This is a genomic window from Cupriavidus sp. WS (assembly GCF_000395345.1).
Taxonomy (GTDB): domain Bacteria; phylum Pseudomonadota; class Gammaproteobacteria; order Burkholderiales; family Burkholderiaceae; genus Cupriavidus; species Cupriavidus basilensis_B.
In genome coordinates this window covers 1-81,413 of sequence record NZ_AQPL01000102.1, presented here as the reverse complement: position 1 = coordinate 81,413, position 81,413 = coordinate 1, and the positions used below count along the sequence as shown (strand labels likewise).

The following is an 81,413-nucleotide window of genomic DNA, read 5'->3' as shown; positions in this document are numbered from 1 at the left end:
CTGTTATCTACTAGTAGATAGATGGCTTGGGCAAAAAAAACGGGGAGTCCCCGGGTACTGCGCTGGATCCTCTTTCCTGCTTCAGCGTTCTGGCTGGGGCGGAGCAGCGGCTTCCATGACCCGAATATTATCTACTGGTAGATAGATAGTCAAGGAATTTTCCGAAAAATCGTTGAGGAGGTCTGGATGTCGGTATTGCTGCACTCGATGGGGGTGCCGGCTGTGCTGGCGCCGGGATCGCAGAAAACAACCGAGAAACGGTTGCGTTCGGGCTGCCGATGAAGCCGGCTTGCCGCCTGTGGTCTCCTCTCTCCCACAAGTGGGAGAGGGGAGCAAACCCCCGGGCAACGCGGGAATGGGCTGCGCGGCGGGACGTGCCCGGCAATCGGGTGCGAGACACGCCCTGCACGCGCTCAGCGCACCCTGCCCTCCTTCCAGGCCTGCAGCAGCTTGTCGTAGGCGATGGTCTCGCCCTTCGGCTTTTCGTTGGCCAGCTTCTTCCACGGCGCGTGGTCGTCCGACAGCCACTTGGCCGGATCGCTCTTGGCGTTCAGCTTGGGCGCGCAGTTGCTCATGCCGGCGCGCTGCAGCCGCGCCATGACCTGGTCCATTTCCTCGGCGAGGTTGTCCATCGCGGACTGCGGTGTCTTCTCGCCGGTCACGGCGGTGGCCACGTTCTTCCACCAGAGCTGGGCCAGCTTCGGGTAATCCGGCACGTTGGTGCCGGTCGGCGTCCAGGCCACGCGGGCCGGGCTGCGGTAGAACTCGATCAGGCCGCCGTACTGCGCCGCGTTCTTGGTCAGGTATTCGTGGTGGATGTCGCTGTCGCGGATGAAGGTCAGGCCGGTGAGCGACTTCTTCAGCGAGACCGTCTTCGAGGTCACGAACTGCGCGTACAGCCACGCCGCCGCGAGCCGGTTGGGATCGGTGTTCTTGAAGAAGGTCCACGAGCCCACGTCCTGGTAGCCATTCTGCATGCCCTGCTTCCAGTACGGGCCGTAGGGCGACGGCGCCATGCGCCACTTGGGCGTGCCGTCGGCGTTGACCACCGGCAGGCCCTTCTTGGTCATGTCGGCGGTGAAGGCCGTGTACCAGAAGATCTGCTGCGCCACCTGCCCCTGCGCCGGCACCGGCCCGGCCTCGGAGAAGGTCATGCCCATCGCCTGCGGCGGCGCGTACTTCTTCATCCAGTCGATGTACTTGGTGAGCGCGTAGACCGCGGCCGGGCTGTTGGTGGCGCCGCCGCGCGACACCGAGGCGCCTTCGGGCGTGCACTTGTCCGCGCCCACGCGGATGCCCCATTCGTCCACCGGCATGCCGTTGGGCAGGCCCTTGTCGGCGGCGCCGGCCATCGACAGCCACGCATCGGTGAAGCGCCAGCCCAGCGACGGGTCCTTCTTGCCGTAGTCCATGTGGCCGTAGACCTTCTTGCCGTCGAGCTCCTTGACGTCGTTGGAGAAGAAGCTGGCGATGTCCTCGTAGGCCGACCAGTTGGTGGGCACGCCGAGGTCGTAGCCGTACTTGGCCTTGAACTTGTCCTGCAGGTCCTTGCGCGCGAACCAGTCGGCGCGGAACCAGTACAGGTTGGCGAACTGCTGGTCGGGCAGCTGGTAGAGCTTGCCGTCGGGCGCGGTGGTGAACTTGGTGCCGATGAAATCCTTCACGTCCAGGCCGGGATTGGTCCATTCCTTGCCGGCGCCGGCCATGTAGTCGGTCAGCGGCAAGATGGCGCCGTAGCGGTAGTGCGTGCCGATCAGGTCGGAGTCGGAGATCCAGCCGTCGTAGATGGACTTGCCGGACTGCATCGAGGTCTGCAGCTTCTCCACCACGTCGCCTTCCTGGATGATGTCGTGGTTGACCTTGATGCCGGTGATTTCCTCGAAGGCCTTGGCCAGCGTCTTGGACTCGTACTCGTGGGTGGTGATGGTCTCCGAGACCACGTTGACCTGCGTGATGCCCTTGGCCTTGAGCTTGGCCGCGGCGTCGATGAACCACTTCATTTCGGCGAGCTGCTTGTCCTTGGACAGCGACGACGGCTGGAACTCGCCGTCGACCCACTTCTTCGCCTCGGCCTCGCCTGCCCATGCGGCGTGGCCACAGGCCAGCGCAGCCGCGCAGGCCAGGGCCGTCATGCCCAGTTTCACGTGCACCTTCATGAACGTCTCCTCGAGAATCCCCCTCCCTGCTCTTTGTCTGGGCTGCGGCCCGGGAAGGTACAGGCCGCCATGCCCATCGACGAGATTGCCGTCGCCTTATGCTTTCTCAGCCCTTGCGCATCACCAGGGCCAGCACCAGCATCGACGCCACGAAGCTGATCCAGATCGAGGGTTCCTCGGCCAGCGAGAACCACGCCATCATCTTCTCGCCCAGCCCCACCCACGCCAGGTTGATCCACGCGGCGCACATCAGGCCGATGAACAGGCGGTCGCCGCGCGTGGTGGCGATCGGCAGGAAACCCTTGCGCTCGAGCGTGGGCGCGCGCGTCTCCCACACGGTCATGCCGATCAGCATCAGCACCACGCAGACGAAGAACACGGCCACCGGGGTGGTCCACACCATCCAGCTCAGCATTGCCTCTCCTTGGAGGTCGTTTCAAAATGAAGCGAAGCGGTCCTGGCCAGGCGCGCGGCCGTGGGCAGTACAACCGGTACGACAAGGCCGCGCAACGACGCCAGGATCTTTTTGAAACGACGTCTTAAACGCGCCCCATCGCGAAGCCCTTCGCGATGTAGTGCCGCACGAACCAGATCACGATGCCGCCCGGCACGATGGTCAGCACGCCCGCCGCGGCCAGCACGCCCCAGTCCATGCCCGAGGCCGACACCGTGCGCGTCATGGTGGCGACGATGGGCTTGGCGTTGACCGAGGTCAGCGTGCGCGCCAGCAGCAGCTCCACCCAGCTGAACATGAAGCAGAAGAACGCCGCCACGCCGACACCCGCCTTGATCAGCGGCAGGAAGATGGTCAGGAAGAAGCGCGGGAACGAATAGCCGTCCACGTACGCGGTCTCGTCGATCTCGCGCGGCACGCCGGACATGAAGCCTTCCAGGATCCACACCGCCAGCGGCACGTTGAACACCAGGTGCGCGAGCGCCACGCCCAGGTGCGTGTCCATCAGGCCGATGGTGGTGTAGAGCTGGAAGAACGGCAGCAGGAACACCGCCGGCGGCGTCATGCGGTTGGTCAGCAGCCAGAAGAACACGTGCTTGTCGCCGATGAAGCGGTAGCGCGAGAACGCATACGCCGCGGGCAGCGCCACCGTGATCGAGATCACGGTGTTCATGGCCACGTAGATCATCGAGTTGACATAGCCGGAGTACCACGACGCATCGGTGAAGATGGTCTTGTAGTGGTCCAGCGTGAAGTCGTTCGGCCACAGCGACAGCGTGGAGACGATCTCCTCGTTGGACTTGAACGACATGTTCAGCATCCAGTAGATCGGCAGCACGGCGAACACCAGGTAGGCCACGAGGAAGATGGCGCGGCCATAGGCCGCGCGCCGCTGGGCGTCACGCATGGGGCATGTCCTCGCTGCCGGCGCTACCGGCGGTACCCGCGCGCTGCATCCAGTTGTAGAGGACGAAGCACATGAGCAGGATGATGAGGAAATAGACGATCGAGAACGCCGCCGCCGGGCCCAGGTCGAACTGGCCCACGGCCTTCTGCGTCAGGTACTGCGACAGGAAGGTGGTGGCGTTGCCGGGCCCGCCGCCGGTCAGCACGAACGGCTCGGTGTAGATCATGAAGCTGTCCATGAAGCGCAGCAGCACCGCGATCATCAGCACGCCGCGCAGCTTGGGCAGCTGGATGTAGCGGAACACCGCCAGGCGCGAGGCGCCGTCGATCTGCGCGGCCTGGTAGTAGGCGTCGGGAATCGCGCGCAGGCCGGCGTAGCACAGCAGCGCCACCAGCGGCGTCCAGTGCCACACGTCCATCACCAGCACCGTGACCCAGGCGTCGACCGCGCTGCCGGTGTAGTTGTAGTCGAAGCCCAGTCCGGCGAGCGCGGCGCCGAGCAGGCCGATGTCGGTGCGCCCGAAGATCTGCCAGATGGTGCCCACCACGTTCCACGGGATCAGCAGCGACAGCGCGATCACCACCAGCACCGCCGAGGCCTTCCACCCCTTCGCCGGCATCGACAGCGCCAGCAGGATGCCCAGCGGGATCTCCACCGCCAGCACCGCGAGCGAAAAGCCGAGCTGGCGCAGCAGCGCGTCGTGCAGCTCGCCGTCGCGCAGCACGGTGCGGAACCACTCGGTGCCGACGAACACGCGCCGCTCGGGCGAGATGATGTCCTGCACCGAATAGTTGACGATGGTCATCAGCGGCAGGATGGCGGAGAACGCCACGCACAGCACCACCGGGATCACCAGCAGCCAGGCCTTCTGGTTGACGGGCTTCAGCGTGCTCATGCCACCAGCTCCTCGTTGACGTAATAACAGGTATGGCGGTTGAACACCGACAGCCACACGGTCTGGCCCGGCGCCAGCCCGGCGGCCTCGTTGCCGAGCCGCGCGCGCACCAGCGCGGGCGCGCCGCCGGCGTCCTGCACGGTGGCCGTGACCAGCCAGTAGGTGCCGATGTCCTGCGCGCGCTCCACGCGCGCCGGCAGCGCCTGCGGGTCGTTGCCGGCGGCCAGCCGCAGGTATTCCGGGCGCACCCCCACCTTGAAGCCGCCGGCGGCCCCCAGCGCGACGGCCGCCGGCGCGGCCAGCTCGGGCATGTAGCGCCGCCCGGCGATCTCGATGGCGCCGTCGCGCCACTGCGCGTCCAGGAAATTCATGCCGGGCGAGCCGATGAAGTTGCCGACGAAGGTATGCGCGGGCCGCTCGAACAGCGCGTCGGCCGAGCCCACCTGCACCGCCTTGCCGCGCGACATCACCAGCACCTGCTCGGCGAAGGTGAGCGCCTCGGTCTGGTCGTGCGTGACGTAGATCAGCGTGAGGCGGAACTCGTGGTGGATCTCCTTGAGCTTGCGCCGCAGCTGCCATTTGAGGTGCGGGTCGATCACCGTGAGCGGCTCGTCGAACAGGATCGCCGAGACGTCCTGCCGCACCAGCCCGCGGCCCAGCGAGATCTTCTGCTTGGCGTCAGCGGCCAGCCCGCTGGCGCGCCGGTCCAGCGACGCGGACAGGTCCAGCATCTCGGCCACGCGGCCCACGCGCTGCCTGACCTGGGCCGGCGCCACGCCGCGGTTGCGCAGCGGGAAGGCGAGGTTCTCGCCCACCGTCATGGTGTCGTAGATCACCGGGAACTGGAACACCTGGGCGATGTTGCGCGCCTGCGGCGTGGCCGCGGTCACGTCGCGCCCGTCGAACACGATGGTGCCGTGCGACGGCCGCAGCAGGCCGGAGATGCAGTTGAGCAGCGTGGTCTTGCCGCAGCCGGACGGCCCCAGCAGCGCGTACGCGCCACCGTCCTCGAAGGTGAACTTCAGCGGCAGCAGCGCGTAGTCTTCGTCGGACTGCGGGTCCGGGCGGTAGGAATGGGACAGGTCGAGGTCGATGCGCGCCATGTCAGGCTCCCCGCCCCGCGGCCAGCGGCGCCGCCGCGCGCTGCGGCCGCGCCGGCGCATGGATGCGCTTGCCGGCCGCGTCGAACAGATACAGTTGCGCCGGGTCGAGCTGCAGCGTGAGCGGCGCGCCCAGCTGCAGGTCGACCACGCCCGGGAACTGCGCCACCAGGTTGCCGACCGGCGAGTCCATGTGCACGAAGGTGTCCGAGCCCGACAGCTCGGCCAGCGCCACCGTGCCCGCCACCGGCACCATGCCGGGCGCGGCGTCCAGCCGCAGCGCGCCGGCGCGCACGCCCACCGTCACCGGGCCGGCGTGGGCCGCGGCCGCCGGCAGCGGCACGGCGATGCCGCCCGGCAGGGTCACGATCCCGCCGCGCAGGTCGCCGGCCATCAGGTTCATCGGCGGATCGCTGAACGCGCGCGCCACGCGCAGTGAGTCGGGATAGTGGAAGACGTCCGGCGTGGGGCCGTATTGCAGCAGCTCGCCCGCGTCCAGCACGGCGGTGTGGCCGCCCAGCAGCAGCGCCTCGCCGGGCTCGGTGGTGGCGTAGATCACGGTGGCGTCGCCATGCGCGAACAGTTGCGTGAGCTCCTCGCGCAATTCCTCGCGCAGCTTGTAGTCCAGGTTCACCAGCGGCTCGTCGAGCAGCATCAGCGGCGCGCCCTTGGCCAGCGCGCGCGCCAGCGCCACGCGCTGCTGCTGCCCGCCCGACAGCTCGGCCGGCAGGCGATCGAGCAGGTGGTCGATGTGCAGCCGCGCCGCCAGCGCCCGCACCTGGGCGCCGATGTCCTTCGCGCGGCGCAGCCTGAGCGGCGAGGCGATATTGTCGAAGACGCTCAGCGAGGGATAGTTGATGAACTGCTGGTAGACCATCGACACGTTGCGCTCGCGCACCGGCACGCCGGTCACGTCCGCGCCGTCCACCTCCACGCGCCCGGCGCTGGGCCGGTCCAGCCCCGCCATGACCCGCATCAGCGAGGTCTTGCCGGCCTGCGTGGCGCCCAGCAGGATGGTCACGGCGCCCGGCACGGGCGCCAGCGACATGGGATACAGATACGCCTGCGAACCTGCGTGCTGGGCGATGCCTTCCAATCTGAGCTGCATCGGGTCTCCGGATTCGTATGCTCACCGCATCACATGAACAGCGATGATGCGGACGCACAAACTTTTGCTTTCCGCTCGTTTTAGTGCAAAAACGAACATAAAACAATCATGCACCGCATCATTTGTTTTCGTTTGTGTTTGAACTAGAATGCCGGCATGACCTTGAATCCACGCCAGACCGCCCTGCTCGAAGAGGTACGCAGCCAGGGCTTCGCCTCCATCGACGAACTCGCCCGCAAGTTCGGCGTGACCCTGCAGACGGTCCGCCGCGACGTCAACCTGCTGGCCGGCAACGGCATGCTGGCGCGCTTTCACGGCGGCGTGCGGGTGGAGGGGTCGACCGTGGAGAACATCGCCTACCGGCAGCGGCAGGTGCTCAACGCCGAGGGCAAGGCGCGCATCGCGCGCGCGGTGGCCGGCGCGGTGCCGGAGGGCTGCTCGCTGATCCTGAACATCGGCACCACGGTGGAGGAGATCGCGCGCGAGCTGATCCACCACCGCGGCCTGCGCGTGATCACCAACAACCTGAACGTGGCCAGCATCCTGGCCGACAACCCCGACTGCGAGGTCATCGTGGCCGGCGGCGTGCTGCGCTCGCGCGACCGCGGCATCGTGGGCGAGGCCACGGTGGAGTTCATCCGCCAGTTCAAGGTGGACATCGGCCTGATCGGCATCTCGGGCATCGAGGCCGACGGCACGCTGCGCGACTACGATTTCCGCGAAGTGAAGGTGGCGCGGACCATCATCGAGCATTCGCGCGAGATCTGGCTGGCGGCCGACGCCAGCAAGTTCAACCGCCAGGCGATGGTGGAGCTGGCGCACCTGTCGGAGATCGACCGGCTGTTTACCGACGAGCCGCTCAAGCCGCCGTTCGGGCAGATGCTGGAAGACAGCGGAGTGAGCTGTGTGGTCGCCCGGGACTGAACGCGGCGCCCTGCGGCGCGCGCGCCATGCGCGCGGGCCGGGCGCGGGACGCGCCGGCCATGCGCGAGCGGGCTTACTTGAAAACGATGGTCTTGTGGCCGTTGATGAGGATGCGGTGCTCGGCGTGCCATTTGACCGCGCGCGCCAGCGCCACGCATTCCACGTCGCGGCCCACCGCGGTGAGCTGCTCGGGGGCCATGCTGTGGTCCACGCGCTCGATCTCCTGCTCGATGATCGGGCCTTCGTCGAGGTCCGCCGTGACGTAGTGCGCGGTGGCGCCGATCAGCTTCACGCCGCGGTCGTGCGCCTGGTAGTACGGCTTGGCGCCCTTGAAGCTGGGCAGGAACGAATGGTGGATGTTGATGGCGCGCCCGGCCAGCTTGCGGCACAGGTCGTCGCTGAGCACCTGCATGTAGCGCGCCAGCACCACCAGGTCGATGTTCTGCTCGCGCACCACCTCGAACACCTTGGCTTCCTGCGCGGCCTTCTGCTCGGCGGAGCTGTTCATCAGCGGCAGGTGGAAGAACGGGATGTCGTAGGACGCGGCGAGCTGGTAGAAGTCGCGGTGGTTCGACACGATGGCGGCGATCTCCACCGGCAGGCCGCTGGCCTTGGCGCGGAACAGCAGGTCGTTGAGGCAATGGCCGATCTTCGACACCATGATCATCACGCGCGGCTTGACGCTGGCGTCGAACAATTCCCACTGCATGCCGAACTGGTCGCCAATCGGGGCGAACGCGGCCTTGAGCGCGGCCAGGTCGGGACCGCCCGCGCTCGGCGTGAAATGCACGCGCATGAAGAAGCGGCCGGTGAATTCATCGCCGAACTGGTCGGAGTCGACGATGTTGCAACCGTGCTGGAACAGCAGGCCCGAGACGGCATGGACGATGCCCGGCTGGTCCGGGCAGGAAATGGTGAGAATGAATCCGGTATTGCTCATCGTGTGTGGTTCTGTCGAGTGCGCGCCGATCATGCGCTGCGGGTGCCGGCCTCGCCCGCGGCGGGGCTCCAGCCGCGCCGCGCGAGCGTATCCAGCGTCACCAGCGTCGCGTCGACGGTCATGGCGCCATCCGCCATGATAGCAAGCAATGCCTCGGGCTCGATACGGCGGTGCTCGGCCACCTCGCCGTCGCGGTTGTGCGGCGTGAAGTCCGCCGGCAGCGGCAGGTCGTACACGTACACCGCCTCCCACTGCACGCCTTCGGGGATTTCGCGCAGCACCTCGATCACGCCGTGCGCCTCGGCGCGCCGCGCCAGCGCGGGCGGGATGCCGGACTCCTCGTCGCACTCGCGCACCAGCGTGGCGAGCGGATCGCTGCCGGCGGGCATGCCGCCGGCCACCAGGTTGTCCCACATGCCGGGGTCGACCGCCTTGGCGGCGCTGCGCCGCGAGATCCACAGCGCGCGCTCGCCGGCGATCACGCCGTTCATGTGCGAGGCGAAGGTCAGCAGGCCGAGGAAACGCGCCGCGGCGCGCTCGATCACCGCGAACGCGGGCGCCTCCAGCGCCGGCGTGACCGCGAACAGCTCATCGCGCCAGCCGCGCACGTGGCCGGCCTCCGCCAGCCAGCGCGCCAGCGTGGCCAGCGCCTCGCTGCGCGCGGCGGGCTCCGCGCGGCCCGGGAGCAGCGCCACCGTGCCGGCCACCTCATTGGCCAGCACCGCGGGCACCGCATCCTGCGCGCGCAGGATGCGCGCATGCGCGCGCGGCAGCCAGCCGACCTGCCGGCCGTCCACGGTCAGCTTGAAGTGGGCCCCGGCGTCGAAGCGGCTGCGCGCCGCCAGCGACGCGGCGATGCGGGAGAGAAACGAAGTATCGGACATGAATATTGCGGGCCGCCACGATGGCGCGCCCGTCGCATGGCATCCAGGAAATCCAGGAAAAAAGGCATGACGCAAACCCAGCCCACGGGCCAGCCCCGCGGCCAGTCGCCCGGCCAGCCCCGCTACGTGCTCGCGCTGGACCAGGGCACCAGCAGCTCGCGCGCCATCCTGTTCGATCACGCCGGCAACGTGGTGCGGGTCGCCCAGCGCGAATTCCGGCAATATTACCCGCACCCCGGCCACGTCGAGCACGATCCCTACGAGATCTGGCAGTCGCAGCTGGCGGTGGCGCACGAAGTGCTCGGCGACGCCGGCGTGGCCGCCAGCCAGGTGCAGGCCATCGGCATCACCAACCAGCGCGAGACCACCGTGCTGTGGGACCGCAAGACCGGCGAGCCGGTCGGGCGCGCGCTGGTCTGGCAGGACCGCCGCACCGCGCCGCTGTGCGAGGCGCTGCAGGCCGAGGGCCACGGCGAGCTGTTCCGCGCGCGCACCGGGCTCATCATCGACGCCTATTTCTCCGGCACCAAGCTGCGCTGGATGCTGGACAACATCGAAGGCGCGCGCGAACGCGCCGCGCGCGGCGAGCTCGCCTTCGGCACCGTGGACAGCTGGCTGATCTGGCAGCTCACCGACGGCAGGCGCCACGTCACCGACGTCTCCAACGCCTCGCGCACGCTGCTGTTCAACATCCACACGTTCGTCTGGGACGATGCCCTGCTCGGCGTGCTCGACATCCCGCGCAGCCTGCTGCCCGAGGTGGCGCCGTCCAGCGGCGAGGTGGCGCGCACGGCGGCGCGCTGGTTCGGCGCGGAGATCCCGATCGCCGGCATCGCCGGCGACCAGCAGGCCGCCACCTACGGCCAGGCCTGCCTGTCGCCGGGCATGGCCAAGAACACCTACGGCACCGGCTGCTTCCTGCTGATGAACACCGGCGCGCAGCCGGTCGCCTCGCACAACCGGCTGCTCACCACCATCGGCTGGCAGCTCGGCGGCGCCGCGCCCGCCGCCGCGCGCACGCAATACTGCCTCGAAGGCGGCGTGTTCATGGGCGGCGCCACCATCCAGTGGCTGCGCGACGGCCTGCGGATCATCAACAGCGCGCCCGAGGCGGAGCCGCTCGCGCGCCAGTGCGAGGATACCGATGGCGTGGTGCTGGTGCCGGCCTTCGCCGGCCTCGGCGCGCCGCACTGGGACCCGTTCGCGCGCGGCACGCTGGTGGGCATCACGCGCGGCACCGGCCGCCCGCACATCGCGCGCGCGGCGCTGGAGTCGATCGCGCTGCAGAGCGTGGACGTGCTGGACGCCATGCAGAAGGACGCCGGCATCGCGCTGGCCGAGCTGCGCGTGGACGGCGGCGCCTCGCGCAGCGACCTGCTGATGCAGATGCAGGCCGACCTGCTCGGCACGGTGGTGGTGCGCCCGCGCGTGACCGAGACCACGGCGCTGGGCGCCGCCTACCTGGCCGGGCTGGCCACCGGCTACTGGAGCGGCGAGGAAGAAATCGCCAGCCAGTGGCAGGTGGAGCACCGCTTCGAACCCAACCTGTCCGCCGACGCGCGCGCCTACCGCCTGTGGCGCTGGCACCGCGCGGTGGAGCGCGCGCGCGACTGGGCGCGCGAGGACGGCGCGCCGCCGCACGCCGCCGGCTGACCGGCCCGCCCGGACAGCCCAGAGCCACATCGCCACATCGCCACACCGGGCCGAACCGCCCCAGGCAACCGCCCCAGGCAACCGCATCAGACAAGGAATCATGCAGACACTGTCCTCCCCCGCCCTGCCGCCCGACCGCGCCGCGCTGCTCGCCACGCTCGAGCGCGAACCCAGGTGGGACGTGATCGTCATCGGCGGCGGCGCCACCGGCCTGGGCACCGCGGTGGATGCCGCCTCGCGCGGCTACCGCACGCTGCTGGTAGAAGCCGCCGACTTCGCCAAGGGCACCTCGAGCAAGGCCACCAAGCTGGTCCACGGCGGCGTGCGCTACCTGGCGCAGGGCAACATCAGCCTGGTGCGCGAGGCGCTGCACGAGCGCGGGCTGCTGGCGCGCAACGCGCCGCACCTGGTGTGGCCGCTGGGCTTCGTGGTGCCGGCCTACCAGTTGTTCGACCAGCCCTTCTACGGCATCGGCCTCAAGGTCTACGACCTGCTGGCCGGCGGCCTCAACCTGTCCGGCAGCCGCTGGCTCAACCACCGCGAGACGCTGGCCGCCGCGCCCACGCTAGCCGAGCACGTGGGCGGGCGCCCGCTGCGCGGCGGCAACCTGTACTTCGACGGCCAGTTCGACGATGCCCGCCTGGCCATCGCGCTGATGCGCACGCTGTTCGACGTGGGCGGCACCGCCGTCAACTACATGCGCGTGACCGGCCTGTCGCAGAAGAACGGCGTGATCGCCGGCGTCACCGTGCAGGACGTGCTCGGCGGCGCCAGCTTCGCGCTCGAGGCCGGCTGCGTGATCAATGCCACCGGCGTGTGGGTGGACGCCATCCGCCAGATGGAGGACGGCCAGGCGCGCGGCATGGTGGCGCCGAGCCAGGGCGTGCACCTGACGCTGCCGCGCAGCTTCCTGCCGGGCGAGCGCGCCATCCTGATCCCCAAGACCGACGACGGCCGCGTGCTGTTCGTGGTGCCGTGGAACGGCCACACCATCGTCGGCACCACCGACACGCCGCGCAAGGACCTGCCGCTGGAGCCGCGCGCGGGCGCCGACGACGTCGACTTCATCCTGGAAACCGCGGCGCGCTACCTGTCGCGCACGCCCACGCGCGCCGACGTGACCAGCGTGTGGGCCGGCCTGCGCCCGCTGGTCAAGGCCACCGGCGAGGCCTCCACCGCCTCGCTCTCGCGCGAGCACACCATCCTGGTGTCCCGGGGCGGCCTGATCACCGTCACCGGCGGCAAGTGGACCACCTACCGGCGCATGGCGCAGGACGTGATCGGCACCGCCATCGAGCGCAAGATGCTGCCGGCCGCGCCGTGCGTGACCGCCGACCTGCCGCTGCACGGCGCGCGGGGCCTGCCCGCCGACCTGCCCGCGGCCGGCACCGGCTCGCCCGACCGCTACTACGGCAACGAGCTCGCCATGCTGCGCGCGCTGCCCGGCACGGACGAGATCCTCGTGCCCGGCTCCGGCCTGAGCGCCGCCCACGTGCGCTTCGCCGCGCGCTTCGAGCTGGCGCGGCGCGTGGAAGACGTGCTGGCGCGGCGCAACCGCGCGCTGTTCCTCGAAGCCGGCGCCGCCAGCGCCGCCGCGCCGCGCGTGGCGCAGATCCTGGCCGAGGAGCACGGCCACGACGCCGCCTGGCAGGCCGCCGAGGTGGAGAGCTTCCGTTCGCTGGCCAGCGGTTATATGCTGTCGTGATGCCCGCACGCCAGCCAGGAGCCGCCATGCCGCCGCGCTTTCCAAAGCATTGCCTCGCCGCCGCCCTGGCCTGCACGCTCGGCCTGGCGGCGCTTCCGGCGCAGGCCCGGCCCGGCATCGACGGCGTGCGCTTCGATGCCCCGCGCACGGTGCGCTACCGCTGCGACGAGGGCAGGCAGCTCACTGCCCGCTATTTCAACGGCGCGGACAACCAGATCGCCATCCTGCGCCTCGACGGCAAGCCGCCGCTGCTGTTCGTCAGCGTGCTGACCGGCTCCGGCGCGCGCTACGCGCACGGCATCCACCAATGGATCACCAAGGGCGACGAAGGCCGGCTCCAGGACCTCACCCGGGGCGACGACGCGCCGCCCGCCTACGCCAACTGCAAGGCGGTGAAATAAGCCTCCCGCCGCACGACATTGGTCGCCGGGGCTCCCGCTGAGCGATAATGCGGCTTATCGAATCAGGGAGAACACCATGGACGAGATTGACGATCTGTCCGATCTGCCGATGCCCCGCTTCATCTGGGGTTTCGCCATCTTCACGCCCAAGGGCGGCGAGGTGATGCATGACGAGTTTGAATATCTGACCCATACCCGCAGCCCGCGCTTCACCTGCCGGGTGGTGGAACTGGAAGACATGCCGGCCGACAGCGAGGAAAACGGCATCGACGGGCGCATCGTGCATTACGACGAGCCCGGCCGCCTGTTCTACATCACCGACGCCGGCCTGGCGCTGGTGAACTTCGAGCTGTTCGACAGCCTGCCGGACAAGAACAAGCTCAAGAAGGTCTGCGACGAAGCCATCACGAACTGGCTGCTGCGCCGCGATTTCCTCGAATCCGAGGAAGACGAAGAGGACTGAAGGACCGGGCCTCGCCGCCGGCGAGCGCCTGCCTCGACCGGCAATGACGGCTTTCCGGCCGCCGTTGCCGGCGCCACGCCCGCCGCCATCCCCCGCCATTCCCCTCCGGCCGCCTTCCGCCGCCTTCCGCCGCCCCGGATTTCCCCGCCTCCCGGCAAGTCAGCCCCCTCCTACATGGCAAGGGGAAACCGCCGGACACCGCCCGCGGGACCCGCCCCCTACAGTGGAGTCGTGGAAACAGCGAAAAAGGAAGGAAATCATGCCCTACGTTCTCGCCTGGCTGCTCGGTGTCCCGGCCTTCGTGCTGCTGCTGATCTGGCTGTTCGTGCACTGATCGCGCGCCGGCGCGCGCGGCCTGCCGCGACATGAAGCAGCCAGACCCTGAAAACGAAAGCGCAGCCCGCGGGCTGCGCTTTTTGCCAGTGGGCTTGCCGTTTTGGCGATCAAGCCTCGGTGGTGATCGTCCCTTTCCCGAATCCCCGAGCCTCCGCAACGGACCAACGGACACCCCCGGCAGGCGCGGGAGCAACGTCGCCGCATCGACCGTTTAGCCTTCGGCCTGCGCGTTCAGCGCACCCGGCGCGACGGACGCAGAGCGCAGCGGCCATCGCCCAGCAAGATGAAGGCGACCAGGGCGGTCGCCCAGAACGCGGGATACTCCCAGCCGCCGCCCTTGTTGTTGAACTCCCAGCCGAGCTTGCCATGCACCACGGCAATGGTGCCCAGCAGTTCGAACACCAGTGGTACGGCCACCCAGCGCGCATAGACGCCGAAGATCAGCGCCAGGCCGCCCAGCAGCTCCAGCGCGATCGCCAGATAGGCCATCAGCGGCGGCAATCCCAGCGAGCCGAAATAGCCGACGAAACCAGGCACCGTGAAGACGAATAGCTTCACGCTGACGTGGGCCAGGAAAGACGCGCCAAGCAGGAGGCGGAGCAATAGCGTCCCGTATGGGGCTGTTTTGTTGTCCAACATGATGAATGGCACCTTGATGAAGAAGATGCCGTCATAGTGAACCGTCCCAATATGTTCGAAAATAGCTATACTTGGACATCGACCACACAAAAATGAACAGCCACCCGGCAAGTCCTGCCCAGCGCGGCGACTCCCCATGAAAGACCTCGACTGGAATGATCTGCGCCACCTGCTGGCCATGGCGCGCGGCGGATCGGCGGCGGGCGCGGCGCGCGCGCTGGGGGTATCGCACGCCACCGTGCTGCGACGCCTGCACGTGCTCGAACAGGAGGTCGGCACGGCGCTCTTCGACCGCCTGCAAACCGGCTACGTCCCCACGGACGCGGGCCAGCGTTTCATCGACATCGGCGAGGCATTCGAACGCGCCCTCACCGGGGCCCGGCGCGAGGTGGAAGGACAGGCCGCGGGATTGGCCGGCCCGGTACGCTTCACCACAACGGATTCCCTCGCCGACGGCATCCTGCCGGACATCCTGCGTGCCTTCCACGAACGGTTCCCGGCAATCACGGTGGAAATGCGCATCACGAATGCCCGGCTGGATCTGGACCGGCGCGAGGCCGACGTGGCCTTGCGCCCCACGCACGAGCCGCCGCCCGCCTGGGTCGGCAAGCCTTTGGCGCGCATGGACTGGGGCTTGTATGCCGCGCCGGCCTCTATCCGGGCACGCGGCCATGAACCCGCCGGCCAGGCGTGGCTGCTGCCCGACGGCCATCTCGCGCAAGGGCCGATCGGCACATGGCTGCGCGAGCGTATCGGCAATGCCGCCGTCGCCGCCACTGCCGATTCATTCGTGGCGCTGCGCCGGCTTGCCGAAAACGGAACCGGAGCGACCGCACTGCCCTGCTTCATGGCGCACGGCACGGGCCTGGAATTGCTGGAATTTCCGCCCCGGCGGCTTTCGCCCAGCCTGTGGCTGCTGACGCACCCGCATCTGCGGCACTCCGGCCGGATCCGAGCATTCATGGATCACGTGGCGCAGCAGATCCGGGGCTGGCGCGAGCGCCTGGAGCCAAATAATGGGTAGGAGCATGCCAACGGGCACCCGCGCGCGCTGCGCTTTCGTCGATGGGATGCCGACGGGCTCGCCCGCGCCAGCGTCTCCGCCGGCGCGTTATCCGGGCAAAGCGGATTTCAGCCCTGCGCGGCGGCGGAGACTGTCTCCCATTTCGTCCAGCCATCCAGCCGCGCCGCATAGCATTGGCGTACCAGCGGCGTCAGACCGCCCATGATGAAATGCAGCGGCGGATCCTCCGCGTCGGCGACCTTGAACAGTGCTTCAACCGTCGCCGACGGATCGCCGAACATGGCCGGGGTAAGGGTTGCCGCGAGCTGCACCCGCATGGCGTCATATTCAGGCATGGGCCTGGCCTGCTTCATCGAAGACTGGCTCATGAACTCGGTGTTGAACGGGCCGGGCTCGATCATCGTGACCTTGATGCCGAATTCCGCGACTTCCTGGGCCAGCGTTTGGCCCAGGCCCTCGACGGCGAATTTCGTCGCCTGGTAGATGCCGCCCAGCGGGAATGTGATCAGCCCGCCGACACTGGTGACGAGCAGGATGTGTCCGTGCTTTTGAGCACGAAGCAACGGCAAGGCCGCCTGAATGACGGCCAGCGTCCCCAGGACATTGGTTTCGAAGTTCGCCCTCGCTTCATCGAGAGCGGTCTCTTCAACCGCGCCCATCAACCCATTGCCCGCATTGCTGATCACGAGGTCGATCTTTCCGAAGTGTTGATGCGCCTTGTTGACGGCGGCGACGACTTCCTGCTGACGCGTGACATCCATCGTCAAGGTCAACAAGGCGTCGCCAAACCTTTCCTTGAGGTCCGCGAGCGCGTTGGCGTCGCGCGCGGTTGCTGCCACCCGGTCTCCGCGCCGCAGCGCGCCCTCCGTCCAGATACGGCCAAAACCGCGGGAAGCTCCTGAGATGAACCAGACTTTCGACGCTGACATGGGTAACTCCTTGGTTGGGTCAGGGTTGACCGCGCCATCGAACATGATGACATTTTCGGTCCAAATGTCAGTTTACTATATTGACATTACTTGTCAATATGTCAGAATCCAGCCATTGATCCTGAGTCCTCCTCCATGAAAAGAACCGCCCCGACAGACCCCACGCGTACCCGGCAGGTCATTCAGGCCGCGATCGACGTGTTCCTTCGCTATGGCTACGCGCGCACGACGATGGCCGACATAGCCAAGTCGGCCGGACTCTCGCGCCCCAATCTCTACCTGTCCTTTCCCGACAAGGAGAGCGTCTTCCGGGCCGTCATCGAAACGATGGTCACAGCCAAGTTCGAGGACATCAAGACCGGGCTGGGGAAACGCTCGGGTCTTGAGGCAAAGCTGCGCTTTGCGTGCGAGAGCTGGGGCGCGGAGGGCTTCGAGATGGTCCTGGCCAATCCCGACGCCAAGGACATGTTCGACATCGGCTTCCCCCCGGTGCTTGAGAGCTATTTCGCCTTCGAGGAACTCCTGGCCGACATGCTGGGGACGTCCGTCGAACTCTCCGGATTGAAGGTAAAGGCGCCCGAACTGGCCCGCGTCATCGTCTTCGGCATGAAAGGATTCAAGGATGTCGCCAAGGACGGCAAGGAAATGCGCAGGATGATTGCCGCACTCATCGAAACGGTCACGGCCGCGTTGAAGTCAAGCGATGCCCAGGGAGGAAAGAGATGATCGACCTTGTCGATGGTTACTACGGCTCCGAGCGCGTTGGCGCGGCGATCTGCTTCGGTTTGTCACTGGCTGCGGTGGGATCCGGCGCATACCTGGCGAGAACATCGGTCGGCATGCTCTACGGCATGGGATGGTCGCTTCTGATCGCGGGAGGACTCGTTCTGCTGGCAAGCGGAGCGTACTTTGCGGGCCTGGGCAGCAATCACGCCAGGTTCTCCGCCCTGCTGGGCACCGATCCTTCACAGTTTCTTGTGCAGGAAAGCGCCCACCTGACGGGCACCATCGAGAGTCTGCGCAGGGTGATCTACGGTGAAATGCTCATCGCACTCGCTGGCATCATCCTCGCATTGGCCGGGCATGTCCGTGAGACGCCCATCCTGACCGGCGTCGGCCTTGGCATGGCGCTCGTCCTTGTCCTGCTTACGGGATACGACTCGTTGAACCGCAGCCGCGCGAGCGGCTATCACCAGGAGATCCAGGCGGTTTCGCGGTAACGCCCGGAAGCCGGGCAATCCGGTTGCGGCGGCAATGTCCCTCGCGGCCCGCGTCGGCTCGCGCGGCGTCGCCGGCAAGTCGCGCGCAAGGACGACGCTGCCCGCGCTGCCCGGCCAGGGATTGCTGCCGTCAGGCCGATGGCCCCGCACCCCGGGGTTGTGCCGCATCGACCAATGAAAAACGCCCGCTGAAATGCAGCGGGCGTTTTTCATTGCGGGCGGGCCGGTGGCCAGCGCGTTCGATCCATCACACGTGCCGGCCGCGTGGCCGCGCGGCGCAGCAGTTCAGGCCTCGGCCGAAGCGCCCGGCGCGGGCAGGCCGCGCTCCAGCGCTTCCTTCAGCAGTCCGCTCATGCCGTCCGGATGCGCCACCGCCAGCGCCTGCAGGCGCTTGACCAGTTCGCCGTCGAGCTTGCAGGCGAACGGCACCAGGCCGAGTTCCTGGTCGAGGCGGCGCTGCTCGCGGCGGTCGACCTTCGGCTGGGTGCCTTCGCGCGCGGCCCGGACGGCGGCACTGTGCTTCAGGCTGTTGGCAAGCTTCAGCCCTTTGTTCTTTTCGAGGTCGGTCTTTTTCACGGCAGGTTCGCTAGAGTCGGTCTGGGGCGGTATTGTACGCACCTCGGCGCCGGCGGGACCGGACGGCAGCCGCGGGAAACGCCGCGGGCAGCGCTATGCCTCGCCGCGCACCTCGATCAGCTCCGCCGCCACGCGCTCGATCTCGGCATACACGGGCAGCGCGGCATCGGGTCCGGTGCAGCCCACCCCGCTCGCGCCCGCGGCATCGGCGCCGGGCGGCAGGAACACGAAGGCCATGCCGGGCCGCCAGCGCGGATCGCTCTTCAGGCTCTCGTTGAGGATTGCCAGGTACTGGCTGCGTGTGAACACGTGCTTTGCCATCTTCGCCTCCGATGCGTTGTCCGGATCGTAGCATGGCCGGCAGGCCACTCAGGCGGGCTCGATGGACCAGCCCGGCCCCTTGCCGTTCTTGTCGCTCTCGTGGCGCCAGCGGCAGCCGCAGTCCGCGCAGGTGTAGGTGGCGAAGGTGATCGCGGGCTCTCCGCGCGGCTTGATGCGCTGCGTGTCCGTCAGCAGCAGCCGCGGGTGTCCGGTGCCGCCGGTCGAACCGGGCCGGATCTGCGCGCACGCATCGCAAAGCGTCATCGTTGCTCCCGCGCCCGGTGCGCGTGGCCAGGGCGGCCGGCGCGACCGGTGCGGGCACGATTGCCCGTACCGCGGACGGCCGCTATCGGTCTTCCGCCATCGCCTTGAGCTGGGCGTCGCCAGCCACGCGCGCGGCGTCCGAAGTGGTGAAAGTATCGTCGGAGACGATATTGCGCTTGACCAGACGCGCATCGAAGTCGACCAGCGTGATCACCCATACATAGCGGCCGGCCTGCGGCGCGGTCTGGACGATGGCCTGCAGATGCGGCGTGGAATCCTTGGACATGATGCTCCTCCGGAGAACGCATCCGGCAACTGTAGCACGAGCGCCCGCCGGTGGCCGCGCGCGCGGCGCGCTCAATGCTCGAAATCGAGACCGCCCAGCAGCACGGTCTCCTCGGCCTGGGAGCGCGTGCCGAGATCGATCTGCCGCGGCGCCTGCCACGCATGCAGCTTGCCGGGCAGCGCGGCCAGGTACAGCGCGAACTTCTCCTCGCCGCCGGTGGCGAACAGCGCCTCCACCTCGAGGCTGTCCCACGACAGGTAGATATTGAGCGGATGGGCGAAGCGCCGCACCCCTTCGAACGGCTCGCCGTAGACGTGCAGCCGCGCGGGGCTCTGGCCGCCGTCGAGCTCGGCGTGGATGCGGTGCCTGAACAGGCCGGCGATCGTCTCGGCGATACGGGGGGCGAACTCGGCATCGAAGCGTGCCGCGGCATTCTCATGACTCACGTGTTTGTCTCTTCCCGGTTTTCAGCGGGATCGTAGCACGTGGGCGCGCCCGCCCAAACTCCGGTTGACCCGCGCCACCGCCGTCCTATACTGAAGGTCTGCCGACTGAGACACGCCGTAGCAAAGCGAAGGTAGGTCGGAGAATGGCCACGCTCGCCAGCAAGGCAGCAAGGCCGAGCGGGCCGATTAGGCCTGCACGTCCGAACCGGATCCTGGTGCGTTTGCCGACCCGGTTCGGATCCCTTTTTCCCGCCTGGCGCATCGGCCCGCATGGCGCATCGACCCGCATGGCGCATCGACATATCGGCCGGGCCAAGAAAAAAGCACCTTCGCGAAGGTGCTTTTTTCATGGTCGCCGGCCGCGCGGCGCGGTCACGACAGGTCCCGCGACGTGATCATGCGCTCGCCGGGCAGCGCAGCGGCGACCGCAGCCACGAGCGCCCTGGCGATATTGGCCGCGGGATTGATGCGCAGGCCCCGCGGCAGCACCGGGCGAAGCAGCGCCGCGAGCGGGAATATCATGCGCTCGGCGAGGCGAAACTCGTCGCGCTCGCCGCCGATCATGCCCGGGCGCACGATCGTGAGCGATTCGAAGCCGATCGCCCGGATGTCTCTCTCGACCTCGCCCTTGGTCCGGCAATAGAACAGCGGTATGGACAGCGACGCGCCCGGGGAGGAAACCAGCGCGAAGGCGCCGGCCCCCTGCTGGCGGGCCAGTTTCGCGAAGGCCACCGGCAGCACGTAGTCGACATGCCGGAATGCCGCCTTCGAGCCGGCCTTGCCGATCGTCGTGCCCATCGCGCAGATCACCGCGTCCACCGGCCGCCGCGCCATTTCCGGCAACAGCGCCTGCAGATCGGACGAGACCGGATTGTCCAGCTTGGGATGGGCTGGCAAGGCACGGCGCGTCGGCGCGATGACCGTTTCGATGCTGCCGTGCTCCAGCGCCTGCCGCAGCGCGTTCCGGCCGACCAGCCCGGTCGCCCCCAGGATCAGTACCTTCATCGCGCGCCGCGCCCGGCAGCCGCGGCCCGCCCGCCTGTTGCCGTCACGCCCGGACCGCGCTCCGGCGAAACGGCAAGACCGCCGCGGACGAGCGGCGCCATGCCTGCATTCCTGGCTGTGGCCACGGCATGTGCCTCATGAGTGGTTGGATGAAGGCGGACATGATGCCCTGCGCCGGGAAAAAGATCATTCATCGCATCCTTTCAACTCCATTCCATCTGCATCAACTATCGGCGCCTCCGCACGAAGCAGGCCGTATGGCATCGATGCAGCGCGCCGGCGTCATGCCGCCCCGCGCAGCCCGATCTCGCGCACGCGGCCCTGCGGCGACACCAGCCGCGCGAGTTCGCGGATGCCGGGCTCGATCCGCTCGAGCGGAATCGACGAGAAGCCGAGCCGCAGGCTGTTGCATGGCGGCGCGTCGGCGAGATAGAACGGCTCGCCCGATTCGATCAGGATGCCGTGCGCCATCGCGGTGCGCCTGAGCTGGCCGGTGTCGACGTGCCCGGGCAGCATGCCCCACAGCGCGGAGCCGCCGGGCGGCGCGGCGAAGCGCATGTCGCCCAGGTGCTGCCGGACCGCGTCGCACAGCGTGGCCGCGCGCGTGGCCAGGGCCTCGCGCATGCGGTGCATCAGCCGGTCGTAGTGGCCGTGCTCGATGAACAGCGCCGCCGCGAGCTGGTTGTTGGCCGGCGGATGCCGGATCATCAGCCGCCGCAGCCGGCGCAGCTGCACGATCACGGCGGCGGGCGCGACCACGTAGCCGATGCGCAGCCCAGGCGAGAGCGTCTTGGACAGGCTGCCGACGTAGATCACGCGCTCGTCGCGGTCGATGGCCTTGATCGCCGGCAGCGGCTGTCCCGCATACTGGGTCTCGGCATCGTAGTCGTCCTCGATCAGCACGCCGTCGCAGCGGCGCGTCCAGTCGAGCAGCGCGAGCCGGCGCTCGGTGGTCAGCGTCACGCCGGTGGGACACTGGTGGCTCGGCGTGCAGTACAGGTAGCGGCAGTCGCGCAGCGCCGCCTCGTCGGGCACCACGCCGTCGGCGTCCACCGGCAGCCCGGCAAGGACCGCGCCGCGCCGCAGGAAGATGTTGCGCGCGTCCATGTAGCCGGGGTCCTCCACGGCCACGCGCGTGCCCGGCCGGATCAGCAGCTCGGCCAGCAGGAACAGGGCCTGCTGCGCGCCCACGGTCATCAGGATCTCGTCGCGCTTGGCGGCGATGCCGCGCCGCGGCAGCACGCGGCGGATCAACTGGTCGACCAGGGAGTTGTCGTCGTTGTCGATGGCGTCGGGCGCCCAGCCGCGGATCGCGCCGACGTCGAGCGCGTGGCGGCTGCACTCGCGCCAGTCGGCGATCGGGAACAGCGTGGGATCGAACTGGCCGTACAGGAACGGGTAGCGGTAGCGCTGCCAGTCGTGCGGCTTCTCCAGCCACTTGGCGTCGGCGGCCACGCCGTGCATGCGCGCCTGCCACTGCACTGCGCTGGTGCCGCCCGGCGCCGCGGCGGGCGCGCCGTCCCCGTCGCGGGGCAGCGCCTCCATCGCCGGCGAGGCGTAGCGATGGGTCACGTAGTAGCCGCTGCGCGGCCGGTTCTCGAGGTAGCCGTCCTCGGCCAGCCGCTCATAGACCAGCACCACGGTATTGCGGGAAATGCCCAGCATGTCGGCCAGCTCGCGGCTGGACGGCAGCCGCGTGCCCGGCGTCACGCGGCCGTCGAGCACCGCGTTGACGAGGTGCGTGCGCAGCTGGCTCTGCAAGGTCGGCCCCTCGCGCTCGGGCGCGGGGAACAACTGGTGCCACATCAACTGGTGAACGACAGCACTGCGCATCACAACCCCGACTGGTACGATCGAAAACCACCACTGGCATTAACCATGCCAGCCGGACGCGCGGCAACATGGCGCCACATCGTTACCGAGTGAGCCCATGCCGCCGATTTCCCCGCATCACCCCGCCTTCGCGGGCACGCCATCCCGTCCGGCACGCGCGGAGGTGCCGCGATGATCGTGCTGATCACCGGCGCCTCCGCCGGATTCGGCGAGGCCATCGCCGAGCGCCTGTGCCGCGACGGACACACCGTGGTGGCCACCGCGCGCCGCGCCGACAAGCTCGCGGCGCTGGCCGCGCGCTGCGGCCCGAGGCTGCATCCGCTCGCGCTCGACGTGCGCTACAAGGCGGAGGTCTTCGCCGCCGTGGCCTACGTCACCGAGACCGTCGGCCCCATCGACGCCCTGGTCAACAACGCCGGCCTGGCGCTGGGCGCGGGCCCGGCGCACGAGGCCAGCCTCGAGGACTGGGAGACCATGATCGACACCAACATCAAGGGGCTGCTGTACCTCACGCACGCGGTGCTGCCCGGCATGGTGGCACGCGATCTCGGCACCATCGTCAACCTCGGCTCCATCGCCGGCACCTACCCCTACCCCGGCGGCAACGTGTACGGCGGCACCAAGGCGTTCGTGCACCAGTACAGCCTGAACCTGCGCGCCGACCTGGTCGGGCGCAACGTGCGCGTGACCTCGATCGAGCCCGGCCTGAGCGGCGGCACCGAGTTCTCGCTCACGCGCTTCCACGGCGACGCGCAGCGCGCCGCCGGCGTCTACGCCGGCACCCAGGCCCTGACGGCCGAGGACATCGCCGGCGCGGTCAGCTGGGTGCTGGCGCAGCCCGCGCACGTCAACGTCAACACGATGGAGCTGATGCCGACCTGCCAGGCGTTCGCCAACTTCGCCATCGCGCGCGCGCCCGACGCGCAACGCTGACATGGACGCCTCCGCCTTTGCCGTGCTGGCGGCGGTCACCGCCGTCGCCGGCATCGCCAAGGGGCTGACGGGCTTCGGCGCGGCGCTGATCATGACGCCGCTGTTCGCGCTGGTGGTCGCGCCCGCGCAGGCCGCGATGCTGACGGTGCTGCTGCACGGCCTGACCGCCTGGCAGGGCATCCGCGCGTGCCGGCGCCGCGTGGCCTGGCGCAAGGTGGCGGTGCTTGCCGCCATCGCGCTGTGCGCGCATCAACTGGCGCTGCTCGGCCTCGGCCGCGTGGAGCCGCACCTGCTGCGCCGTGGCATCGGCACGCTGGTGCTGGTCATGGGTGTGATGGCGCTGCTCGGGCTGCGCATCCGCCACGGCGGCGGCGCCGTCGCCACCGGGCTGGCGGGCGTTGCCAGCGGCGTGTTCACCGCGCTGGGCGGGCTGGGCGGCCCGCCCGTGGTCTATTACTTCAGCGGCCAGGGCACCATCGACGCCTCGGTGCGCGCGAACCTGCTCGCCTACTTCATGCTGCTGTTCGCCGGCGCCTCGCTCGGCCTGCTCGCGCAGGGGCGGCTGGACCTGCCCACGGTGCGCGCCGGCGCGCTGCTGGTGCCGTTCTTCTGCGCCGGCGCGGTCGCCGGCGAAGCACTGTTTGCGCGCCTGCCGTCCGCGGTGTTCGCCCGCGTGGTGCAGCTTGCACTGATAACGATCGGCGCGTTTTCGGTGCTTGGCTGAGCGCGCATCCGGTGCACGCGGCGCGCGCCGGTGCTGGAGCCATCGATCCTCCGCGTTGGCTCTACGTCGGAGGCAATCGCCTCTCTTATCGTGAACCCTGCCACCTATCCAACGGAGAAAAAGCGACATGACCGGATTTGCCCCCTTCCTACCCAGGTTGCGCCACGCGCTGATGGCTTGCGCGCTATCCGCCGTGGCCGTGTGCCAGGCCGTCGCCGCGGACACGCCCAAGCCCGGCGGCACGCTGGTGATCGGCACCACGCAGTCGCCGCGCCACCTGAACGGCGCCGTGCAGTCCGGCATCGCCACCGCCGTGCCCTCGACGCAGCTGTTCGCCAGCCCGCTGCGCTTCGACGACAAATGGAATCCGCAACCGTACCTGGCCGAGTCCTGGAAGCTCGCCGAGGACGGCAAGTCGCTCACGCTCAACCTGCGCCACAACGCCGTGTTCCACGACGGCAAGCCCATCACCTCGGAGGACGTGGCGTTCTCCATCATGACGATCAAGGCCAAGCATCCGTTCCAGAGCATGCTGGCGCCCGTGGAGAAGGTCGACACGCCCGACGCCTACACCGCCGTCATCCGCATGAGCCAGCCGCACCCGGCGATCCTGCTGGCGATGTCGCCGGCGCTGTGCCCGATCCTGCCGAAGCACATCTACGGCGACGGCCGCGAGATCACCACGCACCCGGCCAACTCCGCCGGCGTGGTGGGCTCGGGCCCGTTCCGCTTCGCCGAGTTCGTGCCGGGCCAGCGCATCGTGCTCACGCGCTTCGACAAGTTCTTCCTGCCCGGCAAGCCGTACCTGGACAAGATCGTCATCACGGTCAACCCGGACGCGCAGAGCCTGGCGCTCGGCATGGAGCGCGGCGACATCCAGCTGCTGCCCTACGAGTCCGTCTCGACCGACCTCAAGCGCCTGCAGAACAACCCCAACCTGACGCTCACGCGCAAGGGCTACGAAGGCGTGGGCGCGCTGAACTGGCTGGCCTTCAACCTCGATCGCAAGCCGCTGTCCGACGTGCGCGTGCGCCACGCCATCGCCAGCGCGATCGACCGCAACTTCATCGTCAAGGCGCTGCACAGCGGCTTCTCCCAGGTCGCCGACGGCCCCATCGTGAGCAGCAGCCCGTTCGCCACCACCGACCTGCACCGCTATCCGTACGACGTCAAGCAGGCCGAGCAATGGCTCGACGAAGCCGGCTACAAGCGCAACGCCGGCGGCGAGCGCATGACGCTGACCATCGACTACCTGCCCGGCACCGACGAGCAGCAGAAGAACGTGGCCGAGTACATCCGCACGCAGATGAAGAAGATCGGCGTCACGGTGCAGGTGCGCGCCTCGGCAGATTTCGCTTCCTGGGCCAAGCGCATCTCGGCGCATGATTTCGACATGACGATGGACAACGTCTTCAACTGGGGCGACCCGGTGATCGGCGTGGCCCGCACCTACATGTCGACCAACATCAAGCCGGTGGTCTGGACCAACACGCAGTCGTACCGCAACCCGAAGGTGGACGAGCTGCTCAACACCGCGGCCGGCACGCTCGACGCCACCAAGCGGCGCGCCTACTACGCGACGTTCCAGAAGATCGTCACCGACGACCTGCCGATCTTCTACATCAACACCACGCCGTACCACACCGTGGCCAGCAAGAAGCTGGGCAACCTGCCCACCACCATCTGGGGCCCGGCGTCGCCGCTCGACGAGGTCTACTTCAAGTAGGGACGACCGATGGACAATCTGCTCGCGCTGCTGAGAAAGGCTTGCCACGCGGCGCTGCTGACGCTGGCGGTGGTGGTGCTCAACTTCCTGCTGATCCGGCTGGCGCCCGGCGACCCGGTGGAAACCATCGCCGGGTCGATGGGCGGCATCACCGACGAGCTGCGCGCGCAACTACGCAGCCAGTACGGGCTGGACCAGCCGCTGCCGGTGCAACTGGCGACCTACGTCAAGCACGTGCTCCACGGCGATCTCGGCTATTCGTATTTCTTCAACCTGCCGGTCAGCGGGCTGATCGCCGAGCGCGTGCCGGCCACGCTGCTGCTGGTGCTCGCGTCGGTGGCGGTGGCCTTCGTGCTGGGCACCGCGCTCGGCGTGCTGGCGTCGCGCAAGCCGCATGGCCCGCTCTCGCAGGCCATCACCGTGCTGTCGATGACGGGCCACGCCGCGCCGGTGTTCTGGAGCGGCATGATGCTGGTGATCCTGTTCGCCTCGGTCTGGCCGATCCTGCCGGTCTCCGACATGCACTCGATGACGTCCGACGGCCAGGGCCTCGCGGCGGTGCTCGACGTGGCCTGGCACATGGTGCTGCCGACCTTCACGCTGAGCCTGGTCTACCTGGCGCAGTACAGCCGCCTGTCGCGCGCCAGCATGCTCGAGGTGCTGGGCTCGGACTACATCCGCACCGCGCGCGCCAAGGGCCTGTCCGAGCACCACGTGCTGTACCGCCACGCGCTGCGCAACGCGCTGCTGCCGGTCGTGACCGTGCTCGGCCTGCAGTTCGGCAACGTGGTGGCCGGCGCCATCCTGGTCGAGACCGTCTTCAACTGGCCCGGCCTGGGCCGGCTGGCGTTCGACTCGATCCTGCGGCGCGACTATCCCACCGTGCTCGGCGTGCTGCTGTTCTCCGCCATCGTCGTGGTGCTGATGAACCAGCTCACCGATGCCCTCTACCGCCTCATCGATCCGAGGATCCGCGCATGAGCAGCCCCGTTTCCACGGCGCCGGCGGCAGCCCCGGTTGCCGCGCCCGCCGCCGTCCCCCATCCCGCGCGCGACGCCTGGCGCATGTTCCTGCGCAGCCGCGCCGCGCTGGCCGGCACGCTGCTGCTTGCGTGCATCGTCGCGGTCGCGCTGTTCGGCCCGATGGTCTACGACGCCGACCCGTTCGCCATCGTGGCCGCGCCGCAGACCGCGCCCGGCGACCCCGACGCCTGGCTCGGCACCGACCAGCTCGGGCGCGACGTGCTGGCCGGGCTGGTCTACGGCGGCCGCGCCAGCCTGGCCGTGGGCGTGGTGGCCGCGGTGCTGTCCGCGCTGATCGGTCTGACGGCCGGCGCGCTGGCCGGCTACTACGGCGGCGGCGTCGACGAGGCGCTGACGCGCGTGATGGAGTTCTTCCAGGTCCTGCCGGCGCTGCTGTTCGCGATGGTGCTGGTGACGCTGTTCTCGCCTTCGCTCACGACCATCTCGCTGGCCATCGGCATCACCAGCTGGACCGCCACCGCGCGGCTCACGCGCGCCGAGTTCATGCGCCTGCGCGACCTCGACTTCGTGCGCGCCGAGCGCGCCATCGGCGCCGGCAATGCCCGCATCATCTGGCGCGTGATCCTGCCCAACGCGCTGCCGCCGCTGGTGGTGTCGGGCACGATGGCGATCGGCTCGGCGATCCTGTTCGAGGCCGGCCTGTCCTTCCTCGGCCTGGGCGACCCCAACCGCATGAGCTGGGGCCTGATGATCGGCTCGGCGCGCCCCTACCTGCTGACCTGCTGGTGGGCCGTGGTGTTCCCGGGCCTGGCCATCTTCGCCAGTGTGCTGTCGATCAGCCTGATCGGCGACGGCCTGAACGATGCCCTCAACCCCAAGCTGAGAGAACGCTGATGTCGACCTCTTCCCCTCCCCTGCTGGACGTGGCGGGCCTGCGGCTGGAGTTCCGCACCTCGCGCGGCGCGGCCAGCGTGCTCAACGGCGTGAGCTTCCAGGTCCACGCCGGCGAGACGCTGTGCATCGTCGGCGAATCGGGCTGCGGCAAGAGCATGACCTCGCTCGCCATCATGCGCCTGTTCCCCGCGCCGCCGGGCCGCATCACCGCCGGCAGCGTGCGCCTCGACGGCGAGGACCTGCTGCAGTTGTCCGAGCCCGCCATGCGCCGCATCCGCGGCAACCGCATCGCCATGATCTTCCAGGAGCCGATGACCTCGCTCAACCCGGTCATGACGGTCGGGCGCCAGCTCGGCGAATCGCTGCGGCTGCACCTGGCGATGTCCAGGGCCGAGGCCCGCGCGCGCAGCATCGAGCTGCTGCGCGCGGTGGGCATCCCCGCGCCCGAGGCGCGCATCGACGAATACCCGCACCAGATGTCCGGCGGCATGAAGCAGCGCGTGATGATCGCCGTGGCGCTGGCGTGCCGGCCCGCCGTGCTGATCGCCGACGAGCCGACCACCGCGCTGGACGTCACCGTGCAGGCGCAGATCTTCGACCTGCTGCGCGAGCTGCAGGCGCGCGAGGGCACCGCCCTGGTGCTGATCACGCACGACATGGGCGCGGTGTCCGAGATGGCCGACCGCGTGATCGTCATGTACGGCGGCCGCGTGGTCGAGGAAGGCCGCACGCGCGACGTGCTCGAGCGCCCCGCGCATCCCTATACGCGGGGCCTGATCGCCTGCCTGCCCGAGCTCGAGGGCGAGGCGCGGCGCACGCGCCCGCCGCTGCCGGAGATTCCCGGCATGGTGCCGTCGATCTGGGAGCTGGGCACCGGCTGCGCGTTCCGCGCGCGCTGCCCGCACGCGGCCGAGCCGTGCGCGCGCGCGGCGCCGGACCTGCTGCCGGTGGCCGATCATCATCGCGCCGCGTGCTGGGCGCTGGAAGCCGGCACCGTGCCGGCGCCGGTCCAGGGAGTCGCCGCATGAAACTGCTCGAAGTGGATGACCTCAAGGTGCATTTCAGACGGCGCGGCGGCTGGTTCGGCGCGCCGCAGGTGGTGCGCGCCGTCGACGGCGTCTCGTTCTCGATCGAGCGCGGGCGCACGCTGGCGCTGGTCGGCGAATCCGGCTCCGGCAAGTCGACCACGGCGCTTGCCGTGATGCGGCTGGCGCCGGCCACCGGCGGCACCGTGCGGCTGGGCGGACGCGACCTCACGCTGATGTCGGGCGACACGCTGCGCCAGGCGCGCAGGCGCGTGCAGATGGTGTTCCAGGACCCGTACTCGTCGCTCAATCCGCGCCAGCGCGCCGGCGACATCGTGCGCGCGCCGCTGGACCTGATGCAGCTCGGCGCGCCCGCCGCGCGCGCGGCGCGCGTGGCCGAGCTGTTCGACGCCGTGGGCCTGCGGCCCGAGCAGATGCAGTTGTTCCCGCACCAGTTTTCCGGCGGCCAGCGCCAGCGCATCAACATCGCGCGCGCGCTGGCCAGCGAGCCCGACCTGATCGTCTGCGACGAGCCGGTGTCCGCGCTGGACATCGCCATCCGCGCGCAGATGCTGAACCTGCTGCGGCGCCTGCAGCGCGACACCGGTGTCGCGTTCCTGTTCATCTCGCACGACATGTCGGTGGTGGAGTACATCTGCGACGACATCGCCGTGATGTACCTCGGCCAGATCGTCGAGCGCGCGCCGCGCGAAGCGTTCTTCGACCGCCCGCTGCATCCGTACAGCGTGGCGCTCAACTCGGCGGTACCCACCGTGCGCGGCGGCCGCGCGCGCGCGGCCAGGCGCATCCGCCTGGAGGGCGATCCGCCCAGCCCGCTCCATCCGCCGCCGGGCTGCCGCTTCGCCGGCCGCTGCCCCGTCGCGCAACCGGTCTGCCACAGCGAATGCCCGCCGCTGCGGCCCGTGGCGGACGGGCATTTCGTGCGCTGCCATCTCGTCACCGTGACGGACGGCACGCCGGTGCCGCCGCTGGCCATGCCCGCATGACCGCATGACCGCACGATCCGCCGGCGCCGCCGGCCTCCTTTCGTTCCCCCCGCGATTCCACCACCGCCAACCATGACCACCACCGTTTTCGCCGCCAGGAAGATCCTCACCATGAACCCGGCCCAGCCCGAGGCCACCCACGTCGCGGTGCGCGACGGCCGCATCCTCGCGGTCGGCAGCGCCGCCGACGCGCAGGCCTGGGGCCCGTGCGCGCGCGACGACCGCTTCGCCGGCAAGGTGCTGATGCCGGGCCTGGTGGAAGGCCACTCGCACGCGATGGAAGGCGGCCTCTGGCAGTTTCCCTACGTCGGCTTCTACCCGCGCCGCGGCCCGGACGGCACGCTGTGGCAGGGCCTGACCGGCTTCGATGCCGTGGTCGCGCGGCTCGCCGCCGCCGCGCGGGAGCTGGACGCCCGGGGCGTGCCGGACGACGCGCCGCTGCTGGCGTGGGGCTTCGACCCGATCTTCTTCGGCGAGGCGCGCATGAGCGTGCGCCATCTCGACCGCGTCTCGGCCACGCGCCCGATCGTCATCATGCATGCGAGCATGCACCTGATGAACGTCAACAGCGCGACGCTGGCGCGCGCCGGCATCGACCGCGACACCGACATCGAGGGCATCGCGCGGTTTCCCGGCGGCGAGCCCACCGGCGAGCTGCAGGAGTTCGCCGCGATGTTCCCGGTGACGCGCCTGATCGGCAACCTGTTCCGCCGCGTCGGCATGTCCGAGACCGGGCTGCGCATGTTCGCCCAGGTCGCCGTGCAGGCCGGCGTGACCACCGCCACCGATTTGGTCAACGACCTTTCCGACGACAGCGTGGGCAGCATGGCGCGCGTGTGCGCGCAGGAGGATTTCCCGCTGCGCCTGGTCCCCGCGTTCCGGCCGCCCGACGCGATGCGCGGCGACGAAGGCCCGGCACGCCTGCGCGCGGCCATGCGCGCCAACCACGAGCGGCTGCACGCCGGCATGGTCAAGCTGGTGGTGGACGGCTCGATCCAGGGCTTCACCGCGCGCGTGCGCTGGCCCGGCTATTTCAACGGCGCGCCCAACGGCATCTGGGTGCTGCCGCCGGACGCGGTCCACGAGGCCGTACAGACCTTCCACGCGGCGGGCTTCCAGCTCCATATCCACACCAACGGCGACGAGGCCACCGAGCTGGCGCTGGACGCCGTGGAGCAGGCGCTGACGCGCCATCCGCGCGCCGACCACCGCCACACGCTCCAGCATTGCCAGATGGCCGACGAGGCGCAGTTCGCGCGCATGGCGCGGCTGGGCATGTGCGTCAACCTGTTCGCCAACCACATCTACTACTGGGGCGACGCGCACCTGGCGCTCACGATGGGCCCGGACCGCGCGCGCCGCATGGACGCCTGCGGCACCGCGCTGCGGCTCGGCGTGCCGTTCGCGATCCACTCGGACGCGCCGATCACGCCGCTGGCGCCGCTGTTCACCGCGTGGTGCGCGGTCAACCGCACCACCGCCGCCGGCGTGGTGCTGGGCGAAGCGGAGCGCATCACGGTGGCGCAGGCGCTGTCGGCCGTCACGCTCGGCGCCGCCTTCACGCTGCGGCTGGACCACGAGATCGGCTCCATCGCGGTGCGCAAGCGCGCGGACTTCTGCGTGCTGGACGACGATCCGCTCGCCGTGGCGCCGGCCGCGCTGAAGGACATCGGCGTGTGGGGCACGGTGGTCGGCGGCCGCGTGTTCGAGGCGCCGCGGCAATGAGCGCGGCGCCGCTCCCGCTCGCGCGGGCACGCATTCCGCTGACCGTCATCGGCGGCTTTCTCGGCGCCGGCAAGACCACGCTGCTCAACCGCATCCTGGGCCAGGCCGAGGGCCTGCGCATCGCGGTCCTGGTCAACGACTTCGGCGCCGTCAACATCGACGCCGCGCTGGTGCGACGGCGCGGCGCCGACACCATCAGCCTGGCCAACGGCTGCGTGTGCTGCCAGATCGGCGACGACCTGACCGACGCGCTGATCCGCGTGATGACACAGCCGCAGCCGCCCGAATGGATCGTGATCGAGGCCAGCGGCGTGTCGGACCCGTGGCGCATCGCGCAGGTCGGACTGGCCGACCCGATGCTCTCGCTCGACGGCGTGGTGGTGCTGGCCGACGCCGGCGCCGTCCGCGCGCAGGCGGCCGACGCGCGCCTCGGCGAGACCATCGCGCGCCAGCTCCGGGCCGCGGACCTGATCGTGCTCAGCAAGGCCGAAACCCTGCCGGAGCACGAACGCGAGGACCTGCGGCAATGGCTGCGGCAGTTGGCCGGCCACGTGCCGATTCTCGACGCATGCCACGGCGACCTGCCGCTGGCCGCGCTGACCGGCGTGGCCTGGCGCGGCGGCCATGCCGGCGGCCTGCTGCACCGCCACCACGCGGGCTGCGGCTGCGGCGAGCCCGTCAGCCACGGCGAGCTGTTCGACACCTGGCTGCTCGACAGCGCCGGCGCGGTATTGCGCGCGGCCGACCTGCACGCGCGGCTCAACGCCATGCCGCCCGGCGTATTGCGCGTCAAGGGCGTGGTGCGCACGGACCGCTACGGCGTCACGGAGCTGCAGTTCGCGGGGCGCCGCGGCACGCTGCGCAGACTGCCGGCGGACACCGCGGCCGATGTGGCCGATGTAGCCGATGTAGCCGATGTGGCCGATGTGGCCAATCCGGCCAATGCGGCCAATGCGGCCGATACGCCGGCGCACGGCATGGTGGTCGCCATCGGCCTGCGCGGCGACCTGCCGAAGGCCGCGCTCGCGCGCCTGTTCGCGCAGTGCGGCGCCGGCACGGCTGGCCTGAGCAAAGACCCCGCGCTGGCTCTAACCGGCGGCGCGGCCGAGGTTTAGCGTAGCGGCATGTTCACTCACCGAGCCGCAACCATGTCCCATCCCGCCGTTACCGTCGCCACGCTGCAAGCGTTCAGCGATGCATGGAACCGCCACGACATCGACGCACTGATGTCCTTCATGACCGACGACTGCATCTTCGACACCGTCGCCGGCGACGCCGCCTGCGGCACGCGCCACGTCGGCCGGGCAGCGGTGCGCGAGGCGTTCGCGTCGGCGTGGCGCGCCTTCCCCGACGCGCAATGGCGCAACGGCCGCCACCTGGTGAGCGGCGAGCGCGGCGTGTCCGAATGGACCTTCACCGGCACCGACGGCGAAGGCCGGCGCATGGAGGCCGACGGCGTGGACCTGTTCACGTTCCGCGACGGCAAGATCCACGTCAAGTGCGCCTACCGCAAGCAGCGCGCGCTGCTGCCGGCCCTGCCGCAACCCCTTTGAGCAAGCACGCACCATGTCCGCGAACCCGATCTACCTCCCCGAATCCGCGCCCGCCACCGTGCACGGCCCCTACGATCCGCAATACGACCCGCTGGTGTCGCGCGGCCCTGGCCGCGGCCGCGCCTACGCCCCGACCTACTGGGTGGACAGCGCGGGCGAGGCGCCGCCCGACGACGGTCCCGTCGCCGCCGACACCGATGCCGACGTGGTCGTGATCGGCTCCGGCTTCACCGGCCTGGCGACGGCGCTGTTCCTGGCCCAGGAGCACGGCATCAAGGCCACCGTGCTGGAGGCCAACCAAGTGGCGTGGGGCTGCACCAGCCGCAATGGCGGGCAGGGCCAGAACGCCAGCGGGCGGCTCTACCGCTCGCAGTGGATCGAGCGCTGGGGCGTCGACACGGCCAAGGCGCTCGACGCGGAGATCCGCGGCGGCTTCGAGACCTTCAGGGAACTGGTGGCGCAGATCGACTGCGATGCGCAGGACGGCGGCCACCTGTACACGGCGCACCGCCCGCGCAAGATGGCCTTCCTCGCCAACGAGGCGCGCGTGATGCGCGAGGTGTTCGGCTACGACACCAAGATGCTGACCCAGGCCGAGCTGCGCGAGCGCTTCTGCGACGACCGCGATGCCTGCGGCGCCATGCTCGAGCCCGACGGCATCGGCGTGCATCCGCTCAAGCTGGCCTACGGCTACCTGCGCCGCGCCCGCGCGCTCGGCGCGAAGGTCCATCCGTCCAGCCCCGTGACCGGCTGGGAAACCCGCAACGGCGTCCATCACCTGCGCACGCCGGGCGGCACGGTGCGCGCGCGCGCCGTGGCGATCGCCACCGGCGCCTACACCGCGCCGGGACTCTCGCCGCTGCTGCGCGGGCGCTATTTCCCGGTGCTGTCGAACTCCATCGTCACGCGGCCGCTGACCGACGCGGAGATCGACGCGACCAACTTCCGCTCGACCACGTTCCTGACCGACACGCGCACGCTGCGCTTCTACTACCGGCTGCTGCCCGACCGCCGCGTGCAGATCGGCAGCCGCAGCGCGATCGCGGGCGCCGACGCGGAACATCCGCGGCACTACCAGTTGCTGGTCGACGGCCTGGCGCGCAAGTTCCCGGCGCTGCGCGGCATCCGCATCGACTACTCGTGGTGGGGCTGGGTCGACGTCAGCCACGACATGATGCCGCGCATCGTGCAGCCGGACCCGCTGCAATCGGTCTTCTACGCGCTCGGCTACGGCGGCAACGGCGTCGCATTCTCCGCGCATGCGGGGCGGCGCATGGCCGAGCGCGTGGCCGGCAAGGGCGGTGCGGAATGCAGGCTGCCGATCTACGACTCGCCGCTGCCGGGCCACTGGGCCACGCCGTTCCGCCGCCTTGGCCAGGCCATGCTGTATCGCTGGTATCACCTGCGCGACGAGCGCGCCTGAGTCGTGCCCCCGGCACAATGGCAAAGGGCCGCGTTGCGCGGCCCTTTGTCTTTGCCTGCGCGCGCGGCCGCGCGACCGTCAGGCCAGCGCCAGCCGCCCGCCGCGCGCCGGCAGGCGGAAGGAGGCCACCGACGTCTTGAGCGTGGCCGCCTGATCTTCCAGCGCCTGCGCGGCGGAGGCCGCTTCCTCGACCAGCGCGGCGTTCTGCTGCGTGACCTGGTCCATCTGGTTCACCGCCTGGCCGACCTGGTCGATGCCCGCGCTCTGCTCATGCGAGGCGGCGGCGATCTCGCCCATCGTGTCCGTGACCCGGCGCACCGCCTGCACCACCTCGCCCATCGTCGCGCCGGCATGCTCGGCATGGCGCGCGCCCGCTTCGACGCGCTGCACCGTGTCGGCGATCAGCTGCACGATCTCCTTGGCGGCGGTCGCGGTGCGCTGGGCCAGGCTGCGGACCTCGCCGGCGACGACCGCGAAGCCGCGGCCCTGCTCGCCCGCGCGCGCGGCCTCGACCGCCGCGTTCAGCGCCAGGATGTTGGTCTGGAAGGCGATGCCTTCGATGGTGCTGGTGATCTCGCCGATCTTCTTCGAGGCGACGTCGATCTCGCCCATCGTGTCGACCACGCGCTTGACGGCCTCGCCGCCGCGCGCGGCGGTGTCCGACGCCTGCACGGCGAGCGAATTGGCCTGCACCGCGTTGTCCGCGTTCTGCTTGACGATGGAGGTCAGCTCTTCCATGCTGGCGGCGGTCTGCTCCAGCGCGCTGGCCTGCTCCTCGGTGCGCTGCGACAGGTCGACGTTGCCGGCCGCGATCTGGTGCGTGGCGGTGGCGATCGCCTCGCTGCCGCTGCGCACGGCGTGGATGGTGTTGATCAGGCCCTGCTGCATCTCCTGCAGCCCGCGCGTGAGCGCGCCCATTTCGTTCTCGCTCGTCACCTCGATGGCATCGGTCAGGTTGCCGCGCGAGATTTCGGCGAAGTTGCCGAGCATGCGGTTGAGCGGCACCGAGATGGCGCGATGCAGCCCGATGGCGCAGCCCAGCGCGGCAAGGATGCCCACGCCGATGGCCACCGAGACCAGCCAGAGGAATTCCTGCGAGCGCACCGACGCCGCCTCGTGCAGCGCCGCCGCCTGCTGGCTCTGGCTGTGCTCGAGCTCTTCCATCGCCGCCAGCAGCGCGGCGCTGCGCGGCGGCAGCGTATCCATGACGATCTTGTCGGCGGCCGCGGTGTCGTGGGCGCGCAATGCCGCCACCAGGGGCTCGATGCCCTCCTTGAAGTACGCCGTGCGCATGCCGTCGATCTTGACCGCCAGTTGCTGCTCCTCGGGCGTCTTGGGCAGCGCCTGGTAGGCCTTCCAGGCATCGTCGGAGCGGGTCTTGTAGCCCAGCGACTTGTCTACCGTGGCGGCCACGTCGGGGGCGTCGGGATGGAACATGACGCGGTCCAGCCCGACCCGGATCACGGTCAGGTGCTGCTGCGCCTTGGCGACGAAGCCCATCGAGGCAAGCTGGTTCGAGTAGATCTCCTGGAGGTCGGCGCTGGCGGTGCGCATGCCAAGCACGCCGATGACGCCGATGACGGTAAGCAGGATGGCCAGCACGGACAAGGCCAGGTTCAGGCGGAAGCGGATGGAGAGTTTGTTCAGCATGGGAGGAAGGTTGACCAGCAGTGACACGACGATGACACTGGTTACGGCAGGATGCCGGGGGACTTTAGCTTCCGCCGCGTTATCGCCATTGCAGTGCACCGCCACGTGCCTCCGCCTGCCCGCCGCGCCACCGGAAACGAAAAAACGGACACGGCGCGCGATGCCGCCGCGCGCCGTGTCCGCGTTTTGGCGCCGGCGCGGCGCCGGCCTCACGCCACCAGTGCCGCGGCGCGCTCCGGCAGGCGCGCATCCACGTCCATGCCGGCGACAGGCTCGCCGGCGCCGGTGAGCACGCCGAACAGGTCCTTCGGATCGTCCTGCGCCGGCACCAGCGCCAGCGGCACGCCGAGGCCGAGCGCCTCGGCGCTGTCGCGCAGGTAGCGCAGCGCGGAGAAATCCTCCAGCGCGAAGCCCACCGAGTCGAACACCGTGATCTGCGCTTCGCCGGCGCGGCCCGGCACGCGGCCGGCCAGCACGTTCCACAGCTCGGTCACGGGGAAGTCCGCCGGCATCTGCTGGGTGTCGCCCTCGATGCGGCTTTGCGGCTCGTATTCGACGAACACGCTGGCGCGCAGCAGCACCTCGGGATGCAGCTCGGTCTTGCCCGGGCAGTCGCCGCCCACGGCGTTGAGGTGCATGCCCGGCGCCAGCATGTCGGGCGTGATGATGGTGGCGTAGGCCTTGTCGGCGGTGACGGTGGTGACGATGTCGGCACCGCGCACCGCGTCAGCGGTGCTGGCGCAGACCTGCACGTCCAGCCCGCGCACCGGCCGCAGGTTGCGCACCAGCTTGCTGGTGGCGGCGGGGTCGGTGTCGTAGACGCGCAGCTCGCGGATGCCCAGCAGGTGGTGGAAGGCCAGCGCCTGGAATTCGCTCTGCGCGCCGTTGCCGATCAGCGCCATGACGGCGGCATCCTTGCGCGCCAGGCGCCGCGCGGCGACCACCGAGGTGGCGGCCGTGCGCAGCGCGGTGGTCAGCGTCAGCTCGCTCAGCAGCAGCGGCTCGCCGGTGGCGACCGCGGCCAGCGTGCCGAACGCCATCACCGTGGGCAGGCCGTCGGCGGTGTTGGCCGGATGGCCGTTGACGTACTTGAAGCTGTACAGATCCGCGTCGGCGATCGGCATCAGCTCGATCACGCCGCGCGGCGAATGGCTGGCCACGCGGGCGCTCTTGTCGAAGTCGTTCCAGCGCAGGAAATCTTCCTCGATGTAGCGGGCCATCTGCTCGAGCACCTGCGGCAGGCCGCGGATTGCCACGATGCGGGAAACGTCGGTGGGGGAAAGAAAACGCGTCATGTCTGTGCTCCGTTGGATGAATGGGACAGCAGACATTGTTGCCGCGCCGCCTGTCAGCCAGAAGCCCATTTTCCGCGAGAAAAACGCGGCTTTCTGCCGCTTTGCCAGCCCGCGCTGACACTCCACGCAATCTCCGTCCGGCCGGTCCGCGCAGCCGGTCCGCTCAGCAGGTCTTGTAGGTCTGCAGGTGGATGCTGGTCTCGGTGTCGCGGATGCCGCCGATCAGCCGCACGCGCTCGAGCACGCCGGCCAGGTCGGTCAGCGTGGAGGCGCGCAGCTCGGCCAGCAGGTCCCAGCGGCCGTTGGTGTCGTGCAGCGACGCCACGCCGGGCTCGCCCAGCAGGATGGCGATGACCTCGCGCGTGCGGTTGCCCTCCACCGCGATCGACATCCACGCGGCGATGTCGTGCGGGTCCACGTCCGGGCGCAGCTGCACGGTGTAGCCGGCGATGATCCCGTCTTTCTCCAGCCGCGCGATGCGGTTGCTGACCGTGCCGCGCGACACGCCCAGGCGGTGCGCCAGCACGGCCACGCTGGCGCGCGCGTCGGCGCGCAGCATGGCCAGCAGGCGCTGGTCGGTCTCGTCGATGGCCATGCCTCAGTTCCCTCGCGCCGCGTCCAGCAGCGGGCTGCGCCGGCGCGCCAGGCCGCTGGCCAGGTCGTAGGCGTGGCCCAGCTCCAGCACGGCACGGTCGGCCTGCGCGGGGCCGATGATCTGCAGGCCCATCGGCAGCCCGTCGGCGCTGAAGCCGGCCGGCACGTTGAGCGCCGGCAGCCCGGCCATCGTGGCGGGCACCACCACTTCCATCCAGCGGTGGTAGGTGTCCATCTCGCGCCCGCCCACGCTGCGCGGCCAGTCGAGCCCGGCGGCGAACGGGAACGTCTGCGCGGTGGGCAGCACCAGGTAGTCGAAGCGCGCGAACAGCCGCAGCACCGCCTGGTACCACGACGAGCGCTCCACCGAGGCGCGCTGCACGTCGCGCGCCGACAGCTTCAGGCCCTGCTCGATCTCCCATATCGCCTCGGGCTTGAGCAGCGCGCGCTCGGCCGGGTTCTCGTAGTGGCCGGCGTAGTTGCTGGCCACCGAGGCGCTGCGCAGCGTGTTCCACGCGCGCCACAGCGTCTCGGGCGGAAAGTCGGGCGCGGCGGCCTCGACCGTGCAGCCGAGCTCGCGGAAATGCCCGAGCGCCGCCTCGCACAGCGGCAGCACGCCGGGCTCCATCGCCAGGTAGCCGCCCAGGTCGCCCAGCCAGCCGACGCGCGCGCCCTTGAAGCCGCGCTCCAGCGGGCTGGCGAAGACGCCGGCCGGCTCGCGGCTGGAGAGCGGCACGCGCGCGTCCCAGCCGGCCTGCACCGAGAGCAGCATGGCGATGTCGGCCACGCTGCGCGCCATCGGCCCCCAGGTGCTGAACTGGGCGAAGAACACGTCGTCGGCGGGCCAGTTGGGCACGCGCCCGAACGAGGGGCGGAAGCCGAAGATGTTGTTGTAGCCCGCCGGGTTGCGCAGCGAGCCCATCATGTCGCTGCCGTCGGCCACCGGCAGCATGCGCAGCGCCACCGCCACCGCCGCGCCGCCGCTGCTGCCGCCGGCGCTGCGCGCCGGATCGAAGGCGTTGCGCGTCACGCCGAACACCTGGTTGTAGGTGTGCGAGCCGAGGCCGAATTCCGGCGAGTTGCTGCGCCCCACGAAGATGGCGCCGGCGCGCCGCATGCGCTCCACCGACAGCCCGTCCACGGTGGTGACGCGCTCGCGGTGGATGGGCGAGCCGCGCGTCGTCACCATGCCGGCGACCGGCGTGAGGTCCTTGGGCGCCTGCGGAAAGCCGTGCATCCAGCCGTGGCCCTCGCCGCGCGCGAGCGCGGCATCGGCCTCGCGCGCCTGCTGCAGCACCAGCTCCGGCGGCTGCAGCGACACCAGGGCGTTGGCCCCTGGGTTGAAGCGCTCGATCTGCGCCAGGAAGGCCTGCATGACTTCCAGGCAGGATACCTCGCGCCGGTGGATGGCCCGCGACAGGGCGATGCCCTCGAGTTCGACGATGGCGGATGCGGCGGTGGATGACAGACTCATGATGGTGTCCCGTGGCTAAGGTGCGGGGGAAAGTGCGGCGCGGCCGGCGGCCGCTGGTTTATTCGAGGCGGATGTTGGCGGCCTTGATGATGCGCGCATTATCGGCCGATTCCGCGGCGATGCCCTGCGCGAACGCGGCCGGCGTGCCGCCGGTCGGCACGTTGCCCATTTCAAGCAGCAGCTTGCGCACGTCCGGCTGCGCGAGGATCTTGTTGATCTCGGCGTTGAGCCGCTCGATCACCGGCGCCGGCGTGCGGGCCGGCGCGAAGGCGCCCAGCGTGGACGACCGGTTGGCCTGCGGGAAGCCGAGTTCGGCGAGCGTCGGCACGTCGGGCAGCGACGCCATGCGCGCCGCGGCGCCGATGGCCAGCGGCCGCAGCTTGCCGCTGCGGATCTGCTGCAGCAGCGTCTGGCTGGCATTGATCGACACCATTTCGAGCTGGCCGCCCATCGCGTCGTTGAACTGCTGGCCCGAGCCGCGATAGGGAATGTGCGTGATGTCCACGTGGGCCGCGAGCTTGATCTGCTCGAGCATGATCTGGCCCAGCGAGCCCTGGCCCGAGGTGGACCAGCGGATCGCGCCGGGGCGCGAGCGGGCATCGGCCAGCACCGCGCGGAAGTCGCGCGCCGGCATGATCGGCGTGGCCATCATCACCACCGGCGAATACGCGATGCTGACCACCGGCGCGATGTCGCGGGCGGGGTCGAACGGCATCCTGTTCAGGTGCGGCGTCAGGGTCAGCGTGCTGACCGTGGAGATGCCGAAGGTGTAGCCGTCCGGCGCGGCCTTGGCCACCGCGTCCATGCCGATCAGTCCCGCCGCGCCGGCGCGGTTGTCGACCACGATGGAGGTGCCGAGCTGCGCGCCGAGGCGGTCGCTCACCAGGCGCGCGACGGCATCCGTCACGCCGCCCGCCGGATAGGCGACGATCAGGCGGATCGGCTTGAAGGACGGCCAGGCCGGTTGCGCCGCCGCGGTGAGCGGCAGGCATGCGCAAAGGCACAGCGAGGCAAGGCCGGCGAGGGCCACGAGCGTGGCGCGGCGGGAATCAGAAGGCATGATGGATCGGACGGTAAGTGATGGTGAGGAAGAAGGACGGAGGGATCAGGCGCTCAGCAGGTAGCCGGAGCGGGCCGGCGCGTTGCCGGCCACGCGGGCCAGTGGATCGCCGTGCCGCGCGAAGCGGATGTCGCGGCCCATGAAGAACACGCCCGCCGTGCTCGCGGCGACCGGCGTGCGGCTGCCGCTGACCGGGTCGACGATGTCGAACAGGACCTGGCCCGCCTGCACCGCCGCGCCCGGCTCGGCGCGGAACACCACGATGCCGCTGACCGGCGCGGCGATGTATTCGCTGCCGGCCAGCGGCGTGGCCGGATGCGGCAGCGGCGGCAGCGGCGGCGCCGTGCCCGCGATCGCGCCGGCATGCGTCAGGTAGTTCAGGATGGCGGCGGCGTCCTGCTCCGCCAGTTGCCACGACACGTCGCGCTGGCCGCGGTGCTCCACCGTGGTGGCCAGGCTGCCGTGCGGGATCGGGAAGCGCGCGCCGAAGCGCTGCTGCAGCTGGTACCAGGTATAGCTGAAGGCTTCGTCGAAGGACTGGCCGCCGGCGTCCAGCGCCAGCAGGCTCGCTTTCGCGCCGAGGTAGCGGGCGAGCGGCTCCACTTCCGCCCAGATCGCCTCGCCGGTGTAGATGTGCATCGGCGACTCGCGCGAGCAGTGCAGGTCCAGCACCACGTCGGCATCGTGCGCCAGCAGCATCAGGGTCTGCTGCAGCGAGGCCATCGGATTGGCCGGCACGCTGGCGCGCAGGGCGTCGGCCATCGCGCGGCGGATCACCTGCACGTTGTGCGCGCCGTCGCTGCCCAGGCTGCCCTCCACCGCCGCCGCGATCGGCTCGTACAGCATCGGGAAGCCGCGGTTGAAGTTCTGCCCGCTGCCCAGGTCGAAGCGGCCGACCGGGCTGCCGAGCACGGTCTGCGCCAGGCCGGCGGGATTGGCCACCGGCACCAGCGTCACGGCCGCGCGCAGCGCGCCCGCCGCCTCCAGCTCCCGCAGCCGGTCCATCAGCACCACGGCCACGAGCATGCCGGGGATCTCGTCGGCGTGCAGCGCGGCCTGGATGTAGATCTTCTTCGGCGCGTCGGCAGGGCCGAAGCGGTGGCTGGTCAGATGGCAGGACATGCCGGGCGTGGCCGGCAGCAGCGGATGGGTGGTGGTTTGCATGGCGACAGTGAAACGGACGACGAAGGGCGGACAGCGCGCGCTGTCCGCCGGGGATGGGGGCGGTGAACCGGAGCAGGCAGGGCCGCGCGGCGTTGGCCGGAATCAATCCGGCTGGACTGCGCGGACCGGACTATGCGGACTCGACTACTCAGGCCCGGTTATTCGGGCCCGGTTATTCGGGCTCGGTTATTCGGGCTCGATGCCGGCGCGCTTGACCAGCGCCTGCACGCGCGGAATCTCCTTCCTGAGGCGGGCATCGAAGTCGGCCACGCTGCCGGTGAGCGCCTCGGTGCCGATGTCGGCCAGCTTCTTCCTGACCTCCGGCTCGCTCATCACCTTGTTGATGGCGGCATTGAACTTCGCGACGATGTAGGCCGGCGTGTGCGGCGGCGCCACGATGCCGTTCCACGAGGTCGACTCGAAGCCCGGATAACCCTGCTCCGCCACGGTGGGCACGTCGGGCAGCGCCGGCAGGCGCTTCGCGCTCGTCACCGCCAGCGCGCGCAGCTTGCCCTGCCGGATCAGCGACAGCGTGGGGCCGACCGCGTCGAAGTACGTCATCAGCTCGCCGCCGAGCAGCGCCGGCACGGCCTGGTTGGCGCCTTTGTAGGGCACGTGCAGCATGTCGATGTGGGCCGCGCCCTTGAGCATCTCGCCCGACAGGTGCGCCAGCGAGCCGATGCCGTAGGAGCCGAAGGTGACTTCGCCCGGATGCGCCTTGGCGTAGCTGACCATCTGCGGCAGCGTCCTGAACGGCGCGCTCATGCTCGCCACCAGCACGTTGGGCGTGGCCGACAGCAGGCCGATGCGGGTGAAGGCATCCGGATCGTAGGCCAGCTTCTTCTGCGTGAAGCGGTTGGTGATCAGCGGCGCGAAACCGCTCATCATCACCGAGTAGCCGTCGGGCGCCGACTGCAGCACGTTGATGCTGGCAATGGCGGCGGAGGCGCCCGGCTTGTTGTCGATGATGATCGACTGGCCGAGCTCCCGCTGGAACGCCGGCGCCAGCATGCGCGCGATGCCGTCGGCCGCGCCGCCCGGCGGGAACGGCACCACCAGGCGGATCGGCTGGGTGGGCCACGCCTTTTCCTTTTCCCCCTGCGCCATCACGGCCGTGGAGGAGAACAACAGACAAGCGCATAGCGCGGAAAGCAACGATTTCATGAGCGAACGTGCGAGTTGAGAAAAAGGGTGGCGTGGCTGCTTTCCGGTGGGCAGTCGGGCGCGCTCAGAGCCCGATGGCGCAGCCGTCCTTGCGGTGGTCCGACGCGCCGGTGAGCACGCCCTGCTCCCAGTCGATGCGGATCACCTGCGCCCCGCCGATCGGGCGGGTGCGCGGCGCGATCTCGAAGCCGCGGCGGCGCAGTTCGGCGACCACTTCGGCCGGCACGGTGCGCTCGATCTCGACCGCGTTGCTGCCCGGCGTGGGAAAGACCCGCGGCAGCGACACCGCGTCCTGCAGGTCCATGCCGTAGTCCAGCACCTTGGAGACCAGATGCGCGTGGCCCATCGCCTGATAGTGTCCGCCCATCACGCCGAAGCTGAGCGCGGCGCGGCCGTCCTTGGTCGCCATGCCGGGGATGATGGTGTGCATGGGCCGCTTGCGCGGCGCGATGGCGTTGGGATGGCCGTCCAGCAGCGAGAAGCTCTGGGCGCGGTTGTGCAGCAGGATGCCGGTGGTCGGCGTCATGATGCCGCTGCCGAAGCCGTAGAAAATCGAATTGATGAAGCTGGCGCAGTTGCGGTCCTTGTCGACCACGCTGATGTAGACCGTGTCCAGGTGCTCGGGCATGCCGATCACCGGCGGCACGTCGCTGGCGCGCGCCAGGTCGATCTTCGCGCGCAGCGCGTCGGCGAACGCCGGCGACAGCAGCCGCTCCACGTCGACCGCGGTGAAGTCGGGGTCGCACAGCACCTCGTCGCGCGCCGCGTAGGCCAGGCGCGTGGCCTCGATCTCGCGGTGCAGGCGGTCGGCCGAGAGCGGGTCGCCGTCGGCGGGGAAGCCGGCCAGGATGTTCAGGATCAGCAGCGCGATCACGCCCTGCCCGTTGGGCGGGCATTCGTGGATGTCGTAGCCGCGGAACTGCGTCTTGATCGGCGTGACGTAGCTGCCGCGGTATTCGGCGAAGTCCGCCTCGGTATGGAAGCCGCCCAGCGATTGCAGGTACCGCACCATCTCCTCGGCGACCGGGCCGGCGTAGAAACCGTCGCGGCCCTTCTGCCCGATCAGCCGCAGCGTGGCGGCCAGTTCCGGCTGGCGGTGCACGCTGCCCGGCAGCGGCGCGCTGCCGCCCGGCAGCATCACGCGCGCGGCGTGCTCGTTGCGCTTGAGCAGCGGCTCGGCCAGGGTCCAGTCGCGCGACACGCGCGGGGTGATCGCGTAGCCCTCTTCCGCGTGGCGGATGGCCGGGCGCAGCACCTCGGCCAGCGGCAGGCTGCCGTGGTCGCGGATCAGGCGGTCCCAGGCGTCGATCGCGCCCGGCACGGTGATGCCGTGCGGGGTGGGACGCAGCAGCGAGGTCACGCCGCGCTCGCGCAGCGCCGCGGGGCTGATGCCCGAGGGCGCCCAGCCGCTGCCGTTGTAGGCCACCACGTCCGCGCCGCCGTTCCTGGCGTAGAGCGCGAAGCAGTCGCCGCCGATGCCGGTGGAGCCCGGCTCGACCACGCATTGCACCGCGCAGGCGGCCACCGCCGCGTCCATGGCGTTGCCGCCGGCGTCCAGCACCTGCGCCGCCGCCAGCGTGGCGGCCGGATGCGAGGTCGCCACCATGCCGTTGCGGGCCATGACGGACGAGCGCCCAGGGCTTTCGAAGTCGCGCATTCTCATTTGGATTTTTGGGTAGAACGTCTTGGGAAAGGAGTTTTTCGAGGGGGCCGGTCACGCACGCAGCACTGAATCAAATATCCAATGTGCAGGCACCGCCGGCCTTCTTGGCCAGATACCTAGGTAGATATTGTGGATCTACGCGGTTCTGTCTTGCTGTTTTCACAAATTGGATCCAATATACAATGGCGTTGTGCAAAAAACAAGCCGCAGCCGCGCCACAAAATCAGAGACAATGCCGAGCACGTCATGACTAGCCACTTTTCCCGTATGTCCGCGCCTTCTTCCTCCCCTTCCTCATCCACGGCCGACGGCCCTGGTGGCGCCCGCCTGGTGCGCGCCACCGCGGTGGAAATGGTGGCGGCCGACCTGCGCCAGCGCATCCTCTCGGGCAAGCTCGCGCCGGGCTCGGCGCTGCGCCAGGAAGCGCTCGCGGAAGAACTGGGCGTGAGCCGCATCCCGCTGCGCGAGGCGATCCGCCTGCTCAGCTCGGAAGGCCTGGTGAATCTGCAGCCGCACCGCGGCGCCTACGTGGCGCAGTTGTCGGTGGACGAAGTGCAGGAGTTCTTCGAACTGCGCGTGCAGCTCGAGCCGTGGCTGCTGCGCCTGGCCGTGCCGCAGCTGCAGCCCGCGGACCTGGCGCGCGCCGAGGCGCTGGTGAATGAAATGGACAGCGCCCCCGCCCCCGCCGACGCCTGGAGCCGCCTCAACTGGCAGTTGCACGAAACGCTGTACCGGCCGGCCAACCGGCCGTTCGCGCTGAACATCGTGCGCACGCTGCACGAGAAGTCCGAGCGCTACCTCAACTTCCGCGTGGTCAGCGTGCCGCAGCGCCTGCAGGCGCGCCAGGAACACATGGAGCTGATCCGCCTGAGCCGCGCCGGCCAGACCGAGGCGGCGGCCACGGCAATGAAGCGGCACATCGGCAGCAGCGTCATGGAAGTCATCACGGTGGCGCGCGACCAGATCGACGACGCGGGCGGCGGCCGCTGACGCGCCGCGCGCCGCCCCACCCCACCTCACCCCGCCGGTCCCGGTGGCGGGGTACGACAACCGCGGCGGCTTTAGCCAAACGGACTTCCCGCGCGCGGCCGAAGGCCTGCCGCTCGCCGCGTTCGACGCCGGCTCGCTGTTCGGCGGCGCGGAGCACGGCCACACCGACTATCCCGCCGCCGAGGAAACCGCCGCGCAGGCGTGAGGGCCGGGCGCGCGCGGTTGCGGGCGACATCGGAATCGGAAGGGCCATAGCCATGCCCCGGAGAAACTACACCGTGTGCGCCGCCCCCAGAATGACGGTGTTCTGCGACGACAGCACGCCGCCGTTTCCGTGCGCGAGCGCGATCTCCGCGCCGGCCGCCTGGCGCGCGCCACATTCGCCGCGCAGTTGCCGCACCGCCTCGATCAGCAGGAACATGCCGTACATGCCCGGATGGCAGTAGGACAGCCCGCCGCCGTTGGTATTGACCGGGAACGTGCCGCCCGGGGCAATGCGGCCGCCGCTGACGAACGCGCCGCCTTCGCCCTTGGCGCAGAAGCCGAGGTCTTCCATGAACAGGATCGTGTTGATCGTGAAGGCGTCGTACACCAGCGCCACGTCGACGTCCGCCGGGCGCAGGCCCGCCATCGCGTAGGCGATCTCGCCCGCGCGCCGCGCGCCGCTGTGCGTCAGGTCCGGCATGCTGGAGATGCTGTGATGCGTGGTGACGGTGCCGGCGCCCAGCACATACACGGGCGGGCGGCGCATGCCGCGCGCGCGCTCGGCCGACGTCACCACGATGGCGCCGCCGCCATCGGTGACGAGGCAGCAATCGCGAATGGTCAGCGGATAGCTCACCATGCGCGCGCCCAGCACCTCTTCCACCGTGAGCGGCTTCTTTTCCCAGGCCACCGGGTTCAGCAGCGCCCATTGCCGCGCGGCGACCGCCACCTCCGCCAGTTGCTCGCGCGTGGTGCCGAACTCGTGCATGTGGCGCGCGGCCGCCAGCGCATAGGCCGTCGGCGGCATGAACGGCTTGAACGGCGACTCGTACGGATTGGGCTCGGCCGCGCTGGTGTTCTTGCGGCCGAGCGAGCGCTGCGTGCTGCCGTAGGCGATGACGGCAACCTTGCAGGCGCCGGCGGCGATCGCCAGTTGCGCGTGCGCCAGGTGCAGCATGAACGACGAGCCGCCGGTCGACGTGGAGTCCACGTAGGCTTCGGGCAACCCCAGGTACTCCGCCAGCGCCAGGCCGGACAGCCGGCTCTGCGACGTCGCGCAGAAAAGCCCGTCGACGTCGGACAGGGCCAGCCCGCAGTCGTCCAGCGCGCGCCGCACGGCCTGCGCCATCAGGTCGATCGGGGTATATCCCGAGCCGACTTCGCCCAGGTCGGATTCGGCGGCGCCCACGATGGCCGCGCTGCCGCGCTTGATGAGGGAGGATGTCATGCCACGGTCACCGGATGGAAAACAGGATAGGGATCGTCGCCATTCGCGTGGACCTGGAACGATACGCGCATGCCGATCGCCACCGCGCCGGCGGGCATCTGCTCGACGCGGCTCATCAGCCGGAAGCCTTCGTCGCAGTCGATCAGCGCCACGTTGTACGGCGCGCCGTCGCGCGGGTAGACCACGGTCGTGCTGTAGACCGTGCCCAGGCCCTTGCTCACGCGCCATTGCAGGTCGGTGCTGCCGGTGTACGGGCACAGCACGCGGGGATAGAACACCGCGCGGTCCGCGGCCGGGCTGAACTGGTAGGCAAGCCGGCCCTCGCGCAGGTGGCCGAGGTAGACCTCGTATGGGGATTGGGCGGCAGGGGCCATCATGCCCCCCTGGCGTAGATGACCGACACTGTTTCCGCGACCAGCGCGGGGCGCTCCACGCCCTCGATCTCCATCCGGTTGCCGAACGTCAGCCGCGCGCCGCCGTCGATGGCCTCGTACTTCTCGAGCGTGCGGTGCAGCCGGATGCGCGCGCCGCACTGCACCGGCGCGGTGAAGCGGACCTTGTTCGAACCGTAGTTGATGCCGCGCGAGCGCTGGCGGATGCGCAGGATGTTGCCGCCCATGTACGTGACCAGCGACAGCGTCAGCATGCCATGCGCGATGGTCTTGCCGCCGGGCAGTTCCCGGCGCGCCCGCTCCACGTCCACGTGGATCCAGTTCTCGTCTCCCGACACGCGGGCAAACGCATCGATGCGCTCCTGGTCCACCGTCAGCCAGTCGCTGACGCCCAGCGGCTTGCCCACATACTGCGCCATGTCCTCGGGTGTTTCTACTTCCAGCATTGCAGTCTCCTTGAAAGATCGGTCGGTGAGCGGGTCTCGCCGTTACGCCGTTACGCCGCGCGCAGCGGGACGCCGGCCAGCCCGGCCAGCCGGTCGGCGATCAGCGCCTCGGCCTGCCGGATGATGCGGCCCACCAGCTCCGCGCAGGTGGGGATGTCCTCGATCAGCGCCTGCACCAGGCCCACGGTCCAGATGCCCTCCTCCACGTCGCCGTTCTCGTAGACGCCGCGGCCGCGCACGCCGGCCACCTTGGGGGCGATCTCCTGGATGGTGGCGCCGGCGCGCTCCATCGCGATGACGCTCTCGGACAGCGCGGTGCGCGCCACCCGGCTGCTGTTCTTCAGGCTGCGCAGGATCAGGCAGGTGTCGCGCTCGCTGTTGGCCACGATGGCCTGCTTGATGCGGTCGTGGATCGGCGCCTCGCGGGTGCACATGAAGCGCGTGCCCATGTTGATGCCCTCGGCGCCCAGCGCCAGCGCCGCCACCAGCCCGCGCGCATCGCCGAATCCGCCGGAGGCGATGACCGGGATGTCGAGCTGCGCCACCGCGGCCGGGATCAGGATCAGGCCCGGGATGTCTTCCTCGCCGACGTGCCCGGCGCACTCGAAGCCGTCGATGCTGACGGCATCCACCCCCATCTGCTGCGCCTTGAGCGCATGCCGCGCGGTGGTGCACTTGTGGATCACCTTGATGCCCGCCCGCTTGAACGCGGGCAGGTGCTGCGAGGGATTGTTGCCGGCGGTCTCGACGATCGTCACGCCGGCATCGATGATGGCGTCGCGATAGGCGTCGTAGGGCACCGGCTTGAGCGTCGGCAGGAAGGTCAGGTTCACGCCGAAGGGCTTGTCCGTCATGGTCCGCGTGCGCGCGATCTCGGCCGACAGCGCCTCGGGCGAGGGCTGCGTCAGCGCCGTCAGGATGCCCAGCGCGCCGGCGTTGGAGACCGCCGCCACCAGCTCCGCCCGGCCGACCCACTGCATGCCGCCCTGCACGATCGGGTGCTCGATGCCGAGCAGTTTCGTAATCGCTGTTTTCATGATGACTCGATCAACGTTCAGTGTGGCCGGCGTCCGGCGCGTAGGGTCCGCAGTCCGGCGCCAGGGTCAGCGGGGCCGCGGTCGATTGCTGCAAGGTGGCGAAGTCGAGGCCGCGCGCCATGCGCCGCACCACCAGGCCGCGCGGCGTGACGTCGATCACGGCCAGGTCGGTATAGATCCGGTCCACGCAGCGCGCGGCGGTCAGGGGATAGGTGCAGGCGTCCAGGATGCGCGGCTTGCCGTCCTTCGTGCAGTGCTCCATCAGCACCCACACCTGGGCGGCGCCGCAGGCGAGGTCCATCGCGCCGCCCACGCCCGGAATCTGTCCGGGCAGGCCCGTGGACCAGTTGGCGAGATCGCCATTGGCCGCGACCTGGAAGGCACCCAGGCAGGCGATGTCGATATGTCCGCCGCGCACCATCAGGAAGGAGTCGCTGTGGCTGAACACCGACGCGCCCGGCAGCAGCGTGATGAATTCCTTGCCGGCATTGAGCACGTCCTCGTCTTCCTCGCCGGGCGCGGCCTTCGGTCCCAGCCCCAGCAGGCCCTGCTCGCTGTGGAACAGCAGTTCGCGGCCGGCGGGCACGTAGTCGGCCATCAGCGTCGGCAGGCCGATGCCGAGGTTCACGCAGCTGCCGTCGGGGATATCGCCGGCGGCCACGCGCGCCATGTCCTCGCGGCTCAGCCCTTTGCTCAGTCCTTTGCTCATTTCGCCTCCACGAGCCGGTCGATGAAGATGCCGGGCGTCACCACGTGCTCCGGGTCCAGCTCGCCCAGTTCGACGAACTCGCTCACCTGCGCCACGGCAAGCCTGGCGGCCCCCGCCATGACCGGGTTGTTGATGCGGGCGCCGCGGTGATAGACCAGGTTGCCCCAGCGGTCGCCGCGCTGCGCCTTGATCAGCGCCACGTCGCCGGTGATCGGCTCCTCCAGCACGTACAGCTCGCCGCGGATCTCGCGCGTCTCCTTGCCCCGGGCCAGTTCGGTGCCGGCGGCCGTGCGCGTGAAGAAGCCGCCGATGCCGGCCGCGCCGGCGCGGATGCGCTCGGCCAGCGTGCCCTGCGGCACCAGTTCCAGCTCGATGCGGCCGGCGTGGTAGAGCTCGTCGAAGATGGTCTTTCCGGTCAGCCCGCGCGGGAACGAGCACACGATCTTGCGGATGCGGCCGGCCCGCATCAGGTCCCCCACGATGTCGGTGCCGATGGTCGCGTTGTTGGCCACGATGGTCAGGTCGCGCACCCCCAGCTCCAGCACGCCCTCCATCAGCCGGGTGGGCCGGCCCGACGTGCCGAAGCCGCCGACCAGCAGCACCGCGCCGTCGCGGATCCCCGCGATGGCGTCGGCTACGTTCTTGCAGCGCTTATCGATCATTGCTCAGTCCAGGTCGTTGCCTTTCATGTCGGCATTGCGGCGCGCGCGCGCGGCCAGGTCGCTCAGGACCGGCCCGATCTTGCCGGCATCGTCCACCGGCTCGGCCGACGGCCCGCGGTGCCAGCCTTCCAGCGCGGCCAGATGGCCGCCGCCGACCTCGAACACGCGCCCCGTCACCGCGCCGCTGTCGGCGCCGGCCAGCCACACCACCACGGGCGCGATCCAGCGCGGATGGCGCGCGGCGATCTCCTCGGGCGTGCGCTCGCGCAGGCCTTCGGTCATGCGGGTCTGGGCATGCGGGCAGATGGCATTGACGGTGACGCCATAGCGCTTGAGCTCGCGCGCGCCGATGACGGTCAGCGCCGCGACGCCGGCCTTGGCCGCGCCGTAGTTGGTCTGCCCGATGTTGCCGAACAGGCCCGACGACGACGTCGTGTTGATGATGCGGCCGTTGACCGGCTCACCCGTGGCCTTCTGCGTGGCGCGCCAGTAGACCGCGGCATGGTGCGACGGCGCGAAGGTGCCTTTCAGGTGGACGTTCACCACGGCATCCCATTCGCCCTCTTCCATGTTGACCATGGTGCGGTCGCGCAGGATGCCGGCGTTGTTGACGAGCGCATCGAGCCGGCCGAAATGCTCGACCGCATGCGCGATCAGGCGCCGCGCGCCTTCCCAGTCGGCGATGTTGTCGCCGTTGGCCACGGCCTGGCCGCCGGCATGGACGATCTCGTCGACCACCGCCTGCGCCGCGGACATGTCCTGGCCGATGCCCTCGCGGGAACTGCCGAGGTCGTTGACGACCACCCTGGCGCCATGCGCGGCCAGATGCAACGCGTATTCGCGTCCGATTCCACGGGCGGCGCCCGTCACGATCACGACGCGGTCCTGACAAACCTTGCTCATCGATGTCATCCTGAAAAAGAAGGGGGAAAATGGAAGAAACTGCTCTGCCCTGCCCGGCTCACGCGGGTGTCGCGCCGCCGCCCTCCGCGCCCGTCGCGGTCCGGCGTCGGGCCGCGCGCGCGCGCACCGCCTCGCGGTGCTCGGGCGTCTCGGTGCAGCGCACGTGGCGCCATGCCTCGGCATCCAGCACTTCGCCGAGCGTGGCGCCCAGCGCGTCATTGAGGTTGCGCTTCATGTAGCCGACCGCCGTGCGCGAATGGCTTGCGCAATGCCTGGCGATGGCCATGACCACGGCTTCGAGCTGCTCCGCGGCGACTTTCTGGTTGAGCAGGCCCAGTGCGGCGGCCTGGCCGGCGTCGAGCAGCGGCGAGCAGAGATAGAGTTCGCGGGCGCGCGCCGCGCCCACGATGCGTGGCAGGAAATAGTGGCCGCCGAAATCGCCGGGCACGCCGACGTCGATGAAGCCGGTCTTGAGCCGCGCGGTGTCGTCGCCGATGCGCATGTCGCAGGCCAGCGCGATCGACAGCCCCGCGCCGACGGCCGCGCCACGGATCATGGCCAGCGTCAGCTTGGGCATCTCGTGCAGCAGTTCGCAGATCTCGGCGCGCCGGCGCAGCCGGTTCGCGCGGGCCTCGAACGACAGGGTCTCGGCCGCCGATGCGTCGGCCATGCGCGCCACGTCGCCGCCGGCGCAGAACGCGCCGCCGGCGCCCGTGAGCACCACGGCGCCGATCGCATCGTCCGCCGCCGCCAGGGACAACTGCTCGCGCAGGTTTTCGTACAACTGTGGACTCAGCGCATTGCGCCGTTCGGGGCGGTTGAGCGTCAGGGTCAGTACGCCGTCCTGACGCACCGCAAGCAGGTGTGTGTCTTCCATTGCCGTGTGCCGCGCCTTGCTGCAGCGCAGCGTGTCTCCAGTCTTGTCTTGTCCGGCCAGGCGTCTCGTCGACCGCCTCGCCTCCGGGCGGTCATCCGCGATGCGCCGCTGCCGGAGCGAAGAATGACAGCAAGCGCGAGCGGGCCGCCATATGAAGTCCAAAATATGGACTTCATGAGTCCAGGCCATATACAGCCTGGCCAAGACGATGGACGATACGGTCCACATAATGAGAACCGCTCGGAATGAAAATGCCATGAGCCCGTCCAAGCCCAATGTCCTGGCCAGCGCCGCCGCCGGCACGCAGACCCTGCATCGCGCGGTGGCGCTGCTGCGGCTGATCACAGCCAACAACCGCGGCGGCATCCGCCTGGTGGACCTGTACCGGCGCGTCGGCATCGAGCGGCCCACCGCGCACCGGATCCTGCAGGGCATGATCGCCGAGCAGCTGATCCGGCAGGACGAGACCACCAAGCGCTACTACCTCGGCCCGCTGCTCTACGAGATGGGCCTCGCGGCCGCGCCCAAGCTCTCGCTGCGGGACATCTGCAAGCCCTACCTGCAATCCATCGCGGACCAGACCGGGGATACCGTCTTCATGACCGTGCGCTCCGGCTTCGACAACGTCTGCGTGGCGCGCGCCGACGGCAACTTCCCGATCAAGCTGTTCATCCTCGATGTGGGACGGCACCGGCCCCTGAACATCGGCGCGACCGGGCTGGCGCTGCTCAGCGCGCTGCCCGACGAGGAGGTCGACCGCATCTGCAAGGTGAACGTGGCGCGCACCCAGCGCAAGAATCCGCGCTACTCGCTGGCGGCATTGCAGGCGAGCATCGCGGAGACGCGCCGGCGCGGCTATGCCACGAACAAGGTGTTCGACTCGCCCGCCGTGATGTCCGTCGGCATGGTCATCCGCTATCCCGACGGCACGCCCGCGGCGGCGATCAGCGTGTCGACGCTGGCCACCCGGCTGGGCAAGGAGCGGACCGAAACCGTGGTGAACTGCCTCGGCGACGCCATCCGTTCGATCGAGGACGAACTGGCGAATCTCACCAAGCTCTATTGACCTCTGTTGACGCGACGCAGCGACGCCGCTCCGCGGGCAACGCGATAGTTCAAGTAGTGGACCTGAAACTGCCCGCGTCATGTGCAAAAGACAGTCGCAGGTACTTAGACTGTTTGCCGTACCTGCGATGCCTCGACACGGCAGTGGTGACGAGGCACCGCACGGGAATACACCTAACTAATCGTGCCAACGAAGGCACAGGAGGAAGACATGTTCTGCTTTCATCGTCTGGGGCTGCGCGCCGCCGCGGCATTGATCGTCGGCCTGGGTATCGCGACGTCGGCGCAGGCCGAGTTCCCCGACCGCCCGATCCAGTTCGTCTCGCCCTACGCGGCCGGCGGCGCCAACGACTTTCTGACGCGCCTGATGGCCCAGCACATGGGCGACGAACTGAAGACCACCATCGTCGTCGACAACCGCGCCGGCGCCAACGGCGTGGTCGGCGCCAGCTTCGTTGCCAAGGCCCAGCCCGACGGCTATACGGTCCTCATGGGCAATAGCGCGACGCACGGCACCAACCCCACGTTGTATCCCGACGTGACCTATGACCCGGTGAAGGACTTCGCCCCCATCGGCATGGTGGGCTCGGTGCCCATCGTGCTGGCGGTCAACGCCAAGCTCAACGTCAGGACCGTGGCCGAACTGATCGCCTACGGCAAGGCCAATCCGTCCAAACTGTCGTACGGCAGCAGCGGCATCGGCGGCACCGGCCACCTCGCCGGCGAGGCATTCAACGCGGCGGCGGGACTCGACATGGTCCACGTGCCCTACAAGGGCGACGCCCCCGCCGCGGCCGACGCGATGGGCGGCCAGGTCTCGATGGCCTTCGTCGGCGTAGCCTCGGCGGCGTCGATGCTGCAGTCGGGCAAGATCCGCATCCTCGCGGTGGCCAGCCCGAAGCGCAGTAGCTCGCTGCCCGACGTCCCCACGCTGGAAGAAGCCGGCTTCAAGGGCCTGTACTTCGCGCAGTGGTATGCGCTGTTCACGCGCGCGGGAACGCCCGCGGCCACCATCGAAAAACTCAACGGCGCACTCAAGCTGGCGCTGGCGCGCAGCGACGTCAAGAAGGCGATGGCATCGCAAGGCGCCGACGCGGCCTACACCACGCCGGCGGCGCTCAACACGTTCTATCGGTCCGAGGTGAAGCGCTTCGGGGAGATCATCCACCGGCTGAACATCAAGGCGACGAACTGAGGACGCCGCCTCCCGCCGCATGACCGCCGCGTGACTGCCACAGACGCGGGCACGCGGCATTTCCCCTCGACCCGCGCGCGCGCATCCGGCCAGGCCGGCCGATCCGCGCGGCCCGCCCGGAGCCGTCGCCATTCGGGCGCCGACGCACCGCGTCGATACGCAAGCCTGTCCGCCTGAAGATACGGCCAGACAGCGGGGTGCAGGCCCCGTGAGCGCCTGAACGCCGTCATCGCCGATGACGGCGAACCCGGCGCCTTCCTCTTCCGCACGACCTCCCGCGACCCTATCCGCCCGCCGGAAGCCCGCCGACAGCGCACCGGAAACGCACCGGAAGCGGCCAAAACTATCCACGCTTTCGCCGCCGATATCATTTTGCCGTCACATTCGGCGGGTAAATTTTCATTCGAACATAAATCTTGAGCGAATGAACAATGAGCCTGAGCCGCCGACAACGGGACATCCTCGACTGGCTGCACGAAGTCGACCAACTGAGCACCGAGCAACTGGCCAGCCGCTTCAACGTGAGCAGCCAGACGATCCGGCGCGACATCAACGATCTCGATGAGCAAGGCCTGGTCAGGCGCGTGCACGGCGGGCTGAGCCTGCCGACGAACCAGCACAACCAGAGTTTCCTGCAGAGAAGCAATGTCCAGATCGAGCGCAAGCGCCGCATCGCGCAGGCGGCCGTCGGCCTCATGCAGGACGACGCGACGATCTTTCTTGGCTATGGCACCACGGTGGCGGAATTCGCGCGCGCCCTGCCGCCGGACCGGCCGCTGCGCGTGGTGACGAACAACATCGATGCCGTGCGGGCCCTGGCCGACAAACCCGAGATAGAGACCTGGGTGGCCGGCGGCAAGCTGCGGCCGGCCGACCGCGACGTGATGGGGAGCACCACGCTCGACTTCCTGCGCAAGTTCCGCGCGCACTTCGCGATCTGCGGCGTGGGCGCCGTGAGCGCCGACGGCACGCTCTACGAATTCCAGCCGGACGAAGCCGAACTGTCGCAGGTCCTCCTCACGCACAGCCACCGCAGGCTGCTGCTTGCCGACAGCAGCAAGTTCCTGCGCGAGGCGCCCTGCCGGGTGGCGCGGCTCGAGCAGGTCGACCACTTCTTCACCGATGCCGACGCCTCCGCCGAACTGCAGGCGCTCTGCGAGCGCGCGGGCGTGGAGACGCACCTTTGCTGAACGCCCTCGTGGCGTCGAAAACACCCCATGAAGCGTACCGGAACACCTTTTCCCTCGCAGCCGAGCCTGCTCCAGGTACGCCCGCGGTCATCGCGATACTCGCGCATTGCGCACCGCTCGATTGACCACGAAGCCCATCACAACGATTCGTGCTCGGACTGCAACTGACCAATCTCATGACTAGACCGATCCCTACACATCAAGCAACAGGCCGATCCATGCTGGGCATTGGTGCGCTATGCATCGTGCTGTTGCTGGGCGGCTGCGGTGGCGATGACAACGCGACGACGCCGACCACCCCGGCCAACCCCGGCAATACCGGCGGCGGCGCCTCCACGCCGGCGGCCTGCACCACGGTGCACTGCGCGCCGGCGCCCTGACCGGGGCGCGCCCGAGCCTGTCCGAGCCACCCACAATCCCTGATCCGGTATGACCTTCAATCCTTCCAAACGCAAGTTCCTGCGCTCGTCCCTTGGCACTGCCGCCGCGGTCGCGACGCTCTCCACCTTCCCCCCGAGCATCCGGCGCGCGCTGGCCATCGAGGCCAACAACGCCACCGGCTCCATCCAGGACGTCAAGTACGTGGTGATGGTGATGCTGGAGAACCGCTCGTTCGACAGCTATTTCGGCACGCACAAAGGCGTGCGCGGCTACGGGGACCGCTTCCCGGTTCCGTCCGCGAACACCGCCAACATCTTCTACCAGAACTACGGCGCCACCACCCTCATCCCGTATCACCTCGACGGGACCGCAGGCAACGCGCAGCGCGCCGGCGGCACGCCGCACACGTGGAACGACGCGCAGGCCGCCTGGGACCACGGCCGCATGGCGGCCTGGCCGAACGCGAAGACGCCGCTGTCGATGGGCTACTACGACACCGCGGAAGTGCCGTTCCAGCGCGCGCTCGCCGACGCCTTCACGGTGTGCGACGCCTATCACTGCGGCATGCACACCGGCACCATCGCCAACCGCCTGTTCTACTGGACCGGCACCAACGGCCCGAACGGACTGGACCCGAACACCAACGCGCCGGTCGCGGTCGCGGGGCTGAACAACGAATTCAACGGCGGCAACGACATCGGCGCCTCCACCACCGGATGGACGTGGACCACATACGCCGACCGCCTGGAGCGCGCGGGCGTCAGCTGGAAGGTCTACCAAAGCCTGATCGACAACTTCGGCTGCAATGAAATGATGGGCTTTCGCCACTGGCGCAAGGCCATCGAGCAGATGCCCTCGACGCGCCGGCCGCTGTACGTGGCGACGGAAAGCCTGGCGCAGTCGCCGACGGCGGCCGGCCCGGTCTACAACCCGGAGATCGACGACGCGCTGAGCCCGCTGGCCAAGGGCTTTGGCAACACCATGCCGGAAGGCCTGCTCGAGACGTTCCGCAACGATGTGCAGAACGGCACGCTGCCGTCGGTCTCCTGGATCATCCCGCCCTCGCAATACAGCGAGCATCCCGGCCCCTCCAGCCCGGCGCAGGGCGGCTGGTACGTGCAGCAGGTGCTGGACGCCCTGACCGCGAACCCCGAGATCTGGAGCCAGACCGTGCTGCTGGTCAACTATGACGAGAACGACGGCTTCTTCGACCACCTGCCGCCGCCGAGCGCGCCGTCGCGCAATACGGACGGCACGCTGGCGGGCGGCAGCACGCTTTCGGACAGCGACATGGCGCCGGAGTATCACACCTACACACCGGCCACGAGCAACCAGCCCGCGATAGACGGCCGCCCCTACGGCCCGGGCCCGCGCGTGCCGATGTTCGTGATTTCTCCGTGGAGCCGCGGCGGCTTCGTCAACTCGCAGGTCTACGATCACACGTCGACGCTGATGTTCCTCGAAAAGCGTTTCGGCGTGGTCGAGCCCCAGATCAGCAATTACCGCCGCACCGTCTGCGGCGACCTGACCTCGTGCTTCGACTTCGTGAACCCGAACGCCGCCGTGGTGCCGACCCTGTCCGGCCGCATGACCAAGGTCAGCGCCGACGCGCTGGCGATCGCGCAGAGCGCCAAGACCGCCATTCCCGTGCCCGGCGCCACGCCCGCCTCCGCCCTGCCCGCCCAGGCGGCCGGCACGCGGCCGTCGCGCGCGCTGCCCTACGAACTGCATACCACCATGCATCCGAACGCGCAGCCGGGCGCGGTCACGCTGGAATTCGTCAACGCCAGCACCAACGGCGTGGGCGCGCTCTTCCACGTCTACGACCAGCTGCACCTGGACCTCATCCCGCGCCGCTACCTGGTCGAGGCCAACAAGTCGCTGACCGGCAGCTGGCTGCCGACCGCCGCCGACAACGGCAAGTATCGCCTCTGGGTGCTTGGCCCCAATGGCTACCACCGCGAATTCGCCGGCGACCTGAACGAAACCACCGGCACGGCAAGCCCGGAAATCCAGGTCTGCTACCAGCCGTGCGACGCCGCCTCGGTCAGCGTCAAGCTGTACAACAAGGGCAGCCAGCCCTGCACCTTCACCGTCACCGCGAACGCCTATCACACCGACGGCCCGTGGACGGCCACGGTGGCGCCGAACTCGGTGGGCGAACTGAGCTGGCCGGTCGCCGACAGCGGCAACTGGTACGACTTCAGCGTCGGCGCCAGCACATCGCCGTCGTTCAAGCGCCGTTTCGCCGGCCGGATCGAAACCGGCAAGGACACCGTCTCGGACCCGGCGATGGGCGCGGGCGCATAGCAACGATGCCAGGCCGGCGCGCCGGCCTGGCGGGACACGGCAGACCCCAGGGTCTCGACATCCATCCCCAATCCAGCCATTCCACAACATGAACATCCAATACGATCCTCTGCGGGCGGGCGGCAGTCCGCGGCCGCCGGCCGCGGCGCGCGACAGTGCCGCCGCCATCGCGCGCCAGCGCGCGCAACACCGGCGCTGGCCGCTGGCCAGACTTGCCGGCACGCTGGCCCTGGCCGGGCTCATGGGCAGCGCCCTGAGCGGCTGCGGCAGCAGCGACGACGCTAACGCCAGCGCCGGCGCACCCGTCGTGCCGCCCCCCGGCACCGGCACGCCCACGCCGTCCGCCACCCTGGCCAAGCGCACGCTGTTCGTCGATCTCGACGGCGTCACGTACGACGCCGTGCGCCAGGGCATCGCGTCGGGCCAGCTGCCGAATCTCGCCAAGCTCCAGCCGCAGCTCGCCTACAGCGGCGGCGTGCTCAACGGCGTCAGCCAGCAGCCCAACCTGGACGCGCCCGGATGGGCGACGCTGCTGACGGGAACGTGGGCCAGCCGGCATCGCATCTTCGCGATCGCGCCCGGCCAGAAACCCGCCGTGCAGACCCTGTTCGGCAGGGTCAAGGCAGCCAGCACGGACCTGACCGGGGCGACCGTCGCCTCGGCGCCGCTGGCGACCCTGCTGGCGTCCGACCACACCGCGGGCGCGCTGGACACGCTGACCGACTGCTCCCAGGACGCCACCCCCGACGACTGCGTCACGCGCAACGCCGTCCAGATGATCGGCAACGGCGGCTACGCGAGCATCGTCGCCCAGTACCATTCCGCCGAGGACGTGGCGCTGGGCAATGGCCTGGCCTCGTCCCAGTACGCGCAGAAGCTCGCGCAGCTGGACGCGGCGGTCGGCACGCTGCTGTCGGAAACCGCCAGGAATCCCGACAGCAAATGGCTGATCGTGGTGGCCTCGAGCCACGGCCTGAACGCCAACGGCCGCGCCGACGGGCTGCCCCAGGTGCCGCAGTCGGCCGCGTTCATCGCCGTCAACCAGGACGAGAACAATGGCCAGCGGGGCGCCACCCCGGCGCTGCCGGCGACCGTCGCGGGGCTGTACCAATATGCCAGCATCGCGGACGTGGCCCCGACCATGCTGGCCTATCTGGACAAGACGCCGGCCGGCCAGGACTACGCGATGGACGGCGGCCAGCTGATCGGCGCGCAGCCTCCCGCGCTGACCGTCCAGATTGCCGAGGACACCACCACGCGCGCGCGCGCCGTGCTCAACTGGACCGCGCCCGCCGGCGCGGCCATCACCGTGATGCGCGACGGCACGGCAATCGCCACGCTGCCCGCGGGCACGACGACCTACACCGACCCGCTCGCCGACCGGAACGAACTGAAGACCGGCAAGTACCAGTTCAGCTACACCGTGGTCGCGGGCACGGCGGCCCGCGCCGTGCTCACGCCGCAGATCTCGTACATCAAGGCGCAGCCCCCGGTGCCGCTGGCCACCACCCTCGCCAACGGGCTGACGGTCTACTACCCCTTCGGCGAAGACCCGCAGCTCACCGCGCCCGTCGATGCGCTCGGTCACAGCACGATGGGACCGTGGGCGGCCGATGCCAACGGCGGCGCCACCACCGCCGACCCGCTCGGCGGACATGGCCTGTTCATCGACACCGCCATCGCGAACGCCGCCGGCTACGACGGCTACCGGCTCACGCCGCAGTCCGCCGCGCAGGACGTGGTGAACAGCGCGATCGCCAGCAGCGGCGCCTTCACCATCGGCTTCTGGTACAAGGCCCCCGCGTGCAGCACCAACACCGTCGGCGAGCCCATCCTCAGCAACAAGACCGGCTACGCCACCAGCGGCGGCACCGCGGGCATCATCATCAGCATGTTCGGATGCGGCGCGGAGTTCAACGTCGCGGACGGCTCGCACCGCACCGACACCAACAGCCCGTACATCCCGTTCAGCGAGAACCAGTGGGTGTACTTCGCGCTGGTGGTCGACGTCGGCGGGAAAACCATGTCGGGCTACGTGTTCGATCCCATCCTGGGCACCCAGTCGCAGACCCATGCGTTCGCCGCCGGCATGAACGTCGCGGGCCTGGCCGGCGTGAATCAGGCAAGCGAAGTCGGCTTCGGCCTGGGAGAGGATGGAACCGGCAAGTTCTACATGGTCAAGAACGGGCAGACCGCCGGATCCTACGATCCCAGCCGCGCCACGTCCGACAAGCCCATGCAGATGGCCTTCTCCGATCTGGCGATGTGGAATCGCGCCTTGACGGCGGACGAGATGAGCTCGATGTTCCTGTCGCAGAAACCACTGTCCGGCCTGCTGCCGAAGTAAGCGGGATCCGGCGCGCTTGAGCGGGTCGGTATTTCCGGGCCCTCTTGGCTGGGCCCGGGTCCGGCAGGCGCAATGGAAGGATGGAAGATGAAAGCCTCGCGGAATTTGTTTCCGCGGGGCTTTTCTTTTTTGCGCACGCGGATTCCGCGGGACCGGATCGAGCGCATGCGCCGCGTCGCCGGCATGGTACTGCTGCCCCGGAACGATCCATGCCGCACACGCCGGAGCGTTTCAGACCGCCGCGCCGAAAGCGGCGCCGATCCCGGCAGTCACGGCCATTGCGAGCGCGCCCCAGAACACCACGCGGATCGTCGGCTTCAGGATGCCGGAGCCGCCAGCCTTGGCGCTGGCCACGCCAAGCAGCCCCAGGAACGCCAGGGACCCAGCGGATACCACCGGCAACAACCAGTTCGATGGCGAAGCCACGACGAGTGCGAGCGGAGCGGCCGCCCCGACCGAGAAGCTCGCCGCCGACGCCAGCGCGGCTTGCACGGGGCGCGCCGTGGTGATCTCCGAAATGCCGAGCTCATCCTTGGCATGGGCACCCAGGGCATCCTTGGCCATCAACTGCTGGGCCACCTGGCGCGCAAGTCCGGCCTCGACGCCGCGGGAAACATAGATATGCGCCAGTTCCTTTTCCTCGAACTCCACATCCTTCGCGAGTTCGTATTTTTCCCGCGCGAGATCGGCTTCCTCGGTATCGGACTGCGAACTGACCGAGACATATTCCCCCGCCGCCATCGACATGGCGCCGGCGACCAGACCGGCCACGCCCGTCAGCAGGACATTGCCTTGGGAACCCGCTGCCGAGGCCACGCCCAGGATCAGGCTCGCCGTCGAGATGATCCCGTCATTGGCGCCGAGCACGGCGGCTCGCAGCCAACCAACGCGCGCGATCAGGTGTCTTTCCGTATGTGTGCGACGCATCCAACTCCCCCGATTCCGGTATTTGTTTCAGCACCCGCTCTCTCGCGCAGAGCATGGCGGGATCCCGTCCGGCCGACACGGGCGATCCATTTTCTCTTGAAGATGACGCCGCGCGGGCCAGCCTTTTGGCTTTTTCCGCGCCGGCATCCCGAATATTGGCATCAGGCGTTGCTACCATGACAGCACCCGTGCCATTGGACAACCTAGACCTGACGCCAGCCTGAAAAGGTCCGCCGGTTGTTCAGCCGCCCGTCAGGCTGGCGTGGCATGCTCGGGCGTCGGCTTCCTGGAGGAGATTCATGCGGACATTGCTGATCGAAGACGACCCGGTGCTGGGCGCGGCCGTGCGGGACCACATCGCACTGAACGGCCACAGCGTCGACTGGCTGCGGACCATCGACGAGGCGCGGTCGGCCCTGGCTACCGTCGCCTATGAGCTGGTTCTCCTCGATCTCGGCCTGCCCGACGGCTGCGGCCTGGCGCTGCTGCGCGAACTGCGCGCGGCGCGCAACCCGGTTCCCGTCATCATCGCCACGGCGCAGGATCAGATCGCCGTGCGGATCGAAGGACTGAACGCCGGCGCGGACGACTATCTGGTCAAACCGTTCGATCTGAGTGAAATGAACGCGCGCATATCCGCCGTGGCGCGCCGCTACACGGGCGACCCCAACCCGGTGCGGGACATCGGCCCGGTCTCCATCGACCTGGCCCGCAAGCGGGCAATGGTGAACGGCAAGGACGCGGGGCTCACCGCGCGGGAGTGGGCGGTCCTGGAGCGGCTCGTCCGCCATCGCGGCGCGATCGTCACCAAGGGCGAGATCGAGGATTCGCTATACGAATTCGGCGCGGAAATCGAAAGCAATGCGGTCGAGGTCTATGTCAGCCGCCTGCGCAGGAAGCTCGGCAAGGACTTCGTGAACACCGTCCGGGGACTGGGCTACCAGGTGGAAGGCTGAACATGGCGCGCCCTTCGATTGCCTGGCGGCTCGCCGCGGGTGTCTCGGCAAGCATGGCCCTGCTCTGGATCGGCGCTGCGAGCATCGCCGGCATGGTCATGTCCGCGCAGATCAACGAAGCGTTCGATCAGTCGCTGCGGCAAGGCGCCTTGCGCCTGCTGCCGCTCGCCGTGCATGAAATCCAGGAGGGGGACGAGCATGGCCAGGATCGCGTACGGGGCGCCGACCCCGACCAGGGGACGGCCTACTTCACCTACTATCTGATCGACCCGCGCGGCCGTGTGGTGCTGCGCACGGACGACGCACCGGAAAGCCTGCCGCCGGCGCCCGTTGCGGCGGGATTTTCGGAACTCGGCGGCAAGCGCCTTTTCTCGAAGCGGGACCCCCGCTCCGGATTCTCGATCGTCCTGGTCGAGCACACGGGGTATCGCCGTGCGGCCCTCAGAGCGGCGCTCGACGCGGTACTGTGGCCGCTCCTCGGCCTGATACCGCTGGCCGCCGCCGGCATCTGGATCGCGATCCAGCGCGCGATGCGCCCCGTCGGGCGCCTGGCGCGCGACATCTCCGAGCGGAGCAGCCACAATCTGTCTCCCCTGGCGACAGAAGGACAACCCGCCGAACTCGCGCCCATCGCCGACGCGGTGGCCAGCCTGCTCAAGCGCCTGAGCGCGGCGCTGGACGCGGAACGCGCCTTCGCGGCCAGCAGCGCGCATGAGCTGCGAACCCCGATCGCCGGCGCCCTGGCGCAAACGCAGTTGCTGGCCGTCGAGCTTGGTGATCAGCCAGCGGGCCAGCGCCTGAAGGAAGTCGAGCTTTCCCTGCGGCATCTGTCGCGCCTGTCCGAAAAGCTGCTGCAGCTCGCCCGGCTCGACGCGGGCTTCGCCCAGGCGCAAACGGCGTCCGACCTCCTTCCCGCGCTGCGCCTGGTGGTGCGGGACTTCCAGCCGACCTCCGGCACGCCAGCCCGGGTGACGCTGCAGGTCTGCGATGGACTGGTCCTGACGCGCCGGATCAATCTCGACGCCTTTGCCATCGCCGTGCGCAACCTGATCCAGAATGCCCTGCTCCACGGCGCGGCGGACGGCCCGGTCGACGTGATCGCCGGACCGGGCCAGCAGGTTCGCGTGGTCAATCGGGGGCCGGTGGTCCCGACCGAAATGCTGCCGCGGATCACCGAGCCCTTCAGGCGCGGCGTCACGTCGGCCGCGGGAACCGGCCTGGGCCTGTCCATCGTTCGCGCCATCATGGACCAGACCGGCGGAAGCCTGACGCTTCGCTCGCCCGCGAGCGGAAGAAGCGATGGCTTCGAGGCCATCATCGCATGGCCGGACGAGCCCCCCTCGACGCCATGATTTCCGCAGCCGCCAGCCACGGTCGGCGGCAGGCATCGACAGCGCAACGCGGCCGGGTCAGGGTGTCATGCGCCGCAGCGTGTCGTCCTTCAGCACGAAGTGGTGATACAGCGCCATGAGTCCGTGCAGGCCCGCGATGACCAGAAACACGGAACCGCCCGTGCTGTGGAGTTCAGCAACGAAGCCCGGCGGTGGCTGGACCGGATCCGTCAGCGCCGGCAAGGCCACCCCGAACACCGTGACCGGGATACCCAGCGCCGAGGCGGCGTACCAGCCCGTCAACGGCATGGCGATCAGGAACAGATAAAGCACCCCATGACCGACCTTGGCGGCAAGCTGCAGCAACGGCGGGCTGCCCGCGTCGAGCGGAGGCGCGCCACCAGCCAGCCGCGCGCCGATACGCGGCACTACCAGCAGCAGCACGGCCAGTCCGAACATGAAATGCCACGTCGGCGGATTGCGCACGACCGCCGGCCCACCCTCGCTGAGCAACCATGCGATCCCCACGCAGAGCGCGGTAAGCCAGTGCAGAACGATCATCAATCTTGAGTAGTGCTGGACCTTGTGTTCCATCGGATGTCTTTCCATGACGATAACCATGTCGCCTAGTAGACCCTGCCAAGCTGACGCCAGCCTGAAAATCAAACAGGTTTCCTGGTGTCTCTCGGCGATCAATTTTTTGCGTCGACATGGTGAGAACTATTTCTATTTTTCGCCGTAACAAAACATAATAAAAATAGCGTGACAGTTTATGGACCTACGCTTATGTGAAGTAGCGATTTATCAGCAATCTCGACCGAAGGTTATCGATTAATATCCATCACGATATTTTTTTCCCTGCCCACCATGCTATGAACAGGTGACACTCCCGAGATGAGAACCTCATAGGCGCAGCGACCAAGGAGCGGAAGGAAATCGTACTCTGAGTATCGGACCTGCAGGAGGAGCGGCGGCGAACTGCGCAATGAGCAGCAGGCTCGTCGAGCATGGGATCGTCTGGCTGAGTTATGGACTCAAGGATATCGTTGATTAAATCCTTGGCCCGCATCAGCTTTGATTTAGCGTAACAGGCATTCGGATTTCTGAGCGTAACAGCGATATGCCATTTGGCCATACGAAAGCAAGAGAAGCGTAAATTTCACGCCAAATAATATCGATTGGCGTGCCTTCCACGTATTGATGTATTGCACTGAGCCAGTTCGAGCACCGAACTGCGGCGCTCGTTTTCCCTGCGTCACGCCATGCTGGCGTGATCAATGTCGGCATGAGACGGTGAACCAGGGTGTACCTGGCGCCGCCGCCGCTTGCCATGAGGCAGGACAACGCTGCTCTTCCAGCATTTTTTGCGCGCAGCCAAAACTGCTTGGCGACGTGGCGCCCTCATAACGATCCCCAAAAACAAAAAGCCCTGTAAGTCAATGACTTACAGGGCTCTTTTCATTCTTGGCGGAGAGAGGGGGATTCGAACCCCCGATAGGCTATTAACCTATACACGCTTTCCAGGCGTGCGACTTAAACCACTCATCCATCTCTCCGGGAAGTCGGCGATTATAACAGACTTGTCCGGCAATTCCAGTGTTTCGTGAAGCGGTCCGTCAGCCACGTCGCAGGTAGGTCACGAGGCGGTCGATCACGGGCGCGTTGCGTGGGGTCAGCAGGCTGACGAGGATGGCGACGGCGAAGCCGGCGGGGACGCCGAAGGCGCCTGACGCGATGGGGTCGACGCCGAACCAGCGGTTGCCGAAGATGCCGGTCATGCGGGTGAAGAACGGGTAGTTGACGAAGATGTAGTAGACCGCCACGCCGAGGCCGGCGGTCATGCCGGCGACCGCGCCGGCGGCGGTGGTGCGGCGCCAGAAGATGGCGAGCACGAGTACCGGGAAGAAGCTGGAGGCGGCCAGCGAGAAGGCGGCGCCGACCAGGAAGAGGATGTTGCCGGGCCGCAGCGAGGTGACGTACGAGGCGAACAGCGCGACGCCGAGCAGGACGATCTTGGCGGTGGTGACGCGCCGCTGGTGGCTCGCGGTGCGGTCGATCATGTGATAGAAGACGTCGTGCGAGAGCGCGTTGGCGATGGTGAGCAGCAGGCCGTCGGCGGTGGAGAGCGCCGCGGCGAGCGCGCCGGCGGCGACGAGGCCGGAGATGACGTAGGGCAGGCCGGCAATCTCGGGCGCGGCGAGCACGATCATGTCGGGCTGGATCAGGATCTCGGCCCATTGCACGATGCCGTCGCCGTTGACGTCGCGGATGCCGAACACGGGCGGGTCGACCTTGCGCCATTGCACTACCCACTGCGGCAGTTCGGCGTAGGGCGTGCCGACCAGGTGCTGGAAGAATTCGTATTTCACCAGCGCGGCGAGCGTGGGCGCGGAGACGTAGAGCAGCGCGATGCAGAACACGGCCCAGGCCACGGAGCTGCGTGTTTCCTTGACCGACGGCGTGGTGTAGAGGCGCGTGAGGATGTGCGGCAGGCTGGCGGTGCCGAGCATCAGGCAGAACACGAGCAGCACGAAGTTGAGGCGCTTGGTCTTGCGCTCCTGCTCGGAGGCGGAGGGATAGGGTTCGGTGGAGGGCGTGGACGGCTGGCTGCGCGCGAGCGCTTCTTCGCGCTGCTGGCTCCATTGCAGCTGCGCCGCGGCGACGTCGCGCGGGAATTCGATGCGCTCGCGCTCGACAGTCTTGATCTCGCGCAGCGGCGCGTTGCGCAGGCGCAGTTCCTGCAGCCGCGCGGACAGAGCGTCGCGTTCCTCGGCGAACGACTGCGGCAGCCTGGCGATGCGTTCCTGCATGCGGATGGCTTGCTGGCGATAGAACTCGCGCACGACCTGCTCGGCCGGGTCGCGCTCTATTTCGCGCTCGCGCGTGTCGAGCTGCGAGAGCAGCTTGCCGTAGCTGAGCTGGGGCAGCGCGTCGTGATGATGTTTCCACGCGATCATCGACACCGTGACCAGGAAGGCGACGATCAGCATGATGTATTGCGCGACCTGGGTCCACGTGACCGCGCGCATGCCGCCGAGGAACGAGCAGACCAGGATGCCGGCCAGGCCGAAGAACACGCCGACAGCGAACTCCACGCCGATGAAGCGCGTGACGATCAGCCCTACGCCCTGGATCTGCGCCACCAGGTAGACGAAGGAGCAGAGCGAGGCGGCCAGCACGGCGATCGCGCGCACCGGCAGGTTGCCGCCGGGCTTGCCGTTGCCGTAGCGCGCGGCGAGGAAGTCGGGGATGGTGTAGCCGCCGTACTTGCGCAGGTAGGGCGCGAGCAGGAAGGCGACCAGGCAGTAGCCGCCGGTCCAGCCCATCACGTAGGCGAGCCCTTCGTAGCCCGAGGCGAACAGGATGCCGGCCAGGCCGATGAAGGACGCGGCGCTCATCCAGTCGGCGGCGATCGCCATGCCGTTGAACATGGCGGGCACGCGGCGCCCCGCCACGTAGTATTCATTGAGGTCGGAGGTGCGACAGATCAGCCCGATGCACGCATAGATGGCGATGGTGACGAACAGGAAGACGTAGCCGAGCCAGAGCGCGTCGCCGCTGGAATGCTCCAGCAGGCCCATCATGCCGATGAACGTGAAGAGGCCGACGGTGAACAAGCCGTAGTAGAGCAGCAGCCGGCGGCGGAAGCGCGACTGTTCGTCGGGCATGGGATGCGTGGTTGGACTGGCGCCGCGGATGCGGAAACGGCCGGCCGGCACGCGCGTGGCGTACCGGCCGGCCGGTGCGTGCCCTGCTTACTGGACCTGCTTGAGCTGGTCCAGGATGGCGGGGTTTTCCAGGGTCGAGGTGTCCTGGGTGATTTCCTCGTTCTTGGCCAGCGAGCGCAACAGGCGCCGCATGATCTTGCCGGAGCGGGTCTTGGGCAGGTTGTCGCCGAAGCGGATGTCCTTGGGCTTGGCGATCGGGCCGATCTCCTTGCCGACCCAGTTGCGCAGCTCGGTGGCGATCTGCTTGGCTTCTTCCTCGGTCGGGCGCGAGCGCTTGAGCACCACGAAGGCGCAGATGGCCTCGCCGGTCATGTCGTCGGGGCGGCCCACCACGGCGGCCTCGGCCACGATCGGGTTGGACACCAGCGCCGACTCGATCTCCATCGTGCCCATGCGGTGGCCCGAGACGTTGAGCACGTCGTCGATGCGGCCCATGATGGTGAAGTAGCCGGTTTCCTTGTCGCGGATCGAGCCGTCGCCGGCAAGGTAGAGCTTGCCGCCGAGTTCCTCGGGGAAGTAGCTCTTCTTGAAGCGGTCCGGATCGCCCCAGATGGTGCGGATCATCGACGGCCACGGGCGCTTGACGACGAGGATGCCGCCGCTGCCGTTGGGCACGTCCTGGCCGGTCTCGTCGACGATGGCGGCGATGATGCCGGGCAGCGGCAAGGTGCACGAGCCCGGCACCAGCGGCGTGGCGCCCGGCAGCGGCGTGATCATGTGGCCGCCGGTCTCGGTCTGCCAGAAGGTGTCCACGATCGGGCAGCGCTCGTTGCCGATATTGTGGTGGTACCACATCCAGGCTTCCGGGTTGATCGGCTCGCCCACGGTGCCGAGCAGGCGCAGGCTGGACAGGTCGTACTGCTTCGGATGGACCTTCTCGTCGGCGTCGGCGGCCTTGATCAGCGAGCGGATCGCGGTCGGCGCGGTGTAGAAGATGCTGACCTTGTGGCGCGCGATCATGTCCCAGAAGCGGCCGGCGTTGGGATACGTGGGCACGCCTTCGAACACCACCTGGGTGGCGCCGGCGGCGAGCGGGCCGTAGGCGATATAGGTGTGGCCCGTGACCCAGCCGATGTCGGCGGTGCACCAGAACAGGTCGTCGGGCTTGATGTCGAAAGTCCACTTCATCGTCATCAGCGCCCACAGCAGGTAGCCGCCGGTGCTGTGCTGCACGCCCTTGGGCTTGCCGGTGGAGCCGGAGGTGTAGAGCACGAACAGCGGGTGCTCGGCACTGACCGGCTCGGCTTCGCAGGTCTCGGGCTGGCCCTTGGCGACGTCGTCCATCGCGCGGTCGCGGCCTTCGGTCCAGTTGACCTTGCCGCCGGTGCGGCGATACACGATGACGCTCTTCACGGCTTCGCAGCCACCCAGCGCGAGCGCTTCGTCGGCGATGGCCTTGAGCGGCAGCGCCTTGCCGCCGCGCATCTGCTCGTCGGCGGTGATCAGCGCGACCGCGCCGACGTCCACCAGACGCTCCTGCAGCGACTTGGCGGAGAAGCCGCCGAACACCACCGAGTGGGTGGCGCCGATGCGCGCGCAGGCCTGCATGGCCACCACGCCTTCGACCGACATCGGCATGTAGATGACGACGCGGTCGCCCTTCCTGATGCCGAGCGCCTTGAGGCCGTTGGCGAACTGGCAGACCTTGGTGTGAAGCTGGCGGTAGGTGACTTTGCTGACGGCGCCGTCGTCGGCCTCGAACACGATCGCCACCTTGTCGGCGTTGCCGTTGGCGAGGTTGCGGTCGAGGCAGTTGTAGGAGGCGTTGAGCTCGCCGTCCTCGAACCATTTGTAGAACGGCGCGTTGCTTTCGTCGAGCACCTTGGTGAAAGGCTTGCTCCAGTGCAGCTGTTCGCGCGCATGCCGCGCCCAGAAGCCCTCATAGTCACGCTCCGCTTCATCGCACAGCGCCCGGTAGGCCTCCATGCTTGGCACCGCGGCCTGCTTTGCGAACGACTCCGGGGGATTGAAAACGCGATGCTCCTGCATCACCGATTCGATGGCGGACATTTGTTTGTCTCCTGATATGGTGTGGCTGCGTGGCTGCAAACTTACGCCCGACGGCTTACTTAAACCTGACGTGCCGCCGGGGGTTTTCAGGCCCCCGCCGGGCCGGGTCCGGCTGCTGCAATGCAGCATGCCGCTTGCGTGCGGCGCAGCATCGGCGAGCGTTGCGCCGGCAACGCGGGTGGCGCGATCGCGGCGCCCGCATGCCGATGTGCAGCCTTCTCCATTAGGCTAGCACAGCTATAATGCCGCGAGCCCTATTCCGAACACGGCGCTGCGACATTCGCGGAGTTTGCGCGCGCCGCACGCCGCCCGCCGAGCCGACTTGGCCGTCCACGACTTGCCCGTCCACTCCCTCCTCCTGATCGCCGCGATGGCCCTGGTCGGCAGCAATGTCGGACTGGGCAAGGCCATCGTGGCCTACGTGCCGATCCTGCTGTTCGCGCTGCTGCGCTTTGCCATCGCCATCGTGTGCCTGGCACCGTGGTACCGGCCCGCGCGCATGCGCGCGGTGTCGCGCGGCGAGTGGCTCAACCTGTTCCTGCAGGCGTTCTTCGGCACCTTCCTGTTCACGCTGCTGATGCTGGGCGGCGTGCGCCTGACCAGCGCGATGGCCGCGGGCGTGATCACCAGCACCATCCCGGCCACGGTGGCGCTGCTGTCGTGGCTGGTCCTGCGCGAGCGGCTGTCGCGCCGCACCGTGCTGTCGGTGCTGCTGGCGGTGGCGGGCATCGCGGTGCTGAACGTGGCGCGCGGCACCGGGCACGGCGCCGGCGGCGGGACCGACGGCGGGCAGGCGCTGCTCGGCAACCTGATGATCATGGGCGCGGTGATCTGCGAATCGATCTACGTGATCCTGTCGCGGCGGCTGGCGCAGACGCTGGCGGCGATCGAGATCTGCGCCTACACGCACCTGATCGGCGGTCTGCTGATGCTGCCGCTGGGGCTGGTGCCGCTGCTCACGTTCGACATGGCCTCGGTCCCGCCCGGCATCTGGCTGATGCTGCTGTGGTACGCGCTGTCGGCCAGCATCTTCTCGTTCTGGCTGTGGATGAAGGGCGTGCGCCACGTGCCCGCGCAACTGGCCGGCGTGTTCACCGCGGTGCTGCCGGTCGCGGCGGCCACCTACGGCATCGTCTTCCTCGGCGAGAAGCCGGGCTGGGCGCATGGCGTGGCGCTGGCCTGCGTGCTGGCCGGCATCGTGCTGGCGAGCTGGCCCGGCCCGCTCGCCCGGCGCACGTGGCGCGACGGCGCCGGCGCGGCGGCCGGCGCCGGGCAAGATCGCGGCGGCTGAACAGGTTGAAGGCCGGCCAGGGTGCAAAACGCGCGATTCGCGAAATATGCGCAATGTACAATTGCAACCCTTCCCTTACATTCCGCTTTCAACCCCAATGGCATCGAATCCCATGTCGAACCAGCCCCGGCGGCTCGGCCCGCTGGCCAGCGTGATCTTTTCCTCGCGCTGGCTGCAGCTGCCGCTTTACCTCGGCCTGATCGTCGCGCAGGCGGTCTACGTCTATCACTTCGGCGTGGAGGTCTGGCACCTGGTGGCGCACGCCACCGAATACGACGAGACCAAGTTCATGCTGGTGGTGCTGGGCCTGATCGACGTGGTGATGATCTCCAACCTGCTGATCATGGTGATCGTGGGCGGCTACGAGACCTTCGTCTCGCGCCTGGGACTGGACAACCATCCGGACGAGCCGGAATGGCTCGACCACGTCAACGCCGGCGTGCTCAAGGTCAAGCTGTCGATGGCGCTGATCAGCATCTCGTCGATCCACCTGCTCAAGACCTTCATCGACGCCGACCAGCGCGCGCCGAACACCATCATGTGGCAGGTCATCATCCACCTCGCCTTCCTGCTCTCGGCGGTGGCAATGGCCTACGTCGACAAGCTGGTGTCGCACCCCGCGCCCGGCAAGGCGCACTGAAGCCGCTCCCGGCGAGGCCACCAGACCGCAGCCCCGGCTGCGGTTTTTTTCGGCCTGCCGCCGGAACGCCCAGCGGGCCGCGCGATGCGGCCCCGGCATCACCCGCGGCGTTGCCGGCACGCGCATGCGCGCGCCGCGACGCCGCCGCGCGGGTGTATCATTCCGGGTTGAATTTCCCCCCTCGCCTGTCCCCACAAAAATGACCGTCATCAAACAAGAAGACCTCATCCAGAGCGTCGCCGACTCCCTGCAGTACATCAGCTATTACCACCCGATGGACTACATCACCAGCCTGGGCCGCGCCTATGAGCTGGAGCAGAGTCCGGCCGCCAAGGACGCGATCGCGCAGATCCTGACCAACAGCCGCATGTGCGCGGAGGGCAAGCGCCCGATCTGCCAGGACACCGGCATCGTCACGATCTTCGTCAAGGTGGGCATGGACGTGCGCTGGGACGGCGCCACCATGGGGCTGTCGGACATGATCAACGAAGGCGTGCGCCGCGGCTACACCCATCCGGACAACGTGCTGCGCGCCTCCATCGTCAACCCGCCCGAAGGCGGCCGCAAGAACACCCGCGACAACACCCCGGCCGTGATCCACTATGAAGTGGTGCCCGGCAACACGGTGGACATCCAGGTCGCGGCCAAGGGCGGCGGCTCGGAGAACAAGTCGAAGTTCGTCATGCTCAACCCGTCCGACTCCATCGTCGACTGGGTGCTCAAGACCGTGCCGACAATGGGCGCCGGCTGGTGCCCGCCCGGCATGCTGGGCATCGGCATCGGCGGCACCGCGGAGAAGGCGATGGTCATGGCCAAGGAATCGCTGATGGACCCGATCGACATCCAGGACGTGATCGCGCGCGGCCCGCGCGACTGGATCGAGGAACTGCGCGTGGAGCTGTACGAGAAGGTCAACGCGCTGGGCATCGGCGCGCAGGGCCTGGGCGGCCTGGCCACCGTGCTCGACGTCAAGATCATGGGCTACCCGACCCACGCGGCCTCCAAGCCGGTGGCGATGATCCCGAACTGCGCGGCCACGCGCCACGCGCACTTCACGCTGGACGGCAGCGGCCCGGCCAGGCTGGAAGCGCCGGACCTGTCGCAATGGCCGAAGGTCGAGTGGGCGCCCAACACCGAAACCTCCAAGCGCGTCGACCTGAACACGCTCACGCCCGAGGAAGTGGCGTCGTGGAAGCCGGGCCAGACCCTGCTGCTCAACGGCAAGATGCTGACCGGCCGCGACGCCGCGCACAAGCGCATCGCCGACATGCTGGCCAAGGGCGAGAAGCTGCCGGTGGACTTCAAGAACCGCGTGATCTACTACGTCGGCCCGGTCGACCCGGTGCGCGACGAAGCGGTCGGCCCGGCCGGCCCGACCACCGCCACGCGCATGGACAAGTTCACCGAGATGATGCTGGCCGAGACCGGCCTGATCTCGATGATCGGCAAGGCCGAGCGCGGCCCGGTGGCGATCGAGGCGATCAAGAAGCACAAGTCGGCCTACCTGATGGCGGTCGGCGGCGCCGCTTACCTGGTGGCCAAGGCGATCAAGGAAGCCAAGGTGGTCGGCTTCGCGGACCTGGGCATGGAAGCCATCTACGAGTTCGACGTCAAGGACATGCCGGTGACGGTGGCCGTGGACAGCGAAGGCACCTCGGTGCACAAGACCGGCCCCGCCGAATGGCAGGCCAAGATCGGCAAGATCCCGGTCGCCGCGGCATAATCCGGGCTGCTTCCGCGACAGCCATGCCGCTGTAGAGAGCCGGGTCGCCGACCCGGCTTTTTGCATGCGGGCCCCGAATTCCTTCCCATACGCCACACGCCATCCGTGAACAACGCACCCATCGGCATCTTCGACTCCGGCCTCGGCGGCCTGTCCGTGCTGCGCGAGGTCCGCGCGCTGCTGCCGCATGAGTCGCTGCTGTACCTCGCCGACTCGAAGTACAACCCGTATGGCGAGAAGCCCGAGCGCTTCGTCGAGGCGCGCACGCTGCAGGCCTGCGAATGGCTGGTGGCGCAAGGCTGCAAGGCGCTGGTGATCGCCTGCAACACGGCCACCATGCACGCGGTGCACACGCTGCGCGAGCGGCTGGCGCTGCCGATCATCGGCGTCGAGCCCGGCCTCAAGCCGGCGGCCGCGGCGAGCCGCAGCAAGGTGGTCGGCGTGCTGGCCACCGGCAACACGCTCAGGAGCGCGAAGTTCGCGCGGCTGCTGGCCTCGCTCGATGGCGAGAGCCGCTTTCTCTGCCAGGCCGGCAGCGGCCTGGTCGCGCTGATCGAGGAAGGCGACGTGGCCGGCCCCGCCGTGCGCGAGAAGCTCGACGCCTATCTCACGCCGATGCTCGCGGCCGGCGCCGACACGCTGGTGCTGGGCTGCACCCACTACCCGTTCCTGGCGGAGGCGATCCACGGCATGGTGGGAGACCGGCTGGCGCTGGTCGACACCGGCAGCGCCATCGCGCGCCAGTTGCAGCGCAAGCTTGGCGAGCACGGCCTGGCCGCCGATGCCGGCGCGGTGCCGCGCGACCGTTATGCGTCCACCAAGGACGCCGCGCACCTGCGCGCGATGGCCGCCGCGCTGCTGCACGTGGAGGCCGACGCGCAAACCGTGTCGATCGAGCCGGCTCCCGCGCTGGCCTGACCCCGGCGCGCGCCCACGCTACTGCAGGAAGCCCAGCGGCCTGCGCTGCCGCACGTCGGGCTTGACCGCATGCTCCTGGCGCAGTTGCGCGAGGAATTCGTCGGGCGTCAGCGACTCTCCCAGCAGCACGCACTGGCGCTTGACCGTGGCGAAGTCGCCCGGCGTCAGGCAGTCCAGGTGCGCCAGTTCCTCGCGCATGGCGCTGTCGAGGCGCGCGGCGTCGCCGTCGAGCGCTTCTTCCACGAACATCGCGGCGCGCTGCTCCGGCTTGAGCGGCAGGAAGCGGATCTTGAACGAGAAACGCCGCAGCGCGGCTTCGTCGATGCGCTCGAACAGGTTGGTGGTGCACACGAAAATGCCGTTGAAGCGCTCCATGCCCTGCAGCATCTCGTTGACCTCGGACACTTCGTAGTTGCGCACGGCGTTCTGGCGGCTCTGCATGAAGCTGTCGGCCTCGTCGAGCAGCAGCACCGCGCCCTCCTCCTCGGCGCGCGCGAACATCGCCGCGATCTGCTGCTCGGTCTCGCCCACGTACTTGCTCATCAGGTCGGACGCGCGGCGGATCATCAGCGGCTGCTCCAGCGCCGCGGCGATGTGCTCGGCCAGCGCGGTCTTGCCGGTGCCGGGCGGCCCGTAGAAGCACAGCGTGCCGCGCTCGCGCGCCTTGAGCGCCTGCACGATCTTGCCCACGTCGTAGCGCGTCTCCAGGTTGAGGTAGTCGAGCCGGTAATGCGTCACCAGCGGCCGCCCTTCCACCTCCGGGCGCAGGCCCATCGCGCGGTCGGCATGGTCGAGCTGGCGCAGGATCAGCGCCTCCACCGGCTCGGCCACGCCCGTGCGCGCCAGCTGCACGAAGCGCGCGGCCGACTGCACCTGCGCCGGCGTGAGCGTCTTGCGCGCGGCCAGCGTGGCGATGAAGGCATCGCTCACGTCGAGCGCGCCGAGATGCTTGCGGATGATGTTCTCGCGCACCTGCGGCGGCGGAATCTTCAGCTCCAGGTGGAACTGGAAGCGGCGCAGGTAGGCCGGATCGATCTGCCGGATCGAGTTGGAAATCCAGATCACCGGCACCGGGTTCTGCTCCAGCGTCTGGTTGACCCAGGCCTTGCCGTTGACCGAGCCGCGCGGGTCTTCCTGGCCGAACAGGCTGGTCAGCTCGCGCGTGCTGCCGGGGAACACGTCTTCCACCTCGTCGAACAGCAGCGCCGTGTGCGGACGGCCGCGCAGGAATGCCTGCGACACCTGCAGCGAGCGATAGCGGTCCTTGCCCGAGAGGCTGTTGCCGTCGCGGTCGAGACAGTCCACCTCGTACAGCTCGCAGCCGGCCTCGCGCGCCAGCAGCCTGGCGAATTCGGTCTTGCCGGTGCCGGGCGGGCCGTAGATCAGCACGTTGACCCCGCAGGCGTGCTGGCTGGTGGCGTTGGCCAGCAGCGCCGAGAGATAGCGCGCATCGGTCTCGACGTGCGGATAGTCGCCGGTGCCCAGCGTGGGCGCCGCGGCGGGGCGCGTGAACACCGCCATCATCTCCGCCTCGTCGGCGTAGTTGCCGAGCAGCACGTGCAGCAGGCGGTCGGACAGGCGCATCAGGTCGCCGAGGTCGGTCACGCTGTTCTCGGGCAGCGGCTGCTCGATCAGGTTGAGCGTCTCCAGGCGCGAGCCAGGCCGCAGCGAGGCGGCCACCGCCGCGGGGCTGGCGCCGGTGAGCCCGGCCAGGATCTGGAAGGCCTCCTGGCTGTGCGCCACCTTGCAGTCCACCATCACGGCGCGCAGGTCGCGCTTGTACTTGGCCAGCGCGGCGTACAGCAGCAGCTTGCGCTCGTGCTCGGGCAGGTCCAGCACGTGGCTGAGCATGTCGATATTGCGCACCAGCAGCACGCGCTCGCCGTCCAGCCGCGCGGCCAGCGCCGCGGCCGAGACGTCGAACACGGCGAACATGTCCTTGGCGTGGTGCTTGACGTATTCGTCGAGGTAATAGAACAGCGCGCTTTCGTCGAAGGCGCTGTTCCACTGGCCGTGCCGCTCGAGGAATTCCTCCGGGGTCAGGCGCGCGGCGCCCTTCCAGGCCGGCATGTCGGCGCAGCGCGCGGCCAGGAAGCGCTGCACGCGCAGCACCACGCCGTAGGGCCACACCATGTCCTGGGCGCTGACGGTCAGGATGTCGTTGATGTTGCTGCGCAGGTTGAAGCGCGGCCCCAGCGCGCACACCACGCGCAGGGCGAACTGGGCGCACATCCAGTCGAGCGCGGAGGTGCCCGGCGAGACAGCGGCGGCACGCAGCAGCGTGGAGCGGTCATCATCGGCGCAACGGGTGAAGTCCATAGCCTGATCCTCTCGCACGGGGCGCCGGCGCCGTGGGCGGCGCGGCGAATTGCTCGTCTTTTTCCTATGCTAGCGCGCTTTGTGGCAGATCGGGCATTGCCGGCAACCCTGTGCCGTGCGCCGGAGCGCATTCGGGCGCGGCGTCCGGTCGCGGGGCGGGAGCGCGGCGCGAAATCGCGGCGAAATCGGCGTATAAAGACGACTTGTGCAGCGCCGCGATGCGACCCGGAACCGGCTGCCGCGCCGATTGCCGCGCCGATTGCCGCGCCGGCACGCAACAAGCCGGCGGGAATGCCCGGCTGCATTGCACAAAATGCTAACAAATAAGAATCATTATCGTTTATACTTACAAGCTGACACGCTGCCCCCTAGAGCGGCGCTCCCACCGGCATACCTGTTGAAGGAGCGTTTATCATGGAATTGCTGCTTAGCTTGCTGGTCGGTTGTGGCATCTCGCTGATCCTGTTCTATCGCAAATAGGCCCTATCGCTAATAAAGCCGGCGCCGCGCCAGACCGCCGACATCCGTTGTTTTCACATGTTCGATCAACGTTTTTTCAAGATCACGCTAGCCGTCCTGCTGTTCCACGTCGGCCTGCTTTACCTGATCCAGAGCGGGCTGGGGCGCAAAATCACGGAAGCCGTGATCGCGCCCGAGATCATCGCCCGCATCATTCCGCTCGAGCCGCCGCAGAAGCCTGCCGTCGAGACCCCCAAACCCAAGCCCGAAACGCCGCCCAAGCAGGTCAAGGTCACTACGCCGAAACCGACGCCGCCGCAGCCCCGGCCCACGCCGCTGCCGGTGCCGTCGCTGCCGCCCACGCCCAACGCCATCGAGGCGCCGCCGGCACCGCCCGCGCCTCCGGCTCCGCCCGCCCCGGCACCCGAGCCGCCCGCGCCGGCATCGGCCGCGCCGCGCGCCGTCGGCATCGGCGAGATCCAGTGCACGCCGCCGCAGCCGGCCTATCCCTCGCAATCGCGCCGCATGGGTGAAACCGGCAAGGCCGTGGTCCGGCTGACCACCGACGAAAGCGGCAAGGTGGTGAAGACCGCCATCGTCTCGTCGAGCGGCTCGTCGCGCCTGGACCAGGCCGCCGTGGACGCGGTCCAGCGCATGCGTTGCAAGCCATACATGGACAACGGTCGCGCCGTGGCGGTCACCGCCCAGCAGCCGATCGGCTTCGAACTCAACTGATTTCAATACCGACCTCACCAGGAACCATCATGCAGGACCTCGGACTCTCGCACCTCTGGACGCAAGGCGATTTCGTCATGCGCGCCACCGCCATCATTCTGCTCATCATGTCGCTGGCTTCGTGGATCGTCATCCTCACCAAGGCGTGGGACCTGATCCGCCTGAAGAAGATGGCGCACGGCGCGGAGAAGCGCTTCTGGCATTCCGACGATTTCGACCACGCCCTCGAGACGCTCGGCGGCAACGACGCCAACCCGTTCCGCTCGCTCGCCGTGACCGGCAAGGAAGCCGCCCAGCACCACCGCGCCAGCCAGCCCCAGCTGCATGACGTGATGGACATCTCCGACTGGCTGACCCGCTCGCTCAAGAGCGCCATCGACGACGCCGTGGCGCGCATGCAGTCCGGCCTCGCCGTGCTGGCCTCGGTCGGCTCGACCGCGCCGTTCGTCGGCCTGTTCGGCACCGTGTGGGGCATCTATCACGCACTGATCAACATCGGCGCCTCGGGCGTGCCGACCATCGACAAGGTGGCCGGCCCGGTCGGCGAATCGCTGATCATGACCGCCTTCGGCCTGGCCGTGGCGATTCCGGCGGTGCTCGGCTACAACGCGCTGAGCCGCGGCAACAAGGGCGTGATCTCCAAGCTCAACCGCTTCGCCCACGACCTGCACGCCTACTTCGTGACCGGCGCCCGCGTGCGTCCGAGCAACGCCCGTGGCGCTACCGACGACAGCGGTATGCGCCTCGCCGTCAAGAACCCGTAAGGCCCGCAGCAAGGCAAGAAGGAAGTCATCATGGCATTCGGTACCCTCGACTCAGACGATGACGAGGTAATGAGCGAGATCAACATGACGCCGCTGGTCGACGTCATGCTGGTGCTGCTGATCATCTTCATCATCACCATTCCCGTGATCAATCACGCGGTCAAGATCGACCTGCCGCGCGCGACCAACACGCCCAACGATCCGAAGCCGCAGAGCATCAACGTGTCGATCGATGCCAGCGGCAAGGTCTTCTGGAACCAGACCGAGGTCGACGAGCAGATGCTCGACGCCAACATCGCCGAAGCCGCGCAGCAGCAGCCCCAGCCGGAACTGCACCTGCGCGCCGACCGCGACGTGCGCTACGAGCGCGTGGCCGAAGTCATGGCTGCCGCGCAGCACGGCGGGCTCGGCAAGATCGGCTTCATCACCGAGCCGAAGCACTGAGCGGCCGGACCGATCGGCAAGCAAGAGGGCACTCCCGAGGGGTGCCCTTTTTGCTTGGCGCGCCGCCCTCGCCGCATCCGGCGCCGGCGCGGCGTTTCCATGCGGTTCCATCAAAAAACACTATTGTAATGATAACTGTTCTCATTTAAGATAAGGGCAACTTGAACCCCGCTGGTGATGGCGCGCAGCCCGCGCCGCCGCCAGCCAACGCACCGGAGCCCTCCGATGAGCACCCTGACCCTGCCGATGTCGCAACCCGCCGTGACTCGCCGCCGCCTCTCGCTGCGCCGGATCGAAGTCAATCCGAGCTCGCGCACGCCGTCGCGGCGCGAGACCGCGGCCAGCACGGCGATCGAATCGATGAAGTCCGCCGTGGCCGCCCTGCCCGCCCGCCTCGAGGCCCTCGTGCGCGACAGCCTGCCGGTGGCGCAGGCCAGCGAAGCGGTGCCGCTGGAAACGCTGATGCGCGGCAACAACGTGCTGCCGATCCTGCATAACGGCGAGGTCTACACGCTGCGCATCACGCGCTACGGCAAGCTGATCCTGACGAAGTAAGCCGCGCGCCGTCCGCGCTTGCGCATGGGCGCGAGCACCCGCCTGCGCAAGCATGGCAGGTCGCGCCACTACGCGGCTTGCGAACGGGAACGGACGGGAACGGGCGAGATGCCTGCCGGGACCGGCAGGCCGCGTGCCGGGCCATCGACAGCCACGGCACGGGCGGGAGCGGCGAGGAACGGGACATGGCGGCAACGCGCCGCGGCCCTCATCCTGATGCCGGCAGCGAGGATGCCCGCTGCCGGTGAACGCTTCTACTGCGCGCCTCTACTGCGCGCTTCTGCTGCGCGCGTCTACGGCTCGGAAGCCTGGGCTCAGACGCCCAGGGCCGCGATGCCGGCACGCGCGATCTGCGCGTCTTCGGTCGACTTCACGCCGGACACGCCGACGGCGCCCACCACCTGGTCGTTGACGACGATGGGCACGCCGCCCTCCAGCATGCCTTGCAGCACCGGCGCGGTCATGAACGACTGGCGGCCGTTGTTGATCATGTCTTCGTAGATCTTCGACTCGCGGCGGCCCAGCGACGCCGTACGCGCCTTTTCGGTGGCGATGTAGCTCGAGATCGGCGCCGCGCCGTCCAGACGTTGCAGGGCCAGCAGGTGGCCGCCATCGTCAACGATGGCGATCGACACGGCCCACTGGTGATTCTTGGCTTCGACCTCTGCTGCGGCCAGTACCTTCTTCACATCGTCTGCCGTCAGCACGGTTTTTTGCTGCATACCACTCTCCTCGAAGTTCATTTCGGTGAATCAGTTCAACGAGCCGGAAGTATAGCGCCCCGGCCGCCGGCATTGCCACGGGCCGCCCCGCGCGCGCGAAAAAGCAAAAAACCCGCCGGAGCGGGTTTCTTGCTTGCTGCTTGCGTTGCTGCGTTGGCGCGCTTGAACCTGCGGAAGACTCAGGCCCCGTCGGTGAACGAGTCGCGGCGGTCGCTGACCTTGGCGCCGTCCGTGTAGGGGTCGACCTTGCCGAACTTGGCACCGTCGGTGTACGGGTCCACCTTGCCGAACTTGGCGCCGTCCGTGTACGGATCGACCTTGCCAAGCTTGGCGCCATCGGTGTACGGATCGGCCTTGCCGGTGCCAGCGGCGAATGCGGAAGCGGAGAGGGCGGAGAGGGCGGTCAAGGCGGCGATCGTCACCAGGCTGTTCTTGATCTTCATGGTCTGATCCTTTGGGTAGGTACTGTGCTGGAGGGGCACCGGATGACAGGACTTTGCGAAATCATTTCATCGCGGTGCAACACAAGTAGTGTAGGTGGAAACCCTAATAACGATCTAACCTGCCGTTTGACTTGTCTGTTCAAATATTTTGACCCCGATCATCTCGCGGGAACCACTTGCCGCTTTGCCGCGTCATTCGGCCATCCGCCGGCCGCGGCCCCAAATGCCAAAGGGCCCCGAGGGGCCCCTTTGTGACGCTGCGCGAAGCAGATCGTTCATGCTTATCGCCAGTGGCGATGCTCATGCCCCCAGCGTCCCGGCGGGCCGTAGTAGCCGCGGCCGTAGTAGCGCGGGCCATAGTAGCCGGGACCGTAATAGACCGGCGCCGGGCGTACCACCACCGGCGGCGGGCCATAGTAGACCGGAGCGGGCGCCATCACCACCGGCGGCGCCACATAGGCGGGCGCCGGATAGTATGCCGGGCCGCCAACCACCACGCCGGGGACGCCGATCGACAGGCCGACATTGACATGCGCCATTGCCGCGCCCGACGAAAGCACCCCAAGCACTGCAAGTCCTGCGAGCAACCAGCGTTTCATGATCTTTGCCCCTGCAAGTCGTTATTCGATAAGTCATATTGTAGAGACTGCCGCCAATCCAGGTGAAACCGGGGGTTCTACATTGTTACCGGGCGTAACAACCGGCACATCCGGGCGGCATCTGCGCGCCTCCCGCCGCATCGCGGCTGTCCCGCGCCAAGCTTGCATCACCGCGCCCAACCGACCACAATACCGGGCTTGCCGTGCGGCCGTGGAGAAATTGGTAGACTCAGCAGACTTAAAATCTGCCGCCTTTACGGGCTTACGGGTTCGACCCCCGTCGGCCGCACCAGCAGCACAGCGCCGGCTCAGGCGACTGCCGCGCAAAGCGCCGCGCCACCGGCCATCAGGAACAGGAACAGCAAGCCCGCCAGCACCAGCGGCTTT

78 protein-coding genes and 2 tRNA genes are annotated in these 81,413 nt (G+C 68.8%); 38 read left to right on the top strand and 42 right to left on the bottom strand.

What is annotated here, in order from left to right:
* Positions 1-413 precede the first annotated feature (413 nt).
* From K206_RS0110340 to K206_RS0110315, 6 genes are all read right to left on the bottom strand, one after another.
* Entirely contained in the window at positions 414-2,144 is a 1,731-nt protein-coding gene (locus K206_RS0110340; RefSeq protein WP_043366115.1) for an ABC transporter substrate-binding protein, read from the bottom strand.
* Positions 2,145-2,262: 118 nt separating this feature from the next.
* Positions 2,263-2,571: a DUF2160 domain-containing protein gene (locus tag K206_RS0110335; protein ID WP_020202337.1), complete on the bottom strand. Its 309-nt coding sequence runs from the start codon at positions 2,569-2,571 to the stop codon at positions 2,263-2,265.
* Between the two features lie 124 nt (positions 2,572-2,695).
* Positions 2,696-3,517 carry a carbohydrate ABC transporter permease gene (locus K206_RS0110330; RefSeq protein ID WP_020202336.1) on the bottom strand — a complete coding sequence of 274 codons (822 nt, stop codon included), beginning with the start codon at positions 3,515-3,517 and terminating at the stop codon, positions 2,696-2,698.
* On the bottom strand, positions 3,510-4,403 hold the full coding sequence (locus K206_RS0110325) for a carbohydrate ABC transporter permease (RefSeq protein WP_029043452.1): 894 nt from the start codon (positions 4,401-4,403) through the stop codon (positions 3,510-3,512). The genes K206_RS0110330 and K206_RS0110325 overlap by 8 nt, the downstream gene beginning before the upstream one ends.
* Before the next feature lie 5 nt (positions 4,404-4,408).
* Positions 4,409-5,515, bottom strand: a complete 1,107-nt coding sequence (locus K206_RS0110320; protein WP_029043451.1) for an ABC transporter ATP-binding protein — start codon at positions 5,513-5,515, stop codon at positions 4,409-4,411.
* A 1-nt stretch (position 5,516) separates the two neighbouring features.
* Positions 5,517-6,620 (bottom strand): ABC transporter ATP-binding protein, encoded by a 1,104-nt coding sequence (locus K206_RS0110315; protein ID WP_020202333.1) that lies wholly within the window; start codon positions 6,618-6,620, stop codon positions 5,517-5,519.
* Positions 6,621-6,776: 156 nt separating this feature from the next.
* Here K206_RS0110315 and K206_RS0110310 point away from each other — a divergent pair, with 156 nt between their 5' ends.
* Positions 6,777-7,544 (top strand): DeoR/GlpR family DNA-binding transcription regulator, encoded by a 768-nt coding sequence (locus tag K206_RS0110310; RefSeq protein ID WP_020202332.1) that lies wholly within the window; start codon positions 6,777-6,779, stop codon positions 7,542-7,544.
* A gap of 73 nt (positions 7,545-7,617) precedes the next feature.
* Here the strand turns inward: K206_RS0110310 and purU are convergent, their stop codons facing one another.
* Positions 7,618-8,484 carry a formyltetrahydrofolate deformylase gene (purU, locus tag K206_RS0110305; RefSeq protein WP_020202331.1) on the bottom strand — a complete coding sequence of 289 codons (867 nt, stop codon included), beginning with the start codon at positions 8,482-8,484 and terminating at the stop codon, positions 7,618-7,620.
* 29 nt (positions 8,485-8,513) lie between these two features.
* Positions 8,514-9,368: an NUDIX hydrolase family protein gene (locus K206_RS0110300; RefSeq protein WP_020202330.1), complete on the bottom strand. Its 855-nt coding sequence runs from the start codon at positions 9,366-9,368 to the stop codon at positions 8,514-8,516.
* Between the two features lie 66 nt (positions 9,369-9,434).
* On the opposite strand from K206_RS0110300, the gene glpK reads away from it, so the two are divergent.
* From glpK to K206_RS0110280, 4 genes are all read left to right on the top strand, one after another.
* Positions 9,435-11,021 carry a glycerol kinase GlpK gene (gene glpK / locus K206_RS0110295; protein ID WP_020202329.1) on the top strand — a complete coding sequence of 529 codons (1,587 nt, stop codon included), beginning with the start codon at positions 9,435-9,437 and terminating at the stop codon, positions 11,019-11,021.
* Between the two features lie 100 nt (positions 11,022-11,121).
* A complete protein-coding gene (locus tag K206_RS0110290; protein ID WP_020202328.1) occupies positions 11,122-12,726 on the top strand; it encodes a glycerol-3-phosphate dehydrogenase/oxidase in 1,605 nt (534 codons plus the stop codon).
* Between the two features lie 26 nt (positions 12,727-12,752).
* Positions 12,753-13,127 carry an MliC family protein gene (locus K206_RS0110285; RefSeq protein ID WP_020202327.1) on the top strand — a complete coding sequence of 125 codons (375 nt, stop codon included), beginning with the start codon at positions 12,753-12,755 and terminating at the stop codon, positions 13,125-13,127.
* A gap of 76 nt (positions 13,128-13,203) precedes the next feature.
* Positions 13,204-13,590 carry a hypothetical protein gene (locus K206_RS0110280; protein WP_020202326.1) on the top strand — a complete coding sequence of 129 codons (387 nt, stop codon included), beginning with the start codon at positions 13,204-13,206 and terminating at the stop codon, positions 13,588-13,590.
* A gap of 567 nt (positions 13,591-14,157) precedes the next feature.
* Here K206_RS0110280 and K206_RS0110270 read toward each other — a convergent pair.
* Positions 14,158-14,565, bottom strand: coding sequence for a DoxX family protein (locus K206_RS0110270; protein WP_029043450.1), 408 nt, complete (start codon positions 14,563-14,565; stop codon positions 14,158-14,160).
* Between the two features lie 136 nt (positions 14,566-14,701).
* Here K206_RS0110270 and K206_RS0110265 point away from each other — a divergent pair, with 136 nt between their 5' ends.
* Entirely contained in the window at positions 14,702-15,589 is an 888-nt protein-coding gene (locus K206_RS0110265; RefSeq protein WP_020202323.1) for a LysR family transcriptional regulator, read from the top strand.
* 107 nt (positions 15,590-15,696) lie between these two features.
* Here the strand turns inward: K206_RS0110265 and K206_RS0110260 are convergent, their stop codons facing one another.
* Complete coding sequence (locus tag K206_RS0110260; RefSeq protein WP_020202322.1) at positions 15,697-16,518, bottom strand: SDR family NAD(P)-dependent oxidoreductase; 822 nt, start codon at positions 16,516-16,518, stop codon at positions 15,697-15,699.
* Positions 16,519-16,653: 135 nt separating this feature from the next.
* On the opposite strand from K206_RS0110260, the gene K206_RS0110255 reads away from it, so the two are divergent.
* Complete coding sequence (locus tag K206_RS0110255) at positions 16,654-17,244, top strand: TetR/AcrR family transcriptional regulator (RefSeq protein WP_020202321.1); 591 nt, start codon at positions 16,654-16,656, stop codon at positions 17,242-17,244.
* Positions 17,241-17,738, top strand: coding sequence for a hypothetical protein (locus K206_RS0110250; RefSeq protein ID WP_020202320.1), 498 nt, complete (start codon positions 17,241-17,243; stop codon positions 17,736-17,738). Before K206_RS0110255 ends, K206_RS0110250 begins: the two co-directional genes overlap by 4 nt.
* A gap of 285 nt (positions 17,739-18,023) precedes the next feature.
* Here the strand turns inward: K206_RS0110250 and K206_RS0110245 are convergent, their stop codons facing one another.
* From K206_RS0110245 to K206_RS0110210, 7 genes are all read right to left on the bottom strand, one after another.
* Positions 18,024-18,314 carry a hypothetical protein gene (locus K206_RS0110245; protein WP_020202319.1) on the bottom strand — a complete coding sequence of 97 codons (291 nt, stop codon included), beginning with the start codon at positions 18,312-18,314 and terminating at the stop codon, positions 18,024-18,026.
* Positions 18,315-18,407: 93 nt separating this feature from the next.
* A complete protein-coding gene (locus K206_RS0110240) occupies positions 18,408-18,635 on the bottom strand; it encodes a hypothetical protein (protein WP_029043449.1) in 228 nt (75 codons plus the stop codon).
* Positions 18,636-18,683: 48 nt separating this feature from the next.
* Positions 18,684-18,899 (bottom strand): hypothetical protein, encoded by a 216-nt coding sequence (locus tag K206_RS0110235; protein ID WP_020202317.1) that lies wholly within the window; start codon positions 18,897-18,899, stop codon positions 18,684-18,686.
* A gap of 82 nt (positions 18,900-18,981) precedes the next feature.
* A complete protein-coding gene (locus K206_RS0110230; RefSeq protein WP_020202316.1) occupies positions 18,982-19,185 on the bottom strand; it encodes a hypothetical protein in 204 nt (67 codons plus the stop codon).
* Positions 19,186-19,256: 71 nt separating this feature from the next.
* Complete coding sequence (locus K206_RS0110225; RefSeq protein WP_020202315.1) at positions 19,257-19,631, bottom strand: DUF5594 family protein; 375 nt, start codon at positions 19,629-19,631, stop codon at positions 19,257-19,259.
* A 372-nt stretch (positions 19,632-20,003) separates the two neighbouring features.
* Positions 20,004-20,636, bottom strand: a complete 633-nt coding sequence (locus tag K206_RS0110220; RefSeq protein ID WP_020202314.1) for an NAD(P)H-binding protein — start codon at positions 20,634-20,636, stop codon at positions 20,004-20,006.
* A gap of 282 nt (positions 20,637-20,918) precedes the next feature.
* On the bottom strand, positions 20,919-22,469 hold the full coding sequence (locus K206_RS0110210; RefSeq protein WP_029043448.1) for a PLP-dependent aminotransferase family protein: 1,551 nt from the start codon (positions 22,467-22,469) through the stop codon (positions 20,919-20,921).
* Positions 22,470-22,640: 171 nt separating this feature from the next.
* Between K206_RS0110210 and K206_RS0110205 the strand changes: the two genes are divergently transcribed.
* The 11 genes from K206_RS0110205 (at position 22,641) to K206_RS0110155 (ending at position 34,462) form a co-directional block, all read left to right on the top strand.
* Positions 22,641-23,402 (top strand): SDR family NAD(P)-dependent oxidoreductase, encoded by a 762-nt coding sequence (locus tag K206_RS0110205; protein WP_020202311.1) that lies wholly within the window; start codon positions 22,641-22,643, stop codon positions 23,400-23,402.
* A gap of 1 nt (position 23,403) precedes the next feature.
* Positions 23,404-24,126 (top strand): sulfite exporter TauE/SafE family protein, encoded by a 723-nt coding sequence (locus K206_RS37925; protein WP_020202310.1) that lies wholly within the window; start codon positions 23,404-23,406, stop codon positions 24,124-24,126.
* 127 nt (positions 24,127-24,253) lie between these two features.
* Positions 24,254-25,852: an ABC transporter substrate-binding protein gene (locus K206_RS0110195; protein ID WP_043366081.1), complete on the top strand. Its 1,599-nt coding sequence runs from the start codon at positions 24,254-24,256 to the stop codon at positions 25,850-25,852.
* Positions 25,853-25,861: 9 nt separating this feature from the next.
* Complete coding sequence (locus K206_RS0110190; RefSeq protein ID WP_020202308.1) at positions 25,862-26,833, top strand: ABC transporter permease; 972 nt, start codon at positions 25,862-25,864, stop codon at positions 26,831-26,833.
* Positions 26,830-27,729, top strand: coding sequence for an ABC transporter permease (locus K206_RS0110185; protein ID WP_020202307.1), 900 nt, complete (start codon positions 26,830-26,832; stop codon positions 27,727-27,729). The genes K206_RS0110190 and K206_RS0110185 overlap by 4 nt, the downstream gene beginning before the upstream one ends.
* Complete coding sequence (locus tag K206_RS0110180) at positions 27,729-28,757, top strand: ABC transporter ATP-binding protein (RefSeq protein WP_020202306.1); 1,029 nt, start codon at positions 27,729-27,731, stop codon at positions 28,755-28,757. Before K206_RS0110185 ends, K206_RS0110180 begins: the two co-directional genes overlap by 1 nt.
* A complete protein-coding gene (locus K206_RS0110175; RefSeq protein ID WP_020202305.1) occupies positions 28,754-29,761 on the top strand; it encodes an ABC transporter ATP-binding protein in 1,008 nt (335 codons plus the stop codon). The genes K206_RS0110180 and K206_RS0110175 overlap by 4 nt, the downstream gene beginning before the upstream one ends.
* 72 nt (positions 29,762-29,833) lie before the next feature.
* A complete protein-coding gene (locus tag K206_RS0110170; RefSeq protein WP_020202304.1) occupies positions 29,834-31,486 on the top strand; it encodes an amidohydrolase in 1,653 nt (550 codons plus the stop codon).
* Positions 31,483-32,601 carry a GTP-binding protein gene (locus tag K206_RS37920; protein WP_020202303.1) on the top strand — a complete coding sequence of 373 codons (1,119 nt, stop codon included), beginning with the start codon at positions 31,483-31,485 and terminating at the stop codon, positions 32,599-32,601. Before K206_RS0110170 ends, K206_RS37920 begins: the two co-directional genes overlap by 4 nt.
* A gap of 33 nt (positions 32,602-32,634) precedes the next feature.
* Positions 32,635-33,039 carry a nuclear transport factor 2 family protein gene (locus tag K206_RS0110160; RefSeq protein WP_020202302.1) on the top strand — a complete coding sequence of 135 codons (405 nt, stop codon included), beginning with the start codon at positions 32,635-32,637 and terminating at the stop codon, positions 33,037-33,039.
* 13 nt (positions 33,040-33,052) lie between these two features.
* Entirely contained in the window at positions 33,053-34,462 is a 1,410-nt protein-coding gene (locus tag K206_RS0110155) for an FAD-binding oxidoreductase (protein ID WP_020202301.1), read from the top strand.
* Positions 34,463-34,540: 78 nt separating this feature from the next.
* On the opposite strand, the gene K206_RS0110150 is transcribed toward K206_RS0110155, so the two are convergent.
* The 8 genes from K206_RS0110150 to ggt all read right to left on the bottom strand — a co-directional run bounded on the left by K206_RS0110150 (position 34,541) and on the right by ggt (position 44,520).
* Positions 34,541-36,112 (bottom strand): methyl-accepting chemotaxis protein, encoded by a 1,572-nt coding sequence (locus tag K206_RS0110150; protein WP_020202300.1) that lies wholly within the window; start codon positions 36,110-36,112, stop codon positions 34,541-34,543.
* Positions 36,113-36,321: 209 nt separating this feature from the next.
* Positions 36,322-37,407, bottom strand: coding sequence for an ornithine cyclodeaminase (locus tag K206_RS37915; RefSeq protein WP_020202299.1), 1,086 nt, complete (start codon positions 37,405-37,407; stop codon positions 36,322-36,324).
* A 163-nt stretch (positions 37,408-37,570) separates the two neighbouring features.
* Positions 37,571-38,002: a winged helix-turn-helix transcriptional regulator gene (locus tag K206_RS0110140; RefSeq protein ID WP_020202298.1), complete on the bottom strand. Its 432-nt coding sequence runs from the start codon at positions 38,000-38,002 to the stop codon at positions 37,571-37,573.
* 3 nt (positions 38,003-38,005) lie between these two features.
* Positions 38,006-39,475, bottom strand: a complete 1,470-nt coding sequence (locus K206_RS0110135) for an amidase (protein WP_020423737.1) — start codon at positions 39,473-39,475, stop codon at positions 38,006-38,008.
* Positions 39,476-39,533: 58 nt separating this feature from the next.
* Complete coding sequence (locus K206_RS0110130; protein WP_029043445.1) at positions 39,534-40,535, bottom strand: tripartite tricarboxylate transporter substrate binding protein; 1,002 nt, start codon at positions 40,533-40,535, stop codon at positions 39,534-39,536.
* Positions 40,536-40,580: 45 nt separating this feature from the next.
* Entirely contained in the window at positions 40,581-41,699 is a 1,119-nt protein-coding gene (locus tag K206_RS0110125) for a succinylglutamate desuccinylase/aspartoacylase family protein (RefSeq protein WP_020202294.1), read from the bottom strand.
* Positions 41,700-41,885: 186 nt separating this feature from the next.
* On the bottom strand, positions 41,886-42,827 hold the full coding sequence (locus K206_RS0110120) for a tripartite tricarboxylate transporter substrate binding protein (protein ID WP_020202293.1): 942 nt from the start codon (positions 42,825-42,827) through the stop codon (positions 41,886-41,888).
* Positions 42,828-42,927: 100 nt separating this feature from the next.
* On the bottom strand, positions 42,928-44,520 hold the full coding sequence (gene ggt / locus K206_RS0110115; RefSeq protein ID WP_020202292.1) for a gamma-glutamyltransferase: 1,593 nt from the start codon (positions 44,518-44,520) through the stop codon (positions 42,928-42,930).
* A 336-nt stretch (positions 44,521-44,856) separates the two neighbouring features.
* On the opposite strand from ggt, the gene K206_RS0110110 reads away from it, so the two are divergent.
* On the top strand, positions 44,857-45,516 hold the full coding sequence (locus tag K206_RS0110110) for a GntR family transcriptional regulator (RefSeq protein ID WP_020202291.1): 660 nt from the start codon (positions 44,857-44,859) through the stop codon (positions 45,514-45,516).
* A 43-nt stretch (positions 45,517-45,559) separates the two neighbouring features.
* Positions 45,560-45,721, top strand: a complete 162-nt coding sequence (locus K206_RS42780) for a hypothetical protein (protein ID WP_020202290.1) — start codon at positions 45,560-45,562, stop codon at positions 45,719-45,721.
* A 66-nt stretch (positions 45,722-45,787) separates the two neighbouring features.
* Here the strand turns inward: K206_RS42780 and K206_RS0110100 are convergent, their stop codons facing one another.
* The 8 genes from K206_RS0110100 to K206_RS0110065 are packed head-to-tail and all read right to left on the bottom strand — an operon-like array spanning position 45,788 to position 51,974.
* On the bottom strand, positions 45,788-46,948 hold the full coding sequence (locus K206_RS0110100; protein WP_020202289.1) for a thiolase: 1,161 nt from the start codon (positions 46,946-46,948) through the stop codon (positions 45,788-45,790).
* Positions 46,945-47,325 carry a Zn-ribbon domain-containing OB-fold protein gene (locus K206_RS0110095; RefSeq protein WP_020202288.1) on the bottom strand — a complete coding sequence of 127 codons (381 nt, stop codon included), beginning with the start codon at positions 47,323-47,325 and terminating at the stop codon, positions 46,945-46,947. The genes K206_RS0110100 and K206_RS0110095 overlap by 4 nt, the downstream gene beginning before the upstream one ends.
* The gene (locus K206_RS0110090) at positions 47,322-47,786 is read right to left on the bottom strand and encodes a MaoC family dehydratase (protein ID WP_029043443.1); all 465 of its coding nucleotides are present in this window, start codon (positions 47,784-47,786) and stop codon (positions 47,322-47,324) included. The genes K206_RS0110095 and K206_RS0110090 overlap by 4 nt, the downstream gene beginning before the upstream one ends.
* A gap of 50 nt (positions 47,787-47,836) precedes the next feature.
* Positions 47,837-48,823: a nitronate monooxygenase family protein gene (locus K206_RS0110085; RefSeq protein ID WP_020202286.1), complete on the bottom strand. Its 987-nt coding sequence runs from the start codon at positions 48,821-48,823 to the stop codon at positions 47,837-47,839.
* A gap of 10 nt (positions 48,824-48,833) precedes the next feature.
* Positions 48,834-49,532 (bottom strand): 3-oxoacid CoA-transferase subunit B, encoded by a 699-nt coding sequence (locus K206_RS37910; protein WP_020202285.1) that lies wholly within the window; start codon positions 49,530-49,532, stop codon positions 48,834-48,836.
* On the bottom strand, positions 49,529-50,194 hold the full coding sequence (locus K206_RS0110075) for a 3-oxoacid CoA-transferase subunit A (protein ID WP_020202284.1): 666 nt from the start codon (positions 50,192-50,194) through the stop codon (positions 49,529-49,531). The genes K206_RS37910 and K206_RS0110075 overlap by 4 nt, the downstream gene beginning before the upstream one ends.
* A gap of 3 nt (positions 50,195-50,197) precedes the next feature.
* Positions 50,198-51,097: an SDR family oxidoreductase gene (locus K206_RS0110070; RefSeq protein ID WP_020202283.1), complete on the bottom strand. Its 900-nt coding sequence runs from the start codon at positions 51,095-51,097 to the stop codon at positions 50,198-50,200.
* A gap of 58 nt (positions 51,098-51,155) precedes the next feature.
* Positions 51,156-51,974 (bottom strand): enoyl-CoA hydratase-related protein, encoded by an 819-nt coding sequence (locus tag K206_RS0110065; protein WP_020202282.1) that lies wholly within the window; start codon positions 51,972-51,974, stop codon positions 51,156-51,158.
* Between the two features lie 256 nt (positions 51,975-52,230).
* Here K206_RS0110065 and K206_RS0110060 point away from each other — a divergent pair, with 256 nt between their 5' ends.
* From K206_RS0110060 to K206_RS0110035, 6 genes are all read left to right on the top strand, one after another.
* On the top strand, positions 52,231-53,040 hold the full coding sequence (locus K206_RS0110060; protein ID WP_020202281.1) for an IclR family transcriptional regulator: 810 nt from the start codon (positions 52,231-52,233) through the stop codon (positions 53,038-53,040).
* A gap of 210 nt (positions 53,041-53,250) precedes the next feature.
* On the top strand, positions 53,251-54,234 hold the full coding sequence (locus K206_RS0110055) for a tripartite tricarboxylate transporter substrate binding protein (RefSeq protein ID WP_020202280.1): 984 nt from the start codon (positions 53,251-53,253) through the stop codon (positions 54,232-54,234).
* A gap of 431 nt (positions 54,235-54,665) precedes the next feature.
* Positions 54,666-55,424, top strand: a complete 759-nt coding sequence (locus K206_RS0110050; RefSeq protein ID WP_020202279.1) for a DeoR/GlpR family DNA-binding transcription regulator — start codon at positions 54,666-54,668, stop codon at positions 55,422-55,424.
* Positions 55,425-55,642: 218 nt separating this feature from the next.
* Complete coding sequence (locus K206_RS42775; RefSeq protein ID WP_020202278.1) at positions 55,643-55,804, top strand: hypothetical protein; 162 nt, start codon at positions 55,643-55,645, stop codon at positions 55,802-55,804.
* A gap of 49 nt (positions 55,805-55,853) precedes the next feature.
* A complete protein-coding gene (locus K206_RS0110040) occupies positions 55,854-58,115 on the top strand; it encodes a phosphocholine-specific phospholipase C (RefSeq protein WP_020202277.1) in 2,262 nt (753 codons plus the stop codon).
* A gap of 88 nt (positions 58,116-58,203) precedes the next feature.
* Positions 58,204-60,462, top strand: a complete 2,259-nt coding sequence (locus tag K206_RS0110035; RefSeq protein WP_020202276.1) for a hypothetical protein — start codon at positions 58,204-58,206, stop codon at positions 60,460-60,462.
* A gap of 231 nt (positions 60,463-60,693) precedes the next feature.
* Here the strand turns inward: K206_RS0110035 and K206_RS0110030 are convergent, their stop codons facing one another.
* On the bottom strand, positions 60,694-61,389 hold the full coding sequence (locus tag K206_RS0110030; protein WP_029043440.1) for a VIT family protein: 696 nt from the start codon (positions 61,387-61,389) through the stop codon (positions 60,694-60,696).
* 299 nt (positions 61,390-61,688) lie between these two features.
* On the opposite strand from K206_RS0110030, the gene K206_RS0110025 reads away from it, so the two are divergent.
* Together K206_RS0110025 and K206_RS0110020 are read left to right on the top strand one after the other, a co-directional pair.
* A complete protein-coding gene (locus K206_RS0110025; RefSeq protein ID WP_029043439.1) occupies positions 61,689-62,345 on the top strand; it encodes a response regulator transcription factor in 657 nt (218 codons plus the stop codon).
* A gap of 2 nt (positions 62,346-62,347) precedes the next feature.
* The gene (locus K206_RS0110020) at positions 62,348-63,697 is read left to right on the top strand and encodes a HAMP domain-containing sensor histidine kinase (RefSeq protein ID WP_029043438.1); all 1,350 of its coding nucleotides are present in this window, start codon (positions 62,348-62,350) and stop codon (positions 63,695-63,697) included.
* A 57-nt stretch (positions 63,698-63,754) separates the two neighbouring features.
* On the opposite strand, the gene K206_RS0110015 is transcribed toward K206_RS0110020, so the two are convergent.
* The 4 genes from K206_RS0110015 to acs form a co-directional block, all read right to left on the bottom strand.
* A complete protein-coding gene (locus K206_RS0110015; RefSeq protein WP_029043437.1) occupies positions 63,755-64,270 on the bottom strand; it encodes a cytochrome b in 516 nt (171 codons plus the stop codon).
* Positions 64,271-65,141: 871 nt separating this feature from the next.
* Positions 65,142-65,232, bottom strand: a tRNA-Ser gene (locus K206_RS0110010).
* A 60-nt stretch (positions 65,233-65,292) separates the two neighbouring features.
* Positions 65,293-67,344 carry a VC_2705 family sodium/solute symporter gene (locus tag K206_RS0110005; protein ID WP_020423735.1) on the bottom strand — a complete coding sequence of 684 codons (2,052 nt, stop codon included), beginning with the start codon at positions 67,342-67,344 and terminating at the stop codon, positions 65,293-65,295.
* A gap of 87 nt (positions 67,345-67,431) precedes the next feature.
* Positions 67,432-69,414 (bottom strand): acetate--CoA ligase, encoded by a 1,983-nt coding sequence (gene acs, locus K206_RS0110000; RefSeq protein ID WP_020202270.1) that lies wholly within the window; start codon positions 69,412-69,414, stop codon positions 67,432-67,434.
* Between the two features lie 322 nt (positions 69,415-69,736).
* On the opposite strand from acs, the gene K206_RS0109995 reads away from it, so the two are divergent.
* The 4 genes from K206_RS0109995 (at position 69,737) to murI (ending at position 73,986) form a co-directional block, all read left to right on the top strand.
* Positions 69,737-70,705 carry an EamA family transporter gene (locus K206_RS0109995; RefSeq protein ID WP_020423734.1) on the top strand — a complete coding sequence of 323 codons (969 nt, stop codon included), beginning with the start codon at positions 69,737-69,739 and terminating at the stop codon, positions 70,703-70,705.
* A 112-nt stretch (positions 70,706-70,817) separates the two neighbouring features.
* Positions 70,818-71,345 (top strand): TIGR00645 family protein, encoded by a 528-nt coding sequence (locus tag K206_RS0109990; RefSeq protein ID WP_020202268.1) that lies wholly within the window; start codon positions 70,818-70,820, stop codon positions 71,343-71,345.
* 199 nt (positions 71,346-71,544) lie between these two features.
* Entirely contained in the window at positions 71,545-73,068 is a 1,524-nt protein-coding gene (locus tag K206_RS0109985) for a fumarate hydratase (protein ID WP_020202267.1), read from the top strand.
* Positions 73,069-73,173: 105 nt separating this feature from the next.
* On the top strand, positions 73,174-73,986 hold the full coding sequence (gene murI, locus K206_RS0109980; RefSeq protein ID WP_020202266.1) for a glutamate racemase: 813 nt from the start codon (positions 73,174-73,176) through the stop codon (positions 73,984-73,986).
* Between the two features lie 18 nt (positions 73,987-74,004).
* On the opposite strand, the gene K206_RS0109975 is transcribed toward murI, so the two are convergent.
* Entirely contained in the window at positions 74,005-76,305 is a 2,301-nt protein-coding gene (locus tag K206_RS0109975) for an AAA family ATPase (RefSeq protein WP_020202265.1), read from the bottom strand.
* 537 nt (positions 76,306-76,842) lie between these two features.
* On the opposite strand from K206_RS0109975, the gene K206_RS0109970 reads away from it, so the two are divergent.
* The 4 genes from K206_RS0109970 to K206_RS0109955 all read left to right on the top strand — a co-directional run bounded on the left by K206_RS0109970 (position 76,843) and on the right by K206_RS0109955 (position 79,262).
* Positions 76,843-77,499 carry an energy transducer TonB gene (locus tag K206_RS0109970; protein ID WP_020202264.1) on the top strand — a complete coding sequence of 219 codons (657 nt, stop codon included), beginning with the start codon at positions 76,843-76,845 and terminating at the stop codon, positions 77,497-77,499.
* 29 nt (positions 77,500-77,528) lie between these two features.
* Positions 77,529-78,263 carry a MotA/TolQ/ExbB proton channel family protein gene (locus K206_RS0109965; RefSeq protein ID WP_020202263.1) on the top strand — a complete coding sequence of 245 codons (735 nt, stop codon included), beginning with the start codon at positions 77,529-77,531 and terminating at the stop codon, positions 78,261-78,263.
* A gap of 30 nt (positions 78,264-78,293) precedes the next feature.
* A complete protein-coding gene (locus tag K206_RS0109960; RefSeq protein WP_029043435.1) occupies positions 78,294-78,707 on the top strand; it encodes a biopolymer transporter ExbD in 414 nt (137 codons plus the stop codon).
* 225 nt (positions 78,708-78,932) lie between these two features.
* Positions 78,933-79,262, top strand: coding sequence for a hemin uptake protein HemP (locus tag K206_RS0109955; protein WP_020202261.1), 330 nt, complete (start codon positions 78,933-78,935; stop codon positions 79,260-79,262).
* 314 nt (positions 79,263-79,576) lie between these two features.
* Here K206_RS0109955 and K206_RS0109950 read toward each other — a convergent pair whose 3' ends face one another.
* The 3 genes from K206_RS0109950 to K206_RS0109940 all read right to left on the bottom strand — a co-directional run bounded on the left by K206_RS0109950 (position 79,577) and on the right by K206_RS0109940 (position 81,026).
* Complete coding sequence (locus K206_RS0109950; RefSeq protein ID WP_020202260.1) at positions 79,577-79,984, bottom strand: heme-binding protein; 408 nt, start codon at positions 79,982-79,984, stop codon at positions 79,577-79,579.
* Positions 79,985-80,163: 179 nt separating this feature from the next.
* Complete coding sequence (locus K206_RS0109945; protein ID WP_020202259.1) at positions 80,164-80,427, bottom strand: hypothetical protein; 264 nt, start codon at positions 80,425-80,427, stop codon at positions 80,164-80,166.
* Positions 80,428-80,708: 281 nt separating this feature from the next.
* Positions 80,709-81,026 (bottom strand): hypothetical protein, encoded by a 318-nt coding sequence (locus K206_RS0109940; RefSeq protein ID WP_029043434.1) that lies wholly within the window; start codon positions 81,024-81,026, stop codon positions 80,709-80,711.
* A gap of 205 nt (positions 81,027-81,231) precedes the next feature.
* On the opposite strand from K206_RS0109940, the gene K206_RS0109935 reads away from it, so the two are divergent.
* A tRNA-Leu gene (locus K206_RS0109935) sits at positions 81,232-81,318 on the top strand.
* Positions 81,319-81,413 lie beyond the last annotated feature (95 nt).

What these genes read in the sequence shown, in the direction of transcription:
- K206_RS0110335 (WP_020202337.1), bottom strand. Translation starts at nt 2,571, where the DNA reads ATGCTGAGCTGGATGGTGTGGACCACCCCGGTGGCCGTGTTCTTCGTC.
- K206_RS0110330 (WP_020202336.1), bottom strand. Translation starts at nt 3,517, where the DNA reads ATGCGTGACGCCCAGCGGCGCGCGGCCTATGGCCGCGCCATCTTCCTC.
- K206_RS0110320 (WP_029043451.1), bottom strand. Translation starts at nt 5,515, where the DNA reads ATGGCGCGCATCGACCTCGACCTGTCCCATTCCTACCGCCCGGACCCG.
- K206_RS0110315 (WP_020202333.1), bottom strand. Translation starts at nt 6,620, where the DNA reads ATGCAGCTCAGATTGGAAGGCATCGCCCAGCACGCAGGTTCGCAGGCG.
- K206_RS0110310 (WP_020202332.1), top strand. Translation starts at nt 6,777, where the DNA reads ATGACCTTGAATCCACGCCAGACCGCCCTGCTCGAAGAGGTACGCAGC.
- purU (WP_020202331.1), bottom strand. Translation starts at nt 8,484, where the DNA reads ATGAGCAATACCGGATTCATTCTCACCATTTCCTGCCCGGACCAGCCG.
- K206_RS0110300 (WP_020202330.1), bottom strand. Translation starts at nt 9,368, where the DNA reads ATGTCCGATACTTCGTTTCTCTCCCGCATCGCCGCGTCGCTGGCGGCG.
- glpK (WP_020202329.1), top strand. Translation starts at nt 9,435, where the DNA reads ATGACGCAAACCCAGCCCACGGGCCAGCCCCGCGGCCAGTCGCCCGGC.
- K206_RS0110290 (WP_020202328.1), top strand. Translation starts at nt 11,122, where the DNA reads ATGCAGACACTGTCCTCCCCCGCCCTGCCGCCCGACCGCGCCGCGCTG.
- K206_RS0110285 (WP_020202327.1), top strand. Translation starts at nt 12,753, where the DNA reads ATGCCGCCGCGCTTTCCAAAGCATTGCCTCGCCGCCGCCCTGGCCTGC.
- K206_RS0110280 (WP_020202326.1), top strand. Translation starts at nt 13,204, where the DNA reads ATGGACGAGATTGACGATCTGTCCGATCTGCCGATGCCCCGCTTCATC.
- K206_RS0110270 (WP_029043450.1), bottom strand. Translation starts at nt 14,565, where the DNA reads ATGTTGGACAACAAAACAGCCCCATACGGGACGCTATTGCTCCGCCTC.
- K206_RS0110265 (WP_020202323.1), top strand. Translation starts at nt 14,702, where the DNA reads ATGAAAGACCTCGACTGGAATGATCTGCGCCACCTGCTGGCCATGGCG.
- K206_RS0110260 (WP_020202322.1), bottom strand. Translation starts at nt 16,518, where the DNA reads ATGTCAGCGTCGAAAGTCTGGTTCATCTCAGGAGCTTCCCGCGGTTTT.
- K206_RS0110255 (WP_020202321.1), top strand. Translation starts at nt 16,654, where the DNA reads ATGAAAAGAACCGCCCCGACAGACCCCACGCGTACCCGGCAGGTCATT.
- K206_RS0110250 (WP_020202320.1), top strand. Translation starts at nt 17,241, where the DNA reads ATGATCGACCTTGTCGATGGTTACTACGGCTCCGAGCGCGTTGGCGCG.
- K206_RS0110240 (WP_029043449.1), bottom strand. Translation starts at nt 18,635, where the DNA reads ATGGCAAAGCACGTGTTCACACGCAGCCAGTACCTGGCAATCCTCAAC.
- K206_RS0110235 (WP_020202317.1), bottom strand. Translation starts at nt 18,899, where the DNA reads ATGACGCTTTGCGATGCGTGCGCGCAGATCCGGCCCGGTTCGACCGGC.
- K206_RS0110230 (WP_020202316.1), bottom strand. Translation starts at nt 19,185, where the DNA reads ATGTCCAAGGATTCCACGCCGCATCTGCAGGCCATCGTCCAGACCGCG.
- K206_RS0110220 (WP_020202314.1), bottom strand. Translation starts at nt 20,636, where the DNA reads ATGAAGGTACTGATCCTGGGGGCGACCGGGCTGGTCGGCCGGAACGCG.
- K206_RS0110210 (WP_029043448.1), bottom strand. Translation starts at nt 22,469, where the DNA reads ATGCGCAGTGCTGTCGTTCACCAGTTGATGTGGCACCAGTTGTTCCCC.
- K206_RS0110205 (WP_020202311.1), top strand. Translation starts at nt 22,641, where the DNA reads ATGATCGTGCTGATCACCGGCGCCTCCGCCGGATTCGGCGAGGCCATC.
- K206_RS37925 (WP_020202310.1), top strand. Translation starts at nt 23,404, where the DNA reads ATGGACGCCTCCGCCTTTGCCGTGCTGGCGGCGGTCACCGCCGTCGCC.
- K206_RS0110195 (WP_043366081.1), top strand. Translation starts at nt 24,254, where the DNA reads ATGACCGGATTTGCCCCCTTCCTACCCAGGTTGCGCCACGCGCTGATG.
- K206_RS0110190 (WP_020202308.1), top strand. Translation starts at nt 25,862, where the DNA reads ATGGACAATCTGCTCGCGCTGCTGAGAAAGGCTTGCCACGCGGCGCTG.
- K206_RS0110185 (WP_020202307.1), top strand. Translation starts at nt 26,830, where the DNA reads ATGAGCAGCCCCGTTTCCACGGCGCCGGCGGCAGCCCCGGTTGCCGCG.
- K206_RS0110180 (WP_020202306.1), top strand. Translation starts at nt 27,729, where the DNA reads ATGTCGACCTCTTCCCCTCCCCTGCTGGACGTGGCGGGCCTGCGGCTG.
- K206_RS0110175 (WP_020202305.1), top strand. Translation starts at nt 28,754, where the DNA reads ATGAAACTGCTCGAAGTGGATGACCTCAAGGTGCATTTCAGACGGCGC.
- K206_RS0110170 (WP_020202304.1), top strand. Translation starts at nt 29,834, where the DNA reads ATGACCACCACCGTTTTCGCCGCCAGGAAGATCCTCACCATGAACCCG.
- K206_RS37920 (WP_020202303.1), top strand. Translation starts at nt 31,483, where the DNA reads ATGAGCGCGGCGCCGCTCCCGCTCGCGCGGGCACGCATTCCGCTGACC.
- K206_RS0110160 (WP_020202302.1), top strand. Translation starts at nt 32,635, where the DNA reads ATGTCCCATCCCGCCGTTACCGTCGCCACGCTGCAAGCGTTCAGCGAT.
- K206_RS0110155 (WP_020202301.1), top strand. Translation starts at nt 33,053, where the DNA reads ATGTCCGCGAACCCGATCTACCTCCCCGAATCCGCGCCCGCCACCGTG.
- K206_RS0110150 (WP_020202300.1), bottom strand. Translation starts at nt 36,112, where the DNA reads ATGCTGAACAAACTCTCCATCCGCTTCCGCCTGAACCTGGCCTTGTCC.
- K206_RS37915 (WP_020202299.1), bottom strand. Translation starts at nt 37,407, where the DNA reads ATGACGCGTTTTCTTTCCCCCACCGACGTTTCCCGCATCGTGGCAATC.
- K206_RS0110140 (WP_020202298.1), bottom strand. Translation starts at nt 38,002, where the DNA reads ATGGCCATCGACGAGACCGACCAGCGCCTGCTGGCCATGCTGCGCGCC.
- K206_RS0110135 (WP_020423737.1), bottom strand. Translation starts at nt 39,475, where the DNA reads ATGAGTCTGTCATCCACCGCCGCATCCGCCATCGTCGAACTCGAGGGC.
- K206_RS0110130 (WP_029043445.1), bottom strand. Translation starts at nt 40,535, where the DNA reads ATGCCTTCTGATTCCCGCCGCGCCACGCTCGTGGCCCTCGCCGGCCTT.
- K206_RS0110125 (WP_020202294.1), bottom strand. Translation starts at nt 41,699, where the DNA reads ATGCAAACCACCACCCATCCGCTGCTGCCGGCCACGCCCGGCATGTCC.
- ggt (WP_020202292.1), bottom strand. Translation starts at nt 44,520, where the DNA reads ATGCGCGACTTCGAAAGCCCTGGGCGCTCGTCCGTCATGGCCCGCAAC.
- K206_RS0110100 (WP_020202289.1), bottom strand. Translation starts at nt 46,948, where the DNA reads ATGACATCCTCCCTCATCAAGCGCGGCAGCGCGGCCATCGTGGGCGCC.
- K206_RS0110095 (WP_020202288.1), bottom strand. Translation starts at nt 47,325, where the DNA reads ATGATGGCCCCTGCCGCCCAATCCCCATACGAGGTCTACCTCGGCCAC.
- K206_RS0110090 (WP_029043443.1), bottom strand. Translation starts at nt 47,786, where the DNA reads ATGCTGGAAGTAGAAACACCCGAGGACATGGCGCAGTATGTGGGCAAG.
- K206_RS0110085 (WP_020202286.1), bottom strand. Translation starts at nt 48,823, where the DNA reads ATGAAAACAGCGATTACGAAACTGCTCGGCATCGAGCACCCGATCGTG.
- K206_RS37910 (WP_020202285.1), bottom strand. Translation starts at nt 49,532, where the DNA reads ATGAGCAAAGGACTGAGCAAAGGGCTGAGCCGCGAGGACATGGCGCGC.
- K206_RS0110075 (WP_020202284.1), bottom strand. Translation starts at nt 50,194, where the DNA reads ATGATCGATAAGCGCTGCAAGAACGTAGCCGACGCCATCGCGGGGATC.
- K206_RS0110070 (WP_020202283.1), bottom strand. Translation starts at nt 51,097, where the DNA reads ATGAGCAAGGTTTGTCAGGACCGCGTCGTGATCGTGACGGGCGCCGCC.
- K206_RS0110065 (WP_020202282.1), bottom strand. Translation starts at nt 51,974, where the DNA reads ATGGAAGACACACACCTGCTTGCGGTGCGTCAGGACGGCGTACTGACC.
- K206_RS0110060 (WP_020202281.1), top strand. Translation starts at nt 52,231, where the DNA reads ATGAGCCCGTCCAAGCCCAATGTCCTGGCCAGCGCCGCCGCCGGCACG.
- K206_RS0110055 (WP_020202280.1), top strand. Translation starts at nt 53,251, where the DNA reads ATGTTCTGCTTTCATCGTCTGGGGCTGCGCGCCGCCGCGGCATTGATC.
- K206_RS0110050 (WP_020202279.1), top strand. Translation starts at nt 54,666, where the DNA reads ATGAGCCTGAGCCGCCGACAACGGGACATCCTCGACTGGCTGCACGAA.
- K206_RS42775 (WP_020202278.1), top strand. Translation starts at nt 55,643, where the DNA reads ATGCTGGGCATTGGTGCGCTATGCATCGTGCTGTTGCTGGGCGGCTGC.
- K206_RS0110040 (WP_020202277.1), top strand. Translation starts at nt 55,854, where the DNA reads ATGACCTTCAATCCTTCCAAACGCAAGTTCCTGCGCTCGTCCCTTGGC.
- K206_RS0110035 (WP_020202276.1), top strand. Translation starts at nt 58,204, where the DNA reads ATGAACATCCAATACGATCCTCTGCGGGCGGGCGGCAGTCCGCGGCCG.
- K206_RS0110030 (WP_029043440.1), bottom strand. Translation starts at nt 61,389, where the DNA reads ATGCGTCGCACACATACGGAAAGACACCTGATCGCGCGCGTTGGTTGG.
- K206_RS0110025 (WP_029043439.1), top strand. Translation starts at nt 61,689, where the DNA reads ATGCGGACATTGCTGATCGAAGACGACCCGGTGCTGGGCGCGGCCGTG.
- K206_RS0110020 (WP_029043438.1), top strand. Translation starts at nt 62,348, where the DNA reads ATGGCGCGCCCTTCGATTGCCTGGCGGCTCGCCGCGGGTGTCTCGGCA.
- K206_RS0110015 (WP_029043437.1), bottom strand. Translation starts at nt 64,270, where the DNA reads ATGGAACACAAGGTCCAGCACTACTCAAGATTGATGATCGTTCTGCAC.
- K206_RS0110005 (WP_020423735.1), bottom strand. Translation starts at nt 67,344, where the DNA reads ATGCCCGACGAACAGTCGCGCTTCCGCCGCCGGCTGCTGCTCTACTAC.
- acs (WP_020202270.1), bottom strand. Translation starts at nt 69,414, where the DNA reads ATGTCCGCCATCGAATCGGTGATGCAGGAGCATCGCGTTTTCAATCCC.
- K206_RS0109990 (WP_020202268.1), top strand. Translation starts at nt 70,818, where the DNA reads ATGTCGAACCAGCCCCGGCGGCTCGGCCCGCTGGCCAGCGTGATCTTT.
- K206_RS0109985 (WP_020202267.1), top strand. Translation starts at nt 71,545, where the DNA reads ATGACCGTCATCAAACAAGAAGACCTCATCCAGAGCGTCGCCGACTCC.
- K206_RS0109975 (WP_020202265.1), bottom strand. Translation starts at nt 76,305, where the DNA reads ATGGACTTCACCCGTTGCGCCGATGATGACCGCTCCACGCTGCTGCGT.
- K206_RS0109970 (WP_020202264.1), top strand. Translation starts at nt 76,843, where the DNA reads ATGTTCGATCAACGTTTTTTCAAGATCACGCTAGCCGTCCTGCTGTTC.
- K206_RS0109965 (WP_020202263.1), top strand. Translation starts at nt 77,529, where the DNA reads ATGCAGGACCTCGGACTCTCGCACCTCTGGACGCAAGGCGATTTCGTC.
- K206_RS0109960 (WP_029043435.1), top strand. Translation starts at nt 78,294, where the DNA reads ATGGCATTCGGTACCCTCGACTCAGACGATGACGAGGTAATGAGCGAG.
- K206_RS0109955 (WP_020202261.1), top strand. Translation starts at nt 78,933, where the DNA reads ATGAGCACCCTGACCCTGCCGATGTCGCAACCCGCCGTGACTCGCCGC.
- K206_RS0109950 (WP_020202260.1), bottom strand. Translation starts at nt 79,984, where the DNA reads ATGCAGCAAAAAACCGTGCTGACGGCAGACGATGTGAAGAAGGTACTG.
- K206_RS0109945 (WP_020202259.1), bottom strand. Translation starts at nt 80,427, where the DNA reads ATGAAGATCAAGAACAGCCTGGTGACGATCGCCGCCTTGACCGCCCTC.
- K206_RS0109940 (WP_029043434.1), bottom strand. Translation starts at nt 81,026, where the DNA reads ATGAAACGCTGGTTGCTCGCAGGACTTGCAGTGCTTGGGGTGCTTTCG.